This window comes from Streptomyces sp. NPDC004838 (assembly GCF_053600955.1).
The window spans coordinates 57,672-163,948 of the sequence record NZ_JBSGAW010000019.1 but is presented as its reverse complement, the minus strand read 5'-3'; the positions used below and the strand labels follow the sequence as shown (position 1 = coordinate 163,948).

Here is a 106,277-nt window from a genome sequence, read left to right as displayed (position 1 = left end):
CGGGACCGGATGGACCGCGCCGCACGGGCGGCCGCGGACGCGGGGCTCGCGGGCGTGCTGGTCGCGCCCGGCCCCGACCTCGTACACTTCACCGGACACGGCCCGCCCCATCTGCAGCGCGGAGAGCTTCAGTCCTCGTCGCCCGGCTCGGGGGTGTCGGTCAGACCCTGTTCCAGAACCCGGCCTTCCCCCGGCGCAAGCGTCCCGAGAATGCGCTCCAGATCCTCTATCGAAGCGAACTCAACGACGATCTTGCCCTTCTTCTGGCCGAGGTCGACCTTCACCCGTGTCTCGAAGCGGTCCGAGAGCCGGGAGGCCAGATCGGACAGCGCCGGCGACAGCCGGGCACCGGCTCGCGGCCTCTTCGGCTTGGCCGCGCTCTGAGGACCGGAGTCGAGCAAGGCGACGATTTCCTCGATCGCCCGCACCGAGAGCCCCTCCGCCACGATCCGGTGGGCAAGCCGGTCCTGTTCTTCGGAATCATCCACCGACAGGAGCGCCCGCGCGTGTCCGGCGGAGAGAACACCCGCCGCCACCCTGCGCTGGACGGGGAGCGACAGCCGGAGCAGTCGCAGAGTGTTGGAGACCTGTGGGCGCGAACGCCCGATCCGGTCGGCCAGCTGATCATGCGTGCAGCTGAAGTCCCTGAGCAGCTGGTCGTAGGCGGCGGCCTCTTCCAGCGGGTTCAACTGAGCACGGTGCAGATTCTCCAGCAGCGCGTCCAGAAGGAGCTTCTCGTCCTCCGTGTCGCGGACGATCGCGGGGATCCGCTCAAGGCCGGCTTCACGGCAGGCCCGCAGGCGGCGCTCACCCATGATGAGCTCATAGCGGTCCGGTCCCACTGACCGTACGACAACCGGCTGGAGGAGTCCCACCTCCTTGATCGACGTGACCAACTCGGCGAGCGCGTCTTCATCGAAGACCTGACGAGGCTGTCGCGGGTTGGGCGTGATCGTGTCCAGTGGCAACTCGGCGAAGTGCGCGCCGACCGGCTCCGTGGACTGCGCCGACAGGACTCCGGTCGCGTCGGGCTCGACCGGAGCGGACGGCAGGGTAGCCACCCTGGCAGCCGCCACACCACGTTCCGCGGTCAGTACCGGGACCGCTCCCGTGGAGCTTGTGGCACCGCTGGGGGGTGCCTGCTTCTCCTGGGGAGCGGCAGGGATCAGGGCACCGAGCCCGCGCCCCAACCCTCTACGTCGCTCGCTCACTGGATCCCCTCCGAAATGTTCTGCTGGCTTTTCTGGGCGCCCACATGGGCGTGCGACGGGTCGTAGCGGACTCCGACTCCTCGCATCGCGATCTCGCGAGCCGCCTCCAGGTACGACAGGGATCCGCTGGAGCCCGGATCGTAGGTCAACACCGTCTGCCCATAGCTCGGAGCCTCCGAGATACGCACCGAACGGGGAATACTCGTCCGCAGCACCTCTTCGCCGAAGTGGCTACGGACCTCGTCGGCCACCTGGGAGGCCAGCCGGGTCCGACCGTCGTACATGGTGAGCAGAATGGTCGACACATGCAGCGCGGGGTTCAGATGCCCGCGCACCAGGTCCACATTTCTCAACAACTGCCCCAGGCCCTCCAGCGCGTAGTACTCGCACTGGATCGGGATGAGCACCTCCGCACCGGCGACCAGCGCATTGACCGTCAGCAGACCGAGCGACGGCGGGCAGTCGATCAGAATGTAGTCCAGCGGCTGCTCGTATGCCTGGATCGCCCGCTGAAGTCTGCTCTCCCGCGCCACCAGCGACACCAACTCGATCTCCGCACCGGCGAGATCGATGGTGGCGGGGGCGCAGAAGAGTCCTTCGACGTCCGGGACCGGCTGGACCACCTCGGAGAGCGGTTTACTCTCCACCAGGACGTCATAAATCGAGGGGACTTCGGCATGGTGGTCGATCCCCAGCGCTGTGGAAGCGTTGCCCTGCGGATCGAGGTCGACCACCAGAACGCGCGCACCATGCAGTGCGAGCGAGGCAGCGAGATTGACCGTGGTGGTGGTCTTCCCTACGCCGCCCTTCTGATTGGCGACAACCATGACGCGTGTCTGATCAGGCCGGGGCAGCCCCTCACCGGCACGCCCCAGCGCCTCCACGGCCAGCTGGGCAGCTCGGCCAATGGGGGTGTCGTCCATCGGGGGCGGTGTTTCACGTGAAACACCCTCACCCACCGATTCGGTACGGGGACCGGGGACCGGATCGGTCATCGGTCCCGCGATGTTGGCGTCGGACCGCAAGGATTCACTCTCCTCGACTTCAGGCTCGCGATGAACAGAGCCTGCCATGCTTTCGGGGTCATGAACCAGCGAGGCCCGTGCATCTGTGGATGAATCCACTTCTGTGGACAACTTCGTGACCCCGGCGAGAGGCTTCCGGTTCCGAATCGGGGCGGCAGCGCGCCCGCGGCTGATGATTCCTTGCAGCAGTGAGCGACGTTTCACGTGAAACACGATGCCTGGATCCCGGAACTACATCCGGAAGACACTCCGAAATGCGTACGTATGGAATCTTGATACGGAACGTCCCGACAGAAGGTCAGCGTCGACGGCGGGTGCGGCTCGTCCGGGCCGCCTTGGCACGCTTCGCCGCGAAACGCACTCCACCGGGACTCTCCCCGACCTCCACCCGCACCACCGTGGAGAGTGGGTCCACGAGCCCTTCGCCGACATGAAGCACCGAGGTCTCCACCACCCCGAGCTTGCTCAGTGCCGCCCGTGCGCCTCGCAGCTCCGCCTCTGCGGTGTCGCCCTTGAGCGCCAGCATCTCGCCATAGGGCCGCAGCAGAGGCACCCCCCAGCCCGCCAGACGATCCAGCGGCGCCACGGCACGAGCCGTGACCACATGGACGGGCTGTAGCGTGCCGAGGACCTCCTCGGCACGACCGCGGACCACGGTCACATGGTCGAGACCCAGCAGTTCGACCACTTCCTGAAGAAAGTTCGTCCGCCGCAGCAGCGGTTCAAGAAGCGTGATCTTCAGATCGGGGCGTACGAGTGCCAGAGGGATGCCGGGCAGACCGGCGCCCGAACCCACATCGCAGACCGTGACACCCTCCGGCACCACCTCGGAGAGCACGGCACAGTTCAGCAGATGGCGCTCCCAGAGCCGAGGCACCTCACGGGGACCGATCAGTCCCCGCTTGACTCCGGCATCAGCGAGCAGTTCCGCATATCGCACGGCCTCCGGAAAGAACTCTCCGAATACCGTCCGCGCCGCGTCGGGCGCCTGGGGAAGCTCTGCTGCCTCCGTCACGGGGACCGTCCTTCCGTACCGCACTGTCGCAATGTGGACTGTGGTGGCTGACTAACAGGCTGACAAAGATCGGCCCCGTCTGCGAAACAGACGGGGCCGAGGGAACAAAGGAGGTCAGGCAGGGAGCACGACGACGAAGCGCTGCGGCTCCTCGCCCTCGGACTCACTGCGCAGCCCCGCCGCGGCGACCGCGTCATGCACGACCTTCCGCTCGAAGGGCGTCATCGGGTCCAGCTTCACCGGCTGCCCGGTGTTCTTGACCTCGCCGGCGGCCTTGGCCCCCAGTTCGGCCAGTTCGGTGCGCTTCTTGGCCCGGAAACCCGCGATGTCCAGCATCAGACGGCTGCGGTCACCGGTCTCCCGGTGCACGGCGAGCCGTGTCAGCTCCTGGAGGGCCTCCAGGACTTCTCCGTCCCGCCCAACGAGCTTCTGGAGATCCCGGCTGCCCGCTTCGCTGATGATCGAGACCGCAGCCCGGTCGGCCTCGACGTCCATGTCGATGTCGCCGTCGAGGTCGGCGATGTCGAGCAGACCCTCAAGGTAGTCGGCGGCGATCTCCCCCTCCTGCTCAAGGCGGTTCAGGGTGTCGCTTCCCTTGGCGGCAGCGGGGATGGTGCCTTCCGTCACGGATGGACTCCTTCTTACTTCTTGGACGACGGGTGCTTGGGCCGTTGCTGGCCCTTGCGCTGTCCGGACTTGGGCTGCTGGCGGGCGGAGCCCGAGGAGGCCCCTCCGGCCCGCTTGGGCTTCGCGTCCTGCGGTGCGTTCTTCTTCTGCAGGGACGGCTTGGACTCGGAGTCGCCCGAGTCATCGGTCTTGGTTCCCCCGTGCTGGGTGCCGCCGGACTGGCGCTTCGCCTTGGTCTGCCGCTTGGGCTGCTGACGCCGCTGCGTGGCGCCGCCGGCCTCGGCATCGAGGGCAGCCGAGTCGACCTTGGCCACGGTGCCGTCCGCCTGGGCCGCGAACCCGGCCTTGGACAGGCCGGTGATGAACCGCCGCTCGTTCTCGTTGCGGTCCGGCCCCTTGGCGACGATGGTCTGGACGACCTTGCGCTTACGTCGCGAGCGGACCTCGCCATGGGCGCTGGTGCTCTTCAGCAGACGCTCGAGGTAGTGGTCTTGGGCCTTGCTGCCGGGGGTCGGGTTCTGGTTGATCACATACATCTGCTGACCCATGGTCCACAGGTTGGTGGTCAGCCAGTAGACGAGAACACCGACGGGGAAGTTGACACCCATCACGGCGAAGATGACCGGGAAGATGTACATCAGCATCTTCTGCTGCTGCATGTACGGCGTCTTCACCGTCAGGTCGACGTTCTTCTGCATCAGCTGGCGCTGGGTGTAGAACTGCGACGCCGACATCAGGATGATCATGATCGCGGTGACGACGCGCACATCCAGCAGCGAGGCGTCGAGAGCGGCGACCTTGCTGGTGCTGTCCGTGAACTTCGACGCCAGCGGGGCCCCGAAGATATGGGCCTGACGTGCGCTGGCGAGCAGAGACTCGTTGATGACACCGACGGTGTTGCCCGATGCGATGTTGGAGAGCACGTAGTACAGGGCGAAGAAGAACGGCGACTGCGCGAGGATCGGAAGGCACGAGGAGAGCGGGTTGGTGCCCGTCTCCTTGTACAGCTTCATCATCTCTTCGGACTGACGCTGCTTGTCGCTCTTGTAGCGCTCCTGGATCGCCTTCATTTTCGGCTGGAGCGCCTGCATGTTCCGCATCGACTTGATCTGCTTCACAAAGAGCGGAATCAGACAGATGCGGATGAGGATCACCAGCGACACGATGGACAGTCCCCAGGCCCAGCCCGTGTCTGGGCCGAAGATCGCCCCATAGAGCTTGTGGAACTGGACGATGATCCACGAAACAGGCGTGGTGATAAAACTGAAGAGACTGGCAATCGTGTCCACTAATCAGGCTCCTTGAGCATTGGGCGAGGTCTCTGCGGCCGGACTCGGGGGCTCGGGGGCCGACCCCCGGGAAGGCACGTCAGCGCGGTGCCCGCCCTTCTTGCCACGCACTGCGTCACGCAGCATCTCGTGCCACCGCGGACGCTTACGGGGCGGCACATGATCCACTCCCCCCGGGGACCACGGATTGCACCGCAGAATCCGCCAGGCGGTGAGCGCCGTGCCTTTCACCGCACCGTGGCGGTCGATGGCCGTGTATCCATAGTGGGAACACGACGGGTAGTACCGGCAGACGGGCCCCAGCAAAGGGCTGATCGTCCACTGATACAGCTTGATCAGAGCCAGCAGCGGGTACTTCATCGCGCGCCCCCTCCCAGCAGCCGTTGGAGGGCGGCATCCAGGTCTCGGGCCAGTTGTGCATTGTCGGCGTCGCCCGCGCCGGGCAGCGCCCGTACGACAACCAGGCTACCGGGGGGCAGCTCGGCGAGCCGATCGCGTATCAGATGCCGCAGCCTGCGCTTGACCTTGTTGCGTACGACCGCGCCACCCACGGCCTTGCTCACGACGAAACCCGCACACGTCGGGGGAGCGCTCTCCCCAGGCGCGTGCGGGTCCGGTGAACCGCTTCGTAGATGTACGACGAGAGACGGGCGACCTGCCCGGCGTCCTCGTCGTACCGCGGTCGCGAAGTCCTCGCGCCGCCTCAGCCGATTCTCGGTAGGCAGCACGTCATGACCTGTACGCGATCAGGCGGACAGGCGGGCGCGACCCTTGCTGCGGCGAGTCGCGAGAATCGCGCGGCCGGCACGGGTACGCATACGCAGACGGAAACCGTGGGTCTTGGCACGACGACGGTTGTTCGGCTGGAAGGTGCGCTTGCTCACTCGGGGGCTCCAGAGAAGATTCGTAGATGGCGGGACATCGCCTGGCTGTCACCGTGCGCCCACGAGTAGCTCGCGTTTCGCCCGAGTGCACCGCTTCACGATCACAGACCGTGATCATTGCCCATCGGAGGCAGGCGGCAGCAGCCATCGACAACTCGACCTGGTCACGGTACGCGCGGCTACGCCATCCGGTCAAACCACGCCCCACGCTCCAGCCACTGTGCACAGGCTGTGGACAACAACTTGAACCGCACGGGTCGCCCTGACTACCTTGGCTGAACTCCGGAACTTTTCCTTTCTGTCCTCGACTGTCCATCCCATACCGTCCCGAGAACCACACATTCGTGGGACCTGCGAGAGAGCGTGCCCTGTGGCTGACGTACCTGCCGATCTTGCCGCAGTGTGGCCACGAGTGCTGGAACAGCTCCTCGCCGACGGGCAGCAGGGCATCGAACCCAAGGACAAGCAGTGGATCGAACGCTGTCAGCCTCTCGCGCTGGTGGCGGACACCGCGCTGCTCGCCGTCCCCAATGAATGGGGAAAGCGGGTTCTCGAAGGCCGCCTCGCCCCGCTGATCAGCGAGACCCTGAGCCGTGAATGCGGCCGTCCGATCCGGATCGCGATCACGGTCGACGATTCGGCCGCCGAGCCCCCGTCGCAGCAGTCCGCCCAGCAGCCGCAGCCTCCCCTCTATCCGGGGCACCAGGGCCATCAGGGACATGGCGGGCACGCTGATCAGCAGGGCGACAGATACCCGCAGGACGACCGTTACGGCGGCTACGGACACCGGGCCGCCGATGACGGGCTCCCGGATATCCGACCCGCGTACCCGGACTATCAGCAGCAGCGGCCCGAGCCCGGCGCCTGGCCGCGTGCGCAGGAGGACCTGTCCTGGCAGCAGCCGCGGCTCGGCGGCTTCCAGGACCGTGATCCGTACGCCACCACCAGGCCGCACCAGCCTCAGCACGACTACCGGTCGCCACAGCCGCCCGAACGCCAGGGTTACGAGCCTTCGCACCCGGAGCGCCATGAGCTGCCCGAGCCCCAGCCGCCGCATCGCGGGGGCCCCACGGGCGCTCCAGGGCCCCTGGGAGCCCAGCCCTCGCCCGCGCCTCGGCCCGGCGAGCCACAGGCGCGGCTGAATCCGAAGTATCTGTTCGACACCTTCGTCATCGGCGCTTCCAACCGGTTCGCGCACGCGGCCGCCGTCGCCGTCGCGGAGGCGCCGGCCAAGGCGTACAACCCCCTCTTCATCTATGGGGAGTCGGGGCTCGGCAAGACGCATCTGCTGCACGCCATCGGGCACTACGCGCGCAGTCTCTATCCGGGGACCCGGGTGCGGTACGTCAGCTCCGAGGAGTTCACCAACGAGTTCATCAACTCGATCCGGGACGGCAAGGGCGACACCTTCCGCAAGCGCTACCGCGATGTGGACATCCTCCTGGTCGACGACATCCAGTTCCTGGCGAGCAAGGAGTCGACGCAGGAGGAGTTCTTCCACACCTTCAATACGCTCCACAACGCCAACAAACAGATCGTGCTCTCCTCCGACCGGCCGCCCAAGCAGCTGGTGACCCTGGAGGACCGGCTGCGGAACCGGTTCGAATGGGGACTGACCACGGACGTCCAGCCGCCGGAGCTGGAGACGAGAATCGCGATCCTCCGTAAGAAGGCGGTCCAGGAGCAGCTCAACGCTCCGCCGGAGGTACTGGAGTTCATCGCGTCCCGGATCTCGCGCAACATCCGCGAGCTGGAGGGCGCGCTGATCCGGGTGACGGCGTTCGCGTCGCTCAACCGGCAGCCCGTGGACCTCGGGCTCACCGAGATCGTGCTGAAGGATCTGATCCCCGGCGGCGAGGATTCGGCCCCCGAGATCACCGCGGGCGCGATCATGGCGTCCACCGCGGACTACTTCGGGCTGACAGTGGAGGACCTCTGCGGATCCTCGCGCAGCCGGGTGCTCGTCACGGCACGGCAGATCGCCATGTATCTGTGCCGGGAGCTGACCGACCTCTCGCTGCCGAAGATCGGCGCGCAGTTCGGCGGCCGCGACCATACGACCGTGATGCACGCCGACCGTAAGATCCGCGCGCTGATGGCCGAGCGGCGCTCGATCTACAACCAGGTCACCGAACTCACCAACCGGATCAAGAACGGCTAGCCAGGGCCCGGAGAGAGCCCGGCCTCTTCCGCAGCGCCCCGGAGCGACAGGCTCCGGGGCGCTTCCCGTGTCACGTGATACGCGGCGTTCAGAAGGCCGCCTGCGGGCGGGGCCGAAGACGGTCGGCCGACGCGTCCCGCCCGCGTCGCGCGGACGCCGGGCGGGGGCTCCGTGCGCCGCCGTACGGGTCTGATCCGAGCCGCGGAGACTGCTTCGCGGTGTCTCGGGAAGCCCCGTACGGCACTCCGGAGGACTCCCGACGCGGGCAGACGGCGGGCAGATCGCGGGCCGCCGGTCGTCTCGCGTACGGAACGCTCACATCGCCGCGTTCGAATACGGAATCGTGGGACGGCGTTCTCCACAGATCGGGGGAGAATCCTCCGTCCACAGCCTGGGGACCGCGGACTTGTCCAGACTGTGTCCACAGACAGAGCCGCCGGTACATGATCACAGCAGGTCAGCCGGTTGTGGATTTGTGGCCAACCGTACTCCACAGGCTGTGGATAATCAGTCCGTCCACAGAGGGTGATCGCCGTTGTCCACCGGCGGCCCACAGGCGGGGCCCGGTTGCCCACAGCTTCTCCACACCGCTGTCCACTGTTCGGCAACAAAACACCAGGTCTCACCGGGCCGAGTGAAAGCCGTCACACCGCGGGGTCGGATTGGGCTGTGGGGAACGTGGGTAAAGCTGGGGACGGAGCTGGGGAGAAGTACCCCCGGCCTGTGCATCGACTGTGCAGAACTTTCCGATGTCCACAGAAGCCCCCGGTTGTCCACTGGTTCCACCCACAGGCACGGTGGACAAAAAAGTGGCTCTGACCTGCCTGGACGACGTTATCCACGGTTTCCACAGGCCCTACTACTACTGCCACTCAGAGTTAGCGGGGAATTGGCTTCGAAGTGGGGCCTGTGCACAACTCGGCCCCGGAGCCCGCCACGCCCGTTGTCACGACTTGACCCCGACCCGCACCTACTGTCGGTGCCGTACGTCAGACTGGTCCCCGGCGACACAGCCGACGACATGGGCCAGCAGGGCGAGTCAGCGACAGCAGGAGGCGGTTCCGGTGAAGATCCGGGTTGAGCGCGATGTACTCGCGGAGGCGGTGGCCTGGGTGGCCAGGAGCCTTCCAGCCCGTCCCCCGGCGCCCGTGCTCGCCGGTCTGCTGCTGAAGGCCGAGGAAGGGGCGCTCAGCTTCTCCAGCTTCGACTACGAGGTCTCCGCGAAGGTCTCCGTGGAAGCCGAGGTCGACGAGGACGGCACCGTGCTCGTCTCCGGCCGCCTGCTCGCCGACATCTGCCGCGCCCTGCCCAATCGGCCGGTGGAGATTTCCACAGACGGTGTACGGGCGACCGTGGTCTGCGGGTCCTCGCGGTTCACGCTCCACACCCTGCCTGTGGAGGAGTACCCCGCACTCCCGCAGATGCCGACCGCGACCGGCACCGTGCCCGGTGAGATCTTCGCCTCCGCCGCCGCCCAGGTCGCCATCGCGGCCGGCCGGGACGACACACTGCCCGTCCTCACCGGCGTGCGGATCGAGATCGAGGGCGAGAGCGTCACCCTCGCCTCCACCGACCGCTACCGCTTCGCGGTCCGCGAGTTCCTGTGGAAGCCGGAGAATCCGGACGCGTCCGCCGTCGCCCTGGTGCCCGCCAAAACGCTGCTGGACACCGCCAAGGCCCTGACCACCGGCGACACCGTGACGCTGGCGCTCTCCGGCTCGGGTGCGGGCGAGGGGCTCATCGGTTTCGAAGGCGCCGGACGGCGGACCACGACCCGGCTGCTCGAGGGCGATCTGCCGAAGTACCGGACGCTGTTCCCGACCGAGTTCAATTCGGTGGCCGTCATCGAGACCCCGCCGTTCGTCGAGGCCGTCAAGCGTGTGGCCCTCGTCGCCGAGCGGAACACTCCGGTCCGGCTGAGCTTCGAGCAGGGCGTACTGATCCTGGAGGCCGGCTCCAGCGACGACGCACAGGCTGTGGAGCGGGTGGACGCACAGCTGGAGGGCGACGACATCTCGATCGCCTTCAACCCGACCTTCCTGCTCGACGGGCTCAGCGCGATCGACTCACCGGTCGCGCAGCTCTCCTTCACCACCTCCACCAAGCCCGCGCTGCTGAGCGGCAAGCCCGCCCTGGACGCCGAGGCGGACGAGGCGTACAAGTACCTGATCATGCCGGTCCGCCTCTCCGGCTGAGGCTCCGCGAGGCGGCCGATCAAGCGATCCCGACGGGCCTGCTCACATCCCGAGCAGGTCCGTCGGGCTGCGTCGGGCCCTCGGGCGTAGGCTCGAACCAGTCACGCACCGCATACAACGCGAAGGACTCTCAGATGCAGCTCGGCCTCGTCGGCCTCGGCAAAATGGGCGGCAACATGCGCGAGCGCATCCGCCGCGCGGGCCACACCGTCATCGGTTACGACCGCAACCCCGACCTCGCCGATGTCCACAGCCTCAAGGATCTTGTGGACAAGCTCCACGGGCCTCGGGTCGTCTGGGTGATGGTCCCGGCCGGCGGTGCGACCCAGTCCACGATCGACGAGCTGGCCGAACTGCTCTCCCCCGGTGATGTCGTCGTGGACGGCGGAAACTCCCGCTGGACCGAGGACGAGAAGCACGCCGTCGAGCTGGGCATCAAGGGCATCGGCTTCGTCGACTGCGGAGTCTCCGGCGGCGTCTGGGGCCTGGAGAACGGCTACGCGCTGATGTACGGCGGCGACGCCGAGAACGTCGCCAAGGTGCAGCCGATCTTCGACGCGCTCAAGCCCGAGGGCGAGTTCGGCTCGGTCCACGCGGGCAAGGTCGGCGCGGGCCACTTCGCCAAGATGGTCCACAACGGCATCGAATACGCCATGATGCAGGCGTACGCCGAGGGCTGGGAGCTGCTGGAGAAGGTCAACTCGGTCACCGACGTGCGTGAGGTCTTCCGCTCCTGGCAGGAGGGCACGGTCATCCGCTCCTGGCTGCTCGATCTGGCGGTCAACGCGCTGGACGAGGACGAGCACCTGGACCAGCTGCGGGGCTACGCACAGGACAGCGGCGAGGGCCGGTGGACGGTGGAAGCCGCCATCGACAACGCCGTACCGCTCCCCGCGATCACCGCGTCGCTGTTCGCGCGGTTCGCCTCACGGCAGGACGACTCCCCGCAGATGAAGATGATCGCCGCACTGCGCAACCAGTTCGGCGGCCATGCGGTGGAGAGCAAGAAGTAGCGGCACCAGCCGGGGGAGGTCGGCGTACATCCATGCACGTCACGCATCTGTCGTTGGCCGACTTTCGCTCGTACGCCCGGGTCGAGGTCCCACTCGATCCGGGCATCACCTCCTTCGTGGGGGCCAACGGGCAGGGCAAGACCAATCTGGTCGAGGCGGTCGGCTATCTCGCGACACTCGCCAGCCACCGGGTCTCCTCGGACGCGCCGCTGGTACGGGTCGGGGCGGACCGGGCGGTGATCCGCGCCGCCGTCACCCAGGGCGAGCGCTCCCAGCTGGTCGAGCTGGAACTCAATCCGGGAAAGGCGAACCGGGCCCGTATCAACAGATCGTCGCAGGTCAGGCCGCGTGATCTGCTGGGGATCGTACGGACGGTGCTGTTCGCGCCCGAGGATCTGGCGCTGGTGAAGGGCGATCCCGGTGACCGCCGGCGCTTTCTCGACGAGCTGGTCACGGCGCGCGCGCCCCGGATGGCGGGGGTCCGCTCGGACTATGAGCGGGTGCTCAAACAACGCAACACGCTGCTCAAATCGGCGGCCCTGGCACGGCGGCACGGGAAGTCCTCGGCGACCTCGGGAGCGGATCTGTCCACACTCGACGTGTGGGATCAGCATCTGGCACGTGCGGGGGCGGAGCTGCTGGCACAGCGCATCGAGCTGGTCGGCGCGCTCCAGCCGCTGGCCGACAAGGCGTACGAGGCGCTGGCGCCCGGCGGCGGTCCGCTCACTCTGGAGTACCGTTCCTCCGCCCGCGGGGAGGGCGAGGCGCACGACCCTCCGCACGGTCTGCCATCCGGCCGCGATGAGCTGTACGCGCGGCTCCTCGCCGCGCTGGGCGAGGCGCGGAAACAGGAGATCGAGCGGGGAGTGACGCTGGTCGGCCCGCACCGGGACGAGCTGGTCCTCAAGCTGGGGCAGCTGCCGGCGAAGGGGTACGCCAGCCATGGCGAGTCCTGGTCGTATGCGCTGGCGCTGCGTTTGGCTTCGTACGATCTGCTGAGGACTGAGGGCAATGAACCCGTCCTGGTCCTGGACGACGTCTTCGCCGAGCTGGACGTCAAGCGGCGTGAGCGGCTGGCGGAACTGGTGGCTCCGGGTGAGCAGGTCCTGGTGACCGCGGCCGTCGACGACGATGTGCCGGGAGTGCTGGCCGGGGCGAGGTACGCGGTGGCCGAGGGCGGGGTGGAGCGGGCGTGAACGAGGAGTCTCCGTTGCCCGCCGCACCGAAAGCGGCCGAGGCGTCCGGCGTGGACCTGGCGAGGGTCGCCCTGCGCGCCGCCAAGGAGCAGGCTCGGGCACGAGGTGCCGCCGCTCAGGAGAAACGGCAGGCCAGACGGGGTGGCGGACTGCGCTCCGGGGCGCGGGCCGATGGCCGTGACCCGCTGACGCTGGGCGCGGCGATCAACCGGCTGATCACGGAGCGCGGCTGGGAGACACCGGCCGCGGTGGGCGGGGTGATGGGCCGCTGGCCGCAGATCGTGGGCGAGGGCCTGGCGAACCACTGTGTGCCGGAGAGATACGACGAGGACGAGCGCGTGCTGACCGTTCAGTGCGATTCCACCGCCTGGGCGACTCAGCTGCGGCTGCTGGCCCCCCGTCTGGTGGCCCGTCTCAACGAGGATCTGGGCCAGGGAACCGTCCGCGTCCTCAAGGTCCTGGGGCCCGGCGCGCCCCGCAGGGGCTTCGGTCCGCTGCGGGCTCCGGGGAGTGTGGGACCGGGAGACACGTACGGGTAGAAGGAGACCGCGGCGGCACCGGGCCCGGTGCCGGGCCGATGTGAATCCGGTCTCTCGTCCGTCCCCGGCGCGGTGGCCCGTCCCGCGTCGCCCGTCGTCGCCGTCGCCCGTCCCGCGTCGCCTCCCGCCGGCTTCGGCAGGGCCCTCGATCCGGTCATGACACTCGGTCCGGCATCCGGTCGAGGCTCCGTCCGATGTCGTACGGAGCGGAGGACGGGCCGGTACGCCGCTCTCCCGGCCGCTCGGCTTCCTTCCCGGACCGCCGCCCCCGGTGCCGTGCCGAACCGAGGCCGGCCGAGTGCCCGGAAGCGCCGGATTTCCGGCGGGTTCGGCCCGGTGCCCCTTGCCCTGCCGGGCCCGGTTGACCCCCTTCTCCACGACCTCCCTCACCGTAGCCGGAGGTTGACTACACGGAAGCGCTCAACGCCCGTGTGGGGCTCCTGGAGCCCCTTCCCGGATATGGGGAGTCGGACCGGCGGTGTTCAGGGCGGCACATGCGGACTCAGCTACCGGCAAACCCCCATTCATGTCGGTGGTACCGGTAGACTGATGACAATCCCGCCACCTTGCGGAACATGTCGAACGACGCAGCCGCTCCCGATTGCCCGGAGAACGGCCTGTGCTGTGCCAGAAAGGGCGCTTCGTGGCCGATTCCGGCAACCCCAACGAGAACATCCCGTCCACCCCCGCCGCTGGGAACGGCGAGGTCACCGCCTCGTACGACGCCAGCGCCATCACCGTCCTCGAGGGTCTGGACGCGGTCCGCAAGCGACCCGGCATGTACATCGGCTCGACCGGTGAGCGTGGCCTTCATCACCTCGTGGCCGAGGTCGTCGACAACTCCGTCGACGAGGCCCTCGCCGGGCACGCGGACACCATCGATGTGACGATCCTCGCCGACGGCGGCGTCCGCGTCATCGACAACGGCCGCGGCATCCCCGTGGACATCGTCCCGTCGGAGAACAAGCCCGCCGTCGAGGTCGTCCTCACGGTGCTGCACGCGGGCGGAAAGTTCGGCGGCGGCGGTTACGCCGTCTCCGGTGGTCTGCACGGCGTCGGCGTCTCCGTCGTCAACGCGCTCTCCTCCAGGGTCGCCGTCGAGGTCAAGCGGGACGGCTACCGCTGGACCCAGGACTACAAGCTCGGCGTCCCCACGGCCCCCCTCGCGCGCAACGAGGCCACCGAGGAGAGCGGCACCTCGGTCACCTTCTGGGCCGACGGCGACATCTTCGAGACCACCGAGTACTCCTTCGAGACGCTCTCGCGCCGCTTCCAGGAGATGGCCTTCCTCAACAAGGGCCTGACCCTGACGCTGACCGACGAGCGCGAGTCGGCGAAGGCCACCGCGGGCGCCGACACCGCGGAGGAGACGGACGAGGAGCAGGCCCGTACCGTCAAGTACCACTACGAGGGCGGCCTCGTCGACTTCGTGAAGTACCTCAACTCGCGCAAGGGCGAGCTGATCCACCCCACCGTGATCGACATCGAGTCCGAGGACAAGGAGCGCATGCTCTCGGTCGAGATCGCGATGCAGTGGAACTCCCAGTACACCGAGGGCGTTTACTCCTTCGCGAACACCATCCACACGCATGAGGGGGGTACGCACGAGGAGGGCTTCCGCGCCGCGCTCACGGGCCTGGTCAACCGGTACGCGCGCGACAAGAAGCTGCTGCGCGAGAAGGACGACAACCTCTCGGGCGAGGACATCCGCGAGGGCCTGACGGCGATCATCTCGGTCAAGCTGGGCGAGCCGCAGTTCGAGGGCCAGACCAAGACCAAACTGGGCAACACCGAGGCGAAGACCTTCGTCCAGAAGGTCGTGCACGAGCACCTCACCGACTGGTTCGACCGCAACCCGAACGAAGCCGCGGACATCATCCGCAAGTCGATCCAGGCGCAGACCGCGCGGGTCGCCGCCCGCAAGGCCCGCGACCTCACGCGCCGCAAGGGCCTGCTGGAGTCCGCCTCACTGCCGGGCAAGCTCAGCGACTGCCAGTCGAACGACCCCACCAAGTGCGAGATCTTCATCGTCGAGGGCGACTCCGCCGGCGGCTCGGCGAAGTCCGGCCGCAACCCGATGTACCAGGCGATCCTGCCCATCCGGGGCAAGATCCTGAACGTCGAGAAGGCGCGGATCGACAAGATCCTGCAGAACACCGAGGTCCAGGCGCTGATCTCGGCCTTCGGCACCGGGGTCCACGAGGACTTCGACATCGAGAAGCTCCGCTATCACAAGATCATCCTGATGGCGGACGCCGATGTCGACGGCCAGCACATCAACACCCTGCTGCTGACCTTCCTCTTCCGCTTCATGCGGCCGCTGGTGGAGGCCGGGCACGTGTTCCTGTCGCGCCCGCCGCTGTACAAGATCAAATGGGGCCGGGACGACTTCGAGTACGCGTACTCGGACCGTGAGCGCGACGCGCTCGTCGAACTGGGCAAGGGCCAGGGCAAGCGGATCCGGGAGGACTCGATCCAGCGCTTCAAGGGTCTGGGTGAGATGAACGCCGAGGAACTGCGTGTCACCACCATGGACCAGGAGCACCGCGTCCTCGGCCAGGTGACGCTGGACGACGCCGCGCAGGCCGACGACCTGTTCTCGGTGCTGATGGGTGAGGACGTCGAGGCCCGGCGCTCCTTCATCCAGCGCAACGCCAAGGACGTCCGCTTCCTCGACATCTGAGTCGGTCTCAGCTGACCGTACGAAAGGAACGAAGACCAGCAATGGCCGACGAGACACCCACCCCTGCCACGACCGAAGAAGAGCCGGTGCTGCGGATCGAGCCCGTCGGGCTCGAAACCGAGATGCAGCGCTCGTATCTCGACTACGCGATGTCCGTCATCGTGTCGCGCGCGCTGCCCGATGTACGGGACGGTCTCAAGCCCGTCCACCGGCGTGTGCTCTACGCGATGTACGACGGCGGGTACCGGCCCGAGAAGGGCTTCTACAAGTGCGCCCGCGTCGTCGGCGACGTCATGGGTACGTACCACCCGCACGGCGACACCTCGATCTACGACGCGCTGGTGCGACTGGCGCAGCCGTGGTCGATGCGGATGCCCCTGGTCGACTCCAACGGCAACTTCGGCTCCCCGGGCAACGACCCGGCCGCCGCCATGCGGTACACCGAGTGCAAGATGGCGCCGCTGTCCATGGAGATGCTCCGGGACATCGACGAGGAGACCGTCAACTTCCAGGACAACTACGACGGCCGCAACCAGGAACCGACGGTTCTCCCGGCGCGCTTCCCGAACCTGTTGGTCAACGGCTCGGCGGGCATCGCCGTCGGCATGGCGACCAATATCCCCCCGCACAATCTGCGGGAGGTCGCGGCCGGAGCGCAGTGGGCGCTGGAGCACCCCGACGCCACCCATGAGGAACTGCTCGAAGCGCTGATCGAGCGGATCAAGGGCCCCGACTTCCCGACCGGTGCGCTGGTCGTGGGGCGCAAGGGCATCGAGGAGGCGTACCGTACCGGCCGCGGCTCCATCACGATGCGCGCGGTCGTCGAGGTCGAGGAGATCCAGAACCGCCAGTGCCTGGTGGTCACCGAGCTTCCGTACCAGGTCAACCCGGACAACCTGGCGCAGAAGATCGCTGATCTGGTGAAGGACGGCAAGATCGGCGGCATCGCCGACGTACGCGACGAGACCTCGTCCCGTACCGGCCAGCGGCTGGTCATCGTCCTCAAGCGGGACGCCGTCGCCAAGGTCGTGCTGAACAACCTGTACAAGCACACCGATCTTCAGACGAACTTCGGCGCGAACATGCTGGCCCTGGTCGACGGAGTGCCGCGCACGCTGTCGCTGGACGCCTTCATCCGTCACTGGGTGACCCACCAGATCGAGGTCATCGTCCGGCGGACGAAGTTCCGCCTGCGCAAGGCGGAGGAGCGGGCGCACATTCTGCGCGGTCTGCTCAAGGCGCTGGACGCCATCGACGAGGTCATCGCGCTGATCCGGCGCAGCGACACGGTCGAGACCGCGCGCGGGGGCCTGATGGGCCTGCTGGAGATCGACGAGATCCAGGCGAACGCCATCCTGGAGATGCAGCTGCGCCGGCTCGCCGCTCTGGAGCGCCAGAAGATCGTCGCCGAGCACGACGAACTCCAGGCGAAGATCAACGAGTACAACGAGATCCTCGCCTCCCCCGAGAAGCAGCGTCAGATCGTCAGCGACGAGCTGGCCGTGATCGTCGACAAGTTCGGTGACGACCGGCGCACCATGCTGGTGCCCTTCGACGGTGACATGTCCATCGAGGACCTGATCGCCGAAGAGGACATCGTCGTCACCATCACGCGCGGCGGCTATGTGAAGCGCACGAAGACGGACGACTACCGCTCGCAGAAGCGCGGCGGCAAGGGCGTACGGGGCGCGAAGCTCAAGGAAGACGACATCGTCGACCACTTCTTCGTCTCCACGACCCACCACTGGCTGCTCTTCTTCACCAACAAGGGCCGCGTCTACCGTGCCAAGGCGTACGAACTGCCGGACGCGGGCCGCGACGCCCGCGGGCAGCACGTCGCCAATCTGCTCGCTTTCCAGCCCGATGAGCAGATCGCCGAGATCCTCGCCATCCGCGACTACGAGGCCGCTCCCTATCTGGTGCTCGCCACCAAGGGCGGCCTGGTCAAGAAGACGCCTCTCAAGGACTACGACTCGCCCCGGTCGGGCGGCGTCATCGCGATCAATCTCCGGGAGACGGACCACGGCACCGACGGCACCGCCGACGAGCTGATCGGCGCCGAACTGGTTTCGGCCGAAGACGACCTCCTGCTCATCAGCAAGAAGGCCCAGTCGATCCGGTTCACCGCGACGGATGAGGCACTTCGCCCGATGGGACGTGCCACTTCGGGTGTCAAGGGGATGAGTTTCCGTGAAGGAGACGAACTTCTCTCGATGAATGTGGTCCGGCCCGGTACGTTCGTCTTCACCGCTACCGACGGCGGCTACGCGAAGCGGACCGCCGTCGACGAGTACCGCGTCCAGGGTCGTGGTGGCCTCGGCATCAAGGCCGCCAAGATCGTGGAGGACCGCGGATCGCTCGTGGGCGCCCTGGTGGTCGAGGAGTCCGACGAGATTCTGGCCATCACCCTCAGCGGCGGTGTGATTCGCACGCGAGTCAATGAAGTCAGGGAGACCGGTCGTGACACCATGGGTGTCCAACTGATCAACCTGGGCAAGCGTGATGCCGTGGTCGGGATCGCGCGGAACGCCGAGGCCGGGCGTGAGGCCGAGGAAGTCGACGGGACCGAAGCCGAAGGCGACGGAACCGATGAGGTCACGGAGACCTCTGTAGAGGTCGTAGGGATGACCGGTGAGGCCGACGGTGGTGCGGCCGAGGCGGCAGTCGAGGGCACGGCGCCTTCGGCCGGGGAGCACGAGGAGTAAGAGCGTGAGTGGAGCCACGGGCGCCGGTTCGGCCGCTGCTGGAGCTGCTGGTGGAACGGACGGTGCCCGTGGCTCGGCCACGGACTCCCAGGGGGCGACGGTGACGGGGACCCGCGGGGGGCAGACCCAGCACCAGATGTTCGGCGGCGAGCAGCCCGCCCCCCGGCAGGCGGCGGGGCCGTACCACCCGCCGCAGGCGTATCCGTCGCCGCAGGGCGACGGAGGGACTCAGTCGGGCGTCCGGCTGCCGCGCACGGGGGCGCGGACGACGCCTCGTACCCGCAAGGCGCGGCTGCGGGTGGCCAAGGCCGACCCGTGGTCGGTGATGAAGGTCAGCTTCCTGCTCTCGATCGCGCTGGGCGTCTGCACCGTGGTCGCGTCGGCCGTCCTGTGGATGGTCATGGACGCCATGGGCGTCTTCTCGACCGTCGGCGGGACGATCAGCGAGGCCACCGGCTCCAACGAGAGCAATGGCTTTGACCTTCAGGCGTTTCTGTCGCTTCCGCGTGTGCTGATCTTCACCTCGGTGATCGCGGTGATCGATGTGGTCCTCGCTACGGCGCTGGCGACCCTCGGAGCCTTCATCTACAACCTGTCCGCCGGCTTCGTGGGCGGCGTGGAGCTGACCCTGGCGGAGGACGAGTAGTCCGTACGGACAGGGCCCGGCCGGCCCCGGTCACCGGGGTCGGGGAGGCCGACCGGAGGCACCCGTTTACGGATTTGGGAGCTACGCCAGACGTGCGCTAATCTTCAGAGGTCAGCGCGCAGCGCGGCGGGGCTATAGCTCAGTTGGTTAGAGCGCATCCCTGATAAGGATGAGGCCACAGGTTCAAATCCTGTTAGCCCCACAGCAGCAACACGCAGGTCGGAAGCCCTGTAGATCCCGAGGATCTACAGGGCTTCTTCAGTTAATGATCTTGAGAGTCCGGTACTAGTCGGTAACCTCGAACATCCCGTGTGCCTTTCACGGAAACTCGTCTGCCTGTGGTGATCTGTGGCCCTGGGGCGTCGCGGGACGGGTGCGGTTCTTTCAGCCATTGACGACGGGGCCATTGGTTCACGCCCTGTGAGCTGCGCAGTGGCGATTCGGCCCCTGAGGGGATCTCTTTCGTGCGGTCGGAGCGCATGGTCCGGGCTCTGTCCGGAGCAGTGGTCGTGCCGGGGGCAAGAGGCGCGCAGGTCACCGATCGGTATCGGTCGGTGTGTATAGTCGGGCGCCAGAAGTCCTCATACGTCAAGGAAAGACGAGGTCGCGCGGTGAAGAAGCTTCTCCTGGTCGCACTGGCTGCCATCGGCGGGCTCCTCGTGTACCGCCAGATCCAGGCGGATCGCGCCGAGCAGGATCTGTGGACGGAGGCGACCGACTCCGTGCCCGCAGGTTCGGGTGTGTGAGACGCAGCAGCGTTTTCGTTGAAGCCCTGGTCGCTTGAGGCGGCCGGGGCTTCATGCTGTCCGGGGCCGGTGTCGTTCACGTGCGTTAATTTTTGAATTGCGGAAGTGAATATCTCGGGGGTTGGGCGTACGAGAGTCGGCGACCGGCGACCGAACGGGGTGGGCTCGGGCGAGGAGGGGGCCTGAGAATCCGGCGGGGCTCGCGCCCGCGTCCGTGTCCGCGTCCGTGTTCGCGTCAGGGGACACCGGGGATCCTCCTGGGGATCGTCTCGCGGCCCCGTCTCGTGGGTCGTCTCGCGGGCTGTCTGGAGCACCGCCTGCCGGGACACCCGTCGAGCCGTGCGAGCCGTGCGTGGGTCTGATCGTGGGCCCGCGCTCGGGTCGCCAGGACCGGCGCGGGGGACCCGGAACCGACCAGAGACCGGCCTCGGGGCCGTCTCAGGACTGGGCCAGGGCCCAGATGCCCACGGCGAAGCAGATCAGCGCCAGGAGCAGTACCGGGACCACGACCTTCGGGGACGGGGTTCTGCGCCTCCGTCTGCGGGCGGCTCGTCGGATTTCCGCCCGTGAGAGCGGAACCCCGGGGCTTTGGGCGGTGTATGTACGAGTGACGGGGGCTTCGTACTGCACCGGGGCGGTCTGATCGGTCTGTGACCGCGGATGCGGGTGCTGTGGCTCGGGAGGCTGGGCGAAAAGGGGGTAAGCGCTGTGCGCTGGTGCGGAATCGGGGGTGGAGGCGGGAGCCGGTGTCGGCGTCGCCTCCGGGGCCGCGGGCATGGGGGGAGGCGTGGCCGGCTGGGCCGGATGCGGCGGTGGTGTGGGCGGCTGCTGTGGGGGCGGGGGCACCAGGACCCCACCTGTCCTTGGTGGCAGCGGCGGTTGTACGGGGGCCTGAGCGGGCGTCTGTCCCGTTCCCGCGCTCCGGGCGGCTCCGGCGGTCGGAGTGGTCAGGATGCCGGGCGCAGGGGGCCCCTCGGGTCCGTCCGGGCCGAAGCCCGAAGGCAGCGGCTCCAGTTGGTCGAAGACCTCGACCGGCTCGTCGTCCGGGCCGGCCTCGGGAAGCGTCTCCACGGCCGTCATAAGCGCCTTGCGCGCCCCGGTGGCGGTGCGGAAGCGGTCCTCGGGATCGGGCTGGAGCAGACCGGCCAGCACCTGCCACAGCGGCTCGGGTATGCCCAGCGGGGCGCTGGGAGTGCCGTGGCTGGTGAAGTGATCGACCAGGGCCCCGGCGTCGGGCTTCTGGCCCTGGAGCAGATAGAGCCCCACCAGGCCGACCGCGAAGAGATCGGCAGGGAAGTCCGGCTCCGCGCCCGTCATCTGCTCGGGTGCGAAGTAACCGGGCGTGCCCACCACATAGTTCGTCTCGGTCAGCCGGGGCTCGCCCTTGCGCATGGCGATCCCGAAATCGGACAGCCGCAGATGCGGCCGTCCGATACCGGTGGCCTCCAGCAGGATGTTCGCCGGTTTGATGTCCCGGTGCACAACGCCTTCCGCGTGCACCGCGGCGAGTCCGGACAGCAACTGATCGAGCAGGGTGCACACATAGCGGGGCGGCAGCGGGCCGTAGTCGCCGATCACATGCGCCAGCGACCCGCCGCCCACCAGGTCCATGGTGAACAACACCTTGTCGTCGTCCGCGGCCCAGCTGGCCGGGGCGAGGACATGTGGATGATCGATCCGCAGAGCCTGTTCGCGGACGAAGCGCAGCAGCGTGTGCGCGTCGCTCTGTTGCAGCACCTTGGCCGCGACATAGCGGCGACGGCGATGGTCCCAGGCGCGCCAGACGGCGCCGACACCACCACGCCCGATCGGGTCGATCAGCTCGTACCGAGCGGCGAAGACCTCACCCATGGCGCTGTGCCCGTTCCCCGTTCCCTCATGAGGCGGTGGTTCCGCCTCGCTGCCCGGCGGTCGGTCGTGTCCGGTCCTGTCGTCGCGGGATCAGCTCTGGTGCGACTCGTAGTGCGCGACGGCGTCCGCGGTGCGCCCCGCTCCGTACACCCGGAGGAACTCTGCCAGTTCCGGCTGAGTCTGGGCGAGGGAGTCCGCCGCGTCGATGATGTCTCCGGCAGCGGCCACGGAGCGCAGCAGCGACTGGATCTCCCGCACCACCCGGCGTACCGTCGGCGCGCCCGAGCTGGTCGTGGTCTGGCTGGTGCCGGTCAGTACGGATCCCCCCTGAGACTTCTTGATCTCCTCCATCCGGTCGGTGGCCTCGGCCGCGCTGACACTGCCGTCCGCGACCTGGCTGGCCAACTCCTGGAGGGCCTGCACCCGCTGGACCACCGCGGGGTTGCCGATTTTCGCCCGCTGGCCGCTCATCAGCTGAGAGAGCATCGGAGCCGACAGCCCGAGCACGGCCGCGAGCCGGGCCTGGTTGAGCCCGAGGTCATCTATGAGCCTGCGGAAGAGCGCCCCCAGCGGCTCCCCGTACCAGCTGCGCTGCAGCTCCCTGGCTCTTGCGGTCGTCTCCTGCTGAGCGGCGTCCATCTGCGTCTCCCCATCGCTTCCCCAAGGCGGGCTTCGCTGCTGCGAACCACGTCGTGCATCTTACGGAGAGTGGTCGTCCATAGGGAGTCCCAATCCTTTTGCAGGATCACCGGGATCACCCGGTATTCTGGTCCCAGCGGTGGCCGACAAGCAGTTCCGATCGGCCGCATCCGCTGTCCGGGGCCTTAGCTCAGTTGGTAGAGCGCTGTCTTTGCATGGCAGATGTCAGGGGTTCGACTCCCCTAGGCTCCACCCCTATAGCCCCTCTGACCTGCGGAAACGCGCTTTGGAGGGGCTTTTTTGTGCTGCGATGTCAGCCGGCCTGGGCATGGTCGCGTGGGGCGAGGGGGAGGCGAAGACGGCCTCCACGCCGACTCTTCACCTGTCGGTGTGCGGGGACAGCGCGGGTAGCTCTACGGTGACGCGGATCCCGCCCGCGGAGCGCGGGGTGAGAGTGAGGGTGCCGTCGTGTGCCCGGGTGATGGTCTTGACGATGGCCAGGCCGAGGCCGACGGCTGCGTGGTCGGTGTGGATGCGTTCGGTGCCGCGCTGGAACGGTTCGGTGAGTGTCGAGGCCAGCTCCGGGGTGACCTGCTCGCCGGTGTTCTCGACGGTGAGCACCACCGTCTTGGGGCGGACGCTGGTTTGGACCCACATGGTGCCCTGTCCGGGCAGGTTGTGGACGATCGCGTTGTGCACGAGGTTCGTGGTCAGTTGCAGCAGGAGCGCCGGCGATCCGAGCGTGGGGGCGATGTCGCCGCTTGTCTCGATGGTGACGCCGTGCTTTTCCGCGAGGGGGAAGAGCGTTTCGGTGGCGTCTTCCGCGATGAGGGACAGGTCGACGTGTTCTCGGGTGAAGGAGCGCTGGTCGGCGCGGCTGAGCAGGAGCAGTGCCTCGGTGAGGTCGATCGCTCGGGTGTTGACGGCGTGGAGCCGGTCGATGATCTCGCCGGTGTCCTGGTTCGGGTCGGTGCGGGCAACGTCGAGAAGTGTCTTCGAGACGGCCAGCGGGGTGCGCAGCTCGTGAGAGGCGTTGGCCGCGAATCTCCGCTGCTCGGCGACGTGCGCTTCGAGTCGTTCCAGCATGCCGTCGAAGGCGTCGGCGAGTTCGCGGAACTCGTCTTTGCGGCCCGGTAGCCGGATTCGGTGGGAGAGCGATCCGGCCGAGGCCAGGCGGGTGGCGCCCGTGATGCGAGTCAGCGGGGCGAGCATCCGGCCGGCGGTGATCCACCCGCCCACGAGTCCGCACACCAGCAGGAATGCCGACACCGCGGCTGCCCTCGGGGCGAAAACGCGCAGAAGGTTGGATCGGATGGGGAAAACACCACTGGTAGGGGCGCCGGTGGAGCCGGGGATGATGAGCGCACGCTCGGGGACGTAGCGCAGGAGGAACACCCACACCGCCGCGAGCAGCAGTCCGCAGGCAAGCATGAGGAATCCGGTGTAGCTGAGGGTGAGTTTGAGGCGAACGCTCAGCCCAGGTGCTCTATCCACGCTCGCCTCCCTCGTGACCGGCCTCTGGTCGCGTGTCGATGCGGTAGCCGACACCCGGCACGGTGGCGATGATCCAGGGTTCTCCGAGACGCTTGCGCAGTGCCGAGACGGTGATGCGTACGGCGTTGGTGAACGGGTCGGCGTTCTCGTCCCACGCGCGTTCCAGAAGTTCTTCCGCGCTGACGACACCGCCGTCGGCGGCGACGAGGACGTCGAGCACGGCGAACTGCTTCCTGGTCAGCGCGACGTAGCGGCCGCCCCGGTAGACCTCTCTGCGGAACGGGTCAAGGCGCAGATCCGCGATCTCTCGCACGGGGGGCCTGCTGTGGGCGCGTCTGCGGTCGAGTGCTCTGAGCCTGAGCGCGAGTTCTCGCAGTTCGAACGGCTTGGTGAGGTAGTCGTCGGCCCCGAGCCCAAAACCGGAGACCTTGTCGTCGAGACGGTCGGCCGCCGTGAGCATGAGGATCGGCATGCCGCTGCCGGAGGCGACGATGCGTGTGGCGATCTCGTCACCGGACGGTCCGGGGATGTCGCGGTCGAGGACGGCGATGTCGTAGAAGTTGGTGCTCAGCAGTTCCAGAGCGGTGTCGCCGTCACCTGCGATATCGGCCGCGATCGCTTCCAAGCGTAGGCCGTCGCGGATGGCCTCTGCCAGATAGGGCTCGTCCTCGACGATCAGCACACGCATGCCGTTGAGGCTATGAGCCGACGCATATCGTCGGCATATCGAAAACCGCATACGTGCCGGCAACACCGCGCTGTCTTCACTTGAAGCATGCGTCACACCCCACCATCAGCACGGACGCGGTGCCGTTCCCGACGGCGTGACGGTCTTCGACGACGCCATTCCGACTGTGGCCGACTGCGGTCTCCGAGTACGGGGCCGAAGACAACCCGAGGACGCGGCAGTGACCAGCACTTCTCGTACGGGCGGCACCGACGGTGGGCGAGGCCGGACGATGACGCAGGTGGACACGGCGGAGCCCGCACAGGCCGACGGCGGCCACCGGGACACCGGCTCCACCACCCGGCGCGCGGGCATCCGCCGGGCGATCCGCATCGCCTCCCGGCCGGGCCCGTGGAAGCGCGGCCCGGTGTTCGCGGTGCTGGCGCTGCTGCTCGGCCTGGTCATGCTGCTGCACGCGCAGATCACGGACCGCGGGGGCCTCGGCAGCCTGGTGGAGACCTTCCTGCCGTGGTTCGGCCTGGGCATCCCCGTGCTGGCCGCCGGGGCGCTGTGGCGCCGCTCCGCCTCCGCGGTGGCCGCGCTGCTGCTGCCGGTCACGGTGTGGCTGAGCCTCTTCGGCGGGCTGCTCAGCGACAAGTCCCACCCGGGCAGCGACCTCACCGTGGTCAGCCACAACGTCGGTGCCGAGAACCCCGATCCGGCCGGCACCGCCCGCGATCTGGCCGCCTCCGGCGCGGACGTGCTGGCCCTGGAGGAGATCACCCAGCAGGTGAAGACGCTGTACGAGAAGGAGCTGGAGAAGGCGTACCCGTACCACACGGTGCAGGGCACGGTCGGGCTGTGGAGCAAGCTGCCGCTGGCGGACACCGAGCCGCTCGACATCGAGATGGACTACGGGCCGCTGGCGGACACCAAGCCGGTCGACATCGAGATGGACTCCACCCGGGCGCTGCGCACCACGGTGGTCACGGACCAGGGGCCACTGACGGTGTATGTGGCCCACCTGGGGTCCGTACGCGTGTTTCCCAGGAATGGCTTCTGGACGGACAGCAGGGACGCCGGTGCGCGGGCGCTCGGCAAGGCCGTCGCCGCCGATCCAAGTGAGCGGGTGGTGCTGTTCGGTGACCTGAACGGCACCATGGACGACCGCGCGTTCGCCGGCATCACCTCGCGGCTGCGCTCGGTCCAGGACGCGGCCGGGGACGGCTTCGGCTTCAGCTGGCCGGCGAAGTTCCCGGTGGCGCGGATCGACCAGATCCTGGTCCGCGGCGTGGAGCCGGCCAGTTCGTGGGTGCTGTCGGCCACCGGCAGTGACCACCTGCCGGTGGCGGCCGGAATCAACTGGTGAACAGCGCGTCAAGCCGCCGGATCCGTCCCTGCGGGATCTTCTGTCGCGGATCAAGGCGCGTCCCGGCGACGTCAGCCCGAACTCGCCGCTGGACGAGATCGCCGAAGTCGAAGCCGTACGCGCCCTGGGTCCGCCCGGTCTCGCGGAACCGATGCCGGGACGCGTACTCCGGGCAGCCGCGCACCGGGTGCAGTTTCCGTGGAGAGGCGGCAGGGTGGCCTGAGCAGGACCCTCCCACCCGGACACCTTCCCGCGCGAAGATCCTCCGCGCAGACGAGGACTGGACATGGCCGTGATCCACCACCGGAAGTACATCGGCGCGGCCGGGGCGGTGCTTCTGACCGTCGCCCTCGCGGGCTGTTCCGGGCTCGGGCGTACGGCGGTGGGACCCCTTTCGTACGACACGGCCGGGGCGAAGCATGTGACGGTCACCAGTCCCCCGGTCAAGGGCTGTCACCGGCTCGCGCCCTCCGGTGCCGTCGCGGTCACCAACGAAACGCTGGTCGACATCATCATGTACCCCACGACCGACTGCTCCGGCCAGGCGTCGATCTATGTGGCGACCGGTACGGGCGATGTGATCGCACCGCGCTCGGGCCCTTGGCAGAGTTACAGCGTCGTCCACTGAGCGGGCAACATGCGATCGTGGATGCCGGGCCCTGCCGGGGCCGGTCTCACGGTGGTGGACAGGGGAACCGCGTTCGTGTGATCTGAATCACCGGAACTCCAGTCGGTGCGCGGACAACTTCTCATGTGGACTACGTGATGCACGGCCGAATACGGGATGGGGACCCGGCGGCGTTCAGGGAACTGTTCGACGCCTACGCTCCCTTGGTCTACCGGCATGCGGTACGCACGACCGGTGACTGGGCGCTGGCCGAGGACGCAGTGTCGCTGACGTTTCTTGAGGCGTGGCGGTTGCGTCACAAGCTGCGGGACGAGGGTGAGAGCCCACGGCCGTGGTTGATGGGGATCGCCGTCAACGTACTGCGGAACACCACGCGCGCCACCCGTCGGCACCGGGCGGCACTGGCGCGGATGAAACCCGGTGACACCGTGCCCGACTTCGCCGACGAGCTGGTCGGCCGACTCACCGATGCGGCTCAGCTGGTCGCCGCGCAGCGCGCGCTGAAGAAGCTGCGCCGGGGCGACCGGGAGGTCTTCACACTCTGCGTCTGGTCCGGCCTCGGATACGCCGAGGCGGCCGAGGCCCTTGGCGTGCCCGTGGGCACGGTCCGTTCCCGGCTCTCCCGCGCTCGGACCCGTTTGCGCGCGCTGGTCGAGCAGGAGCTTCGGGATCCCGCTCGGCAACCGCCGCAGAAAGTGCTCTCTCCGATGGAACCCGCTTCCAGTCACGGACAAGTACGGGGTGGCCGCACGGATGCGGCCCGGTCGAACGAGGAGAAGAACCGATGAACCGTACCCCTTGGCGGCGGCCCCAAGAGCCGCTCGACCACGTGGAGCTGGCTCGGCTGTTGCCCGCGCCCGGTGACCCGGATCTGTCGCCCGACCGCCGACGACTCCTTCAGGAGCATCTGATGAGCGAGATTCAGCGGACGCCCAACCCTAAATCCGTACGGCCCGTGCGGCGCGCGCTGTTCATCGGCGTCCCCGCCACCGCGCTGGCATTGACCGGCGTACTGGTGGTCGGCGCGCTGAACGATGACCCCGGGGGCTCCGACAAGGCCAAGGCCCCCGTCGTGCAGTTCGACGCCGGCAGCACGGAGAAGGTGGCGAACACCTTGAACCGGATTTCACTCGCCGCAGGCAAGCAGAAGCTCCCTGAGCCGGGCCCCGGGCAGTTCGTCTACATCAAGAGCCGGGTGTCGAACCTTGCCCAGACGCTCCATCTCGGCTCGGACGAGGTGACGTCCCGCATCACCAAGCCGCACCTGCGCGAGACCTGGAAGTCTCCCGACAACACGAAGGGCTGGCTCATCGAGGAGGGCAAGTTCGACAAGGGCACCTCCCTCGATGAGCCCAAGGGCGCGGACCCCGCGTACCGTTCCGGCTACAACTACCTCAAGACGCTCCCGACCGATCCCGACGTCCTGCTGAAGAAGATCTACAAGGACAACGAGGGGCAGGGTAAGAGCAGGGGACCCCATGCCCAGGCGTTCACCGCCATCGGGGATCTCCTTCGTGAAGAGCTGGCCCCGGCCGATCTGTCCGCGGCGCTCTACCGAGCCGCCGCGAAGATTCCGGGCGTCGTCGTCCTCGACAAGGCCGAGGACGGATTCGGCCGCGATGGCATCGCCGTCGCCCGTACCGACGAATCGGACGGCTCCCGCACGGAATGGGTCTTCGACCGGTCCACATACGCCTATCTCGGTGAGCGCACCGTTCAGGTGAAGGCCCGTGACGACATCAAGCCGGGCACCGTCACCGCGCGCACCGCTGTTCTGGAACGCGCCGTGGTCGACGCCATCGGCGGGCGCGCGGGGAGTAAGCGCGCCTGAGTCACCCGTACCGGAGTGTGCATGAGGAGGGGTGTTTCACGTGAAACGCCCCTCCTCGTCCGTGGTGACGTTTCACGTGAAACGGCGATCCGTTCGCCACCCGGTCACTGCGCCGTACCGACCCGGCCGTGCCACCATGCCGGGAGAGCGTCAACTTCGCTGGTGACTGATTCACCCTCAACCAAGATGGATGCAAGGGGTGCGACGGCAGCTTTCGGTCATGGCGGGGTGGGCGGGAGAGGGCTGGGAGGCACGTGAGGTGGGAGCGGTGTGCCTTCGGCGTCACGCATGACAGCGCGGCGGGAGTGGTTCCGGGGTGGGTTCCTCAAACCTGCCGTGCGGGATTGACCAAACCCTCATGCCCGTCACTTTCCGTGTTCATGTGAATGTGATGCGCTACCGGGCGTTTCGGCTCCGCCACGGCGCGCAGAGGTACGGCCGGTCGGCGGTGCATTCAGCAGCGTCGACGCAAGGGGAAGAACCATGGCCACACCTCCTGTTGCTCCGCTCCGGGTCGCCCTGGCCAACGGCAGCTTCGAAGAGCCCGCCGTGACCGATGTGGAGATCCTGCCGGACGCCTCGCAGACGCAGGCGTCCAAGTGGGTTCCGGGCTGGCTCACCACCGCCTCCGACCACAGGATCGAGCTGTGGCGTTCGGGCTTCCTGGGGGTGCCGTCAGCCGATGGGGCCCAGTTCGCCGAGCTCAACGCCAATGAGGTCTCCACGCTCTACCAGGACCTGCCGACGACCCCCGGCACCAAGTTGTACTGGCGGCTGTATCACCGGGGCCGCCAGGGGGACGACACCATGGCGCTGGACATCGGCGCGCCGGGCTCCACGGCGGAGCAGAAGCGCTTCACCGACGGCAACACCGCGTGGGGCTACTACACAGGCACCTATACCGTCCCGGCGGGCCAGACGCTGACACGCTTCGCTTTCCGCTCCATCTCCGCCGCCGGCGGAAACCGCGGCATCGGCAATTTCCTGGACGGCATCTTCTTCGGTACCGCTCCCTACCTGGTGCTCGACAAGACCGCGATTCCCGCGGGGCTGCTGGAGGTGGGCGATGTCGTCACCTACCGCATCACCGCCAAGAACGAGGGCGGCGGCGGGGCCGAGAACCTCATCCTGACCGATGTCATCCCGCAGGGCACGACGTATCTGCCCGATTCCCTGCGTATCGTCGACGGCCCGAACGCCGGAGCGAAGAGCGACGGGCAAGGTGACGACCAGGCGTACTACGACCCCGGGGCGAACAAGGTCGTCTTCCATCTCGGCAACGGCGCTTCCGGCGTGGAGGGGGGCAGCCTGCCCAACACCGAAACCCTGCCGACGGGAACCACGGTGGAGTACCGGGTCACCATCGACCGGGCCAGCGCCGGCAAGCAGATCAGCAACACCGCGACCGCCTCCTACGAGAACCGGCTCGGCGACACCCCGGAGCCCTTGACGTCCACCTCCAACGAGCAGGTCACACAGGTCAAGCCGGCCGCCGACCTGACCGTGGCGAAGGCCGCCGACGCCACCACCGTCACCGTGGGCCAGACGGTGACCTACCGCATCGCCGTCCACAACGCCGGCCCGAACGACGCCACCGGCGTCACCGTCACCGACCGGCTCCCCGACGGCCTCACCTTCCTGTCCGCCGAGGGCCCCGGAAGCTATGACCCGACCACCGGGCAGTGGACCGTCGGAGACCTGGCCGACGGCGCCACCGCCGCCCTCGTGCTGCGAGCCAAGGCCGCCAATGCCGGTCTGATCAGCAACACCGCCACCGCCACCGGCAACGAAAAGGACCCCGACACCACCAACGACACCGACACCGTCACCGTCTGCGTCGAACCGGCCCCCTCCTGCTGCGACCCCTGCGCCGGCCAGAAGTAGCCCCCCGGCCCATTACCGCGAGGCAACCGTCAGCGACTACCCCCGGCCCGCCCCCTGCGGAGGGACACGGCCGGGGGTACGGCCCCCTGTGCCTTGCTCCTCCGGCGGTATGACCGTCGTCCGCACGACGACCGTTGTCCGCACGACGACCGCCGTCCGTACGCGTAGGGCCACGACCGGCCGATCCTGCCGCAGCGCGTCGGCACAGGATCCGGGGCCAGGGGCCGGACGGCAAGCCGGGCAGCCGGAAGGTGGGCCGGACAAGTGGCCGCGCAAGCCGGACGGCCGGGTTGTTCCGAAGATCCGCTCTGGGCCGTCCGAGTGGTGTTCATCAGAAGAACCGCTTAGCAGCTGCGTCGGTCCTTCGCATCCTGAGATGCGTACACATCATGAGAAAGGTATGTAGATCGCCCAATCCGAAAGCGAGGGATCATGACCTCCGTCAAGGTCAGAAATCTGTGGACCGCGTTCCTCACCGCGCTTGTCGCACTGCTCACGTCGCTGGGGCTGACCAGCGCCACCGCCGCCGACCGGCAGGCTCCCGTGCAGACGCCGGACGAGCCGGTCCGGCCCGACGCGCCGGTGCGGTCGCACGACTCGGGGCTCTCCGGCCGTCCCGAGCTGCCGCAACAGGAGCGTGACCGGGAAGCGGAGCGCCACTGGGAGCGTGAGCGCGTCACCAGGGCGCTGCCGCAGCCTCTGGTGCCCGCGCAGATCACGCGCTGGAACCAGGGGGCACGCGACAGATCGCTGCCTCCCACGATCAAGCAGCGCATCGGCGCCGAGGCCCATGGCTCTTCGCCCTCCGTACGCAAGCTGCCCGCGTTCGACTTCGGTGGCCCGCTGACCGACATCGGTGCGGAAACGGTCGCCGCACGGGCCCTCACCTCGGATTCACAGGCGCGCACCGGCTCCACGGCCATGGACGACTCGCCCAGGGGCACCGACCCCCTGGCGGCCGCTGACGCCGTGGACGGCGACTCACCGACGGCCTCCGTTCGGCAGACGACCACCGCGGGCCCGCCGGCAGCCGCTGACCGCTCGGCGACGCTGCACCAACTGTTCGCGAACCGGCCTCACGCGAACCGGCCTCACGCGGACGAGACCACGGCGGCGGACGAGACCACGGCGGACGAGCCGTCCTCGAATGAGCCGTCCTCGAACGAGCCGTCCTCGAACGAGCCGTCCTCGAATGAGCCGTCCTCGAACGAGCCGTCCTCGAACGAGCCGTACGTGGGATCCCCGTCCGGCGACCTCCGGACCCACGCTCGCCCGGCCTCGGCGAAGGCGGCCCTCAGGTCTGTCCAGGGCTCCGGCCAGGGCACCAGGCAGGTCTCTGTCCAGGGCTCCGTTTCGGGTCACGCCCAGACCCGCTCCGGCCAGGGCTCCGGAGCCCGGGAACTCCACGCCGCCCATCGGGCGCGCACCGTCGACCTGACCGCGGCGTGATGCGCCGGGAGCCGCACTCGCAACCCCCGGCGCCACGCGCCGAAGCGCCCGCCTCGAAGGCGGTACCCGGTCAGCGACGGTCGTCGCGATCCGGCCCCTCCGCCTCCGCCTGCTTGGCCTGTACCTCGGGATCCAGCGCCTCCGGACTGCCGTCGACGGACGACAGCGGATCACGGCCGGAGACCTCGGTGGCCGCCGGCGGTTCCACCAGCCAGTCCGGGTTCGCCTGCTTGTCCCACCACTTCCAGGCCGCGTAAGCCCCGGCGGCCACGACACCGACGATCGCGAGACCCTTGGAAAGACGCGCGGCCTTCGCCCGCCGCTTGTGCTTCCTCACAATCTTCTGAATCTCCTTCGGCGTCACCTGACCGCGCAGTGCGGCCAGTGCGGCGGTGGAGCGAGCAGCGGCCTCCTCCCGTACGGGCTGGGCCGCGGCAACCGCGTTCTCGATACGCGGTTTGGTGTAATCCGTCGCCTGACGAGCGGCCCTCCGGGCACGGACCGCCGCCCGATGCGCGGCGTCGTCCACTTTCGGCGGCACATGCGGCGCCACACGGGCGCCGTACTGGACGCGGGCCTGCTGAGCGGCCTTCGAGACTCTTGGCGCGAGCCGTACGCGGGCTTCGTGTGCGTAGTGCACGGCCTGGTCCCTGGCCGTACCGGCGTATGGCGCCACCACTTCCGCGGCGTGCAGCACGCTGTCCTTCGCCGTATCGCTCGCGGCGCGCACGCTGTCCATGCGGGTCACGGGGATCCTCCTCCTCGGTGGCGTTCGGGTCACGGGGGTTCGACCCCACTGCGGGCTCAATCCCGGTTCGGCACATTTCGTCTATCCGTCTGCTGCGAAATCATGCCTGTTGACCGCCGCCCCGGCATGCGATGCGGGCATCCGGGTCATGCGGGGACCTCGCGATCGACGATGCCACCGTTCGTCTCACAGCGCCTCTTCTGCCGACAGTCCGGCCTGCTCTCTCACCGCGCCGTCCTTCCGTGGGAGGATCAGGGCGTTCAGAGAAGTCTTACGGAAGGCAAGGACCGTGGCCGAGCAGCTTTTCGCCACCCTCAAGACCAACAACGGCGACATTGAGATCCGGCTCCTGCCGAACCACGCGCCCAAGACGGTCAAGAACTTCGTCGAGCTCGCCCAGGGCGAGCGTGAGTGGACCCACCCGGCCACCGGCAAGAAGTCCAAGGACAGGCTGTACGACGGCACGGTGTTCCACCGCGTGATCAGCGGCTTCATGATCCAGGGCGGCGACCCCCTGGGCAACGGCACCGGCGGCCCCGGCTATGAGTTCGGGGACGAATTCCACCCGGAGCTGTCCTTCGACCGGCCGTATCTGCTGGCCATGGCCAACGCCGGACCGGGCACCAACGGCTCGCAGTTCTTCATCACCGTGGCCCCCACCACCTGGCTGACCCGCAAGCACACCATCTTCGGCGAGGTCACCACCGACGCGGGCAAGAAGGTCGTGGACGCCATCGTGGGCACCCAGACCAACCCGCGCACCGACCGCCCGGTCCAGGATGTCGTGATCGAGTCCGTCGTGATCGAGACCCGCGAGGTCTGAGGCCACCCGCTCTCAACGGCGTACGGCGTACTGCGTCCCATGCCTATGGGACGCAGTACGCCGTACCCCGACCCGTGCGACAGCGCTCTCGCCGCGCATGTCCGCGATGGCGCCGCGCCCACCCGGCGACGGTGCCGAACCCGCCGTGATGGCGTCCTCACGCCGGAACCGCGGCGGCAGGGAACAAATCCGCCCCGTTCATCCGTCTGGATGGACGGGGCGGTGTGTTGAGTCGGGAATACTGATTGAGGTACTTCATGGACCAGGCGCCAGGCAGTTCGCCGGAGTCGCAGGGGGCGCACGGCCTGCCCAGCTGCTATCGGCACCCGGGCCGCGAGACGGGTATCACCTGTACCCGCTGCGAGCGCCCGATCTGTACGGAGTGCATGATCAGCGCGTCGGTCGGCTTCCAGTGCCCGGAATGCGTCCGTTCCGGTTCCGGTACGGGCCATGGCCCGTCCGCCAATCAGCCGCGCACGATAGCCGGGGGCACGATCGCCGCCGACTCGTTCCTGGTCACCAAGATCCTCATCGGGATCAATCTCGCCGTGTTCGTCATGGTGCTGGCCCTCGGCCCGCGGTTCGTCGATCGGACCGAGCTGATCGGGTACGCGATCAGCCCTCGGCTGGTCGAGATCATCGGACTCGCGGACGGTGAGTGGTACCGGCTGTTCACCTCGATGTTCGTCCACCAGGAGGTGGCGCACATCGCGTTCAACATGCTCGCCCTGTGGTTCCTGGGCCGGATGGTCGAGCCCGCGCTCGGCCGCAGCCGGTTCCTCGCCCTCTATCTGGTCTCGGGTCTCGGCGGTGACGCCCTCGTCTATCTGCTGGAGAACCCGGCCCGGGGGACGATCGGCGCCTCGGGCGCGATCTTCGGCCTGGTCGGGGCCTTCGCCGTACTGGCCCGCCGGTCGAACCTCGATATGCGGCCGGTCATCCTGATCATCGGGCTGAATCTGCTCATCACCTTCAGCCAGCCCGACCAGATCTCCTGGGAGGCCCATATCGGAGGGCTGGTGACCGGGGTTCTCCTCGCCATCGGCCTGGTGTACGGGCCGCGTGAGCACCGCAAGATCCTTCAGGCGGGGACCTTCGCCGCTGTCCTGCTCGTGATCGCCGTGGCGCTGCTGCTCAGAACCGTCGCCCTCACCGGCTGAGCAGGGCGATCTGCAGGGCCGGTGGTTGTCCACAGCGAGTGCCGGATCTTGTGCATGCCGTGGGGAACATGTGTGCCCCTTGTCGCCGATACGGGTTTACCCAGCAGGGACAAGGGGCGGAGCGTGCTACCGGGATGATTGGAGTAGTCATACCGGCGTCAATGTTCTGAAGGTTATCCACAGATCGTCTGACCTTTTCCCCACTGTGGACAACCGCTGTGGATAACCTTGGGGCGGAGCTTGACTCCCTGGCTGTGGAGCCGCTGATTCCCCGCTACTTCCACTGGGTGGAGACGCCGAAGCCGGCGGCGATGAAGCCGAAGCCCGCGACGATGTTCCAGTTCTTGATGCTCTTGATCGGGAGTGCGCCCTCGGTCACATAGAAGAGGACGATCCAGGCGAGCCCAATGAGGAACAGCCCGAGCATCACCGGCGCGACCCAACTGCGATTGGTCAGCCTGATGCTCGTCGCCTGCTTCGAAGCAGGCGGCGTGAAGTCGGCCTTCTTGCGGATACGTGACTTCGGCACGAGGGACTCTCCTGTCGATGCGCTGCGTGACCGCGCAGGTAACTGTGGCTGGCGCCGGGGTGCGGAGGTGTGGGGACCACTGCCTCCCCCGGGCGTCCGTTAGCGTAGTGCTTCCGCGGCGACTGATGAGATAAGGGTACGCTGAGGAATTCTGCCGACTTCGGGCCAGGGCACCCATGACCCTGGTGCGAGCGCCGGGCAAAAAGATACAAGCGGCGCAAGCGGCACCGGACGGCAAGACGCGAGCGATACCACACGTAGGCGACACACGACACAAGAGGTACGGGTTCGATGAGGGGTGGACGCCGGATCACGGGCAGGGTGCTCACCGCTGCCGTTTTCGCCCTCGCCGGAGTGATCTTCGTGACCTCCTTCAATACGGCGAAGGGCACCAACCTCCGTACGGACGACTCGCTGCTGAAGCTCTCCGACCTCGTCCAGCAGCGCAGCGAGAAGAACGGCGAACTCGACGAGTCCACCGGGGCGCTCCGCGACGACGTCGACGCCCTCGCCCAGCGCGACGACGGCTCCACCGAGGCGGAGGACGCGAGGTTCGGCGCCCTTGAGAACGCGGCGGGCACCGAGAAGGTCAGCGGAAACGCGCTCACGGTCACCCTCAACGACGCTCCGCCCAACGCCCGTGCCGCCCCCGGCTACCCCGAGCCGCAGGCCAATGACCTGGTCATCCACCAGCAGGATCTGCAGGCCGTCGTGAACGCCCTGTGGCAGGGCGGCGCCAAGGGCATCCAGGTCATGGACCAGCGTCTGATCTCCACCAGCGCCGTCCGGTGCGTGGGGAACACCTTGATCCTCCAGGGGAGGGTCTACTCACCCCCGTACAAGATCACCGCCGTCGGTGACCGCGGGCGGCTCCAGAAGGCGCTCGACGGGTCCGAGGCGATCCAGAACTACCGGCTGTATGTGAAGGCGTACGGACTGGGCTGGAAGGTCGACGAGCGCGAGGCGGTGACCCTTCCGGGCTACTCGGGCACGGTGGATCTCCACTACGCGAAGCCCGTGGAGTAGCGCCGGGGGTCCGGCGTCGGTCGGCGTCGGTTCGGCTGGTCGTCACTTCCCCGGCTGCGGCCCGGCGACGCCGTGGCGCTGACGAGCGGCGTGACCTGGTTCGCCCACCGGATCGACAGATCGACAGAAAGCCCTACCGAATGGTCTCGACCGACATCGGAATGATCGATTCCGTTCTGAAGAAGTCACCTTTCGGAGAATCGGGCCGATTTCCCACCCTGACGACGTGTGATCCGGAGTGGGCAGCAGCCGCCGGCTGAACGTCCGGGCACGCCTCGACGCCACCCGGCCTGTGACACAGGGCAAACCGGAAGCTTCGCGCAGCTGACCCACCGGACCCGGCTGCCCCTTAGTCTGGAGCGGTAACGAAACGGAAAGGGACGGCATGTACGGCTGGATCTGGCGGCATCTGCCGGGCAACGCGTGGGTGCGGGCGTTCATCTCGCTCGTCCTGGTCCTCGCCGTTGTCTATGTGCTGTTCCAGTACGTCTTCCCGTGGGCGGAGCCTCTGCTTCCGTTCAACGACGTGACAGTTGACGGAGAGAGCGCCGGCACGAGCGGAGAGGGGGCGTCCCGATGAGCGGCACCCCGATGAGCGGCAGCGGCATGAGCGGTACGGGCGCCACACCGCGCGCACGCATCCTGGTCGTCGACAACTACGACAGCTTCGTCTTCAACCTCGTCCAGTATCTGTACCAGCTGGGCGCCGAGTGCGAGGTCGTACGGAACGACGAGGTCGCCCTCTCGCACGCGCAGGACGGCTTCGACGGCGTACTGCTCTCACCCGGCCCCGGCGCCCCGGAACAGGCCGGTGTCTGCATCGAGATGGTGCGCCACTGCGCCGCCACGGGCGTCCCGGTCTTCGGCGTCTGTCTGGGGATGCAGTCGATGGCCGTGGCGTACGGCGGTGTCGTGGACCGCGCCCCCGAGCTGCTGCACGGCAAGACCTCGCTGGTCACCCATGAGGGGCAGGGCGTCTTCGCCGGGCTGCCTTCGCCCTTCACCGCCACGCGCTACCACTCGCTGGCCGCGGAACCGGCCGGGTTCCCCGAGGTGCTGGAGGTCACGGCGCGGACGGCCGACGGCATCATCATGGGGCTGCGCCACCGTGAACTGCCCGTCGAGGGAGTGCAGTTCCACCCCGAGTCCGTGCTCACCGAGCATGGACACCTGATGCTCGCCAACTGGCTTGTCCAGTGCGGCGACACCGGGGCGATCGAGCGTTCGGTGGGGCTCGCGCCGGTGGTGGGCAAGGCTGTGGCGTGACAGCCCGGCGTTCCGGGGAGGACGGAGTCCCGCCTGCGGACACGCGGGTGGAGGGGGGCCCCGAGCGCGTACCGGCGCACGAGTCCGTGTCATGGGCGGACGGCTGGCCGGAACCGGACCCTGTGACCCGGCACCGGGCCGAGCCTTCGCCGCAGGGGCACTCGTCGGGCCGGTCCTGGAGCCCGTCCCCCGCCGGAGCCGATGACCAGTCGCCCTCGCCGTCTTTGCCCCAGGCCCCTTCCGAGGGGGCGCGGCGACCCCGGCACGCCAAGCAGCCGACCGAGCCGGAACTCCAGCCTCCGGGCCAGGGACAGCCCTTCTCGGCCCTCTCGCCGTCGTACGGCGGGACCTATCAGCAGGACTGGTCCGCGCGGCCCGAGGGGGACCCCGGGCGCGACCCGGGCGCGATATCCGTCGACGGGAACGCCGGTGGCGACGGCAGCGGCGGTGGCGGCTGGGTGGGCCGGAGTTCCGGTGCCCATGCCGGTGCGGCTGTCGGCGCCCATGCCGGTGCGGCCGCCGATGCGGGAGTCGGTGACGGTCCGTGGACGGCGGAGGGCCGGGCCGAGCCGTACGACGAGACCATGGGACTCCGTACGGCCGACACGCGCCGCGCACGGGAAACCCCGGCGGCCCGGTCGTTCCCGCCCACGTCATCGCCCGATCCCGACCCGCTGACCGAACCCACCGCCCTGATCCCACGGATCCCGCAGACCTCGGAGCCCCCACAGACCACGTCGCCCACCGCGGCGTCCGCCCCGCCCGGCCCCGGCCGGGCCGAGCGCCGCAGGGCTGCCAAGGGCCGGGGCCGTAAGCAGTCCGACCCCGCCGCCGCGACCGCGTCCGCTGACGCGACCGCCATGGGGACGGCATCAGACGCACCCGCCAGGCCCCTCTCTCGCGTGGAGGCCCGCCGTGCCGCCCGAGCGGCCAAGGACAGTCCGGCCGTCATCGCCAGCCGTGCCATCGGGGAGCTGTTCATCAGCTTCGGCGTGTTGATGCTGCTGTTCGTCACCTATCAGCTTTGGTGGACCAATGTCCGCGCCGGGCAGGAAGTCAGCAAGGAGACGAACAAGATCCAGGACAGCTTCGAGAGCGACGAGCGCAATCCGGGCGTCTTCGAGCCGGGCCAGGGTTTCGCGATCATGTACATCCCCAAGCTGGACGTGGTCGTCCCGGTGGCCGAGGGCATCGACAAGAACAAGGTCCTCGACCGGGGCATGGTGGGCCACTACGGCGAGGGCAAGCTCAAGACGGCGATGCCCGCCGACAAGAAGGGCAACTTCGCGGTGGCCGGCCATCGCAACACCCATGGAGAACCGTTCCGGTACATCAACCGGCTCAAGCCCGGGGACCCGATCGTCGTCGAGACCAAAGAGGCGTACTACACGTACGAGATGGCGAGCATCCTGCCCCAGACATCGCCGTCCAACATCGGCGTCATCGGGCCCGTTCCGCCCGGATCCGGCTTCACGGAGCCGGGTCGTTACATCACTCTGACGACGTGTACGCCGGAATTCACCAGTACCTATCGCATGATCGTGTGGGGCAAGATGGTCGAGGAACGGCCGCGCAGCAAGGGCAAACCGGACGCCCTCGTAGGCTAGGTCGTTTCTGATGGATCAGGCTGGATCAGTGAGCGGGGTCTGGTGCCGTGGATCGCAAGGCGGAGGAGGGAGTCCATGCGGAGCATCGGCGACCGACGACAACGCAGCGAGGCGCGGTGCCAGGGCACGCGAGCCCAGCAAGATCCATCAGAAGCGGCCTAGGGCCGGTCTGACGCCTCAGACCGGGCCCAGGGACTTCAGACGGGAACAGTGCAGTGTCACGTGCGCGTAGCCGGATCGCCGGCGTCATCAGCGTTCTCGGCGAGTTGTTGATCACGGCGGGCATCGTGCTGGGGCTCTTCGTCGCGTACTCGCTGTGGTGGACGAACGTCCTCGCCGACCGTGAGGCGTCCCGGCAGAGCGACGATGTGCGCGACGGCTGGAAGAAGGAAAATACGCCGCTCGGCCTCGACACCAAGGACGGCATCGGCTTCCTCCATGTGCCCGCCATGAAGAACGGCGAGGTGCTGGTGAAGAAGGGCACCGATCCCAAGGAACTGAACGACGGCGTCGCGGGCTACTACAACGAGCCCGTCAAATCGGCGCTCCCCTGGGATCCCAAGGGGAACTTCACGCTCGCCGCGCACCGTGACGGTCACGGGGCGAAGTTCCACAACATCCACAAGGTGAAGGTGGGAGACCCGATCGTCTTCGAGACGAAGGACACCTGGTACGTCTACAAGGTCTACAGCAAGCTCCCGAAGACCTCGAAGTACAACGTGCAGGTGCTGGACCCCGTGCCGAAGGAGTCGGGGAAGACGAAGGCCGGCCGTTACATCACGCTGACGACCTGCACACCCGTCTTCACCTCCGACTACCGCTACATCGTGTGGGGCGAGCTGGTGCGGGAGGTCAAGGTCGACAACGACCGGACGCCGCCCGAGGAACTGCGCTGAAACGATCTTCTCCACGGCACCGCCCCCGCTACGCGCACCGCCCTCGCACGCGCACCGCCCTCGCACGCGCACCGCCCTCGCACGCGCGCCGCCCCCGCACCGCCCCCGCACCGTGTCCGTACGCGCACCGTGTCCGCACGCAAAGGCCCCGGCCGCCCTTCACAGGGTGCCGGGGCCTTCGTATCAAGGCTGTCGGGGATTCGGGGATCAGTCCCCGGATCCGCCGATCAGGCCGCCGTTGTTCCCGCCGCCGTTGTTTCCGTTGCCCCCGCCGAAGTCCTGGGTCCGGACGCTGATCTGGTCGTTGGCATTGGCCGGCGAACCGGCCGGAGGGTTCTGGGCCACGATCCGGGCGCTGTCGTTGTCCGGGCCGTCGATGTTCCCCATCTGCAGGCCGGCCTGTTGCAGGATCGCCGTGGCCTGCTCGATCGTCTGGCCGAACAGGTTCGGCACCTGTGTCTGCTGCTGCTGAGGACCCTTGGAGACCGTGAGGGTCACCGTCGTGCCCTCACCCGCCCTGCTGTTGCCCCCCGGATCCTGGGAGATGACCTCGTCCTTCGGCCTGTCGGAATCCACGAACTTCGGGTTGACCTGGAATCCCAGGGTTTCCAACTGCTGCTGCGCGGCCGCGAGCTGGTTCCCGACCACCTGCGGCACGTTCTTCTGGGCCTGCCTGGCGACCGTGATCGTGACCGTCGATTTCTTCTCGGCCTGGCTGTTGCCCGGCGGATTCTGCGAGACGACCGTGCCGGGGTCCTCGTCCGACGACTCGGTCGTCTTGACCTCGACCTGGAAGCCCTTGCGCGTCAGCGCTTCCTTGGCGCTCTCCTCGGACTTCTCCGTGACATCGGGAACCTCGATCTTCGGAGCGCCCTCGGAGACGACGACCTCGATCGTCTGGCCCTCCGGCACCTTGCCGGAATCCGGCGTCTGGCTGCAGATCGTGCCCTTGGGCTGGTCGCAGCGGGCCGTGCCCGACTGGGTGACCTTGAGACTCACATTGCCCGCGAGACGTTCCGCGTCCTCCAGCGTCTTGCCGACGAGCAGGGGCACCGGCACATCCAGCTGGTCCTTGCCCGCGCCGTCGAAGATGGATCTGCCGATCAGGATGGCGCCGACCAGCACCAGGACGGCGGCGACCGCCAGCAGGATCGTCGAGGTGTTCGACTTCTTCTGCCGGCGGCGGTCCGGGCGGTCGTCATAGCCTCCGGCCGCCCCGTCATCGGGGTTCATCGGCGGGAGCATGGAGGTCTGGGCGGCCGGATCGGCCTGCCGCAGCGCCGTCGTGGCCTGGTCGCCCCCGCCGTAACCGCCGTAACCGACCGCGCCCATCGCCGCCGTCGCCGCGACCGGCTGCCCGTCGAGGCACGCCTCGATGTCGGCGCGCATCTCGTCGGCGGACTGGTAGCGGTAGTCGGGATCCTTGACCAGCGCCCGCAGGACGATGGCGTCCATCTCGGGCGTGATCTCGGGGTCGAAGGTGGAGGGCGGCTGCGGCTCCTCCCGTACATGCTGATACGCCACCGCGACCGGCGAGTCGCCCACGAAGGGCGGTCGCACGGTCAGCAGCTCGTAGAGCAGACAGCCGGTGGAGTACAGGTCGGAGCGGGCGTCGACCTGCTCGCCCTTGGCCTGCTCGGGGGAGAGGTACTGGGCGGTTCCGATGACGGCCGAGGTCTGGGTCATCGTCATACCGGCGTCGCCCATGGCGCGCGCGATGCCGAAGTCCATCACCTTGACCTGGCCGGTGCGCGTGAGCATCACGTTCGCCGGCTTGATGTCGCGGTGGACGATGCCGTTGCGGTGGGAGTACTCCAGCGCCTGGAGGATGCCCGTCGTCATCTCCAGCGTGCGCTCGGGGAGCAGTCTCCGTCCGGAGTGCAGCAGCTCTCTGAGCGTGGAACCGTCGACGTACTCCATCACGATGTACGGGATCGAGACCCCGTCGACGTAGTCCTCACCGGTGTCGTACACAGCGACGATCGCCGGGTGGTTGAGCGAGGCGGCCGACTGGGCCTCCCGGCGGAACCGGGCCTGGAAGGACGGGTCACGGGCGAGGTCGGCCCGCAGCGTCTTCACGGCGACGGTGCGGCCGAGCCGGGTGTCGTGGGCGAGGTAGACCTCCGCCATGCCACCACGGCCGAGCACCGAGCCCAGTTCATACCGGCCGCCGAGGCGACGCGGCTCTTCCATAACTAGTTCCAGCCCTCTCCGTCAGTCCCACCGGGCTGTCCGCGGTCCGGTGATGTGCTGCTCGCGCATACGCTACCGGGCGCTAACCACACGGTCGGCCCGTCACCGTCACCTGATACCTGACCGGTATCGCACTGTGCTGGTATGAGAGACGGACGTGATCTGCGTCACCGATCGTCGTCACGGAGCCGCCGCTCACCGTCCCAGCACCGCCTTCATCACATTCTTCGCGATCGGAGCGGCGAGCCCGCCGCCGGAGATGTCGTCCCGGCTCGCGTCGCTGTCCTCCACGACGACCGCCACGGCGACCGGGGATCCTTCAGCGGTTTTGGCGTACGAGATGAACCAGGCGTACGGCCGCTGGCTGTTCTTCTCGCCGTGCTGCGCGGTACCCGTCTTGCCGCCGACCTTGACGTCACCGCCGATGGCGGCATTGCGGCCGCCGCCGTTCTCGACGACGTTCTCCATCATGTCCTGGAGGAGCTGAGCGTTCTCCGCGGAGAGCGGACGGCTCATCTCCTGGGGCCTCGTCTCGGAGATGACGTCGGTGTTGGCGACCAGCTTGTCGACCATGTACGGCTTCATCAGCTTGCCGTCATTGGCGATCGCCGAGGCGACCATCGCCATCTGGAGCGGGGTGGCCGCGGTGTTGAACTGGCCGATCGACGAGAGCGCGTTGCCGGGGCGGTCCATGGCCTTGTCGTAACGGGACTCGGCGCCACGGACCGGGGTGTCCAGCTCGGCGTCGTTGAAACCGAACTTCTGCGCGGTCTCCACCATCTTGTCCCGGCCGACGTCGTCACCGAGCTTGGCGAAGACGGAGTTGCAGGAGACCTCCAGCGCCTTCTTCAGAGTCGCGTTCTCGCACCCGCTGACCTGGTTCTTCATCCGAGTCGTGGTCGTGGGCAGAATGTACGGCTCCGGGGTGTCGGTCGGCGCGTTGATGTCGTCGACCTTGCCGTGCTCCAGCCCCGCAGCGGCGGTCACCACCTTGAACGTCGAGCCGGGCGGGTAGACCTCGCGGAGCGCCCGGTTGAGCATGGGCTTGTCCTTGTTCGCCTTCGACGTCAGCTCGGTCCACGCCTTGGAGTCCTTGTCGGAGTTGCCGGCGAAGGAGGAGGGGTCGTACGAGGGGGTGGAGGCCAGGGCGAGGATCTTCCCGGTCTTCGGGTCCATCGCGGCGACGGCCCCCTTCTTGGAGCCGAGCCCCTCGAACGCGGCCTTCTGCGCGGCCCCGTTCAGGGTGGTGACGACGTCTCCGCCCTTCTTCTTGTCGCCGCTGAACATCGCCATCGTGCGGTCGAAGAAGAGCTGGTCGGAGTTGCCGGTGAGGATGCCGTCCTCGAGCTTCTCCAACTGGTTGGCGTCGAACGCCTGCGAGGCGTACCCGGTGACAGGCGCCCACATGGGTCCGTTGACATAGGTCCGCTTGAACGCGAAGTCGGTGCCCTCGGTCTTGACGGAGCCGGTGATGGGCTTGCCGTCGACGATGATGTTGCCGCGCTCGCTCGCGTACCGCTCGATGAGGACGCGGCGGTTCTCGGACCGGGTGTTGAGGCTGTCGGCCTGGACGTACTGGAGCCAGTTGGAGCGCACCAGCAGGGCGAGGACGAGGATTCCGCAGAAGATCGCGATCCGGCGCAGGGGCTTGTTCACGTTCGGACCACCTGGGTCATCTCGGCGTCGGGTGAGGGAGCGGGCGTCGGCGCGGGTCGGCGGGCGGTGTCGCTGATACGGAGCAGGATGGCGATCAGCGCCCAGTTGGCGATCACCGACGAACCGCCGGCCGCGACGAACGGCATCGTCATACCGGTCAGCGGGATGAGCCCCATCACACCGCCGGCGACCACGAAGACCTGGAGTGCGAACGCGCCCGAGAGGCCGATCGCGAGGAGCTTGCCGAACGGGTCGCGGGCGGCCAGCGCCGTACGGACACCGCGCTCCACGATCAGGCCGTAGATCATCAGGAACGCCATCATCCCCGCCAGGCCCAGCTCCTCGCCGAAGCTGGCGACGATGAAGTCGGAGTTGGCGGCGAACATGATCAGGTCGGAGTCGCCCTGGCCGAGGCCGGTGCCCAGGGTGCCGCCGGCGCCGAAGGACATCAGCGCCTGCCCGATCTGCTCACAGGCGTTGATCTCCTTGTAGCAGCTGAAAGGGTCGAGCCAGGCGTCCACACGGGACTGCACATGGCTGGCGAAGGAGGCCACGCCGACCGCGCCCGCCGCCGACATCCCCAGACCGAGGACGATCCAGCTGGTCCGCTCCGTGGCGACGTACAGCATGATCACGAAGAGGCCGAAGAAGAGCAGCGAGGTGCCGAGGTCGGTTTCGAAGACCAGGATCAGGATCGACATCACCCAGACGACCAGGATCGGACCGAGGTCCCGGCCGCGCGGCAGGTACAGCCCCAGCACCCGGCGGCTGGCGAGCGCGAGCGCGTCCCGCTTCACCATGAGATAGCCGGAGAAGAAGATCGCGATGATGATCTTCGCGAATTCGCCGGGCTGGATGTTGATCGGACCGAGGCTGATCCAGATCCGCGCGCCGTTGCGGGCGGGGAAGAACATCGGCAGCGCCAGCAGGACCAGTGCCACGGCCATGGAGATGTAGGTGTAGCGCTGGAGGATGCGGTGGTCCTTCAGCAGCAGCAGGACAGCGGCGAAGAGCGCGATGCCGATGGCCGAGTACATCATCTGCTTGGGGGCGTCCGCGGCGAAGCCGCCGAAGAGCCGCTCGGCGCGCGCGATCAGCCGGGGTGACTGGTCGAGGCGCCAGATCATCACCAGTCCGAGGCCGTTGAGCAGCACCGCCAGCGGCAGCAGCAGCGGATCGGCGTACTTGGCGAACTTGCGCACCACGAGATGGGCCACGCCCGCGAGCAGCGTCAGCCCGAGTCCGTAACCGAGCATCCCGGACGGGACCTTGCCGTCGATTGCGAGGCCCACGTTCAGATACGCGAACACCGGGATGGCGACCGCGAAGGCGAGCAGCATCAGCTCGGTGTTGCGGCGGCTCGGTGCGTCGATGGCGCCGATCGTGGTGGTGTTGGTGACAACGCTCATGGTGGAGAGGGCCCCCTACGGCCGATTACTGCTTTCCGCAGTTCGAGGCCAGCTTCTGCTCCTTTTCCGAGAGGGTGGGGCCCGGAGTGGGAGCGGCTGCGGACGGCTTACCGGAATTCTGGGTCGTGGGCTTACCGGTGGTCCCCGCCTCGCCATCACCGGGCGGCGGGGTCGCGGCGGCCTTGTCGGCGGCCTCGCGGCGCTGTTCTTCCTTCTTGCAGGCGTCGGCCTGGCCGGCGAGTTCGGTGATCTTCGCACGGGCCTTGCCGAGGCTGTCCCGCTGGATCGTGCCCTCGACCTGCTTGCGCTGGTAGGGCGGGAGGTACTTGAGTTCGATCTCGGGGTGATCCTTCTCCAGATCCGAGAGCGAGACCCACGCCAGATCCTGGCTGATGCCCCGGTACAGCGCGACGTGCCCGTCGCGGGAGCCGACGTAGTACTGCGTCTGCGTCCAGCGCCAGCCACCGTAGAGACCGCCGCCCACGACGGCGAGGGCGAGCACGACGAAGAAGGTCCCCTTGAGCCATTTACGGCCGCCGCGCGGCTTCGTGAAGTCGTCGTCGTCCGCGTAGGCGCCGAAGCCGCCCTCCGGCGGCGTTCCCCCGTACCCCATCCCGTCGCCGCTGCCGGGCGGGCCGAAGCCGCCCGGCTGAGGCGGCACCTGGCGGCCGAGACCGGCGGCGCGGCCGGCCGGGGTCTGCATCGCACCGCCGTCGTTCAGCGGGTACTGGTTCTCGGCGACGGCGCCGACGACGACCGGGGTGTCGCTGAGCTGTCCGGCCAGCGTGTCGTTGGACTCGGTGTCGAGGACATCGGCGACGATGCAGGTGATGTTGTCCGGGCCGCCGCCGCGCAGGGCGAGCTGGATCAGGTTCTGAATGGTCTCCTGCGGGCCCTGGTAGCTGGCGAGGGTCTCCTCCATCGTCTGATGGGAGACGACGCCCGAGAGCCCGTCGGAACAGATCAGATAGCGGTCCCCGGCACGGACCTCGCGGATCGACAGATCGGGCTCGACATGGTCGCCACTGCCCAGCGCGCGCATCAGCAGGGAGCGCTGCGGATGGGTGGTGGCCTCTTCCTCGGTGATACGGCCCTCGTCGACCAGCCGCTGGACCCAGGTGTGGTCCTGGGTGATCTGGGTCAGCACGCCGTCGCGGAGCAGATAGGCGCGGGAGTCGCCGACATGGACGAGACCGAGTCGCTGGCCGGTCCAGAGCAGCGCGGTGAGCGTGGTGCCCATGCCTTCGAGCTGGGGGTCCTCCTCGACCATCAGCCGGAGCTGGTCGTTGGCGCGCTGCACGGCGGTGCCGAGCGAGGTGAGGATGTCGGAGCCGGGCACATCGTCGTCGAGCGTGACGAGGGTGGAGATGACCTCCGACGAGGCGACCTCGCCGGCGGCCTGTCCCCCCATGCCGTCGGCGATCGCCAGGAGACGTGGACCGGCGTAGCCGGAGTCCTCGTTGCCCTCCCGGATCATGCCTTTGTGCGATCCGGCGGCGAAGCGCAGAGACAGACTCATGCGCACCTGCCCTGTCGAATCTGCCTCGGGGTACAGCCGGTCTCTAGCCACACTGCCCACCCTCCGGTCGGGAGCCCGTCCCGGTCGCCTGTCGGGACCGCCGCGGCTCGCTCGCTCCGCTCGCGCGCTGTCATTAGTCCTACTACTTCCGCAGCTCGATGACTGTCTTGCCGATGCGGATCGGCGCGCCCAGCGGAATCGGTGTCGGGGTGGTGAGACGGGTCCGGTCGAGATAGGTGCCGTTGGTGGACCCGAGATCCTCGACGATCCATTGGCCGTCACGGTCCGGGTAGATCCTGGCATGCCTGCTGGACGCGTAGTCGTCGTCCAGCACGATCGTCGAATCGTGCGCCCGGCCCAGCGTGATGGTCTGGCCCTGGAGCGCCACCGTGGTGCCGGTGAGGGTCCCCTCCGAGACGATCAGCTTGGTCGGTGCTCCCCGCCGCTGCCGGCTGTTCGGCTGCTGCCGCTGCTGCGGTGGCGTCGCGGCCTGACGCGCCTGCTGCGGGCGGGTATCGGAGTTGCGGCGTGAACCGCGCTGGGTGACGCGTGTGCCGAACAGGTCACTGCGGATGACCTGGACGGCCACGATCACGAACAGCCACAGAACGGCCAGGAAACCTAGCCGCATGACCGTCAGGGTCAGCTCTGACATTGCCCCCGCTTCACCCTTCGGCTTGCCGGTAAACGATGGTGGTGCTGCCCACGACGATCCGCGAGCCGTCGCGGAGCGTAGCGCGGGTGGTGTGCTGCCCGTCTACCACGATGCCGTTGGTAGACCCGAGATCCTGGATCGTCGAGGGCGTTCCGGTCCGGATCTCACAGTGCCTGCGGGATACACCGGGATCGTCGATCCGCACGTCGGCGTCGGTGCTGCGGCCCAGCACCAGCGTCGGGCGGGAGATCTGATGGCGGGTGCCGTTGATCTCGATCCAGCGGCGTACCTGCGCGCCCGGCATCGGGCCGGGGCCGCCGGCCGGACGCCGGTCCCCCACGGGTGCGAGTCCGGGCCGTCCCGCGCCCGGAGGCGGGGCGGACGGCATGGGAGGCGCTCCGGCGGGGGGGCTGCCGACCGCGCGGGGCGGATAGCCGTAGCCGCCCCCCTGCCCGGCCGCCGGGCCCTGGTCGGGAGAGTGTGACGTACTCGACGCGAGAGTACGGCTGCGTACCCGGTACAGGCCGGTGTCGAGGTCGTCCGCCTTCTCCAGATGGACCTTGATCGGCCCCATGAAGGTGTAGCGCTGCTGCTTGGCGTAGTCCCGCACCAGACCGGCCAGCTCGTCGCCGAGCTGCCCGGAGTAGGGGCTCAGACGCTCGAAGTCGGGTGCGCTCAACTCGACGATGAAGTCATTGGGGACGACCGTCCGGTCGCGGTTCCAGATCGTCGCGTTGTTGTCGCACTCACGCTGGAGCGCGCCGGCGATCTCGACGGGCTGGACCTCGGACTTGAACACCTTGGCGAAGGTGCCGTTGACCAGACCTTCGAGTCGCTGCTCGAAACGCTTCAGGACTCCCATCGGGCACCTCCTCCATCGCTGCAGTCCTGATACTGCTTACTGATCGTATCCACGCGTCGGGAAATCGGCTGGTTCCCCTTGTCTGCCCCGTCGATGAGTGTCACCTCTCACACGGATCGTAGAGGCGGCCTCATGCCAGTGTCCCGCACCCGGGGTGGACCGGGGAGGAGTGGGGGGCGGGCCGTGCGGCGGAGCGCGGGGCGATCTCCTCGTGGATCTCCCCGACGCGGTCCCCGGGGGGAGCGAGACCGGCCGCCGTCCGTGCGCTGTCCGTCCGTGTCCGCTCCTCGTCCGATGCCTCGGGGCCTGTCCCGCTGCCTGTTCCGCTGCCTGTTCCGTCGCGTGTCCATGGTGCGTCCCTGGTGTGCGCTCGACCTGTGCCCCGACGTCCTCGGCCTGTGTCCCGACCGTGTTCCCCGGGCACGGCTGCCCCAACAAAGGGATGTGAATCCCCCCTGTGCACCGTGCTAATCTTCTGGATGTCGCCAGGGGGACGCACCGATGAGTGCCGAAGCCGGGCGGCGGCACCCAATGCGCGGGTGGCGGAATAGGCAGACGCGCTGGATTCAGGTTCCAGTGCCCGAAAGGGCGTGGGGGTTCAACTCCCCCCTCGCGCACAGATCGGAAGCCCCGCAGGTCATGGACCTGCGGGGCTTCCGCGTACTTCGACGTGTTCGCCCCCTCGTGAGCCATGGCGGCCTCCGAGCCAGTGTGACGCGGGGCACGGGTAGGGGAGTTCCCTCGGCGTGAGGACATGCTCCGGCACGTGGCACGCCCCCGCTGGGCGCGTGGTGGGGGATCGCCGACGGTGCGACGTTCGTCGTTTCCGTCGGGGACGAAAGTGGGCCGTGGACGCCGGGCCCCGCTGCCTAGGGTGCGCATGTGAATGCGCCGAAGAGGATCTGGGCCGGACTCCGGGCGGGCTGCGCATGGCTCATGGAGCCCGAGCCGTGGTCGCCGAACCGTGGCTCCGCGGTGGCCTCGAACCCGGGTTTTCCGGCGGTGCCGAGACGGGGACCGGCGGCGGAGCTGCTGGTCGCGCTGGTGCTGGCCCTGACGGCGGTTGGGTTCGAGGAACTGCTGGGCGAGGGCTGGCCGCGGATGACCGCCGTGGCCCTGGGAGCCGCGGCGGTCTCCTTGCTGCGCCGCCGGCTGCCGGTGCCCATGCTGCTGGTCAGCGCGCCGCTCGCCGGGGCCGTGGGCGGGTTCGCCCTGGTGTCGACGGTCGTGGCCTGGTCGGCCGGGCGAAGGATCGAGGGGGCCGGGCGGGCGCTCGCCGCGTTCACCATCGCGTACGTCCTCTACGCCGGCGGCGCGCTCGTGACCGGCTGGTCCGAGTCGATGTCGCTGGTACTGGCGCTGATGACCACCCTGACCTTCCTGGCGACGGACGTCGTGCCCGGACTCGCCGGCCGGTACTGGAGCCAGCGGCGGACCCTGCTGCACGCCCTGCGGGAGCGGAACGCCCAGTTGCTGTGGGAACGCCAGATGGTCGCCGGTCAGGCACGGCTGCTGGAGCGGCAGCGGATCGCCCAGGACATGCACGACAGCCTCGGCCACCAGCTGGCCCTGATCTCGGTGCACACCGGAGCGCTGGAGGTCGATCCTCAACTCACCGCGCGGCAGCGGGAGGCGGTCGGAGTGCTGCGGGACGCGTCCGTGGCCGCCATGCACGAGCTGCGCGAGGTCGTCGGCATTCTGCGGGACGGCGTGGAGAGCTCACAGGCCCCGGGCGACGAAACGGGTCGCGCGGCCCGCGGAACGGCCGGTATCGACGCGCTCGTGGAGGCGTCCATGGCTGCGGGCAACACCCTCCGGCTGCGGCGCACAGGCGACGCGCGGCCTCTCGCCCCGGCCGCGGACAACGCCGCGTACCGCATCGTGCAGGAGGCGCTGACGAACGCGTACAAGCACGCCCCCGGTGCCCCGATCGATGTGGAGCTGAGGTACGAACCCGACTCCCTCGTCGTGGAGATCGTCAATGGCGTGGCGGACCCGGATGCGTACGCCGCGGCGGTCAGCGGAGGACAGGGGCTGACCGGGCTGTCCGAGCGGGCACGGCTCGTCGGCGGGATCGTCCACGCCGGGCCGGCGGACGGTGGGGGTTTCCGGGTGGCGGGGATGCTCCCGTACGCGGTGGTGGAAGCAGCGCCTTTCGTCGCACCCGGCGACGACTTTCATCGGCAGTCGGCGACGGCTCCCCACGGGCACGGTGTTCCGGTCACGAACTGGGACCTCGCGAAGAAGGAGCCGACGATGAGCGAACTGGACGGAAGCCGGAGGAGTGGCATCGGCGCTTTCGAGTTGGGCTGCGGAATATCCCTGGTCGCGGTGTTTCTGGTGGCGGCGGCCGGCGCCGTGGGCGGCTTCGCCCTGGCCCCCTCGAAGGATGAGGCGGTGATCGACCAGGCGAAGTACGACTCGTTGAAGCTCGGGTCCGACGAGGACGAGGTACGCGACAAGCTGCCGCGCGGCGAGAGCTTCGTCAATCAGGGGCTGGACGACGATGAGAAGACGCCCCGGAAGCCCGAGGGTTCCACGTGCCTGGTGGTCATGTCGGAGGAGGCCGGCAGCGAAAAGGACACCGAGCCGGTGTTCCGGTTCTGCTTCAAGGACGGCAAGCTGATCGAGAAGAAGGCGTACGAGGTCAGGCTTTAGCCAGAGCTCTGGAGAGCCGAGGGTCGCGCGCACCGGGTCCTGGACGGGCGGCCGGTGCGGGCGGCCGGTTTGGGCAGGCTGGGAGCGGCCGGTGGACTGGCTGACATGCGTGACGGGGTGAGGATGGGATATGACGGTGGCGCGGATCCGGGTCCTGATCGCGGATGACGAGCCGCTCATCAGGGCCGGGATCCGGATGATCCTCACCTCGGACCAGGAGATCGAGGTCGTGGCGGAGGCGGCGAACGGACGCGAGGCGATCGAGCTGGCGCGGTCCTACAGCGCCGACGTGGTGCTGCTGGACATCCAGATGCCGGTGATGGACGGACTGACGGCGATGGGGGAACTGCGTCGGGCCGCGCCCGCCGCGCGGGTGATCATTCTGACGACCTTCGGTGAACGTGAGAACGTCCTGCGCGCGCTGGAGTCCGGCGGGGTCGGCTTCCTGCTGAAGGACACCGCGCCCGCGGAGCTGATCGGAGCCGTACGGGCCGCCGCTTCGGGAGATGCCTATCTCTCCCCCGGAGCGACCCGGCATGTCGTCGATCAACTGGCCGCTGGCCGGGCGGCGACCCGCAGTGAGCAGGCGCGGGTCCGGGTGGCCCGGCTGAGCGCGCGCGAACAGGATGTGCTGGCCCTTCTCGGTGAAGGGCTCTCCAACGCCGACGCGGGGAAGCGGCTCCATATGAGCGAGGCCACGGTGAAGACCTATGTCAGCCGGATCCTGGCCAAGCTGGAGTGCGACAACCGGGTGCAGGCGGCTCTGCTGGCACGGGACGCGGAACTCGGCGCCTGACGGGTGGCCCTGTGGTTACGGCGGTGGCTGTCGCGGTGGCTGTGCGGTGGTTCGCGGTTACGGCCGGGACGGTGGGGTGTCGCCGGCTGGAGCTGTGCGCGGTGGCTGCGAACCGATCGCGCGGATCCGACGTTTCACGTGGAACATCCGCGTTGTCTGTTTCACGTGAAACGTTGCGGATGGCGGTGTGTGGCGGCGCGGTGGCGGTAAGGCGGTGGCGGCTCGGTCGGCGGGCGCGGTGTGGGTGCGGCGGATGAAGGTTTCCGGTCGCGTGGTGGGTTGATCGGTGGATTCTTCTCGTATATCCGGCATGCCACTCTCTGGGAGTCCTGGATGCGCGGACGAGGTCCGGCGGTCTGAACGGCCCTGATCCACAGGGACGTTGGCGGGCGGGCGGGGACCGTGTGGGCCGCGGGGCGTGTGATGGGGTTATCCACAGGGGGAGACGGCCGTCGGGGAGCGGCGGTACGGTCAGGGGCAATTGATGTTGAAGCGGTACGGAGCGGGGGGCAGCGCGTCATGAGCGAGGCTGAGACGGTGGCGCCGGTGGGGCTGACCGAGGCCGGGGCGGCTGGTTCGGGTTCGGCCGCGCGGGCGGTCGGCGGCGGGCGTATCCCGGTGGTGCCCGGCTTCGCACGGCGCGGGGGAGCCCTGAGCGGTCAGCGGGAGCCCGGTGGCGCGGAAGCCGTCCGTACGCCGAAGCAGGAGGGCAAGGAACTGCGGGACCGGGTTCCGCGGTCCTCGCACGACACACTGGTGCTGGCGACGGACCGGCCCGACGCGGTCGAGGCGGTCGAGGAGTCCAGCCGGGGGCGGGTGGCCGAGTTGACCCCGCTCCGGGTGGGCAGGATGGCCGCCTCGCCCTTCGCCTTTCTGCGCGGCTCGGCCGGACTGATGGCCCATGATCTGGTGGGCACCCCGGCGACCGGGGTGACCGCCCAGCTCTGCGGAGACGCACACGCGGCGAACTTCGGCCTCTACGGCGACGCCCGCGGCCGGCTGGTGATCGATCTGAACGACTTCGACGAGACCGTCGTCGGCCCCTGGGAGTGGGACCTCAAGCGGCTCGCGGTCTCGCTGGTGCTGGCGGGCCGGGTGGGCGGCGCGGACGAGACGATATGCCGTGCGGCCGCCTTCGACACCGTGGGCGCCTACCGGCGCACTATGCGGCTGCTGGCGAAGCTGCCCGCGCTGGAGGCGTGGAACGCGATCGCCGACGAGGAGCTGGTGTCCCACACGGACGCGCGCGACCTCGTCGGCACCCTGGAGCGCGTTTCGGAGAAGGCCCGTAACAACACCAGTGCGCGCTTCGCCGCCAAGGCGACCGAGGTGGTCTCGGAACCCGAGGGCGAAGGCCGGCGCTTCGTGGACGCGCCGCCGGTGCTGCGGCGCGTGCCCGACGGCGAGGCGGCGGCCGTCGCCTCCGCGCTGGAGCAGTACCTGGGCACGGTGTCGGAGGACCGGCTGCCGCTGCTCGCACGGTACGAGATCCACGATGTGGCGTTCCGCGTGGTGGGCACCGGAAGCGTCGGCACCCGCTCCTATGTCGTGCTGCTGCTCGACCACCGGGGCGATCCACTGGTGTTGCAGGTGAAGGAGGCGAGGGCCTCCGCACTGCTGCCGCATCTGGCCGCCGCCGGGTTCCCGGTGCCGGAGCCTGAGCACGAGGGTCGCCGGGTGGTCCTCGGCCAGAAGCGGATGCAGGTCGTCAGCGACATTCTGCTGGGCTGGACCACGGTCGACGGACGGCCTTTCCAGGTGCGGCAGTTCAGGAACCGCAAGGGCAGTGTGGATCCGGCCGCGCTCACACCCGACCAGCTCGACGACTACGGGCGGATGACGGGCGCCCTGCTGGCCCGCGCCCACGCACACAGCGCGGACCCCCGGCTGCTCTCCGGGTACTGCGGCAAGAGCGAGGAGCTGGACGAGGCCGTGGCCGCCTTCGCCGTGCTGTACGCGGACCGCACGGAAGCGGATCACACGACCCTCCTGACGGCGATCAAGAACGGCCGGACGGCTGCTGAGCTGGGGGTGTGACCACAGGCCCGGCCACGCCCGTAGGCTGGGTGGGTGACCCAGGATGCGCCCGGCGGGCCGACGACCCGGAACGACGAAGAGCAGGACGCGCAGATCCGGCCGGAGGCTCGGCTGGAGAAGGCCGTGCGCGCGGCCGAGCAGGCGCTGATCGAGTTCGAGATCGCTCTGGAGACGTTCCGGGTGGAGGTGGAGAACTTCTCCCGGCTGCACCACCAGAAACTCGGCCCGATGTACGCACGACTGGACGAACTGGACGCCCAGATCGCCGAGGCCAAGGCCGCCCGCACCGGCGACCCCGAGGATCTGCGCAGAGCGCGTGAGGCGCGGGCGATCGTGATGCCGATGCCCGGTGTGGAGGAGCTGTTCCACGACTGGATGGATTCCGACGGCCTCTCCCCCGAGGCCGCCGCGATGCTGGACGGCCGGCCCGTGCGGGCTCCCAAGCGCGTACGGCCGAGCGATGAGGCCCGCAGGCTCTACCGCGAGCTGGCCCGCAAAGCGCACCCGGATCTCGCACAGGACGAGTCGGAGCGGAGCAGGCGCGAGGAGTTCATCACACGGGTCAATGCCGCCTACGGCCTCGGCGACACCGATCTGCTGCGCGAGCTGGCCAGTGAGTGGGAGGCGGGGCCCGTACCCGCCGAGCACCGGCTGAGCGAGGCCGAGGAGCTTTACGCCCGGCTGGAGTGGCTCGCACAGCGCAGGGAGAAGCTGGGCACCGTCGCGCAGGAGCTGGAGGAGAGCGCGATCGGCGCGATGCTGCGGCTGGCACCCGAAGATCCGGACCGGCTGCTGGAGGAGATCGCCGAGCAGCTGCTCGCGCAGGTCGCCGAGCGGGAGAGGGAACTCGCCCGGCTCGTGGAGTAGGTTTCCCAGGGGTGCGCGGAAGCGGCGCGCCCGGCGCGTACACCGTGCACGGACCGTGTGTCCGGACGCCCCATGTGCCCGAACGGGAGCACATGCCCATACGAGAGAAGGCATGACCCATGAACTTCGCCCCGCTGCCCTCGGTGGACGCCGCCGCGGTGCCGTCCGACGGGCTGGTGCTGGACGTCCGGGAGACCGACGAGTGGCGGGCCGGGCATGTCGAAGGCGCGCTGCACGTTCCGATGAGCGACTTCGTGTCCCGGTTCGGCGAGGTGACCGAGGCGGTGGCGGAGGGGCGCCGGGCCTTTGTGATGTGCCGGGTGGGCGGCCGGTCGGCTCAGGTCACCCAGTATCTGGTGCAGCAGGGCATCGACGCGGTGAACGTCGACGGCGGAATGCTCGCCTGGGAGGGCGCGGGCCGGCCGATGATCACCGATGACGGCAGCCCGGCGTTCGTCCTCTGAGCCGCCGGAAGACCCTGCCACACCGCCCGGAAGGCCCCGCCGCCGGTGTCACGTAGGCCGTGCCGGGCCCACATGCCCTGCCGCGCCGCCTCCCCCTCTGCTTCCCCTCGGTTCTCCGGTCCGGGAGCCGCGCCTCCACGCACGCGGCGCGGGGGCGATGGCGGCACCGGGACGGGAGGCTCAGCGGTCGAAGTCCAGCTCCACCTCCGATGTGACGGGATGGGACTGACAGGCCAGCACATAGCCGACGTCCGTCTCCTCGGGCTCCAGCGCGTAGTTCCGGTCCATGTGAACCTCTCCCGAGACCAGGAACGCCCGGCAGGTACCGCAGACCCCGTCCTTGCACGCATAGGGCGCGTCCGAGCGGGCGCGCAGCACCGTTTCCAGCAGGGACTCCCCTTCCCGTACGGCCCATGTGCCGGACCGGCCGTCCAGCGTCGCCGTCAGCGAGGCATGGGCCGGGGCCGCGACAGGCGCGGGCGCGGGAACGTCGTCGACATGGAAGATCTCCTGGTGGATACGGCTTTGGTTCACCCCGAGTCCGCGCAGCGCCCGCTCCGCACCGGTCACCAGTCCCAGCGGCCCGCACAGGAACCAGCCGTCGATGTCCCCCACCGGAAGCAGGGACGGCAGCAGGCCCGCCAGCCGCTCATGGTCCAGCCGCCCGGACGGCAGCCCTGACTGCTGCTCCTCCCGCGAGAGCGCGGTGACCAGCTGAAAACGGTCCGGGAAGCGGTCCTTGAGGTCGGCGACCTCGTCCAGGAACATCGTCGACGCCACGGTCCGGTCGCTCCGTATCAGACAGAACCGGGCCTCGGGCTCTCGCGCGAGCACGGTCGCCGCCATCGACAGGACCGGGGTGATTCCGCTGCCGCCGACGATCGCCGCGAAGTAACCGGGCCGTGGATCGAGGAGGAAGCGGCCCATCGGGGGCATCACCTCGACGAAGTCGCCGACGGCCAGTTCCTTGAGGGCGTACGTCGAGAACTCGCCGCCGTCGACGAGCCGGATGCCCACCCGCAGCTCGGGATCGGCGTCCGAGGGCGCGGCCGGGGCGCAGATCGAGTACGTACGGCGGATCTCCTCGCCCCCGACCACCCGGCGCAGGGCCAGATGCTGTCCCGGGGTGTGCCGGAAGGTCTCGCACAGCTCGGGCGGCACCTCGAAGGTGACGGCGACCGCGTCGTCCGTCAGCTGCTCGACCGCGCCGACCCGGAGTGGATGGAACATCTACAACTCCTTGAAGTGGTCGAACGGTTCACGGCAGTCGACGCAGCGGCGCAGCGCCTTGCAGGCGGTGGAGGAGAACCTGCTCAGCAGTTCGGTGTCGGTCGAGCCGCAGTGCGGGCAGCGCACGGAGAGGGTGAGCGGAACGGGACCCGCCGGGCTACGCGTCGAGGAACCCGTCGCGTGCGGCCGGGGCGGGGCTATTCCGAACTCGGCGAGCTTGCGCCGGCCCTCCGCGCTGATGTCGTCCGTGGACCAGGCGGGGGAGAGGACCTTCACGACCGAGACCTCCGGCACCCCGTGGTCGTGCAGCACGCGCTCGATGTCGGCGGTCATCGTCTCGACCGCCGGGCAGCCGGTGTAGGTCGGAGTCAGCTCCACCTCCACGCTGCCGGGGCCGAGGATCCGCAGCCCGCGCAGGATCCCCAGCTCCTCCAGTGTCAGCACCGGCAGCTCCGGGTCGGGCACAGCGCCCGCGAGCCGCCGCAGTTCGGCCTCCAGCCGGGTGTCGTCCGCGAGGCCGGGGCCGGGCGTCTCGGTACCGGTCGCCGGGGTGGTCCGGCGGGTGTCGGTCACATGCCGCGTATCGGTCACCATGACGCCCCCGGATGGCTGCGGTGCAGATGCTGCATTTCGGCGAGCATCCGGCCGAAGGACTCGGTGTGCAGGCCCTGGCGTCCCGCGCCGGCCGCCCAGCCGCCGGATCGGGGGCCTTCGGGCACGGCCAGGGTCGCCCGCTCCAGGATGGCCGTCACGGACTCCAGCCAGTCCGCCTCAAGCGCCGGCCAGTCGACGCTCAGCCCGTCGACCGGCTGGAACATCTCACCGGTGAACTTCCACAGCGCCTCACATGCCCGCTGCATCCGCTCATGGCTCTCTTCCGTGCCGTCGCCGAGCCGCAGGGTCCAGTGCTCCGCGTGGTCCTGGTGGTAGGCGACCTCCTTGACCGCCTTCGCCGCCAGGGCGGCGAACTCGCCTTCCGCGGCGGCCAGTCGCCCGTACAGCAGCCGCTGGTAGACGGAGAAGTAGAGCTGGCGGGCGATGGTGTGGGCGAAGTCGCCGTTCGGCTGTTCCACCAGCTGGAGATTGCGGAAGGCCCGCTCCTCGCGCAGATACGCCAGCTCGTCCTCGTCCCCGACGAGGGAGAGCAGCAGCCTCGCCTGCCCCAGCAGATCCAGTGCGATGTTGGCGAGGGCGACGTCCTCCTCCAGAACGGGCGCGTGGCCCGCCCACTCCCCCAGCCGGTGCGAGAGCACCAGCGCGTCGTCGCCGAGGGCGAGTGCCGCTGCGTTCGCCGTGGTGGTGGTCACAGGTGCTCCACCCCTTCCGGGATCGTGTAGAAGGTCGGGTGGCGGTAGGGCTTGTCGGCGGCCGGTTCGAAGAAGGGGTCCTTCTCGTCCGGCGACGAGGCGGTGACGGCGGTGGAGGGCACGACCCATATCGACACCCCTTCATTCCGCCGGGTGTAGAGGTCGCGGGCATTGCGCAGGGCCATCTCCGCGTCCGGCGCGTGCAGGCTGCCCGCGTGGCTGTGGGACAGTCCGCGCCGCGAACGCACGAAGACCTCCCAGAGGGGCCAGTCCGTCGAACCGCTCATGCCGTCGCCTCTCCGTGCTCCGTGTGCTGTGCGTGCTCTGAGTGCCGTGCATGTTCCGTGGGCTGAGGCCGCTGTCCGCGGCCCCGGTGCTTCTCCGCGTAGGCCGCGGCGGCCTCGCGGACCCAGGTGCCCTCCTCGTGCGCACGGCGGCGCTGGGACAGGCGCTGCTCATTGCACGGGCCGTTCCCCTTGAGGACTTCCTGGAACTCCGACCAGTCGATCTCGCCGAAGTCGTGGTGGCCCCGCTCCTCGTTCCACCGCAGGTCGGGGTCGGGGAGGGTCAGGCCGAGCGCCTCGGCCTGCGGGACGCAGATGTCCACGAAGCGCTGGCGCAGCTCGTCGTTGGAGTGGCGCTTGATCTTCCACGCCATGGACTGTGCCGAGTGGGACGACTCGTCGTCGGGCGGGCCGAACATCATCAGCGACGGCCACCACCAGCGGTTCACCGCGTCCTGTGCCATCTCGTGCTGGGCGGGGGTGCCACGGGAGAGGGTGAGCAGCAGCTCGTACCCCTGGCGCTGGTGGAAGGACTCCTCCTTGCAGATACGGACCATCGCGCGGGCGTACGGACCGTAGGAGCAGCGGCAGAGGGGGACCTGGTTGGTGATCGCGGCACCGTCCACCAGCCAGCCGATCGCGCCGACATCGGCCCAGGTCAACGTCGGGTAGTTGAAGATCGACGAGTATCGCTGGCGGCCGGCGTGGAGCTTGTCGAGCAGCTCTTCACGGCTCGTGCCCAGGGTCTCCGCCGCGCTGTACAGATACAGACCGTGGCCCGCCTCGTCCTGGACCTTGGCCATGAGGATCGCCTTGCGCCGCAGCGAGGGCGCGCGCGTGATCCAGTTCGCCTCCGGCTGCATGCCGATGATTTCCGAGTGGGCGTGCTGTGCCATCTGCCGGACCAGGGTCGCCCGATAGGCGTCCGGCATCCAGTCGCGCGGCTCTATGCGCTCGTCGGCCGCCAGGGCGGCGTCGAAAACCGCCCCGTACATCTCTGCCGTATCCGCAGTCACTGCCGTCATCCGAAGCCCCTACCGACCGATCGTTCGGTTCATTGACTTCAATGGTGAGTCGACGGCCCTTAGGGTGTCAACCCTGTGGATAACCGAGGTGGACCGGGCGGGGATCGGGGCGGGATGAATTCCTACGAGGATCAGGACGTCGAGGACGCGAGGGGCGGGCGTTCCGGGACGTTCCCAGACGGTGCGACCCACCCCCGTGACCAGGGGGAATCCGGACTCCGTCAGGGGGCCGACCGGGTGGTCGCACCCGAGCGCGAACCCGGGCGCGAGCGTGAACCCGAGCCCGCATCCGTAGCCGCGCCCACGGCAGGGGCCGGGCCGGAGCCGGATCTCACGTCCGAGGCCGGGCCGACCGCCGGGCCCGCACCCGCACCCGCGGCCGCCGGAATTCCCGATGGCGCTCCCGCCGCCCCCACCAGCGGCATCGCGGCGCTCTCGGCCCCCTACCAGGCCGTCGTCGCCGCCTCCCTGGGACTCGTCGCCTTAATCGTCTGCGTCCACTTGGCCATGGTGTTCCTGCACGTCGCCCCCTCCAACACCGTGACCAAGCACTACGGCAAGGGGGTCGACGCCTGGATCTATCCCGAATTCGAGCAGAACTGGAAGCTCTTCGCCCCCAACCCACTTCAGCAGAACATCGCCGTACAGGTGAGAGCCGAGGTCCAGACCTCGGACGGCGGCACCAGGACCACCGACTGGATCGATCTCTCGGCCGACGACCACGAGGCGATACGCGGCAATCTTCTCCCCAGCCATGTCCACCAGAACGAGTTGCGCCGGTCCTGGGACCTCTACACCAACTCGCACGACGACAAGGACCGGGCGACGGGCTGGCGCGGCAGCCTCTCCGAGAGCCATCTGCGCCGGATCGTGATGCTGCGCCTCGAAGTCCACGACCTCGGCGGCTCCGTACAGCGGATCCAGGTCAGGTCCTCGACCGTTTCCGTGAAGTCGCCGGCCTGGGCCAACGAGAACACCGACACCCGTCCCGTCTACCGCGTACTGCCGTGGTGGCCCATCGTGGACGCCGATCTGCCCGGTGGGGTCGACAACGACGCCGCGGAGCGCACAGAGGGTACGGAGGCGGCCCGGTGAGCGGTACATCCACAGGATCCACGACCAAGGTCGGCACCGCCCTTCAGCGGATCACCTCCACGGCCCTCGGCCCGTACCAGAGCGCGGTCATCCGGATCGGCTTCTCCGCGACCTGGATGCTCTTCCTCCTCCGTGAGGTGCCCTACCGCCAGGAGATGTACGGACCGGACGGGCCGTGGAGCTGGCGGATGGCTCGCGAGTTCGTCGCCGGCAATGACGCCTTCACGGTCCTGATGTGGTCGGAGAGCGCCCTCTGGTTCGAGATCGTGTACGCCGTCGCCGTGCTGTCCAGCGCGCTGCTGCTGCTCGGCTGGCGGACCCGCACCATGTCGGTCCTGTTCATGGTGGGTGTCCTCTCGCTCCAGAACCGTTCCGTCTTCATCGGCGACGGCGGCGACAACGTCATTCATCTGATGGCCATCTATCTGGTGCTGACCCGCTGTGGCCAGGTCTGGTCCCTGGACGCGCGGCGAGCGGCCCGCGCCTCTGCCGAGGCCGCGAAGGCCGACGCGAGCGCCGACGGCGGCTTTGGTGTGCAGGCCGTGGGCTCGACCGCGGACGCCGACGTGAACGCCGGCGCGAGTGCCGCGAGCGGCACCGCCGCTGACGGTTCCCCGAAGCCTTCGCACGACCGGGTTGGCCCGGCCCTGTGGACGGTGCTGGGCATCGGGCTGCTGGTCGCCACCTTCCTCAACCAGACCGGCTGGCTCATTCTGCTGGCGCTCTGGGGCCTGTGGGGAGTGCAGGCCCTGTGGTGGGCGGTCAACCGGTACGCCCCGCGCGGCCAGTCGCGCATCCTGCTGGACTCGCTCGCCAACCTGGGCCATAACGCCGCCCTCCTCGTGATCATGGCCGAGGTCTGTCTGATCTACGCCACCGCGGGCTGGTACAAGATCCAGGGCTCCCGCTGGGCGGACGGCACGGCGCTCTACTACCCGCTGAATCTCGACTACTTCACGCCCTGGCCGGCTCTCTCCGACCTGCTCGCGTCCGGCGGTCTGATCGTGATGGTGCTGACGTACGGCACGGTCATCGTGCAGGTCGCGTTCCCCTTCACCCTCTTCAACCGCAGGGTGAAGAACGTCCTGCTGGTGGCCATGATCCTGGAGCACGCGGCCATCGCCGTCATCCTCGGACTGCCGTTCTTCTCGCTCGCGATGATCGCCGCCGACTCGGTCTTCCTGCCCACCGCCTTCCTCGTCTGGCTCGGTGCCCGGGTCACTCGCGGACGGGACCGGCTGTTCTCCCGGAAATCACGAGCGTCCGGGAAGGACCAGGTACCGAAGCAGCGGCGGGAGAGCCCGGAACAGCCCCGTACGCTCGTCGGCTGAGCCCGCTGAGCACGCTGAGCCCCGCTGCCCGCTGCCCGTTGAGTACCGCCCGAGAACGGCTCGCGTACGGTGCGGGACCGGGTACGGGCTGCGGGCTGCGGGCGGGCCGGGGCGGGCGGGCACCGTAGCCTGTGGCGATGAGCGAGGACGACACCGCCGAGGCGGTACGGCAGTGGCGCGAGGCGGTGCCCGGCGCGGTACTGCTCGACGGCTTCCATGCCCTGAAGCACGCGATCCGCTTCGAGGCGGAGGTGCGGTCCGCGGTCACCAGTGACAAGGAGGCCGTGCTCGCGCTCGCGGCCGACCTGGCTCCCGATGTGAGGGATCGGCTCGCGGACCGTGTCCTCGAGGTGCCGGCGCAGACGCTGCGGGAACTGGTGCCCAGGGTCCATCCCACCAAAGTGGCCGCGCTCGCGACCAGGCCCAGCCCCCGGACCAGTACGGACATCATGGCGAGCCTGCCCCGGCGGGCTCCCGTGATCGTGCTCGACAATCCGCGCAATCTAGGGAACGTGGGGGCCGTGGTGCGCCTCGCCGCCGGTTTCGGGGCCACGGGAGTGATCACCACCGGTGATATCGACCCATGGCACCCGAACGCCGTGAGATCAGGTGCGGGGCTTCACTTCGCCACCGCCGTCGAGCGGCTGCCGCTCGACGGCTTCCCGCCGGGGCCGCTGTACGTCCTGGACCCGGAGGGGGACGACATCAGGTCCATGACCGTTCCCGACGACGCGCTGCTCGTCTTCGGCTCCGAGCGCCACGGGGTCTCGGCGGAGCTGCGGAGCCGGGCGACCAGGCTGCTGGCGCTTCCCATGCGCCCCCAGGTGTCCAGCTACAACCTGGCCACGAGTGTGGCCATGGCGCTATTCCACTGGGGAGGCTCGGCCCGGACGCCACCCCGGTAGCGGTAAGCCGGATCCGGCCCTCGACGGAGCACCAGTGGCCGGGCCCTGCCCCGGTGAGGTCCGCCATGCTCCGGCGGGGCCGCGCGGACCATGGCGGTCTCAGCGGCCGGGCGTTCGACCGCCCGGCCCTTCGGATCCTCGCCGTCAGCCCTGGCGTCGCACCTCCACCACCCGGAAGCGGTTCGAGACGAACGCTCCGTCGCACAGGGCCGCGTTCGCCGCGGGGTTGCCGCCCGAACCATGGAAGTCGGAGAACGCCGCCGTCTGGTTGACGTACACCCCGCCCGTCAGATTCAGGGAGAGTTGCGCCGACTCGTCCAGGCACACCTCCTCGATCGCGCGCTCGGTCTCCTCGGAGACGGTGTACGCGCCGACGGTCATCGCGCCCTTGTCGCGGACCGTGCGCCGCAGCAGGTCCAGCGCGTCGGGCGTCGAGTCCACGGCGACGGCGAACGACACCGGGCCGAAGCACTCGGACAGATACGCCGCCTCGGCGTCGGGCTTAGCGCCGTCGAGCTTGACGATCACCGGAGTGTGGACGACCGCGTCCGGGAAGTCGGGATTGACGATCTTCCGGGAGGGCAGAGCCACTTCGCCCAACTCCGCGGCGCCTTCCAGACGGCTCCTCACATCGGGGTTGACCAGCGCGCCCAGCAGGGCGTTCGCCCGCGCGTCGTCGCCGAGCAGACCGCCCACGGAAGCCGCGAGGTCGCTCACCACATCGTCGTACGACTTGTGCCCCTCGTTCGTGGGGACGCCGTCGCGCGGGATGAGAAGGTTCTGGGGGGTGGTGCACATCTGGCCGCTGTACAGGGAGAGTGAGAAGGCCAGATTGGAGAGCATTCCCTTGTAGTCGTCGGTGGAGTCGACGACGACGGTGTTGACGCCCGCCTTCTCGGTGTAGACCTGCGCCTGGCGCGCGTTGGCCTCCAGCCAGTCGCCGAAGGCGCTGGAACCGGTGTAGTCGATGATCTTGATCTCGGGGCGGACCGCGAGGGTCTTGGCGATGCCCTCGCCGGGGCGCTCGACCGCCAGACACACCAGATTGGGGTCGAAGCCCGCCTCGGCCAGCACTTCGCGGGCCACGCGCACGGTGAGCGCGAGCGGGAGCACCGCGCGGGGGTGCGGCTTGACCAGTACGGGATTGCCGGTGGCGAGGGAGGCGAACAGGCCCGGATAGCCGTTCCACGTGGGGAAGGTGTTGCAGCCGATCACCAGGGCGATGCCGCGGCCGGCCGTGGTGAACGTCTTCCGCAGCTCCAGCGGGTCGCGCTTGCCCTGGGGCTTGGACCAGTCGGCCGCGGCCGGGGTGCGGGTCTGCTCCAGATAGGCGTACGCCACGGCCTCGAGACCGCGGTCCTGGGCATGCGGACCGCCCGCCTGGAACGCCATCATGAACGCCTGTCCGCTGGTGTGCATCACCGCGTGCGCGAACTCGTGGGTGCGGGCGCTGATGCGGGAGAGGATCTCCACGCAGACCAGGGCGCGCGTCTCGGGACCGGCCTCGCGCCAGGCGGGCATCCCCGCGCGCATGGCGGGGAGGAGGACGTCGATATCGGGGTGCGGGTACTCGATGCGCAGCTCCGGGCCGTACGGAGACACTTCGGCGCCCGTCCAGCCGTCGGTGCCCGGCTGGTCGAGGTCGAAACGGGTGCCGCGGAGTGCGTCGAAGGCCGCGAGGCCGTCGGCCGGCGCGCTCTCTCCGTACGCCTTGGGATGTTCGGGGTGCGGGGACCAGTAGGCACGGGTGCGAATCGCTTCGAGGGCCTGGTCGAGCGTCGCCCGGTGGCCGGTCAGCCGGGTCTCGGTCAGTTGCATGACGGACCAACTCCTCGTCGGGCTGGGCAGAGGTGGATTGACAGAGTTAGAGTAACCGAACGATCGGTCGGTACAAGGGGGCCCGTCGAACCTGTGGACAACTCATCGGGGAGGATCACCTCCATGACCGCCACCGAACAGGACCCGGTCGGCCCGGCCGACCCGGACCGGACTGCCGAGAGCCCGGTCGACCGGAGCCGCGCCGTCGCCGTGGTCGGCACCGGCACCATGGGCCGGGGCATAGCCCAGGTCGCCCTCATGGCGGGCCATCCCGTACGGCTCTACGACGCCGTACCCGGCCTGGCCGCCGCGGCTGCGGACGCCATCGGCGCCCGGTTGGACCGGCTCGTCGACAAGGGCGCGCTGGACGCCGCCGGACGGGACGCGGCCCGCGCCAGGCTGCACCCGGCGGACGATCTCGCCCAGCTCTCGGACGCGGCTCTCGTCATCGAGGCGGTCGTCGAGCAACTGAAGGTCAAGCAGGAGCTGTTCGCCGCCCTGGAGGCGGTCGTCGCGGACGGCTGTCTGCTCGCCACCAACACCTCCTCCCTCTCCGTCACCGCCGTCGCGGGCGCGCTGAAGCGCCCCGGCCGGGTCGTCGGACTCCACTTCTTCAACCCCGCGCCCCTGCTCCCTCTCGTCGAGGTGGTCAGCGGCTTCGCCACGGACGAGGCGGCGGCCACGCGCGCGTGGGCGACGGTGGCCGCCTGGGGCAAGACCCCGGTGCGCTGCGCCGACCTGCCGGGTTTCATCGTCAACCGCATGGCCAGGCCCTTCTACGCGGAAGCCTTCGCCCTCTATGAGGACCGGGTCGCCGACCCGGCGACGATCGACGCGGTCCTGCGCGAGTCCGGCGGCTTCCGTATGGGCCCCTTCGAGCTGACCGACCTGATCGGCCAGGACGTCAACGAGGCCGTCACCCGGTCCGTATGGGAGTCCTTCTTCCACAGCCCGAAGTTCATACCCTCCCTGGCGCAGCGGCGGCTCGTGGAGGCGGGGCTGCTGGGCGTCAAGTCGGGGCGCGGCTGGTACGACTACGCGGAGGGCGCGGGGCGTCCGGAGCCGCACACCGCCGCCCCCGAGGACCCGCCCGCGTATGTGGTCGCCGTCGGGGACCTGGAGGCCGCGTCCGGACTGCTTGAGCTGATCGGGGAGGCCGGCATCACCCTCCGTAAAGAGGATGGCGACTCCGACGGCGTCCCCCGGCTGACGCTGCCCGGCGGCGGACATGTGATGCTTACCGACGGTCACGCGTGCGGTGGGTTCGACGATGCCGTCCACCTCGATCTGGTACTCGACCACCGGTCCGCCACCCGCGTCGCGCTCAGCGCCTCTCCCCGCACCCCGGAACGCACCCTGCGGGAAGCGACCGGGCTGTTCCAGGCGCTCGGCAAGAAGGTCAGCGTCATCGGGGACGCCCCCGGCATGATCGTGGCCCGTACGGTCGCCATGCTGATCGACATCGCCGCCGACGCCGCCGCCAAGGGCGTCGCGACCGAGGACGACATCGACACGGCGATGCGGCTCGGCGTCAACTACCCTCTGGGGCCTTTCGAATGGGAACGCCGGCTCCCCGACGGATGGGCCCGGGACATGCTGCGGAATCTCGACGGAGTCGTGCCCGGCGGGCGCTACGCCCCCGGCCTCGGGCTGCGCCGGCGCTCGTACGCCCGGGTGGCCGAGCCGGGAGCGCTCACCGGCCGGGAAGAGGGAGCGGACTCATGACCACCGCCAAGCGCGACACCTACACGCCGGAGACGCTGCTGACCGTCGCCGTGCGGATCTTCAACGAGCGCGGCTACGACGGCACCTCCATGGAGCATCTCTCCCAGGCGGCGGGCATCTCCAAGTCGTCCATCTACCACCATGTCGCCGGCAAGGAGGAACTGCTGCGCCGGGCCGTGAGCCGGGCGCTCGACGCGCTCTTCGCCGTGCTCGACGAGCCTGGGGCGGTACGGGGCCGGACCGTCGGGCGGGTCGAGTACGTGACCCGGCGCACCGTGGAGGTGCTGGTGGCGGAGCTGCCCTATGTGACGCTTCTGCTGCGGGTACGGGGCAACACCAAGACCGAGCGGTGGGCGATGGAACGCCGCCGGGAGTTCGACCAGAGGGTCGCCGATCTGCTGAAGGCGGCGGCGGCGGACGGCGATCTCCGCGCGGATGTGGACACCCGGCTCGCGACCAGGCTCCTCTTCGGGATGGTGAACTCCCTGGTGGAGTGGTACCGGCCGCACCCGGGAGGGGGATACGAGAGCGCCCAGGTCGCCGAGACCGTGGTCCGCATCGCCTTCGACGGGCTGCGGACGGGTGCCAAGGGGGCCTGAGAGCCGCGCGGAGCCCTGGCCGGCCCGGGGTCCGCCGTTCACTCTGTTCGCTCAGGTTCCGTCCCGCCTGCCGCCGCCATACGCGTCCGCCGCCTGGGGGCGGTCCGCTCCGGTTGCGCTGTTCCGAGACCCCTGTCCCCTCGCGAACGGGCTGGCTGTCTGATTCCGGTCGGAACGGCTTCCCACGGCGGGGCCGTCAGAACTGCTCGGCGTCGGGCGCGGCCGTCGCAGTGCCCGGACCGGGCGTCGGACCGGGCACCGCACCCGGCGCCGGGTCGAGGTCCGTCTCCTCGAAGACCAGCAGGGTATGGGTGGACAGCACTTCCGGGATGGCCTGGATCCTGGTCAGGACCAGCTCGCGCAAGGTGCGGTTGTCGGGGGTGTGGACCAGCAGCAGTACGTCGAAACCCCCGCTCACCAGGGCGATGTGCGCGGCTCCCGGAAGCGCCTGCAACTGCTCGCGGACCGTGCGCCAGGAGTTCTGCACGATCTTCAGGGTGATGTAGGCGGACGCGCCCTGACCCGCGCGTTCGTGGTTGACGCGGGCGCTGAAGCCTCGGATCACGCCATCGTCGATGAGCCGGCTGATCCGCGCGTACGCGTTGGCACGTGACACATGGACCCGCTCGGCGACCGAACGTATCGACGCACGCCCGTCCGCTTGGAGTATGCGCAGGATGTCGCGGTCGATGGCATCGAGGGGGCGGGGCGGAGGCTGTTGCTCCGTGCGGCTCCCGCCTTCGGCCATTTGTTCAGCTGCCATATCCCCCCGCCTCTCTGGCATGGACGACCTGTGCCCATCTCAGGCTGTGCAGAACCGTTTGTCCACAGGCTGAAGCCGCCTGTAGCCAAAATGCGTCATCGACCGAACAATCGGTAGGTGAGGCGAGCCACAGCCGGCCGCTTCCTTCGTCGCTCCCACGAGGAGGTGCTCGCGTTGCGAAAGAGCAGCATGACAGTGCAGGAGCTGCCCGATGCCGTCGCTTACCGGCCGACCCCGCCCCCGGCGTGGAAGCCCCGCACCGACCCGGCCCCCCTGCTCCCCGACCCGGAGCCGTTCCGCGTTCTCGGCACGGACGCCGCCGCCGACGCCGACCCCGAGCTGCTGCTGACGCTCTACGCACACCTGGTCCGAGGCCGCAGATTCAACGCGCAGGCGACCGCCCTGACCAAGCAGGGGCGGCTCGCCGTCTATCCGTCGAGCACGGGGCAGGAAGCGTGCGAGGTGGCGGCGGCGCTGGCGCTGGAAGAGAGGGACTGGCTCTTCCCCAGCTACCGCGACACGCTCGCGGCCGTGGCGCGCGGCCTGGACCCCGTGCAGGCGCTGACGCTGCTGCGCGGTGACTGGCACACCGGATACGACCCGTACGAGCACCGCATCGCACCCCTGTGCACGCCGCTCGCCACCCAGTTGCCGCATGCCGTGGGGCTGGCGCACGCGGCCAGGATCAAGGGCGACGACGTGGTCGCGCTCGCCATGGTCGGCGACGGCGGCACCAGCGAGGGCGATTTCCACGAGGCGCTGAACTTCGCGGCGGTGTGGCGGGCCCCCGTGGTCTTCCTGGTGCAGAACAACGGCTTCGCCATCTCGGTGCCGCTGGAGAAGCAGACCGCCGCGCCCTCACTCGCCCACAAGGCGGTGGGGTACGGAATGCCGGGCCGCCTCGTCGACGGGAACGACGCTCCGGCGGTGCACCAGGTGCTCTCCGAGGCCGTCGCCCGAGCCAGGCGCGGTGACGGTCCGACGCTGATCGAGGCCATCACCTACCGCATGGACGCCCATACGAACGCGGATGACGCCACGCGCTACCGGGGCGACGCCGAGGTCGAGGCATGGCGGGACCACGACCCGATCCGTCTCATCGAGCGGGAGCTGACCGAGCGGGGTCTGCTGGACGACAGTCACAAGAAGGCGGTCGCGGAAGGCGCCGAGACGATGGCGGCCCGCCTGCGCGAGCAGATGAACGCCGACGCGGCGCTGGAGCCGATGGACATATTCGCGCACGTCTACGCCGAGCAGACCAGCCAGCTCCGGGAGCAGGCGGCGCAGCTGCGCGCCGAGCTGGAGGCCGAGGACCACGGCGCCGCAGGGAATAGCGCAGGACAGGGCGCGGGGCCGTCCGGCGCGGAGGGAGAAGCACGATGACCACGGCGACGACCACGCCCAGGGCCAAATCCGCGGTGAAGCCCGCGACGATGGCCCAGGCGTTGCAGCGCGCCATGCGCGACGCCATGGCGGAAGACCCGTCCGTCCATGTGATGGGGGAGGACGTCGGCACACTCGGCGGAGTCTTCCGGGTGACGGACGGGCTCGCCAAGGAGTTCGGCGACGACCGCTGTACGGACACGCCGCTGGCGGAGGCGGGCATTCTCGGCACCGCCGTCGGCATGGCGATGTACGGGCTGCGGCCCGTCGTCGAGATGCAGTTCGACGCCTTCGCCTACCCGGCCTTCGAGCAGCTGATCAGCCATGTGGCACGGATGCGCAACCGCACGCGGGGCACGATGGCGCTGCCGATCACCGTGCGCGTGCCGTACGGCGGCGGCATCGGCGGCGTCGAGCACCACAGTGATTCCTCCGAGGCGTACTACATGGCGACTCCGGGGCTCCATGTCGTCACGCCCGCGACGGTCGAGGATGCGTACGGACTGCTCAGGGCCTCGATCGCCTCCGACGACCCGGTGATCTTCCTGGAGCCGAAGCGGCTGTACTGGTCGAAGGCGGACTGGTCGCCGGAGGCCCCGGCGGCGGTCGAGCCGATAGGCCGGGCGGTGGTCCGCCGCCGGGGGCGCAGCGCGACGCTCATCACCTACGGGCCGTCCGTGCCGGTCTGCATGGAGGCGGCGGAGGCGGCCTCGGCCGAGGGCTGGGACCTGGAGGTCGTCGATCTGCGCACGCTGGTGCCCTTCGACGACGAGACGGTCTGCGCGTCCGTACGGCGCACGGGACGCGCGGTCGTCGTCCATGAGGCCAACGGTTTCGGCGGGCCCGGAGGCGAGATCGCCGCACGGGTGACGGAGCGCTGTTTCCACCATCTGGAGGCTCCGGTGCTGCGGGTGGCCGGATTCGACATCCCTTATCCGCCGCCGATGCTGGAGCGGCACCATCTGCCCGCGGTGGACCGGGTACTGGACGCGGTGGCGCGGTTGCAGTGGGAGGCGGAGAGCTGATGCCCCAGGTGCTCGAATTCAGGCTGCCCGACCTCGGTGAGGGACTCACGGAGGCGGAGATCGTGCGCTGGCTGGTCTCCGTGGGCGATGTCGTCGCCATCGACCAGCCCGTCGTCGAGGTCGAGACGGCCAAGGCCATGGTGGAGGTGCCCTGCCCGTACGGCGGAGTGGTGACCGCGCGCTTCGGTGAGGAGGGTACGGAGCTTCCGGTCGGGGCTCCGCTGATCACGGTCGCGGTGGGAGAGTCGGAGGGGAGCCCTGGAGCCTCCGGTTCCGGTTCGGCCGGATCGGGCTCCTCCGGCCGAGGTTCCACCGGTTCCGGTGCCTCGCCCTCCGGTGCCTCTGATGCCTCCGGGGCCTCATCGGCGAAGGGCTCCGGCTCTGGATCCGGCTCCCGCGCCGCTGCCGGGGAATCGTCGGGCAATGTGCTCGTCGGGTACGGGACGGGGGCGCCCACGGCCCGGCGACGCCGGGTGAAGCCGGTTCCGGTCGCCGCCGTGGCCGCTCCCTCCCCGGTCGCCGCGCCCGCGCCCGCACCCGTGCATGCGCCGCAACCGGCCGCCGCCGCGACGGGCGTCCGGCCCGACGGCGGGACGGCGGTCGCCGATGTTCCGGGGGATGCCGGGCCCGTGCCCGTCATCTCGCCTCTCGTGCGGCGGCTCGCCCGTGAGAACGGGCTGGATCTGCGGCGGCTGACGGGCTCGGGCCCGGACGGGCTGATCCTGCGAGCGGACGTGGAACAGGCCGTGCGGGTCACCGGGACTCCGCTCGCCCCCGAGGCGCCTTCCGCACCCGAGTCCGTGGCGGCTCCGGCCGCCTCCGGGGCGCGGGAGGAGCGGATTCCGCTGCGCGGAGTGCGCGGTGCGGTGGCCGACAAGCTGTCCCGCAGCCGGAGCGAGATCCCGGACGCCACCTGCTGGGTCGACGCGGACGCCACCGAGCTGATGGCCGCGCGGGCCTCGATGAACGCGGCGGGCGGCCCGAAGATCTCGGTCCTCGCGCTTCTCGCCCGGATCTGCACGGCGGCCCTCGCCCGCTATCCCGAGCTGAACTCCACGGTCGACCAAGAGGCCAGGGAGATCGTGCGCCTGCCCGCGGTGCACCTCGGGTTCGCGGCCCAGACAGAGCGCGGTCTGGTCGTCCCCGTCGTACGGGACGCGCACAGCCGCTCGGCCGAGTCGCTGGCAGAGGAGTTCGGGCGGCTGACCGAATCGGCCCGGCAGGGGAAGCTGACGCCCGCAGAGCTGACGGGAGGGACGTTCACGCTGAACAACTACGGAGTGTTCGGCGTGGACGGCTCCACACCGATCATCAACCACCCGGAGGCGGCGATGCTCGGGGTCGGCCGGATCGTGCCCAAGCCATGGGTGCACGAGGGCGAACTCGCGATACGCCAGGTCGTTCAGCTCTCGCTCACGTTCGACCACCGGGTCTGCGACGGCGGTACGGCGGGCGGGTTCCTGCGGTATGTCGCCGACTGTGTGGAGCGGCCGACGGTGTTGCTGCGCACCCTCTAGATCCGCGCCCGGACCCGGACCCAGCCCCTACCGGACCCGGTAGGGGCTGGGCCTGGTCGGGACGGGGCTGGGCTGGGGCCTGGGACCCGTACCCGGTCCGGACCGGGTACGCCCGCGCAGCGGACTCGGTCCGCCACCGCGCCTCCGCCGCCGCCGAGTCCCGGCCCGGAGCCGGTACCGGCCTTGTGTGCCGCTGCCGTCGGGAGCCCAGGAATGATCTACGCGGTGTTCCCGGCTCAGGGGCTCGGACCATACTTCAGGCATGACGGCGACCTGGGACGACACTGTGTACGACGCCATTGTGCTGGCCGGCGGTGCCGCGAGGCGGCTCGGGGGAGCGGACAAGCCCGCGCTGAGCGTGGGCGGGCGAACGCTCCTCGACCGGGTGCTCGCGGCCTGCCGAGGCGCGGGCCGGACCGTCGTCGTAGGGGATCGCAGGCCCACCACGCGCCCCGTCGTCTGGGCACTTGAGGACCCGCCGGGCGGCGGCCCGGTCGCCGCGCTGGACGCCGGGACCCGGCAGATCGGGCCGGAGGCCGGAGCCGTACTCGTCCTCTCGGCCGATCTGCCCTTCCTCGACGGGCGGACCGTGCGCCGACTGCTCGAAACCCTCCACGCGAGCGGGCGCGAGGCGGCGCTGCTCATCGACGCCGACGGGCGTGAGCAGCCGCTGGTGGCCGCGTACCGGACCGAGCCGCTCCGACGTGAAATCGCCCTTCTCGCCACCGAGTACGGGAGCCTCGGCGGGCTGCCGCTGCGGCTGCTGACCCAGGAACTGGACCTGGTCCCGGTCGGTGCGGAAACGTTTGCCTCCTTCGACTGCGACACCTGGGACGACATCGCCGCTGCGCGGGCCCGCATCAGGGAGCATGGGAACGTGCTGGATGAATGGATCACCTCGGTGAAGGACGAACTAGGCATCGACCTGGACGTCGACACCAAGCTGCTGCTCGACCTGGCCCGCGACGCCGCTCATGGTGTGGCCCGCCCCGCCGCGCCGCTCACCACGTTCCTGGTGGGATACGCGGCCGCCTCGGCGCGCGAAGGCGGCCCCGAAGCGGTCGCGGAAGCCGCCCGCAAGGCCACCGCGCTCGCCCTTCGCTGGGCCGAGGAATCCACGGACGCCGAGGAATCCGAGGAGGCGGCGGTGACCGAACAGGCCCCGCCCGAGGAGGGCGGGCCCGAGGGGACCGGTACGAGATGAGCGGTCAGCAGCGTGAACCGGGCACCACGCCCGGCACCGCACCCCGTACCGGAACCGGCGCCGACCGGGAGCAGGCGGCCGCCTCCGACGACGGCTTCGAGGACGCACTCGCGCTGGTGGGCCGCCGGCCCTGGCAGGAGACCCCTTCCGGTCACCGGTCCCCCACCGCCATGGACCCCCGGCCCTCCGCCCGTCACGCCCCCGATACGACCACCTCCGCCACCGGTTCCGGCACCGTCTCCGCCCCTGCCCCCGAGCGTCACCGCGCGACCCCGTGGCCCGAGGCACGGGCCCTGGCAGCGCGCCTCGGACGTGGCGCACCGCCGCGTGCCCACACGGTGACGCTGGACCGGTCCCTCGGCCATGTGCTGGCCGAGCCGCTCACCGCGCTCTGCGATCTGCCGCCCTTCGACACCTCCGCCATGGACGGCTGGGCCGTCGCCGGCCCCGGCCCCTGGACCGTCGAAGGCGACGGCTCGATCCTCGCCGGGCGCGGCGACGCCCCGCCACTGCGGGACGGCACGGCGGTACGGATCGCCACGGGCGCCCGTACCCCGCCCGAGGCCACCGCGGTGATCCGCAGCGAACACGCCCGGACCGACGGGGCCCAGCGGCTGCTGTACGCCGAGCGCGCGGTGACTCCCGGACAGGACATCCGGCCACGCGGCCAGGAGTGCCGCTCCGGCGACCGGCTTCTGCCCGCCGCCGCGCTGGTGACCCCGGCCGTTCTGGGGCTCGCGGCGGCGGCGGGGTACGACGCACTGGCCGTCGTACCCCAGCCGCGTGTGGAGGTCCTGGTCCTCGGCGATGAACTGCTCACCGGGGGACTACCCCACGACGGCCTCATCCGTGACGCCCTCGGGCCGATGATCGGTCCCTGGCTTCACGCGCTCGGCGTCGAGGTCATCGAAGTCCGGCGGCTCGGCGACGATGTCGGAGCCCTGCACCGGGCCGTCATCGGGTCGGACGCCGACCTCGTCCTCACCACCGGGGGCACGGCGGCGGGACCCGTCGACCATGTTCACACCGTGCTCCGGAAGGCGGGCGCCGAACTGCTGGTCGACGGAGTCGCCGTACGGCCCGGTCATCCGATGCTGCTGGCGAGGCTGCCCGCCCGCGGTGACGCCGACGACGGCTCGCGGGCCGGATACCTGGTGGGGCTGCCCGGCAATCCGCTCGCGGCCGTATCGGGGCTGCTCACCCTTGCCGAGCCGCTGCTGCGGGGGCTCGCGGGCCGGTCGGCTCCGGCCCCCTACCGCGCGCCCGTGTCCGAGGAGGTGCTGGGACATCCGTACGACACCCGCCTGGTGCCGTTCGCTCACCGCGCCGACAGCCTGCTGCCGCTGCGCTACAACGGTCCCGCGATGCTGCGGGGCATCGCCGCCGCCGACGGGCTGGCGGTCGTGCCGCCGGGCGGTGCGCGGCCCGGCGACGAACTGGAGTTTCTCGATCTGCCGTGGACGCCCGGGGCGGCGGACTTCGACCGCTGAAGGCCGACCGGCTGCCCACCCGCTGCCCACCCGCTGCCCACCGCTGTCGGTCTGCTGCCCGCCGACCGCTGGCGACCTGCCGACCTGCCGACCTGCCGACGTGCCGACGTGCCGACGTGCCGACGTGCCGACGTGCTGGCTGGCCGACTTCCGATCTCGTGGCAGAGAGCCAAGGAGGGTGACGGAGGGTGTTTCACGTGAAACACCCTCCGTGCGGCCGGGTCGGCTCACCCGTCCGGCCGCACCGCCATGGCTCAGTGAGCCGGCTCTTCCCGCCTGATGGTGATCAGCCGATCCTCGAACTGAAGAGTCGCGCACTCCGGGTCGGTGTAGTCCATCATCTTCTTCCGCCGCACCACCGCCACCACCAGGTCCGGGCACTCACGCGGTGACTTTCCGACCTCTTCCTTGGTCACGGCACGCTCCGTGAGACTCAGACCCCTGCCATGGGTCATCAGGTCTTCGAGTGCGTCGGCGAGATGGGGGCTGGCCGTCGAGACGCCCAGCAGCCGGCCCGCCGAACTGGAGCTGGTGACGACCGTGTCGGCGCCGCTCTGCTTCAGCAGCGGTACGTTTTCGTCCTCCCGGACCGCGACGACGATGGCGGCGCGCTTGTTGAGCTGCCGCGCGGTGAGGGTGACCAGAGTCGCCGTGTCGTCGCGCTGCGGGGCGATGATCACCCGTGCCGCGGTCTGGATCTCGGCCTTGAGGAGCGTACGGGAGCGGGTGGCGTCCCCGAGGACGGCGACCAGTCCATCGGCGCTGGCGGCGTCCACCTCCTTCTGCTGGGGGTCCACCACGACGATCTTGTCCTTGGTGATGCCCTGGCCCCGCAGAGTCTCGATGGCGTGCCGCCCCTTGGTTCCGTAACCGACGATCACGATGTGGTCCCGCATACGGGAGCGCCAGCGGTGGACACGGACCTGCTGGCGGGTGCGCTCGGTGAGAACTTCGAGGGTGGTGCCGACCAGGATGATCAGGAACACCACCCGCAGGGGCGTGATGACGAAGATGTTCGTCAGCCTCGCGGCGTCGCTGACCGGGGCGATATCGCCGTAGCCGGTGGTGGAGAGGGTGACGGTCGTGTAGTAGGCCGCGTCCAGGAGGTCGACCTCTCCGCCCGCGTTGTCGCGGTACCCGGTCCGGTCCAGCCAGACGAGCAGCGTGGTGACCGACAGCACCAGCAAGGCCATGGCCAGCCTCCGCAGCACCTGCTGAAGGGGCGGTACGGCGGCCTGCGCCGGCATGGTGATGGACCGTCCGGCCTCCGCGTCGTCCTTGGCCTCACTGTGGGAGCGGTACCAGAGAGACCGCAGGATCGAGAACTTCCCCGCCTTGAACGGCGGTCGTCCCTCGTCCTTCATCGCAAGTCCCCTCCGGCGTTGGCCCAATCGGTCGACATCAGTGACCATGGTCGCGGATCTTGTCCCCGAGTGGGGGAGAAGCGCCGACACGTGTCCGTCACGGCGCGCGGTCGGTACGGTCGGGAGCGTGGACGTGGGCACAGGATGCGCGCGCAGAGGCGTTGGAGGCTGGCTTGCGTGATCACACCATCATCGTCGGTTTCGGAACGAAAGGCCGTTCCGCGATCCAGACGTTGACCGCCACGGGGCTGAGGAAGGACCAGATCATCGTCATCGACCCCAGTGCCAAGGTCGTCGAGAGCGCGATCGCCGACGGGCTCGCGGGGGTGGCCGGCGATGCCACCCGAAGCGATGTGCTGATACGTGCGGAGGTGCAGCGGGCCCGTCAGATCGTCATCGCGACACAGCGGGACGACACGGCCGTGCTGGTCACGCTCACGGCGCGTCAGCTCAACCGGGACGTGAAGATCGTGGCGGCGGTGCGTGAGGAGGAGAACGCGCCGCTGCTGCGGCAGTCGGGCGCGGACGCGGTCATCACCAGCGCCAGCGCGGCGGGGCGCCTGATGGGGCTGTCCGTGCTCAGCCCCAGCGCGGGAGCGGTGATGGAAGACCTGATCCAGCAGGGCAGCGGGCTCGATCTCATCGAACGACCGGTCATAAAGGCCGAGGTGGGACGCGATGTCCGGGACACGGACGATCTGGTGGTGAGTGTGCTGAGGGGCCATCGGCTGATCGGCTACGACGACCCCGCCGCCAGCCCGCTGCAGTTGATGGACCGTCTGATCACCATCGTGAGGGTGGACGAGAGCGTCCCGTCCGACGGTGAGGAAGAACGGTGAGAAAGAGGCGAGAGGGGGAGGCCGTGGCGTCCGGCAGTACGGCGTCGGGCGACGGAGTGGAGTAGGGCGGGGCGTCATGCCCCAAGGGTCCGTTCGGCACGGCCGGGGGTAGCCTCGCGCCCATGCATGCGATCACGATTCCCGAGCCCGGTGGCCCCGAGGCGCTTGTGTGGGCCGAAGTGCCCGATCCCGTACCCGGCGAGGGCGAGGTCCTCGTCGACGTCACGGCGAGCGCGGTCAACCGGGCGGATCTGCTTCAGCGACAGGGTTTCTACGATCCGCCGCCGGGCGCCTCTCCGTATCCGGGTCTTGAATGCTCCGGCCGTATCGCCGCTCTCGGGACGGGGGTTCCGGGATGGGCCGTCGGGGACGAGGTGTGCGCGCTGCTCGCCGGCGGCGGTTACGCGGAGAAGGTGGTGGTTCCCGTAGGGCAGCTGCTGCCGGTTCCTCAGGGGCTGGACACGGTCACGGCGGCGGCGCTGCCCGAGGTCGCGGCCACGGTCTGGTCGAACGTGTTCATGATCGCGCACCTCCGGCCGGGCGAGACGGTGCTGATCCACGGAGGTGCGAGCGGCATCGGCACGATGGCGATCCAGCTGGCCAAGGCGGTGGGCGCACGGGTGGCCGTCACCGCGGGCGGGCCCGAGAAACTCGCCCGCTGCGCCGAGCTGGGCGCGGACATTCTGATCGACTACCGGCAGCAGGACTTCGTGGAGGAGCTGCGGAAGGCGACGGACGGTGATGGGGCGGACGTCATTCTCGACATCGTCGGCGCGAAGTACCTGGACCGGAATGTGCGGGCTCTCGCGGTGAACGGCCGGCTCGCGGTGATCGGCCTGCAGGGCGGGGTCAAGGGCGAGCTGAATCTTGCGACCCTGCTGGGCAAGCGGGCGGCGGTGACCGCTACGTCTCTCCGGGGACGCCCCCTGGGCGAGAAGGCGTCGATCGTGGCGGCGGTCCGGGAGCATGTGTGGCCGCTGATCGAGAGCGGCCGGGTGCGGGCGGTGGTGGACCGCGAGATTCCCTTGCGGGAGGCGGCGGAGGGGCACAGAGTGCTGGAATCGGGCGGCAACGTCGGCAAGGTCCTGTTGCGAGCGAGCTGACGGCCCGCGCGCCCCGGCCGCGCCCGCCCGGCCTCTTCCGCCCCGGGCCCTTCTGTCCTGGCCCCGGGCCCTTCGCTCCTGGCCCTCCTGCACGCCGGAGCCTCACGGGGGCTTGCCCGCCCGGCCCTGCCGGTCTCGCGGCTCGGACCCTCGCTGCGGGGCCCAAACCCTGCGGGCCGGCTCCGGGCCGCAGCCGGCTCTTGGACACGGTCCGGGTGGGCACCGGCCGGCCCGTGGCCGTCTCTCCCGACCCTCGGTATGGCAGCGGCACCGGGACCCCCGCCCCGGTCCTGCCTCCCCGCGGGTCCGCCGACAGTCCTGATTCCGTGCCGGGAGCCGACAGCGGGTCCGGCTAGGGGTACGGCTACAGGTACGGGCCCGAGCGGACCGGGCCGTGCTGAGGGTCGGCGTCATCGTGGGAGACGCCCGGAGGAAGCGCCCGGCGCATCTGCTCCAGCTGGGCACGGGCGGCCATCTGCTGGGCGAAAAGTGCCGTCTGGATCCCGTGGAAGAGGCCCTCGAGCCAGCCGACCAGCTGAGCCTGGGCGATACGGAGCTCGGCCTCGGAGGGGACCGCTTCATCCGTGAAGGGAAGGGAGAGGCGCTCCAGCTCCTCGACCAGCTCCGGAGCGAGGCCGTCCTCCAGCTCCTTGACCGAGCTGGCGTGGATCTCCTTGAGCCGGACACGGCTCGCCTCGTCCAGCGGAGCCGCCCTGACCTCCTCCAGCAGTTGCTTGATCATGCTGCCGATGCGCATGACCTTCGCGGGCTGCTCGACCATCTCCGTCACCGGGATCTCGCGCGACTCGTCATGGTCGTCGACGTCGCCGCCGCCGAGTGCCATCCCGTCCTGTCCCACGACCAGAACATGGGGGCTCTCCTGCGATCGTTCATTCCTCGGCATCTCCATGCCGCCATTCTCTCGCACACTTGCGTCATCACGCGGTGTGCCCCCGTACCAGAGTGATCACTCTCGTACGGGGGCGGAGAAACCGCAGGTGTCCGTGTGTCCGTGTGTCCGTGTGTCCGGTTATGAAGCCACGCGATTTACGAGGCCGCGCGACGGGCCAGCGCTCCCCGTGACCGGGTCAGCAGGGCCGCGAGCAGCGTCGCGCCCAGCGGGACCGCGATCAGCAGACCCACCAGGGTCGGCCACGGCATGATGATCGGGATGAACGGTTTCACGCCCTGGTAACCGGCGTCGAGGGATTCCTGGTACATCGCCTCCCGGTCGCGCCGCTCGGCGAGCAGCAGCCCGATCGACGGCAGCACTCCCGCCGCCGAGCCGAGGACCACACCCATCAGGGCCACCACACCGCACTGGAACCCGCTGAGTGTCCTGCGTACCCTCGGCGGGGCGCCTACGGCGGCCAGGGTCTTCAGGTCGGCCTCGGCATCGGCCTGGGCGAGTCCGGTGGCGATTCCGGCCGCACCGATGGTGATCAGCCCGGCGAAGACGGCCAGCGCCAGCAGGACGATATCGGTCTGGGCGACATAGCCCTCTTCGATGTGCGCGCTGATGTCTTCGCTGATCTTCGCCAGCTCACCCTCCAGCTGCTGACGTTCCTTGCTGGTCGGCATCTGGTCCGTCGAGAAGTACGCTCCGAACGGGACCGTGGTCAGACCCGCCGCCTTCGCCGCCGCGGGCGGCAGGATCGTCGTGGTGCCGTACGACTTCACTCCTTCGGGCATCTGGTGCACGGCGAAGGACTTGGTGATCCCCTGCGGCTCCTTGCCCTCGTCCCACGCCTTGTCGGCCGCTTCGGTGTCGGTGATCACCAGGATGTCGAGCTTGCCCTGGGCGTTGACGTTGCGCTTGTCGAACGAGACCACCTTCCCGTCCGAGAGCGCCTTCGCCGCCGCCGGGTCGTTGATGCCGAGAACCTTCAGCAGCTTCGCGTCACCGACCAGCACAGTGGTGCCGTAGTAGCTGTCGTCGCTCTTGCAGCGCCAGTCCTTGGCGAGCTTGCGCCGCTCGGCGACGGTGTAGTCGGCCGCCGGGTCGTCGTCGCCGCCCCTGGCGTGGAGCGGACAGCGGTTGGCGGGAGGGACGACCACTTCGTAGCGTCCGCAGCCCTTGCTGCCGTCCCAGAGCGAGCAGTTGGCCTTGCCGACCGTGATCCGGTCCACATCGGCCCGTACATCGACGGGCAGCATCCTCTGCACGGTGGTGCGGACGGCGGGGATGTCCCGGCCGCTCTGCTCGTCCATGACCAGGACCGAGCCATGCGGCAGCCGGGCCGAGTACTGGGCCTCGGACTGTGCGTCCATGCTCGCGGCGTAGGTCGCCACCGCCACCGTGCCGGCCACGGCGGCCAGCACCGCGGCCACCGCGGGGGCCGTACGGCCCCGATTGCGTACCGCGTCACGCAGCGCGAGCCGCGGGGAGAGCGGCAGGAAGCGTCCCAGCCGGCCGAACAGGCCGACCAGGGCGGGGGTGAGGGCGACCACACCCAGTTCGGCGATCGCGGCGCCCGCCCCGACCAGGAAGATCTGCTCCAGCACCAGCGAACCGGCGAGCGCGATGGTCGCACCGAGCGCGACGGCGATCAGTCCGATCACCGGCAGCACCCGGTTGCTCTTACGGACGCCCCGGCGGCCGGTGAGCGAGGCCAGCACGGGCTGGCGGGATGAGGTGATGGCGGGAACCAGCGCCGCCATCGCGCCGGTGAAGACGGCGAGCGCCGCGATTCCGAGCAGTTCCAGCGGCCGGATGTCGATGCCGCCGAACCGCTGGCCGACCCAGTCCTCCAGTAGAGGCTGGAGCGCGAAGGTCAGCAGCAGCCCGAGAACCGTCCCGATGACCGCCGCGGCCACACCGATCACCAGGCCGCCGGCGAGGACGATATTGCGGATATGGCGACGGTCTCCGCCGTTCGCGCCGACCAGACCGAGCTGTCGGCGTGAGCGCCGGGCGCCGACCGCGAAGGCGGGCCCTGCCAGGAGACAGATCTCCAGAATGGCGAGGCCGACGACGGTGGCGACCGCGGCGAGAGCGGCGATGTCGGCCGCGTCCGAGCCGCCCATCCGCCAGTCGCCCCAGTCGGGCCGCTGGAAGAGCGGGACCTCGGAGTCGGCGGGCGGGTTGAGCATGACGGCGCGTGACTCGACCGTCGCTCCCTTGGCGTTGACCTCCTTGACCATGTTCCACGTGAAACCACCCGAGACCTTCACCAGATAGGTGGTGCCGGCCTCCGTGGTGGGCAGATCCTGCTTCGCCAGCGCCTTGTCGAGCGGCGCGAGGAACGCGCCCGGGAGCGCGTTGACCTGGCTGCTCTCGAGCTCGTCGGGAAGCTCGTAGGAACCGACGATCGTGTACGCACGGTCGAGATGGCGGGCGGTGAGACGGGATCCGACGCTCAGGCCGCTCTTCTCCAGGAAGTGCGTGGTAGCGGCGACCTCGTCGTTCTTCTGCGGGAAGCGGCCCTTCTTGAGGGTCATGATGCCCTTGGCCATCGGATCCGCGGCCTTCAGCTCCCGGATATCGGCTCTCAGCAGACCGTGTTCCGTATTGAGCCTTCCCGAGCCGACCGAATCGCTCAGGGACTTGGCGCCCGCGGGGACCAGCTTGGCCAGATCGACCTTGCCCTCGGGTATCGGCTTGTTCTCGAAGTCGTCCACGGTCATGTTGGTGCTGAAGTCGGGCGCCTGATGTACCGCCGCGCCACCTGTGCCAGGGTTGTGCAGCCGGGCGTCCGCGGCCCCCAGTTTGCGCTCCAGCTTCTGCTCGGTGGAGAGTTCGGCGCTGCGCAGGGTCACATCCGCGGCGCTGACACCGAGGATGGGGAGGGCGATCATCGAAAGAACGAGGAAGCTCCGGCCCTTCGCACGCCATGCGTCACGGCGGGCGATCCGCAGCGCGGCCACCCAGGAGTGGTACCAGGTCTTCACAGCTCTGCCGCCTGGCCGGACAGGAGCGAGGCGGCCTCACTGCGGACGGTCTGGTCGACGACGGCGCCGTCGCGGAGGAAGACCACCCGGTCCGCCCAGGCCGCGAAGCGGGGTTCATGGGTGACGAGTACACCGGCGGCACCCGCGTCACAGCGCGAACGCAGCAGGGCGAGCACGGATTCGCCGGTCTCGGAGTCCAGCGCTCCGGTCGGCTCGTCGGCGAGGACGAGACGCCGGTCGCCCACCAGGGCGCGGGCGATGGCGACCCGCTGCTGCTGGCCGCCGGACATCTCGTCGGGGAAGCGGTCCGCGAGATGACCAAGCTCCATCTCCTCCAGCGCGGCCACGGCCTCCACACGGGCCTTGCGCGAGGAGGTGCCGTCCAGTTCACGCGGGAGCGAGATGTTCTCGGCGGCGGTCAGCGCCGGGATGAGGTTGTAGTCCTGGAAGACATAGCCGATGCTGCGGCGGCGCAGGGCGGCGAGCGTCTTGGCGCCGGCGGTGGTGATGTCGGTGTTCTCGACGATCACCCGGCCCGAGGTGGGCATGTCAAGGCCCCCCGCGATGGTGAGCAGCGTGGACTTTCCGGAGCCGGACGGGCCCATGACGGCGACGAGTTCGCCGGGGAAGACATCGAGGTTGATGCCGCGCAGGGCGTGCACCTCGGTGGCGCCGCTGCCGTGGACACGGGACAGCTGCTGGAGCTGAAGCACCGGTCGCTGTGAGCCTTGTCCTCCCTGCGTCCGCTGTGCCTGCTGATTTTTCTGATTCTGCTGTGACTTCTGAGGTTCGTAATTGGACATGGGTCGGTTCCCCCTCGGGTGGACAGGATGAGCGGAAGGCTCGTTGGGAGCGGCGGAGCCTTGGGGCGGTGGGCTCGAAGCGTGGGGTCCCGGTCCCGGTCCCGGTACTCGGGTTCTCGGCGGTCGCGCTCTGTGTGCGAGCGCTTGGTCTTCGGGACTGCGGGTCTTCGGGACTGCGGGACTGCGGAATTTCGGGCCCGTGGGGTGCTGTGCGGCGGACGTGTCAGCCCGTGGACTGCTCGGGAGTGCCGTTCCGTCCCTGGGAAGAGGTCGGCTGAACGGGACGCCTGAGCAGTGGGGTGGCCGTCGAAGTCTCTGCCGCTCTCCGATCGGCCGTGGCGGAGAGCCTGATCAGCCGGGATTCGCAGTGGTCGAGCCAGCGAGCCTCCGCCTCGGTCTGGAAGATCAGCTGTTCCAGCACGAGCAGCCAGGCGATGTCGTCGCCCTCTCGGGAGTTCTTGCTCTCCAGGGCGGCGAGCGCCTGTGCCTTGAGCCGGGTGTAGTCCTGCATCGCTTTCACCGTGTGATGACGCTGGGACTGGATCACGGCACGGATGTCCACACCGGGTGCGCCGATCGCCATGGCCAGTTTGATGGCCAACTCGTCGCGGGGCGGACTGCTGCGATCCACGGGGGCCTCGAACCAGGTCTTCAGCTCGGTCCGCCCGGATTCGGTGATGACGTACAGGGCATGGCCCGCTCCGTCCTCACCGTCCTGGGCGACCATGCCGTCGCGCTCAAGGCGGCTGAGGGTCGTGTAGACCTGGCCGACGTTGAGCGGCCAGGTCGATCCCGTGCGCGACTCGAACTCCGTACGGAGTTGAGAGCCGTAGCGAGGGCCGTGCTCGAGGAGGGCGAGAAGCCCGTGACGGATGGACATACTCGGTATGTATACCGGGTATGTTGAGCCGGGCCAACCGTCGTTCGGCGTACTTGCGGGGTCCGTCCTGAGGATGACGGGGCGGGGACGTGAGGGGGACGTGAGGGGGCGCGGAGCGGGATTCCGCCCTCAGCGACGCCTCATGCGGACGGCGAGAAAGCCGATTCCTAGGCCCATGAGAGCCATTCCGGCGCCGAGGGGGATGGGGGAGACCTGATGTCCGACGGGCTCCGGGGCGGCCTGCGCGGGCCGCTGACGTGCGACGGCGGGAGCGTCAGGGGTCGGCGAGGTCTCCGGGAACTCCATGGCCTCCGCGTCGTCGTCGGCCTCCGCCTCGGGGTGATCGTCCTCCACGAGGTCGTCCTCCATGAGAGGGGCTTCCGGGTCATGGGGCCAGTCGCGGGAGAGGGGTATGGAGGAGGATTCGGACGCCGAAGCGGACGGGGAAGCGGGACTGGACTGTGACACAGGGGCGCTCGCGGAGAGTGGATCCCCCGGCTCCTCCGGTCCATCGGGGCTCTCGTCCGCCGGGGGACGTCCGGGGCGCGGCCGTCCTTCGCCCTCGGGGCGGCCCGCGAGCGACGGCGAAGCGGTGGGGCGGACGGTCTGTCCCGCGGTCGGTGCGGGGGCGGGTGCGGGGGCGGTGGCGGAGGCGGTGGCTCCGGGGGGTACGGGTGCCGGGGTGGGCGCCGGGGCGGTGGACTCCTCCGCGTGGGCGAGGGGTGCGGCCAGGACGACGAGCGACGCGACTGCGACCGCGCACTGGGTGCGGAGCCTGGAGATCACCGGGAACCCCCTCCCGTGCCGAGCGGCTGGATGATGGACTCAGCGTCACATGATGTGATGAATCCGGCATCTCGGACGGATAAGTCGCGGGGGGCGGGGGCGCGGGGCGCGCGGTGGTGCGGGTGGTACGGGTGGTGCGGGCACTTGTCCGGTGCGGGTTGCCTGCTGCCGCCAGTGGTACGGGCGCTCGTGCGGTGCGGGTTACCCGCTGCCGCAAGGGGCGCGGGCACTTGTTGCGTGCGGGTTGCCTGCGGGCGCAAGTGGTGCGGGTGCTTGTTCGGTGCGGGTTGCTTGCTGCCGCAGGGGGTGTGGGGGCTTGTTCGGTGCGGGTTCGGGGGTCCTCCGGGCTCGACTCCTCGGGGTCGGCGGCGTACAGGTGTCTTGTATGGGAGCCCGGGTTTTGCCGCCGATCCCCTGCGGGGACGACCCTGCACACCCCCTACCGGAGGCGGCAAGAACGGCCCGCCCTCGGGGTTCGCCGGGGTCGCGAAGCTCGAGTCCCTCGGGGTGCGTGGTATCGCAGGGGGCGCGGGGGCTCGTGGGATGCGGGGTGCCCGCCTCGCAAGTGGGGCGGGCGCTGGCCCGGTGCGGGTTGCTTGCTGCCGTAGGGGGCGTGGGGCGCTCTCGGGGGCGTCAGCCGGACTTGCCCGTGGAGATTTCCAGCTCGAACTCCTGGTTCTTCGGCACGACGGACGACCCCTGGCTCGGGAACTGCTTCACCACCGCGTCCTTCGGGTACTGCGGGTTGTCGACCTCGACGACCTTCCACTTCCAGCCGGCGGCGCGGAGGCACTCCTTCACGGACAGGATGTCCTTGTAGAGGAGGTCCGGTGCGTAGACCTTCGACGGATCGGTGCCGTCCTCCATCGCGTCGCTGCACTTGGTCGATTCGATCCGGCGGGTGCGGTCCGGCGGGATGACCTCGCCGGAGCCCGTCGACACGGTGGGGCTGGGGTCGCCGCCCGCGCTGTCGTCGGAGGTCCTGTCCGAGAACACCTTGATGAGACCCGCGACCACCAACAGGCCCAGCACCGAGCAGACGACGATCAGCCAGGTCTTGCCCCGGCCGCCGCCCCCGTTCGGGCCCGGCTGCTGCGGCGAGACGGTGTACGGGGTCGGGCCCGTGGGCACCGTCTGGGCCTGGTAACCCTGCGGTACGGCGGCGACGGGCGGATAGCCGTAGTGAGGCGTCCCGGCCTGCCCCCCGACCGGAGGCGGGGTCGGCGCTCCGTACGGACCCGGCTGCTGGTAGGGCGTCTGCACGCCCTGTACCGGGGCCGGCGGCGACTGGTCCAGCGGCGGGAAGACCGACGCCGCCACACCCGAGCCGCTCGCCGCCTGCTGGCCGCCGATGATCAGCGGCGCGGCCGTCTGACCCGCGCTCGCGACCCGCATGCACTCGTCTCGCATCGCGGACGCGTTCGGAAACCGCTCGTTCGGGTTCTTCCTCAGAGCCCGAGCGACCAGCGCGTCCATGGCGGGGGTGACGGACCGGTTGATCGACGACGGAGCGACCGGTTCCTCCTGCACATGCGCGTACGCGATCGCCAGCGGGGAATCCGCGTCGAACGGCAGCCGTCCCGTCAGCAGCTGGAAGAGCATGATGCCGACCGAGTACAGATCGGACCGGGCGTCCACGCCCCGGCCGAGCGCCTGCTCCGGCGACAGATACTGGGGAGTGCCGACCACCATGCCGGTCTGGGTCATCGAGGTGACGCCCGACTGCATGGCCCGCGCGATGCCGAAGTCCATCACCTTCACGACGCCGCGCCTGGTCATCATCACATTGCCGGGTTTGATGTCCCGGTGGACCAGTCCGACCTCATGGCTGGTGTCCAGCGCGGCCAGCACATCGGCCGTCACCTTCAGCGCCTTGTCGGCGGGCATCGCGCCGAACTGCTCCACATCCGCCTGGAGCACGGCGCCGAGCGGCCGGCCCTCCACGTACTCCATGACGATGTACGGCATCATCGAGCCGTCCAGCTCGTCCTCGCCGGTGTCGAAGACCGACACGATGTTGGTGTGCGACAGCTTGGCGACGGCCTGCGCCTCGCGTCGGAACCGCTCGCGGAACGACTGCTCGCGCCCCAGTTCCGTATGGAGCGTCTTGATGGCGACCTGCCGGTCGAGCGAGGAGTCGTACGCCAGGTAGACGGAGGCCATCCCGCCCTCGCCGAGCAGGCCGCGAAGCTGATACCGGCCACCTGCCACCGAACCGCCCGCATGGCGACCCCGCGCGCCGTCCTGGCTCATGACTCTGCCATCCCCCTCGGCGCGGTGACCGGCGCCAACTTGCGAGAACACCGGCGGCGCGCGATGATCCGCGTTCCGTTTTACCCGGCAAGTCTGCCCGAGGCGTCTGACACGTCAAGCCGAGTGCCCGTTCCGTGACCGTACGCACCGGAGGAGTCCGGAACCGTTACGGGAACGGCATGGAAGGGATGTGGCCGTGCGCACAAGGTGTCGGCAGACCCGTCCATCCCGGACGGCCCTGTCGTATGAAGGCTGTAGCGTGAGGGAACGGAACGAATCTCGGCGCGGTACACCGATCCATGGATCCGTGGCTCGGTGTGGTGCGGACGTTCCACGGATGCACCGTAGATTCACGGTCCAACTGGCAGACCGTTCGGCGGATTCTGCGATCTACCGGTACAACATCTCAGAGATACGACGGATTCACCGGATACGACGGCTCCACGGAATATGACGGCGAGGACTGATGGCACCCGAACCCGAAGCAGGCGGCGGGCCGGATGGGGTGGACTCCTGGGGCGTCGGCGGACTGGTCGGCGACGGCCGCTACCGGCTGACGCACCGCCTCGGCCGCGGCGGCATGGCAGAGGTCTTCGCGGCTGAGGACGTACGGCTCGGCCGTACGGTCGCGGTGAAGCTGCTGCGCGCGGACCTCGCCGAGGACCCGGTCGCCAAGGCCCGCTTCACCCGTGAGGCCCAGTCGGTGGCGGGGCTCAACCACCATGCGATCGTGGCGGTGTACGACTCCGGCGAGGACGAGGCCGGCGGGCAGGCCATGCCGTACATCGTCATGGAACTGGTCCAGGGCCGGACGATCCGCGATCTGCTGCTCAACGCGGAGGCACCGCCGCCGGAGCAGGCGCTGATCATCGTGTCCGGGGTCCTGGAGGCGCTGGCGTACTCGCACCAGCACGGCATCGTGCACCGTGACATCAAGCCCGCGAATGTCATCATCACCACATCCGGCGCCGTGAAGGTGATGGACTTCGGCATCGCGCGCGCCCTGCACGGCGCGTCGACGACGATGACGCAGACCGGCATGGTCATGGGCACCCCGCAGTACCTCTCCCCCGAGCAGGCGCTGGGCAAGGCCGTCGACCACCGTTCCGATCTGTACGCGACGGGCTGTCTGCTCTACGAACTGCTGGCGCTGCGGCCCCCGTTCACCGGTGAGACCCCGCTGTCGGTGGTCTACCAGCATGTCCAGGACATGCCGCTGCCGCCGTCCCAGGCCGCGGACGTGGTCCCGCCGGAGCTGGACGGACTGGTGATGCGCTCCCTCGCGAAGGACCCGGACGACCGGTTCCAGAGCTCCGAGGAGATGCGCGGGCTGGTGCAGTACGCGCTCCAGATGCTCCAGCAGCAGGGCAGCCACACCGGGACCTGGAACACGGGCCCGGTCGGGATGTACGAAGGCGCCACACCCGCGATGGGGATGACCGGGCCGACGACCGCCCACCCGTCGGCGCACAGCGAGACCTCGCAGGGACCGATCCTGCCGCCGATGAACCCGGACGACGGCGGTTACGTCGGCTACAACGGCGGCTCGCAGGGTGGTGGTCGTGGTGGCCGTGGAGGCCGCGGCCGGATGTGGCTGATGGCCGCGCTGGCGGTGGTGGCCGTCGCGGTGGGCGTGGCGTTCGCGATCAACGCGGCGGACTCGGGCGACAAGGGCAAGGAGGACACCAAGGTCTCCCAGTCCCCGACCCCGTCCGACACCACCTCGGAGACCGTGGACACCCAGCCCACGCAGGAGGAGGAGACCGACGACACCCCGGAGAACCACCAGCCGTCGCAGCGGCCGTCGTACTCCAAGCCGTACCGGCCGTCGTACTCGCAGAAGCCGTCGTACGACCCCTCGCCGTCGGACGACACCACCGGCTCGGAATCCCCGCCGCCCACGACCTCGGAGGAGCCTCCGCCGTCCAACACCGAGACCCCGGTCACGGGTGGCACCACCGGCGGTCCGACGGGTGTCCAGCAGCTCCCGAGGTAGTGACCGGCCGTCGTGAGGGGCCCGTACACGGGCCCTCTCGCGGGGCGGGTGCCCGGTGCGGGGCCCGCTCCCCGTAAGGGCCGGCCGGGGTTGCTCCCCGTAAGGGCCGGCCGGGGCCCGCTCGCCGTGGGGGCTGCTCGGGACACGCTCGGCGTGAGGGCCGCCCGAGGCCCGGCGCCGGTCAGGTCGCGAACGCCTCCCGTACCGCCTCGTACTCCCTTGTCCACCACACCGCCAGGGCCGACACCGCTGCGAACTGCGGGTCGGCCCTGCGGTCGTGGAGCTGGTAGCGCCAGCGGAGTATCCAGAAGTCGTTGAGCCGTTCCCACCAGACGCGGTGGACGGCGGCGGCGAGTTCGGCGGTGTCGGCGCCGGTCGCGTGGCGGTAGGCGCGGGCGTAGGCGCGGACCTTGGCGAGTTGGAGTTCGCCGGTGGGCTGGACGAAGAAGATGGCCGCCGCGCGGACCGCCTCCTCGGCGCGGGGCTGGACGCCGAGACGGTCCCAGTCGACGATCGCGGCGGGTTCGGCGCCTCGGTAGAGCAGGTTCAAGGGGTGGAAGTCACCGTGGACCCAGCCGCCCGCCGAGGCGGGGGGAGGGCGGCGGCCGGCGTGGAGTTCAAGGAGCGTCCGGCGCTCCAGCAGCCGGTGCTCGGCGAGTCTGTCGAGGGTGTCGCGGGGGGACGCCGCACGGGCCAGGGCCAGTAACTCGTCGATGAGGGCGAAGGTCTCCTCGGGGTCCGCGCTCCCGTACTCGTCCGCCGCCCCGCCCGTGCGGCGCTCCGTGCGGTGGTGGTGGTCCATGACCCGTTCCAGACAGGTGTGGACGAGCCCGAGGAGCGAGCCGAGCCGCCGGGACTGGAACGTCGTCAGATGCGCGCCGTCGCGGTGGCGGCCGTCGACCCAGGGGTGCAGGGCGTAGCAGTGGCCGGCGATCACGGCGACCGTGTCGCCCTGGGCGTCCTCGACCGGCGGTGCGACCGGCACCCCGAGCGTCTGGAGGCGCTGGGTGGCGCGGTGCTGGCGGATGATGGCCTCGTGGTCGCCGTCTAAATGGTGTTTGAGGAAGTACGCGCCCCGAGTGGTGGCGAGCCGGTAGCCGCGGTTGAGGAGTCCCAGGGTCACCGGCTCGCAGGAGAGCGGCTTGCCCGGGTCTTCGTAGCGGCGTAACAGCGCGCCGATGGGTGGAGCGGTGTCAGATGAGCGCGGCACCCGCCAGATGTTAGATCACGCAGCGTGTCGGTTGGGCTGCTCTTCGAGATAGTCCAGTGTATGCACGGTGACGAACTGGGGTTCGATGCGCATGAAGACGGGTTCAAACGTCTCGCCGTCCGCCTGATGGGGCGCGTCGCCGAAGAGCCCCATCTCCTCGTCCGTGGGCCGGATGACCTCCGCCATGCCCGTGAACTGCACGGACCACATCGTCGTACCGCCCGCGTTGAAGTTGTCCGCTCCGTACGCCACGACGCTGCCGTTGCACGACCGGTGGTAGCCGAAGCCGCGGTGGATCCGCAGGACGACGCGGCTGTCCCGCACGATGTGCCGGGCGGGGGCCACGAAAGGCATCGCTCGCATGCTCGTCGCCAGCCGGCCGTACGAGACGCGGCCGAGCAGCTCGATGGCGCGGAGTTCCTCGGTGGACATACGTTCCACTTTCGGTGACCGGCGGCCCGTAGTGAAGGGGCCGGGGCCCCTGCTCTGCGGGGACGTAAGTCCCACGGAGCCCGGTCCGGACGGGTCAGCCCATATGAGTGACCCGCTCGCGAAGAGTGAAACAGCCTGGGAGGCGTGCGCGCCCTCTTTGCCGCGAGTGCCTCACCGGCGGAGCCCCCGCGGCCTCCCCCACGGACCCGCGGCGCTCTGTCACCCGTGGTGCTGCCGCTCGGCCTGCCTCCGTGCCACATACGCCGCCGCCTGGGACCGGCGCTCCATCCCCAGCTTGGACAGCAGGCTGGAGACATAGTTCTTGATCGTCTTCTCGGCGAGGTGCAGCCGTTCACCGATCGCCCGGTTCGTCATGCCCTCGCCGATCAGATCCAGGATCCTGCGCTCCTGGTCCGTCAGCGCGGCCATCTTGTCGTCGCGCTTCGGGTTGTCGCCGTTCCGCAGCCGCTCCAGTACGCGTGCCGTCGCCACCGGGTCCAGCAGGGAGCGGCCCGCCGCCACGTCCCGTACCGCCGAGAGCAGCTCATTGCCGCGGATCGCCTTGAGGACATACCCCGACGCACCTGCCATGATCGCGTCGAAGAGGGCCTCGTCGTCCGCGAAGGAGGTGAGCATCAGACACTTGATGTTCTCGTCCCGCGAACGGATCTCACGGCAGACCTCCACTCCGCTCCCGTCCGGCAGTCTGACGTCCAGTACCGCCACATCGGGCCGGGTCGCCGGAATCCTCGCCAGGGCGTCAGCGGCCGTGCCGGCCTCGCCGACGACCTCGATATCGGCCTCCACGGAGAGCAGCTCATGAACGCCACGCCGGACGACTTCATGATCATCGAGTAGGAATACGGTGATTTTTCCTTCTTCTGACACGATTGCAGTCTCACACATCGACCCTTCCCGTGCCCCAGGTGGCCGGGATAACGTTCCGTTGTTCCCGGCGGTCCGCGAGGCCGTCACCCACGGCTTGACCAAGGCTCTGACCAGTGGTTGTTGCCCCATTTGCCGATTTACTTGGAAATCCAAGCAAAGACGCAGGTCAAATGGGGTTTCGCAGGAATGCGGCCCACTGGGTAACGTGCTTTGGACAGGGCGCTCGCCGGGGCACCTGTCACGCCTGTTCCCGGCGCCGCACCCACCCCGTGCGGGGACGAGAGCAGGCGAGCCTCCCCTTGCCAACGGCAGGGGCGACCCCAGGCTCCCGGCGAACCCGGGGGACCGGACAGACGGAGGAGCACGCACGTGACCGTGGAGAGCACTGCCGCTCGCAAACCGCGACGCAGCAGCAAGCGCGTGAGCGCCGCGAAGAAACCACAGAGTTCCGAGCCCCAACTCGTACAGCTGCTGACACCCGAGGGCGAGCGGGTCGAACACCCCGACTACGCCATCGACCCGACCCCCGACGAGCTGCGCGGACTGTACCGGGACATGGTCCTGACCCGTCGCTTCGACGCCGAGGCCACCGCCCTCCAGCGCCAGGGCGAACTGGGCCTGTGGGCCTCCCTCCTCGGTCAGGAGGCCGCCCAGATCGGCTCGGGCCGGGCGCTGCGCGACGACGACTATGTCTTCCCGACCTACCGTGAGCACGGCGTCGCCTGGTGCCGCGGGGTCGACCCGACCAATCTGCTCGGCATGTTCCGCGGGGTGAACCACGGCGGCTGGGACCCCACCGTCAACAACTTCCACCTCTACACCATCGTCATCGGCTCGCAGACGCTGCACGCCACCGGCTACGCGATGGGCGTGGCCAAGGACGGCGCGGACTCCGCCGTCATCGCCTACTTCGGCGACGGCGCGTCCAGCCAGGGCGACGTCGCCGAGTCGTTCACCTTCTCCGCGGTCTACAACGCCCCGGTCGTCTTCTTCTGCCAGAACAACCAGTGGGCGATCTCCGAACCCACCGAGCGCCAGACGCGGGTGCCGCTCTACCAGCGCGCCCAGGGCTTCGGCTTCCCCGGCGTCCGCGTGGACGGCAACGACGTACTGGCCTGTCTCGCGGTCACCAAGTCGGCGCTGGAGCGGGCCCGCCGGGGCGAGGGCCCCACGCTGGTGGAGGCGTTCACCTACCGGATGGGCGCGCACACCACCTCCGACGACCCCACCAAGTACCGGCACGACGACGAGCGGGCGGCCTGGGAGGCCAAGGACCCGATCCAGCGGCTGCGTGCCTGCCTGGAGAGGGAGGGGCACGCCGACGCGGCGTACTTCTCCGCGTTGGAGGAGGAGAGCGACGCGCTCGCCAAGCGGGTGCGCGAGGTGGTCCGGGCGATGCCCGACCCGGACGACATGGCGATCTTCGAGAACGTCTACGCCGACGGGCACGCGCTCGTCGACGAGGAGCGCGCGCAGTTCGCCGCGTACCAGGCGTCGTTCGCCGACCCGGCCCCGGCCCCGGACGCTGTAGCGGGCGCGGGCACCGGCACGAGCGCGGGCACGAGCGCGGGCACCGGCACCGGCATCGGCGCGCACGGAGAGGGAAAGTGACCATGGCCGTACAGAAGCTCCCCCTCGCCAAGGCGCTCAACGAGTCGCTGCGCAAGGCCCTGGAGACCGACCCCAAGGTCCTGATCATGGGTGAGGACGTCGGAAAGCTCGGCGGTGTCTTCCGGGTCACCGACGGACTCCAGAAGGACTTCGGCGAGGACCGGGTCATCGACACCCCGCTCGCGGAGTCCGGCATCGTCGGCACGGCCATCGGGCTCGCGCTCCGCGGCTACCGGCCGGTCGTGGAGATCCAGTTCGACGGTTTCGTCTTCCCCGCGTACGACCAGATCGTCACGCAGCTCGCGAAGATGCACGCCCGCTCGCTGGGCAAGATCAAGCTGCCGGTCGTCATCCGCATCCCCTACGGCGGCGGCATCGGCGCGGTCGAGCACCACAGCGAGTCGCCCGAGGCCCTCTTCGCGCACGTCGCGGGCCTCAAGGTCATCTCGCCGTCGAACTCGGCGGACGCGTACTGGATGCTCCAGCAGGCCATCCAGAGCGACGACCCGGTCGTCTTCTTCGAGCCGAAGCGGCGCTACTGGGACAAGAGCGAGGTGGACACCGAGGCCATCCCCGGTCCGCTGCACACCGCACGCGTCGTCCGGGCCGGCACGCAGCTCACGCTCGCCGCGTACGGGCCGATGGTGAAGGTCTGCACCGAGGCCGCCGCCGCGGCGGCCGAGGAGGGCAAGTCCGTCGAGGTGCTGGATCTGCGCTCGATGTCCCCGATCGACTTCGACGCCGTCCAGGCGTCGGTGGAGAAGACGGGCCGCCTGGTGGTGGTGCACGAGGCTCCCGTGTTCTACGGTTCCGGCGCGGAGATCGCCGCCCGCATCACGGAGCGGTGCTTCTACCATCTGGAGGCTCCGGTACTCAGGGTCGGCGGCTTCCACGCCCCCTATCCGCCGGCCCGTCTGGAGGAGGAGTACCTGCCGGGGCTCGACCGGGTGCTCGACGCCGTCGACCGCTCGTTGGCGTACTGAGGAGTGCCGAGACCATGACGCAAGAGACTTCAGCGCGCTTCCGCGAGTTCAAGTTGCCCGACGTGGGCGAGGGACTCACCGAGGCGGAGATCCTCAAGTGGTACGTACAGCCCGGTGACCGGGTCACGGACGGGCAGGTCGTCTGCGAGGTCGAGACGGCGAAGGCGGCGGTGGAGCTGCCGATTCCGTACGACGGGGTGGTGCACGAGCTGCGCTTCCCGGAGGGTACGACCGTCGATGTCGGCCAGGTGATCATCTCGGTCGACGTGGCGCCCGGAGGCGGCTCCGGTGGCTCCGGCGGCTCTGTCCCGGTCTCCGGACCCGTGGCGGCGGCACCGGCTCCGGCACCGGTGAGCGCGGTGCCGGACACAGCGTCGGACACGGCCGGGAAGCCCACCGAGGAGCCGGCCGAGCCGAAGGGCCGTCAGCCCGTCCTCGTCGGGTACGGCGTGGCCGAGACGTCCAGCAGGCGCCGTCCCCGTAAGACCGTGCCCGGACAGGCGGCCGCGACCGCCGCAACCGCTGCGACGGCCGCGACTGCCGCCGTGCAGGGCGAGTTGAACGGCCACGGCCACAGCGTCGTCGCGGCACCACGCCCGATGGCGAAGCCGCCCGTGCGCAAGCTCGCCAAGGATCTCGGGGTCGATCTGACGACGGTCCTCCCGACGGGACCCGACGGGATCATCACCCGTGAGGACGTCCACGCGGCTCTCGCACCGCCGCCGGTCGTTCAGCCCGTCGTTCAGCCGGTCCCTCAGCCGGTCCCTCAGCCCGTGTCCGACGTCCCGGCCCCCGGCACGGCTCCGGCGGCCGCCACGGCCGTGGAGGAGGCCCTGGCGGCATCGGCCGCGTCGGCGTCGGTGGCGGAGGCGCGGGAGACGCGTATCCCCATCAAGGGAGTACGGAAGGCCACGGCGGCGGCGATGGTCGGCAGCGCGTTCACCGCGCCGCACGTCACCGAGTTCATCACGCTCGACGTGACACGGACGATGAAGCTCGTCGCCGAACTCAAGTCCGACGAGGACATGGCGGGCCTGCGGGTCAATCCGCTGCTGCTGGTCGCCAAGGCGCTGCTGGTCGCGATCAAGCGGAACCCGGGGGTCAACGCGACCTGGGACGAGGCCAACCAGGAGATCGTCCAGAAGTCCTACGTCAACCTGGGCATCGCCGCGGCCACCCCGCGCGGTCTGATCGTGCCGAACATCAAGGACGCGCACGCCATGACCCTGCCCGAACTCGCGCGGGCGCTCGGCGAGTTGGTCTCCGTGGCCCGTGAGGGCAGGACGACGCCGGCGGCCATGCAGGGCGGCACGGTGACCATCACCAACGTCGGCGTCTTCGGCGTCGACACGGGTACGCCGATCCTCAACCCCGGAGAGTCGGCGATCCTCGCGGTCGGCGCGATCAAGCTCCAGCCGTGGGTCCACAAGGGCAAGGTCAAGCCGCGCCAGGTCACCACGCTCGCGCTCTCCTTCGACCATCGGCTGGTGGACGGAGAACTGGGGTCCAAGGTGCTGGCGGACGTGGCGGCGATCCTGGAGGACCCGAAGCGGCTGATCACCTGGGCCTGACGCCTGGCCGCGGCGAACCGGGCCCGGTCCCGCCGCGTCTGCCCGGCATCACGCATCACGCATCAGGATCCCGGATCCTGCATCAGGCACCGGGATCCCGGATCCTGCATCGAGCATCGGGCATGAGGCGTCCGGGATCAGGTGTCCGGGATCCTGCATCGGGCATCGGGCATGAGCGTCCCGGATCACGTGCGGGACCCTGCATCGGGCATCCCGGATCCCGCATCCCGGATCCTGCATCGGGCATCCGGTCCGCGGCCGCGCCCGTGATCCGGGCCGCTGGTCGCAGCCGCGGGTCCGGGCCCCGGCCCCGTCGGGTCCCGGTCCCGGTCCCGGTCCCGGATACGGGACCCGCGGCCGTTGCCCCCACGCGAAGGCTCCGTGACACGGCACAGTGTCACGGAGCCTTCACGCTTCACGCTCACCCGGTCGAGGTCCCCGCGTCCGCCGGCCTCCCTCGCGTCCGCCAGGTCTCCCCCCGGACGCGGATCGAACGCGTCCCGCGTCAGTCCTGCTGCGTACCCGCCGGCAGTGACCGCAGCGTCATCTTCTGCGCGGTGGTGGAGCCGAAGCCGAAGTCGAGCAGCTTGGCCGCGTCACGGAAGCGGTCGGTCCCGTTCAGGACGACACCGACGTACGTCTTGCCGTTGCGGGTGGCGGCGAAGACCAGGCAGGGGCCCGCCGCGGTCCCGGTGCCGGTCTTCATACCGACCGCGCCCTTGTAGGAGCCCAGCAGCTTGTTGGTGTTCGTCCAGGTGTAGGTGCGCTTGGCGCCCTTGCTGGTGGTGGCGGTCGTCACGTACTTCGGCGCCTTGACCACGTCCTGGAGCACCCGGTTGGCGAAGGCGTGGCGGGCCATCTTCGTGAGGTCGGCGGGGGTGGTGTAGTTCTGACCGGCCCGCGATATCCCGTCGAAGGAGTCGAACTTGGTGTTCTTCATGCCCAGTGCGGCGGCCTTCTTGTTCATCATCCCGATGAACGACTTGGTGCGCGCGGCCGTGGTCGTGCCGGTGCCGAAGGTGTCGGCGAGGGCGTACGCGGCGTCACAGCCGGACGGCAGCATCAGCCCGGACAGGAGCTGGCGCACGGTGAGTACGTCGCCGGTCTGGAGGTTCGCGCTGCTCGCGCCCTCCTTCACGACGTAGTCGCGGTACGCCTTCTTGACGGTCACCTTGCGATTGAGGTTCACCCTCGGCGTGGTGAGGACGGTGATCGCGGTCACGACCTTCGTCGTGCTGGCCATCTGGCGGCGCGTGTTGCTGCCCTTGCCGTAGATCGTCTTACCGGTCGCCTGGTCCACCATGAAGCCGCCCTTGGCGCTGATGGTCGGGGGCGCGGGCGCGGCCTGGGCCGGCGCGACAAGGGGAGAAGCACCGAGCAGGAGGCCGCTGGAGAGGACAACGGTGGCGGCTCTGCGCACGCGCACGCTGCTGAATATCAAAGGGAACGCTCCGAGTTGGCGAATGCGTCACGAAAAGTGTGTGGGGACCCGGCGCTGTGTGACGAGCGACAGAAGGGTCCGATGAGAAGACGCATGAGTCACCCGAATGGATGCACACTTCGCCCCTTCTCTTTTCTCTTCTCACGTTTTCGCGCCGGTGCGGACATCCTGCATCGTGGACGCGGACTACAGATGCACCCCTCTTGTATCTATGCTGTGCCTATGCCCGCTCCAGCTCCTGCCCCCGCCGCCGCCGAACGCGTCTACACCCATGTCAAACAGGCCGTCCTGGACCGCCGTTACGAGGGCGGCACCCTGCTGACCGAAGGCGAGCTGGCCGAGGCGGTGGGGGTGTCCCGGACCCCCGTACGCGAGGCGCTGCTCAAGCTGGAGGTCGAGGGGCTGATCAAGCTCTATCCCAAGAAGGGCGCACTCGTCCTCGCGGTCTCCGCGCAAGAGATCCAGGATGTGGTCGAGACCCGGCTGCTCGTCGAGGAGCACGCGGCCCGCAAGGCCGTACCCGCCTCGCCGCGGCTGATCGCCCGGCTCGAAGAGCTTCTCGAACAGCAGAAGCGGCAGGGGGAGGCGGGCGATCTGGCGGCGGTCGCCGTCACCGACCGCGCCTTCCACGCCGAGATCGTGCGCAGCGGCGGCAATGAGATCCTCTCCCGCCTCTACGACCAACTCCGCGACCGCCAGCTGAGAATGGGCGTCGCCGTGATGTACGCGCACCCCGACCGGGTCGCGAAGAACGTCGTGGAGCACAGCGAGATCCTCGAAGCCCTGCGCGCGGGCGACCCGGACGCGGCGGCGGCCCTCGTCCACCGCCATGTCGGCTGGTTCAGCCATCTGGCGAGGGGCCAGATCCGATGACGTACCCCGTCTCCCTGCCGGGCGATCCTCCCGGTGGCCGCCGTGCGGCGGCGATCTGGGGCATCGGCGTCTCGGTCTACTTCGTCGCCGTCATCTTCCGTACGTCCCTGGGGGTCGCCGGCCTCGACGCCGCCGACCGCTTCGACGTCAACGCCTCCGCGCTCTCCGCCTTCTCCATACTCCAGCTCCTGGTCTACGCGGGCATGCAGATACCCGTCGGCCTGCTCGTCGACCGGCTCGGTACGAAGAAGGTCCTGGTCATCGGCGCGGCGCTGTTCACCGTCGGCCAGCTGGGCTTCGCGCTCTCGCCCTCGTACGGCATGGCGCTCGCCGCGCGTGTCCTGCTCGGCTGCGGTGACGCGATGACCTTCATCAGCGTGCTGCGGCTCGGCAGCCGCTGGTTCCCGGCCCGCAGGGGGCCGATCATCGGGCAGGTCGCCTCGCTCTTCGGCATGGTGGGCAACCTCGTCTCCACCATGGTGATCGCGCGTCTGCTGGACGGGGCCGGCTGGGTCGCCGCCTTCGGCGGCAGCGCGGTGGCCGGAGTGGTGGTCCTGCTGCTGGTGCTGTTCTTCCTCAAGGACCATCCCGAGGGCTGTGAACCGCCTCCGGCGCAGCGGCACGGGGGCGCCGCGTTCGTCCGCCGCCAGATCGTCCACTCCTGGCGCGAACCCGGCACCCGGCTCGGCATGTGGGTCCACTTCACCACCCAGTTCCCCGCGATGGTGTTCATGCTCCTGTGGGGGCTGCCGTTCCTCGTCGAGGCCCAGGGGCTCTCGCGCGACACCGCGGGCCTGCTGCTGACGCTGGTGGTGCTCGCCAGCATGATGGTCGGCCTGGTCTACGGCCAGATCATCGTCCGTCACCACGCGGCCCGTGTCCCCCTCGTCCTCGGCACGGTCGCGGCGACCGCGCTCGTCTGGGCCGCGACCATCGCCTATCCCGGCGGACGGGCTCCCATGTGGCTGCTGATCGTCCTCTGCTCGGTCCTCGGCGCGTGCGGCCCGGCGTCCATGATCGGCTTCGACTTCGCGCGACCGGCGAATCCGCCGCAGCGGCAGGGGACGGCCTCCGGCATCGTCAACGTCGGTGGGTTCGCGGCCTCGATGACGACCCTGCTGGCGATCGGCCTGCTGCTTGACGCGACCGGGGGCGATTACCGGATCGCGTTCAGTTCCGTCTTCGTGCTGGAGGCCCTGGGGGTCGCGCAGATCCTGCGGTTGAGGGGCCGGACGGTACGGCTGGAACGGGAGCGGCTGGTGGCGAGCAGGGTCGAGGTCGTGCACGTACCGGCGTGAGGAGCGGTCGCGCCGTGCGGCGGGCGGCGTCGGGCGCGGGTGTCGGCCCAGCGCGGGCGCGGGCGCGGGCGTGCGCTTGCGCGAGGGCGCGGGGGTGACGGGGCGGGCGACCACCCGTGGGCCCCGCCCTCGGGACCGAAGGTCCCGGCGATCCCGTGGACGCGCTCCACTTCCGCACGGCCGTCACGGTTCGACGACGGAGGGTCACGCGGTACGGCCATCACCGCCGTCACGGCCTCCGCGGCGACCACATGAGCCACGGTGAACACGCGGGCCACCATGAACACGCGGGCTGCCGTGAACACGAGCGCGGGCGTCCCGCCATCTCGCGTCCCACTGTCCTGCGTCCTGCGTCCCGCCGTCACGGCGTGACGGCGAACTCCCGCAGAATCAGCGCGGCCAGCTCCTGGTCCCCGTCCACCTTGATCCGGTCCGGGACCGCGCTCGCCCGGACCCGCCCGCAGGCCAGCCGGTAGTACGTCTCCCAGTCCGTCGCGAGCGTCACCACGGGCCCGAGGGACGGCGATCCGTCGATCGTGCCGCGACCGTCGGCGTCCACCCGTACCGTACGCAGGAACTCCAGCGGCCCGTGCACATCGATCACGACCGCCGAGAGCGGAGGCGCGCCCGCGTCCTTGGCGACGACCTTCGGCAGCCGCTCCAGCAGGACGTCACGGGTGATCAGGGCACCGGGGGAATCGAGGTTCCCGGGCTTGTTGAGCGCGGTCCGCAGATCCTGCTCGTGCACCCAGGTGTCGAACGCGCGCATTCGCATGGCGACTTCGAGCGTCTGCTCGGCCCCGAGCGGCGCGCGCACCTTGGTCTCCGGCGAACGGTTCTCGTTCCTGAGCTGTCGGGCCCGCCGGATCATCGTGTACTCCAGCTCCGAGGTCATCTCCGGAGCGGTGTGATGACGCCGTACATCGACCTGCATCTCCATGTACCGGGCGAAGTCGTTCTTCACATGGTAGAGATCGCGCGGCAGCGTGTGTATGGGCCGTGGATCGCCCAGCATCTCGGTCTCCATGCCGATGACATGCGAGACCACATCCCGCACCGACCAGGAGGGGCACGGTGTGGCCCGGTTCCACTCACCCTCGACGAGCGGCCCGACCAGCTCGGCTATCGATTCGATGGAATGGGTCCAGGCATCGGCGTAGGTCTGGAGGCTGGGATGGACGGTCACGGGACCCCTCGACGATTCTGCGGTACGCGGGCTGGGCGGCTGACGGCTTGTTCTGCTGACGGCTCTACTGCTGACGGGTGGTCGGCTGACGGCTTCGCTGCGTGGGAGGTTCGGCATTAAGTTACGCTGCCGGGCGGTGCCCCGGCAGTGCTTTCGTGTGACGATCGTAGGCCCGTCGGCGGGCCTCCTGTACAGCGGCGTTCGGGCTACGCCCGAGGCGCGCCCCCAGACCGGCCCGCAGTGGTACGAACCAGCCCATTTCCCTGGCGGCGAGTCGATGTGACCGGCGGAGCCGGGCCTTTTGGTGACCTGGTGCCCTGGTGCCTTCTTGTCCGCGCGTCCCGTGAGAACGGGTACGGCAAAGGGGCGCGCAGACGGCGAGAGCCCCGCCGACCCGTCGGGTACGGGGAGGACGAGGCTCTCGTCCGTGCTGCCGGACTGCTATACGGCCGAGTTCCTGGCGAGGAGGACCAGCCCCGAGAAGGCCGCCGGGGTGAGTATCAGCGCCGGGCGGACGGATTCTCGCTATCGAGTGGACAACGATCTGCGCCCGACCATCTCCGCAGGAATGCACACCGCTTTGGTTCGCCGCGGGCCGTGGGGAACCATCCAGTGGAACACCGACGAGGCACGCGATCTGCCCACGTTCCGCATCGTTTCGCTGCTCGAACTCCCCGAGCAGATCATCAAGTTCAACGGACCGGCGCACTGACCGTCGTCAACCGCCTGGAGCGGGGGCACCTGACCGCTCGGCTCAGGGGCGGGGTGCGCCGGGGACGAGCCAGAACAGCACCCTTCCGTCGCTGTCGCCGGTCGCGAGGAGTTGTCCGTCCGGGGAGAAGGCCACCGAGTAGATCCACTCGGTGTGTCCGGTGAGCGGTTCGCCGACGGGCAGACCCGTGGCGGGGTTCCACAGGCGTACGGTTCTGTCGCCGCTGGCCGTTGCCAGGAGATCCCCTTTCGGGGAGAACGCGACGGCGAAGACGCTGCCGGTGTGGCCGGTGAGCGGTTCGCCGACGGCCTTGCGCGTGAAGGCGTCCCACAGGCGTACGGTTCTGTCGCCGCTGGCCGTTGCCAGAAGGTCGCCTCTCGGGGAGAACGCGACGGCGAAGACGGCGCTGGCGTGTCCGGTGAGCGGTTCGCCGACGGCCTTGCGCGTGAAGGCGTCCCAAAGACGTAGGGAGTTGTCGTTGCTGCTGGTGGCCAGGAGCCGTCCGTCCGGGGAGAACGCCACCCCGTTCACCCAGCCCGTGTGTCCGAACAAGGGGCGGCCCACGGGATTGCCCGTGGTCGTGTCCCAGAGCCGCGCGGTGTTGTCGGCGCTGGTCGTGGCCAGAAGGCGGCCATCGGGCGAGAACGCCACCCGGTAGATCCACTCGGTGTGTCCGGTGAGTGGTTCGCCGATGGTCTTGCGGGTGAGGGTGTCCCATAGGCGTACGGTTCTGTCGCCGCTGGCCGTCGCGAGGAGGTTCCCTTTCGGGGAGAACGCGACGGCGAAGACGGCGCTGGTGTGCCCGGTGAGCGGTTCGCCGACCGGCTCGCGGGTGACGGGGTTCCACAGACGTACGGTCTCGTCGGCGCCGGCGGTGGCCAATAGGTCCCCGCCGGGTGAGAACGCCACCCGGTGAACGGGGCCGGGATGGGCGTCGAGCGCGGGAAGCGGGATCACATGGCCCTGGTCCAGCGCCGAGAGAACGGCCCTCACCGTCACTGAATGTGTGCGGTGACGGCCCTCCGGGCAGTCCTGTCGCTGGTACAGGCGCACGGTTCCGTCGTTGCCCGCGGTGGCGAGGAGTTCTCCGTCGGGTGAGAACGCCACCGCGACCGCTGCGCCGGTGTGCCCGGCGAGGGGCTCGCCGACGCCCTCGCGGGTGGTGGTGTCCCAGAGGCGCACGACGTTGTCGTTGCCGGCGGTGGCGAGGAGTTCTCCGTCGGGTGAGAACGCCACCGCGACCACCGGGCCGGTATGTCCTGCCGGTTGTCCGCCGACCGGCAGTCGGGTGGCCGGGTTCCAGAGCCGTACGGTTCCGTCGGAACCGGCGGCGGCGAGGAGTTCTCCGTCGGGTGAGAACGCCACCGCGTTCACCGGGCCGGTGTGTCCGGTGAGGGGGCGACCGACTCCCCAGCGGCCGGCCGGGTCCCAGAGCCGTACGGTTCCGTCGGAACCCGCGGTGGCGAGGAACTGCCCGCCGGGTGAGAACGCCACTGCCCGTACGGGACCGGTGTGTCCGGTGAGGGGGCTACCGACTCCCCGGCGGCCGGCCGGGTCCCAGAGCCGTACGGTTCCGTCGTTGCCGGCGGTGGCGAGGTGCAGTCCGTCGGGTGAGAACGCCACCGACCGTACGGGGCCGGTGTGTCCGGTGAGGAGTGGACCGCGCTGCTCGCCGGTGGCCGGGTTCCAGAGCCGTACGGTTCCGTCGTTGCCGGCGGTGGCGAGATGCTGTCCGTCGGGTGAGAACGCCACCGACCGTACGGGGCCGGTGTGTCCGTCGAGAGGCAGGCCGGATGGCAACCGAGTGGTCGGGTTCCACAGCCGTACGGTTCCGTCGGCACCGGAAGCGGCCAAGAGTTCTCCGTCGGGTGAGAACGCCAGCCCGGACACCTTTCTCGCGTGCCCGGTGAGCGAGCCGAAGAAAGTGAACGGGTCGGTCCCCGACGGCTCGGCCGTGGTGACGTCCTCGGGCTGTGGCTCCGGCAGGCCGCGCGGTTCCGGCTCCGCTTCGACGGCGGGTTCCTCGCTCTCGTCGGGCTTCCTGACGCTGGCCGTGGCGGCCACACGGGTAGCCGCTGTGGCCACCCGCAGCGCCTCCAGCGCCAGCCACCGCCCGTGCCAGACGTCCACCGCCGGGTCCTGCCGAGGGGGCGTCTCGCACGGCTCGCCGTACTTGTCGTGTGCCAGCAGGACGCGGACGAGGGCCATCAGGACGTCGAGGCGCGGGAGCCGCTTCCCCTGGAAGACGGGGCTGACCGTGCCCTGGGGAAGGACGCGCATGCCCGGAATGCCCTGCGCACGCCGGGCGATGTCCCGCAGGGGAGGGTTGCCGTGGTCGAGGCGCAGTCGGCGCAGGTCCGCCGCGAAGGCGGCCAGCTGCTGCTCGAACGTCTCGTCCGCCCGGCCGTTCCGTGCGCTGTTCCGTTCCATGTGCTCTGTGGCCCCCCGGCGTTGTGCGTGAACGACAGGTTAGAGCGGGGCGAACGGAACGGTCCCGAACTTTCGGGTACGCGGTGGAACGTTCTCGAACCGAGCGGTGTGTTCCACGGGGACCGCTGCCCGTTCGGGAGCGTTCGCCGGTGATCCGCCTCCGGCGGGATCGTTCCGTTATTGCAGGTCAGGGCCTTGAGGGTGCTCCAGTTGAAGCATGACGACGAACTCGCAGACTCCGCAGACCCCGCAGAACTCGACGAACCCCACGAACTCGACGAACCCAATGAGCCCGACGAACTCGACGGACCCGCGGAACGACCTGCCCGATCCGGCCGGACCCGAGCCGTTCCTGACCGTCCACACCGCCCTCGTACTCCTGATCGCCGTGGTCATCGGCATCGTCGTCGGCGGACTCACACTCCTCAGCGGCACCCCCGCCGCCGGAGCCGTCCTCGCCGGCCTGGTCGGCAGCGGGGGCAGCGTTCCCGTACTCCGGTCCCTGATCCGGTGACGTCCCGGCGCCGACCGCGCGCCGACCGGGAACGCGGCCATGCGCGCAAAGTGCGTTCCGTGATCCGATCCTTCACCGAGACACCGACGGCGGCGCTGCGATACTGGCGGTATGGCTGTCGGTGATCGGGTTTCGCAGTTGGTCCGGCTTCGCCGGGTGCGTGACCGGATCGACCGTGAGTACGCCAAGCCTCTGAACGTCGAAGAACTCGCACGCGGTGTGCACATGTCCGCGGGGCGGTTGAGCCGGGAATTCCGGGCCGCGTACGGCGAGCCGGTGTACAGCTACCTGATGACCCGGCGCATCGAACGCGCGATGACGCTGCTGCGCCGGGGGGACATGTCCGTGACGGACGTGTGCTTCGCGGTCGGGTGCGGATCGCTCGGCACCTTCAGCAACCGTTTCAAGGAACTCGTGGGAATGAGCCCCTCGGAATACAAGACGGCTGCCGCGGGGAGCCTGGCAGGTATCCCGCCATGTGTCGCGAAGCGATTTTCGCGACCCGTCAGGAATCGATAAGCGCCCGGCGGGGTGCGCTCTCTAGGCTCATGACCATGAGCCTGATCATTCACACCGCCTTTCTGCCCCATCTCGATCCCGAAGCCTCGCTGACGTTCTACCGGGACCTGCTGGGATTCGAGGTCCGTAACGACGTCGGCTACGAGGACATGCGATGGATCACGGTCGGACCGCCCGACCAGCCAGACGTCTCGATCGTTCTCTCCCCGCCCGCCGTGGACCCCACGATCAGCGATCGGGAACGCGAAACGATCCTCGAATTGATGGCCAAGGGAAACTACGCCGCGCTCACCCTGGCCAGCGACGACCTGGACGCGATGTTCGGAAGGCTGGAAGCGGCCGACGTCGAGATCATGCAGGAGCCCATCGACCAGGACTACGGCGTACGCGACTGCGCCGTCCGGGACCCCGCCGGAAACACGATCCGCATCAATCAGCGGTCCTGAATCGATCAGCGGTCCTGACGGATTCCGGGAAGGGGCCCGTCGAACTCGGGCCTTCCGCCTTGGACTCACACCCCGTAAAGCGCCGGCGAAGGACGTCGACGCAGAGGCGGACGCAGAGACGGACGCAGAGACGGACGCAGAGCCCGCCGGCAGCGGAATCACCCTCGTATCCCAGCAGAACTCCCCCGACACGACGTAGACAGAATTGAAAGGCCGAACGATGGCTGGCAAAGAAGGCTTCACCGACCGTGAACGCACGGCGATGCGCGAACGAGCAGCCGAGGTCAAGAAGGAAACCAAGCGCTCGGCCTCGAAGAACAAAGCGGCCGCGGACGCGAAGGACGTCCTGGACGCGATCGCGGCGCTCTCGGACAACGACCGCCGCATCGCCGACTGGTTGCACGGAGTCATTACCTCCGCGTCGCCGGACCTCGCGCCACGGCTCTGGTACGGCGCTCCCGCCTACTCCCACAAGGGCAAGATCCTCTGCTTCTTCCGCACCGCCGAGAAGGACGGGGTGCGATACACGAACTTCGGGTTCAACGACACCGCCAACCTCGACGACGGCAACTTCTGGCCCACGTCCTACGCGGTCGCCGACATCGACGAGGCCGCCGCCGACACGATCCGGGAACTGATCGTCCGCGCGCAGTCCTGACGTCACGCGGCCACAGCGGCGGCCCAGCGCGTGAGCAGGCAGCCGCGCGCAGGCAACGCAGGCAACGCAGGCGGCGCGCGCAAGCAGCGGGCGACCTCCCGCATCCAGGAAGGTCGCCCGCTGCCGAGCCGAAGGAGCAATTCGGTCGCCGCGCGGCGGCCCCGCGCTCCGCGGGCGGGGGCGTCGAAGCAGCCGAGGCGCTGGTGGCAAGCTTGAAGCATGAACGATGCCGCCCCGGCGCCCACCCCCGCGCCCCGCCGTGCCCGTGTCCGTGCCCCCGAGCTGATCGGCAAGGGTGGCTGGCTCAACACCGGTGGCAAAGAGCTCACCCTCGCCGACCTGCGAGGTAAGTGCGTTGTTGTTGATTTCTGGACCTTCTGCTGCATCAACTGCCTGCACGTCCTGGACGAGCTGCGCGAGCTGGAGCAGAAGCACCGAGACACGGTCGTGATCGTCGGGGTCCACTCGCCGAAGTTCGTGCACGAGGCCGAGCATCAGGCCGTCGTCGACGCCGTCGAGCGGTACCAGGTGCACCACCCCGTCCTCGACGATCCGGAGCTGGCGACCTGGAAGCAGTACGCCGTACGCGCCTGGCCCACCCTCGTCGTGATCGATCCCGAGGGGTACATCGTCGCGCAGCACGCGGGTGAGGGCCACGCCCACGCCATCGCGAAGCTGGTGGCCGAGCTGGAGACCGAGCACGCCGCGAAGGGCACGCTGCGGCGCGGCGACGGGCCGTACGTCGCGCCCGAACCCGTCGCCACCGATCTGCGGTTTCCTGGGAAGGCCCTGGTGCTGGCGTCGGGGAACCTGCTCGTCTCCGACACCACCCGTGATCAGCTCGTGGAGCTGGAGCCGGACGGCGAGACCGTCGTACGGCGCATCGGCGGGGACGGGGAGTTCGACGAGCCGCAGGGTCTCGCGCTGCTGCCGGACGGGCGGGTGGCCGTCGCCGACACGGTGAACCACGCCGTCAAGGCGTACGACCCCGGCACCGGGACGATCGAGACGCTCGCCGGGACCGGGAAGCAGTGGTGGCAGGGGTCCCCGACCAGCGGACCCGCGCGCGAGGTGGCTCTGTCGTCGCCGTGGGACGTGGCCTGGTGGGGCGGGCGGCTGTGGATCGCCATGGCCGGGGTGCATCAGCTGTGGACGTACGACCCCGAGGACGGGACCGTGCGGGCCGCAGCCGGAACGACGAACGAAGGGCTCGTCGACGGCCCCGCGGCCGAGGCGTGGTTCGCTCAGCCGTCCGGACTCGCGGCGGCCGGGGACCGGCTGTGGATCGCCGACTCCGAGACCTCCGCGCTGCGGTGGATCGACCCCGAGGGCGTGGTGCACACCGCCGTCGGCACCGGGCTCTTCGACTTCGGGCACCGGGACGGGGACGCCGGACAGGCCCTGTTCCAGCACCCGCTGGGCGTCACCGCGCTGCCGGACGGATCGGTCGCCGTCAGCGACACGTACAACCACGCGCTGCGCCGCTACGACCCGGCGACCGGCCGGGTGACGACCCTCGCCACCGATCTGCGGGAGCCTTCGGGCGCGGTGCTCGTGGGCGAGGACATCGTGGTCGTGGAGTCGGCCGCACACCGGCTGACCCGGCTGCGGCTGCCGGAGGAGGCCGTACGGGTCGAGGCCGTCGCCCACCGCACCCGGCGGGAGGCCACCGAGGTCGCGGGCGGGACGCTCCGCCTCGACGTGGTCTTCGAAGCGCCCGCCGGGCAGAAGCTCGACATCCGGTACGGGCCGTCCACCCGTCTCCTCGTCTCCGCGACCCCGCCTGAACTGCTGCTCGGCGGCGATGGCGCGGGGACGGACCTCTCCCGCGAGCTGGAGATCGACCCGGCGGTGGGGGAGGGCGTGCTGCATGTCTCGGCGATGGCGGCTTCCTGCGACGACGACCCGTCGAACGAGTACCCGGCCTGCCATGTGCATCAGCAGGACTGGGGTGTTCCGGTTCGGGTGACC

Annotated in this window: 89 protein-coding genes, 3 tRNA genes and 2 pseudogenes (1 of these 94 only partly in view); 54 read left to right on the top strand and 40 right to left on the bottom strand. The window is 69.4% G+C overall.

All coding sequences use genetic code 11. The annotated features are described in order from the left end of the window. Positions 1–128: 128 nt before the first annotated feature. The 8 genes from ACWEFL_RS22180 to rpmH all read right to left on the bottom strand — a co-directional run bounded on the left by ACWEFL_RS22180 (position 129) and on the right by rpmH (position 6,051). Positions 129–1,211 (bottom strand): ParB/RepB/Spo0J family partition protein, encoded by a 1,083-nt coding sequence (locus ACWEFL_RS22180; protein WP_451715249.1) that lies wholly within the window; start codon positions 1,209–1,211, stop codon positions 129–131. Then, positions 1,208–2,284, bottom strand: coding sequence for a ParA family protein (locus ACWEFL_RS22175; protein WP_451715246.1), 1,077 nt, complete (start codon positions 2,282–2,284; stop codon positions 1,208–1,210). The genes ACWEFL_RS22180 and ACWEFL_RS22175 overlap by 4 nt, the downstream gene beginning before the upstream one ends. Positions 2,285–2,534: 250 nt before the next feature. Beyond that, positions 2,535–3,251 carry a 16S rRNA (guanine(527)-N(7))-methyltransferase RsmG gene (gene rsmG, locus ACWEFL_RS22170; RefSeq protein ID WP_451715244.1) on the bottom strand — a complete coding sequence of 239 codons (717 nt, stop codon included), beginning with the start codon at positions 3,249–3,251 and terminating at the stop codon, positions 2,535–2,537. Positions 3,252–3,365: 114 nt separating this feature from the next. Then, complete coding sequence (locus ACWEFL_RS22165) at positions 3,366–3,878, bottom strand: Jag family protein (RefSeq protein ID WP_451715241.1); 513 nt, start codon at positions 3,876–3,878, stop codon at positions 3,366–3,368. A 14-nt stretch (positions 3,879–3,892) separates the two neighbouring features. After that, complete coding sequence (gene yidC / locus ACWEFL_RS22160; protein WP_451715238.1) at positions 3,893–5,167, bottom strand: membrane protein insertase YidC; 1,275 nt, start codon at positions 5,165–5,167, stop codon at positions 3,893–3,895. 3 nt (positions 5,168–5,170) lie between these two features. Then, a complete protein-coding gene (gene yidD, locus ACWEFL_RS22155; RefSeq protein ID WP_451715236.1) occupies positions 5,171–5,527 on the bottom strand; it encodes a membrane protein insertion efficiency factor YidD in 357 nt (118 codons plus the stop codon). Next, entirely contained in the window at positions 5,524–5,895 is a 372-nt protein-coding gene (rnpA, locus tag ACWEFL_RS22150) for a ribonuclease P protein component (protein WP_451715233.1), read from the bottom strand. The genes yidD and rnpA overlap by 4 nt, the downstream gene beginning before the upstream one ends. An 18-nt stretch (positions 5,896–5,913) precedes the next feature. Continuing rightward, positions 5,914–6,051 carry a 50S ribosomal protein L34 gene (gene rpmH / locus ACWEFL_RS22145; protein WP_003975051.1) on the bottom strand — a complete coding sequence of 46 codons (138 nt, stop codon included), beginning with the start codon at positions 6,049–6,051 and terminating at the stop codon, positions 5,914–5,916. A gap of 370 nt (positions 6,052–6,421) precedes the next feature. Between rpmH and dnaA the strand changes: the two genes are divergently transcribed. The 10 genes from dnaA to ACWEFL_RS22095 all read left to right on the top strand — a co-directional run bounded on the left by dnaA (position 6,422) and on the right by ACWEFL_RS22095 (position 19,935). After that, positions 6,422–8,212, top strand: coding sequence for a chromosomal replication initiator protein DnaA (gene dnaA / locus ACWEFL_RS22140; RefSeq protein WP_451715229.1), 1,791 nt, complete (start codon positions 6,422–6,424; stop codon positions 8,210–8,212). A gap of 1,064 nt (positions 8,213–9,276) precedes the next feature. Then, complete coding sequence (gene dnaN, locus ACWEFL_RS22135) at positions 9,277–10,407, top strand: DNA polymerase III subunit beta (protein WP_451715227.1); 1,131 nt, start codon at positions 9,277–9,279, stop codon at positions 10,405–10,407. A gap of 134 nt (positions 10,408–10,541) precedes the next feature. Next, a complete protein-coding gene (gene gnd / locus ACWEFL_RS22130) occupies positions 10,542–11,420 on the top strand; it encodes a phosphogluconate dehydrogenase (NAD(+)-dependent, decarboxylating) (protein ID WP_451715224.1) in 879 nt (292 codons plus the stop codon). Positions 11,421–11,452: 32 nt separating this feature from the next. Further along, positions 11,453–12,616 (top strand): DNA replication/repair protein RecF, encoded by a 1,164-nt coding sequence (recF, locus tag ACWEFL_RS22125; RefSeq protein ID WP_451715221.1) that lies wholly within the window; start codon positions 11,453–11,455, stop codon positions 12,614–12,616. Beyond that, positions 12,613–13,155 carry a DUF721 domain-containing protein gene (locus tag ACWEFL_RS22120; RefSeq protein WP_451715218.1) on the top strand — a complete coding sequence of 181 codons (543 nt, stop codon included), beginning with the start codon at positions 12,613–12,615 and terminating at the stop codon, positions 13,153–13,155. The genes recF and ACWEFL_RS22120 overlap by 4 nt, the downstream gene beginning before the upstream one ends. A 619-nt stretch (positions 13,156–13,774) precedes the next feature. Then, entirely contained in the window at positions 13,775–15,838 is a 2,064-nt protein-coding gene (gene gyrB / locus ACWEFL_RS22115; protein WP_451715216.1) for a DNA topoisomerase (ATP-hydrolyzing) subunit B, read from the top strand. A gap of 41 nt (positions 15,839–15,879) precedes the next feature. Further along, a complete protein-coding gene (gene gyrA / locus ACWEFL_RS22110; protein ID WP_451715213.1) occupies positions 15,880–18,543 on the top strand; it encodes a DNA gyrase subunit A in 2,664 nt (887 codons plus the stop codon). Between the two features lie 4 nt (positions 18,544–18,547). After that, positions 18,548–19,189: a DUF3566 domain-containing protein gene (locus tag ACWEFL_RS22105; RefSeq protein ID WP_451715211.1), complete on the top strand. Its 642-nt coding sequence runs from the start codon at positions 18,548–18,550 to the stop codon at positions 19,187–19,189. A gap of 128 nt (positions 19,190–19,317) precedes the next feature. Then, positions 19,318–19,391 (top strand) — tRNA-Ile (locus ACWEFL_RS22100). A 409-nt stretch (positions 19,392–19,800) separates the two neighbouring features. Next, positions 19,801–19,935, top strand: coding sequence for a DLW-39 family protein (locus ACWEFL_RS22095; RefSeq protein WP_003958712.1), 135 nt, complete (start codon positions 19,801–19,803; stop codon positions 19,933–19,935). 438 nt (positions 19,936–20,373) lie between these two features. Here ACWEFL_RS22095 and ACWEFL_RS22090 read toward each other — a convergent pair whose 3' ends face one another. Both ACWEFL_RS22090 and ACWEFL_RS22085 read right to left on the bottom strand, forming a co-directional pair. Next, a complete protein-coding gene (locus tag ACWEFL_RS22090; protein ID WP_451715209.1) occupies positions 20,374–21,786 on the bottom strand; it encodes a serine/threonine-protein kinase in 1,413 nt (470 codons plus the stop codon). Positions 21,787–21,876: 90 nt separating this feature from the next. Then, positions 21,877–22,425, bottom strand: coding sequence for a helix-turn-helix domain-containing protein (locus tag ACWEFL_RS22085; RefSeq protein ID WP_451715208.1), 549 nt, complete (start codon positions 22,423–22,425; stop codon positions 21,877–21,879). A gap of 179 nt (positions 22,426–22,604) precedes the next feature. Between ACWEFL_RS22085 and ACWEFL_RS22080 the strand changes: the two genes are divergently transcribed. Next, positions 22,605–22,677: transfer RNA gene (locus tag ACWEFL_RS22080), tRNA-Ala, on the top strand. 126 nt (positions 22,678–22,803) lie between these two features. Here the strand turns inward: ACWEFL_RS22080 and ACWEFL_RS22075 are convergent. After that, positions 22,804–23,919 carry a sensor histidine kinase gene (locus ACWEFL_RS22075; protein ID WP_451715205.1) on the bottom strand — a complete coding sequence of 372 codons (1,116 nt, stop codon included), beginning with the start codon at positions 23,917–23,919 and terminating at the stop codon, positions 22,804–22,806. Beyond that, positions 23,912–24,607, bottom strand: coding sequence for a response regulator transcription factor (locus ACWEFL_RS22070; protein ID WP_451715203.1), 696 nt, complete (start codon positions 24,605–24,607; stop codon positions 23,912–23,914). Before ACWEFL_RS22070 ends, ACWEFL_RS22075 begins: the two co-directional genes overlap by 8 nt. A gap of 271 nt (positions 24,608–24,878) precedes the next feature. Here ACWEFL_RS22070 and ACWEFL_RS22065 point away from each other — a divergent pair, with 271 nt between their 5' ends. The 6 genes from ACWEFL_RS22065 (at position 24,879) to ACWEFL_RS22040 (ending at position 31,747) form a co-directional block, all read left to right on the top strand. Continuing rightward, on the top strand, positions 24,879–25,955 hold the full coding sequence (locus tag ACWEFL_RS22065) for an endonuclease/exonuclease/phosphatase family protein (protein ID WP_451715268.1): 1,077 nt from the start codon (positions 24,879–24,881) through the stop codon (positions 25,953–25,955). A gap of 286 nt (positions 25,956–26,241) precedes the next feature. Next, a complete protein-coding gene (locus tag ACWEFL_RS22060) occupies positions 26,242–26,583 on the top strand; it encodes a hypothetical protein (RefSeq protein WP_451715201.1) in 342 nt (113 codons plus the stop codon). A gap of 137 nt (positions 26,584–26,720) precedes the next feature. Continuing rightward, entirely contained in the window at positions 26,721–27,371 is a 651-nt protein-coding gene (locus ACWEFL_RS22055) for an RNA polymerase sigma factor (protein ID WP_451715266.1), read from the top strand. After that, complete coding sequence (locus ACWEFL_RS22050; RefSeq protein ID WP_451715198.1) at positions 27,368–28,414, top strand: CU044_5270 family protein; 1,047 nt, start codon at positions 27,368–27,370, stop codon at positions 28,412–28,414. The genes ACWEFL_RS22055 and ACWEFL_RS22050 overlap by 4 nt, the downstream gene beginning before the upstream one ends. Positions 28,415–28,897: 483 nt before the next feature. Beyond that, complete coding sequence (locus ACWEFL_RS22045) at positions 28,898–30,298, top strand: isopeptide-forming domain-containing fimbrial protein (RefSeq protein ID WP_451715196.1); 1,401 nt, start codon at positions 28,898–28,900, stop codon at positions 30,296–30,298. Between the two features lie 432 nt (positions 30,299–30,730). Next, a complete protein-coding gene (locus tag ACWEFL_RS22040; RefSeq protein ID WP_451715193.1) occupies positions 30,731–31,747 on the top strand; it encodes a DUF6344 domain-containing protein in 1,017 nt (338 codons plus the stop codon). Positions 31,748–31,817: 70 nt separating this feature from the next. On the opposite strand, the gene ACWEFL_RS22035 is transcribed toward ACWEFL_RS22040, so the two are convergent. Then, a complete protein-coding gene (locus ACWEFL_RS22035; RefSeq protein WP_451715191.1) occupies positions 31,818–32,495 on the bottom strand; it encodes a DUF5324 family protein in 678 nt (225 codons plus the stop codon). 289 nt (positions 32,496–32,784) lie between these two features. On the opposite strand from ACWEFL_RS22035, the gene ACWEFL_RS22030 reads away from it, so the two are divergent. Together ACWEFL_RS22030 and ACWEFL_RS22025 are read left to right on the top strand one after the other, a co-directional pair. Continuing rightward, positions 32,785–33,318 (top strand): peptidylprolyl isomerase, encoded by a 534-nt coding sequence (locus tag ACWEFL_RS22030; protein ID WP_451715188.1) that lies wholly within the window; start codon positions 32,785–32,787, stop codon positions 33,316–33,318. A 257-nt stretch (positions 33,319–33,575) separates the two neighbouring features. Next, a complete protein-coding gene (locus ACWEFL_RS22025; protein WP_451715185.1) occupies positions 33,576–34,478 on the top strand; it encodes a rhomboid family intramembrane serine protease in 903 nt (300 codons plus the stop codon). Between the two features lie 274 nt (positions 34,479–34,752). Here the strand turns inward: ACWEFL_RS22025 and crgA are convergent, their stop codons facing one another. Further along, positions 34,753–35,007, bottom strand: coding sequence for a cell division protein CrgA (gene crgA / locus ACWEFL_RS22020; RefSeq protein ID WP_451715183.1), 255 nt, complete (start codon positions 35,005–35,007; stop codon positions 34,753–34,755). Between the two features lie 291 nt (positions 35,008–35,298). On the opposite strand from crgA, the gene ACWEFL_RS22015 reads away from it, so the two are divergent. The 5 genes from ACWEFL_RS22015 (at position 35,299) to ACWEFL_RS21995 (ending at position 39,802) form a co-directional block, all read left to right on the top strand. Continuing rightward, positions 35,299–36,033 carry a DUF881 domain-containing protein gene (locus ACWEFL_RS22015; RefSeq protein WP_451715181.1) on the top strand — a complete coding sequence of 245 codons (735 nt, stop codon included), beginning with the start codon at positions 35,299–35,301 and terminating at the stop codon, positions 36,031–36,033. 385 nt (positions 36,034–36,418) lie between these two features. Continuing rightward, the gene (locus tag ACWEFL_RS22010; protein ID WP_451715179.1) at positions 36,419–36,613 is read left to right on the top strand and encodes a hypothetical protein; all 195 of its coding nucleotides are present in this window, start codon (positions 36,419–36,421) and stop codon (positions 36,611–36,613) included. Positions 36,614–36,639: 26 nt separating this feature from the next. Next, positions 36,640–37,299 (top strand): aminodeoxychorismate/anthranilate synthase component II, encoded by a 660-nt coding sequence (locus tag ACWEFL_RS22005; RefSeq protein ID WP_451715263.1) that lies wholly within the window; start codon positions 36,640–36,642, stop codon positions 37,297–37,299. A gap of 224 nt (positions 37,300–37,523) precedes the next feature. Beyond that, positions 37,524–38,906, top strand: a complete 1,383-nt coding sequence (locus ACWEFL_RS22000) for a class E sortase (RefSeq protein ID WP_451715177.1) — start codon at positions 37,524–37,526, stop codon at positions 38,904–38,906. A 215-nt stretch (positions 38,907–39,121) separates the two neighbouring features. Continuing rightward, entirely contained in the window at positions 39,122–39,802 is a 681-nt protein-coding gene (locus ACWEFL_RS21995) for a class E sortase (RefSeq protein WP_451715174.1), read from the top strand. Between the two features lie 207 nt (positions 39,803–40,009). Here ACWEFL_RS21995 and pknB read toward each other — a convergent pair whose 3' ends face one another. The 6 genes from pknB to ACWEFL_RS21965 form a co-directional block, all read right to left on the bottom strand. After that, positions 40,010–41,995 carry a Stk1 family PASTA domain-containing Ser/Thr kinase gene (pknB, locus tag ACWEFL_RS21990; RefSeq protein WP_451715171.1) on the bottom strand — a complete coding sequence of 662 codons (1,986 nt, stop codon included), beginning with the start codon at positions 41,993–41,995 and terminating at the stop codon, positions 40,010–40,012. A 195-nt stretch (positions 41,996–42,190) separates the two neighbouring features. After that, complete coding sequence (locus ACWEFL_RS21985) at positions 42,191–43,651, bottom strand: peptidoglycan D,D-transpeptidase FtsI family protein (RefSeq protein ID WP_451715168.1); 1,461 nt, start codon at positions 43,649–43,651, stop codon at positions 42,191–42,193. Continuing rightward, positions 43,648–45,060, bottom strand: coding sequence for an FtsW/RodA/SpoVE family cell cycle protein (locus tag ACWEFL_RS21980; RefSeq protein WP_451715166.1), 1,413 nt, complete (start codon positions 45,058–45,060; stop codon positions 43,648–43,650). Before ACWEFL_RS21980 ends, ACWEFL_RS21985 begins: the two co-directional genes overlap by 4 nt. Before the next feature lie 25 nt (positions 45,061–45,085). Continuing rightward, a complete protein-coding gene (locus ACWEFL_RS21975; RefSeq protein ID WP_451715163.1) occupies positions 45,086–46,579 on the bottom strand; it encodes a PP2C family protein-serine/threonine phosphatase in 1,494 nt (497 codons plus the stop codon). Between the two features lie 142 nt (positions 46,580–46,721). Then, positions 46,722–47,234, bottom strand: a complete 513-nt coding sequence (locus ACWEFL_RS21970) for an FHA domain-containing protein FhaB/FipA (RefSeq protein WP_451715161.1) — start codon at positions 47,232–47,234, stop codon at positions 46,722–46,724. A 10-nt stretch (positions 47,235–47,244) separates the two neighbouring features. After that, complete coding sequence (locus ACWEFL_RS21965) at positions 47,245–48,096, bottom strand: FhaA domain-containing protein (protein WP_451715159.1); 852 nt, start codon at positions 48,094–48,096, stop codon at positions 47,245–47,247. Positions 48,097–48,629: 533 nt separating this feature from the next. On the opposite strand from ACWEFL_RS21965, the gene ACWEFL_RS21960 reads away from it, so the two are divergent. The 6 genes from ACWEFL_RS21960 (at position 48,630) to ACWEFL_RS21935 (ending at position 54,918) form a co-directional block, all read left to right on the top strand. Beyond that, positions 48,630–48,713: transfer RNA gene (locus tag ACWEFL_RS21960), tRNA-Leu, on the top strand. Positions 48,714–48,978: 265 nt separating this feature from the next. Then, positions 48,979–50,754 (top strand): sensor histidine kinase, encoded by a 1,776-nt coding sequence (locus tag ACWEFL_RS21955; protein ID WP_451715157.1) that lies wholly within the window; start codon positions 48,979–48,981, stop codon positions 50,752–50,754. Between the two features lie 130 nt (positions 50,755–50,884). Further along, positions 50,885–51,550, top strand: coding sequence for a response regulator (locus ACWEFL_RS21950; protein WP_451715154.1), 666 nt, complete (start codon positions 50,885–50,887; stop codon positions 51,548–51,550). A gap of 519 nt (positions 51,551–52,069) precedes the next feature. Continuing rightward, positions 52,070–53,587, top strand: coding sequence for a DUF2252 domain-containing protein (locus ACWEFL_RS21945; protein WP_451715152.1), 1,518 nt, complete (start codon positions 52,070–52,072; stop codon positions 53,585–53,587). A gap of 33 nt (positions 53,588–53,620) precedes the next feature. Next, positions 53,621–54,454, top strand: coding sequence for a hypothetical protein (locus tag ACWEFL_RS21940; protein ID WP_451715149.1), 834 nt, complete (start codon positions 53,621–53,623; stop codon positions 54,452–54,454). 119 nt (positions 54,455–54,573) lie between these two features. After that, positions 54,574–54,918: a rhodanese-like domain-containing protein gene (locus ACWEFL_RS21935; RefSeq protein WP_451715147.1), complete on the top strand. Its 345-nt coding sequence runs from the start codon at positions 54,574–54,576 to the stop codon at positions 54,916–54,918. A gap of 180 nt (positions 54,919–55,098) precedes the next feature. On the opposite strand, the gene ACWEFL_RS21930 is transcribed toward ACWEFL_RS21935, so the two are convergent. From ACWEFL_RS21930 to paaA, 5 genes are read right to left on the bottom strand one after another with little or no spacing between them, the layout of a single operon-like run. Beyond that, entirely contained in the window at positions 55,099–56,148 is a 1,050-nt protein-coding gene (locus tag ACWEFL_RS21930) for a 2Fe-2S iron-sulfur cluster-binding protein (RefSeq protein WP_451715145.1), read from the bottom strand. Next, entirely contained in the window at positions 56,149–56,742 is a 594-nt protein-coding gene (gene paaD / locus ACWEFL_RS21925) for a 1,2-phenylacetyl-CoA epoxidase subunit PaaD (RefSeq protein ID WP_451715142.1), read from the bottom strand. Then, complete coding sequence (gene paaC, locus ACWEFL_RS21920) at positions 56,736–57,455, bottom strand: 1,2-phenylacetyl-CoA epoxidase subunit PaaC (RefSeq protein WP_451715141.1); 720 nt, start codon at positions 57,453–57,455, stop codon at positions 56,736–56,738. Before paaC ends, paaD begins: the two co-directional genes overlap by 7 nt. Further along, a complete protein-coding gene (gene paaB, locus ACWEFL_RS21915; RefSeq protein ID WP_451715138.1) occupies positions 57,452–57,742 on the bottom strand; it encodes a 1,2-phenylacetyl-CoA epoxidase subunit PaaB in 291 nt (96 codons plus the stop codon). Before paaB ends, paaC begins: the two co-directional genes overlap by 4 nt. Further along, on the bottom strand, positions 57,739–58,764 hold the full coding sequence (gene paaA, locus ACWEFL_RS21910) for a 1,2-phenylacetyl-CoA epoxidase subunit PaaA (RefSeq protein ID WP_451715136.1): 1,026 nt from the start codon (positions 58,762–58,764) through the stop codon (positions 57,739–57,741). The genes paaB and paaA overlap by 4 nt, the downstream gene beginning before the upstream one ends. A gap of 114 nt (positions 58,765–58,878) precedes the next feature. Here paaA and ACWEFL_RS21905 point away from each other — a divergent pair, with 114 nt between their 5' ends. From ACWEFL_RS21905 to ACWEFL_RS21895, 3 genes are all read left to right on the top strand, one after another. Continuing rightward, positions 58,879–59,859, top strand: a complete 981-nt coding sequence (locus ACWEFL_RS21905; RefSeq protein ID WP_451715135.1) for a DUF5819 family protein — start codon at positions 58,879–58,881, stop codon at positions 59,857–59,859. After that, complete coding sequence (locus ACWEFL_RS21900; protein WP_451715133.1) at positions 59,856–61,190, top strand: HTTM domain-containing protein; 1,335 nt, start codon at positions 59,856–59,858, stop codon at positions 61,188–61,190. Before ACWEFL_RS21905 ends, ACWEFL_RS21900 begins: the two co-directional genes overlap by 4 nt. Before the next feature lie 137 nt (positions 61,191–61,327). Beyond that, positions 61,328–62,095 (top strand): TrmH family RNA methyltransferase, encoded by a 768-nt coding sequence (locus ACWEFL_RS21895; RefSeq protein WP_451715130.1) that lies wholly within the window; start codon positions 61,328–61,330, stop codon positions 62,093–62,095. Between the two features lie 144 nt (positions 62,096–62,239). Here ACWEFL_RS21895 and paaN read toward each other — a convergent pair whose 3' ends face one another. After that, the gene (paaN, locus tag ACWEFL_RS21890; protein WP_451715128.1) at positions 62,240–63,913 is read right to left on the bottom strand and encodes a phenylacetic acid degradation protein PaaN; all 1,674 of its coding nucleotides are present in this window, start codon (positions 63,911–63,913) and stop codon (positions 62,240–62,242) included. 123 nt (positions 63,914–64,036) lie between these two features. Here paaN and ACWEFL_RS21885 point away from each other — a divergent pair, with 123 nt between their 5' ends. Continuing rightward, positions 64,037–65,638 carry a 3-hydroxyacyl-CoA dehydrogenase gene (locus ACWEFL_RS21885; protein ID WP_451715127.1) on the top strand — a complete coding sequence of 534 codons (1,602 nt, stop codon included), beginning with the start codon at positions 64,037–64,039 and terminating at the stop codon, positions 65,636–65,638. Beyond that, positions 65,635–66,237: a TetR/AcrR family transcriptional regulator gene (locus ACWEFL_RS21880; protein ID WP_451715125.1), complete on the top strand. Its 603-nt coding sequence runs from the start codon at positions 65,635–65,637 to the stop codon at positions 66,235–66,237. The genes ACWEFL_RS21885 and ACWEFL_RS21880 overlap by 4 nt, the downstream gene beginning before the upstream one ends. Positions 66,238–66,433: 196 nt before the next feature. Here the strand turns inward: ACWEFL_RS21880 and ACWEFL_RS21875 are convergent, their stop codons facing one another. Then, the gene (locus ACWEFL_RS21875) at positions 66,434–66,985 is read right to left on the bottom strand and encodes an Lrp/AsnC family transcriptional regulator (protein ID WP_451715261.1); all 552 of its coding nucleotides are present in this window, start codon (positions 66,983–66,985) and stop codon (positions 66,434–66,436) included. A gap of 204 nt (positions 66,986–67,189) precedes the next feature. Between ACWEFL_RS21875 and pdhA (ACWEFL_RS21870) the strand changes: the two genes are divergently transcribed. The 5 genes from pdhA (ACWEFL_RS21870) (at position 67,190) to ACWEFL_RS21850 (ending at position 73,619) form a co-directional block, all read left to right on the top strand. Beyond that, positions 67,190–68,383: a pyruvate dehydrogenase (acetyl-transferring) E1 component subunit alpha gene (pdhA, locus tag ACWEFL_RS21870; protein WP_451715123.1), complete on the top strand. Its 1,194-nt coding sequence runs from the start codon at positions 67,190–67,192 to the stop codon at positions 68,381–68,383. Further along, positions 68,380–69,408: an alpha-ketoacid dehydrogenase subunit beta gene (locus ACWEFL_RS21865; RefSeq protein ID WP_451715121.1), complete on the top strand. Its 1,029-nt coding sequence runs from the start codon at positions 68,380–68,382 to the stop codon at positions 69,406–69,408. The genes pdhA (ACWEFL_RS21870) and ACWEFL_RS21865 overlap by 4 nt, the downstream gene beginning before the upstream one ends. Next, positions 69,408–70,925, top strand: coding sequence for a dihydrolipoamide acetyltransferase family protein (locus tag ACWEFL_RS21860; RefSeq protein ID WP_451715118.1), 1,518 nt, complete (start codon positions 69,408–69,410; stop codon positions 70,923–70,925). The genes ACWEFL_RS21865 and ACWEFL_RS21860 overlap by 1 nt, the downstream gene beginning before the upstream one ends. 262 nt (positions 70,926–71,187) lie before the next feature. Further along, entirely contained in the window at positions 71,188–72,129 is a 942-nt protein-coding gene (locus ACWEFL_RS21855) for an NTP transferase domain-containing protein (RefSeq protein ID WP_451715116.1), read from the top strand. After that, on the top strand, positions 72,126–73,619 hold the full coding sequence (locus ACWEFL_RS21850) for a molybdopterin molybdotransferase MoeA (RefSeq protein ID WP_451715114.1): 1,494 nt from the start codon (positions 72,126–72,128) through the stop codon (positions 73,617–73,619). Before ACWEFL_RS21855 ends, ACWEFL_RS21850 begins: the two co-directional genes overlap by 4 nt. 254 nt (positions 73,620–73,873) lie before the next feature. On the opposite strand, the gene ACWEFL_RS21845 is transcribed toward ACWEFL_RS21850, so the two are convergent. After that, a complete protein-coding gene (locus tag ACWEFL_RS21845; RefSeq protein ID WP_451715112.1) occupies positions 73,874–74,983 on the bottom strand; it encodes a potassium channel family protein in 1,110 nt (369 codons plus the stop codon). Positions 74,984–75,153: 170 nt separating this feature from the next. Here ACWEFL_RS21845 and ACWEFL_RS21840 point away from each other — a divergent pair. Continuing rightward, positions 75,154–75,822 (top strand): annotated as a pseudogene (locus ACWEFL_RS21840) (potassium channel family protein); the annotation flags it as partial. Between the two features lie 122 nt (positions 75,823–75,944). Continuing rightward, on the top strand, positions 75,945–76,925 hold the full coding sequence (locus tag ACWEFL_RS21835; protein ID WP_451715109.1) for an NAD(P)H-quinone oxidoreductase: 981 nt from the start codon (positions 75,945–75,947) through the stop codon (positions 76,923–76,925). Positions 76,926–77,289: 364 nt separating this feature from the next. Here the strand turns inward: ACWEFL_RS21835 and ACWEFL_RS21830 are convergent, their stop codons facing one another. The 6 genes from ACWEFL_RS21830 to ACWEFL_RS21805 all read right to left on the bottom strand — a co-directional run bounded on the left by ACWEFL_RS21830 (position 77,290) and on the right by ACWEFL_RS21805 (position 85,538). Further along, positions 77,290–77,835, bottom strand: a complete 546-nt coding sequence (locus ACWEFL_RS21830) for a bacterial proteasome activator family protein (protein WP_451715106.1) — start codon at positions 77,833–77,835, stop codon at positions 77,290–77,292. Positions 77,836–77,972: 137 nt separating this feature from the next. After that, positions 77,973–80,816, bottom strand: coding sequence for an FtsX-like permease family protein (locus ACWEFL_RS21825; protein ID WP_451715104.1), 2,844 nt, complete (start codon positions 80,814–80,816; stop codon positions 77,973–77,975). Further along, complete coding sequence (locus tag ACWEFL_RS21820; protein ID WP_451715258.1) at positions 80,813–81,529, bottom strand: ABC transporter ATP-binding protein; 717 nt, start codon at positions 81,527–81,529, stop codon at positions 80,813–80,815. The genes ACWEFL_RS21825 and ACWEFL_RS21820 overlap by 4 nt, the downstream gene beginning before the upstream one ends. A gap of 313 nt (positions 81,530–81,842) precedes the next feature. Next, entirely contained in the window at positions 81,843–82,499 is a 657-nt protein-coding gene (locus tag ACWEFL_RS21815) for a PadR family transcriptional regulator (protein ID WP_451715101.1), read from the bottom strand. A 129-nt stretch (positions 82,500–82,628) separates the two neighbouring features. Beyond that, a complete protein-coding gene (locus tag ACWEFL_RS21810; protein WP_451715098.1) occupies positions 82,629–83,285 on the bottom strand; it encodes a hypothetical protein in 657 nt (218 codons plus the stop codon). Positions 83,286–83,918: 633 nt separating this feature from the next. Continuing rightward, positions 83,919–85,538 (bottom strand): protein kinase domain-containing protein, encoded by a 1,620-nt coding sequence (locus ACWEFL_RS21805; protein WP_451715095.1) that lies wholly within the window; start codon positions 85,536–85,538, stop codon positions 83,919–83,921. 466 nt (positions 85,539–86,004) lie between these two features. Here ACWEFL_RS21805 and ACWEFL_RS21800 point away from each other — a divergent pair, with 466 nt between their 5' ends. Continuing rightward, positions 86,005–87,534 (top strand): protein kinase domain-containing protein, encoded by a 1,530-nt coding sequence (locus ACWEFL_RS21800; RefSeq protein WP_451715092.1) that lies wholly within the window; start codon positions 86,005–86,007, stop codon positions 87,532–87,534. 181 nt (positions 87,535–87,715) lie between these two features. On the opposite strand, the gene ACWEFL_RS21795 is transcribed toward ACWEFL_RS21800, so the two are convergent. The 3 genes from ACWEFL_RS21795 to ACWEFL_RS21785 form a co-directional block, all read right to left on the bottom strand. Then, positions 87,716–88,744 (bottom strand): phosphotransferase, encoded by a 1,029-nt coding sequence (locus tag ACWEFL_RS21795; protein ID WP_451715089.1) that lies wholly within the window; start codon positions 88,742–88,744, stop codon positions 87,716–87,718. A gap of 15 nt (positions 88,745–88,759) precedes the next feature. Beyond that, positions 88,760–89,176, bottom strand: coding sequence for a pyridoxamine 5'-phosphate oxidase family protein (locus ACWEFL_RS21790; RefSeq protein ID WP_451715086.1), 417 nt, complete (start codon positions 89,174–89,176; stop codon positions 88,760–88,762). Between the two features lie 219 nt (positions 89,177–89,395). Continuing rightward, positions 89,396–90,064, bottom strand: a complete 669-nt coding sequence (locus ACWEFL_RS21785) for a response regulator (protein ID WP_451715083.1) — start codon at positions 90,062–90,064, stop codon at positions 89,396–89,398. 369 nt (positions 90,065–90,433) lie between these two features. Here ACWEFL_RS21785 and pdhA (ACWEFL_RS21780) point away from each other — a divergent pair, with 369 nt between their 5' ends. Genes pdhA (ACWEFL_RS21780) through ACWEFL_RS21770 form a run of 3 tightly spaced genes read left to right on the top strand, consistent with a single transcriptional unit; the run spans position 90,434 to position 94,229 of the window. Further along, positions 90,434–91,675 (top strand): pyruvate dehydrogenase (acetyl-transferring) E1 component subunit alpha, encoded by a 1,242-nt coding sequence (gene pdhA / locus ACWEFL_RS21780; protein WP_451715080.1) that lies wholly within the window; start codon positions 90,434–90,436, stop codon positions 91,673–91,675. 2 nt (positions 91,676–91,677) lie between these two features. Continuing rightward, positions 91,678–92,658 carry an alpha-ketoacid dehydrogenase subunit beta gene (locus ACWEFL_RS21775; RefSeq protein ID WP_451715077.1) on the top strand — a complete coding sequence of 327 codons (981 nt, stop codon included), beginning with the start codon at positions 91,678–91,680 and terminating at the stop codon, positions 92,656–92,658. Positions 92,659–92,672: 14 nt separating this feature from the next. Beyond that, positions 92,673–94,229, top strand: coding sequence for a dihydrolipoamide acetyltransferase family protein (locus ACWEFL_RS21770; protein WP_451715074.1), 1,557 nt, complete (start codon positions 92,673–92,675; stop codon positions 94,227–94,229). A 505-nt stretch (positions 94,230–94,734) separates the two neighbouring features. Here the strand turns inward: ACWEFL_RS21770 and ACWEFL_RS21765 are convergent. Next, a complete protein-coding gene (locus ACWEFL_RS21765) occupies positions 94,735–95,649 on the bottom strand; it encodes a D-alanyl-D-alanine carboxypeptidase family protein (RefSeq protein WP_451715255.1) in 915 nt (304 codons plus the stop codon). 243 nt (positions 95,650–95,892) lie between these two features. Between ACWEFL_RS21765 and ACWEFL_RS21760 the strand changes: the two genes are divergently transcribed. Together ACWEFL_RS21760 and ACWEFL_RS21755 are read left to right on the top strand one after the other, a co-directional pair. Continuing rightward, on the top strand, positions 95,893–96,543 hold the full coding sequence (locus tag ACWEFL_RS21760) for a GntR family transcriptional regulator (protein WP_451715072.1): 651 nt from the start codon (positions 95,893–95,895) through the stop codon (positions 96,541–96,543). Next, entirely contained in the window at positions 96,540–97,841 is a 1,302-nt protein-coding gene (locus ACWEFL_RS21755) for an MFS transporter (RefSeq protein WP_451715069.1), read from the top strand. Before ACWEFL_RS21760 ends, ACWEFL_RS21755 begins: the two co-directional genes overlap by 4 nt. Positions 97,842–98,202: 361 nt before the next feature. Here ACWEFL_RS21755 and ACWEFL_RS21750 read toward each other — a convergent pair whose 3' ends face one another. Next, positions 98,203–99,027, bottom strand: a complete 825-nt coding sequence (locus ACWEFL_RS21750; RefSeq protein WP_451715066.1) for a maleylpyruvate isomerase family mycothiol-dependent enzyme — start codon at positions 99,025–99,027, stop codon at positions 98,203–98,205. Positions 99,028–99,556: 529 nt separating this feature from the next. On the opposite strand from ACWEFL_RS21750, the pseudogene ACWEFL_RS21745 reads away from it, so the two are divergent. Further along, positions 99,557–99,739, top strand: a pseudogene (locus ACWEFL_RS21745) (haloacid dehalogenase); the annotation flags it as partial. A gap of 42 nt (positions 99,740–99,781) precedes the next feature. Here ACWEFL_RS21745 and ACWEFL_RS21740 read toward each other — a convergent pair. Continuing rightward, complete coding sequence (locus ACWEFL_RS21740) at positions 99,782–102,169, bottom strand: WD40 repeat domain-containing protein (RefSeq protein ID WP_451715063.1); 2,388 nt, start codon at positions 102,167–102,169, stop codon at positions 99,782–99,784. Between the two features lie 217 nt (positions 102,170–102,386). On the opposite strand from ACWEFL_RS21740, the gene ACWEFL_RS21735 reads away from it, so the two are divergent. The 5 genes from ACWEFL_RS21735 to ACWEFL_RS21715 form a co-directional block, all read left to right on the top strand. Next, positions 102,387–102,683, top strand: a complete 297-nt coding sequence (locus ACWEFL_RS21735) for a hypothetical protein (protein WP_451715060.1) — start codon at positions 102,387–102,389, stop codon at positions 102,681–102,683. Between the two features lie 111 nt (positions 102,684–102,794). Beyond that, positions 102,795–103,202: a helix-turn-helix transcriptional regulator gene (locus ACWEFL_RS21730; protein WP_451715057.1), complete on the top strand. Its 408-nt coding sequence runs from the start codon at positions 102,795–102,797 to the stop codon at positions 103,200–103,202. Positions 103,203–103,237: 35 nt separating this feature from the next. Then, on the top strand, positions 103,238–103,648 hold the full coding sequence (locus tag ACWEFL_RS21725; RefSeq protein WP_451715054.1) for a VOC family protein: 411 nt from the start codon (positions 103,238–103,240) through the stop codon (positions 103,646–103,648). Between the two features lie 220 nt (positions 103,649–103,868). After that, a complete protein-coding gene (locus tag ACWEFL_RS21720) occupies positions 103,869–104,306 on the top strand; it encodes a hypothetical protein (RefSeq protein ID WP_451715051.1) in 438 nt (145 codons plus the stop codon). A 219-nt stretch (positions 104,307–104,525) separates the two neighbouring features. Continuing rightward, positions 104,526–106,277 carry the 5' portion of an NHL domain-containing thioredoxin family protein gene (locus ACWEFL_RS21715; RefSeq protein WP_451715048.1) on the top strand. The gene runs 48 nt beyond the window's last position, so only the first 1,752 of its 1,800 coding nucleotides appear in the window; it begins with the start codon at positions 104,526–104,528; its stop codon lies beyond the right edge, outside the window.

Coding starts and splice junctions, on each gene's coding strand:
- ACWEFL_RS22010 (WP_451715179.1), top strand. CDS start 36,419: ATGTACGGCTGGATCTGGCGGCATCTGCCGGGCAACGCGTGGGTGCGG.
- ACWEFL_RS22070 (WP_451715203.1), bottom strand. CDS start 24,607: ATGCGTGTGCTGATCGTCGAGGACGAGCCCTATCTGGCAGAGGCCATC.
- yidD (WP_451715236.1), bottom strand. CDS start 5,527: ATGAAGTACCCGCTGCTGGCTCTGATCAAGCTGTATCAGTGGACGATC.
- paaB (WP_451715138.1), bottom strand. CDS start 57,742: ATGAGCGGTTCGACGGACTGGCCCCTCTGGGAGGTCTTCGTGCGTTCG.
- ACWEFL_RS22015 (WP_451715181.1), top strand. CDS start 35,299: ATGAGGGGTGGACGCCGGATCACGGGCAGGGTGCTCACCGCTGCCGTT.
- ACWEFL_RS21945 (WP_451715152.1), top strand. CDS start 52,070: ATGAGCGAGGCTGAGACGGTGGCGCCGGTGGGGCTGACCGAGGCCGGG.
- ACWEFL_RS21730 (WP_451715057.1), top strand. CDS start 102,795: ATGGCTGTCGGTGATCGGGTTTCGCAGTTGGTCCGGCTTCGCCGGGTG.
- ACWEFL_RS21850 (WP_451715114.1), top strand. CDS start 72,126: ATGAGCGGTCAGCAGCGTGAACCGGGCACCACGCCCGGCACCGCACCC.
- ACWEFL_RS22065 (WP_451715268.1), top strand. CDS start 24,879: ATGACGCAGGTGGACACGGCGGAGCCCGCACAGGCCGACGGCGGCCAC.
- ACWEFL_RS21720 (WP_451715051.1), top strand. CDS start 103,869: ATGGCTGGCAAAGAAGGCTTCACCGACCGTGAACGCACGGCGATGCGC.
- ACWEFL_RS21725 (WP_451715054.1), top strand. CDS start 103,238: ATGAGCCTGATCATTCACACCGCCTTTCTGCCCCATCTCGATCCCGAA.
- ACWEFL_RS21980 (WP_451715166.1), bottom strand. CDS start 45,060: ATGAGCGTTGTCACCAACACCACCACGATCGGCGCCATCGACGCACCG.
- ACWEFL_RS21965 (WP_451715159.1), bottom strand. CDS start 48,096: ATGGGAGTCCTGAAGCGTTTCGAGCAGCGACTCGAAGGTCTGGTCAAC.
- ACWEFL_RS22025 (WP_451715185.1), top strand. CDS start 33,576: ATGGACCAGGCGCCAGGCAGTTCGCCGGAGTCGCAGGGGGCGCACGGC.
- recF (WP_451715221.1), top strand. CDS start 11,453: ATGCACGTCACGCATCTGTCGTTGGCCGACTTTCGCTCGTACGCCCGG.
- ACWEFL_RS21845 (WP_451715112.1), bottom strand. CDS start 74,983: ATGAAGGACGAGGGACGACCGCCGTTCAAGGCGGGGAAGTTCTCGATC.
- ACWEFL_RS21860 (WP_451715118.1), top strand. CDS start 69,408: ATGCCCCAGGTGCTCGAATTCAGGCTGCCCGACCTCGGTGAGGGACTC.
- paaA (WP_451715136.1), bottom strand. CDS start 58,764: ATGACGGCAGTGACTGCGGATACGGCAGAGATGTACGGGGCGGTTTTC.
- ACWEFL_RS22005 (WP_451715263.1), top strand. CDS start 36,640: ATGAGCGGTACGGGCGCCACACCGCGCGCACGCATCCTGGTCGTCGAC.
- ACWEFL_RS22085 (WP_451715208.1), bottom strand. CDS start 22,425: ATGGACGCCGCTCAGCAGGAGACGACCGCAAGAGCCAGGGAGCTGCAG.
- ACWEFL_RS21805 (WP_451715095.1), bottom strand. CDS start 85,538: ATGAGCCAGGACGGCGCGCGGGGTCGCCATGCGGGCGGTTCGGTGGCA.
- pdhA (WP_451715123.1), top strand. CDS start 67,190: ATGACAGTGCAGGAGCTGCCCGATGCCGTCGCTTACCGGCCGACCCCG.
- ACWEFL_RS21775 (WP_451715077.1), top strand. CDS start 91,678: ATGGCCGTACAGAAGCTCCCCCTCGCCAAGGCGCTCAACGAGTCGCTG.
- ACWEFL_RS22055 (WP_451715266.1), top strand. CDS start 26,721: ATGCACGGCCGAATACGGGATGGGGACCCGGCGGCGTTCAGGGAACTG.
- ACWEFL_RS21855 (WP_451715116.1), top strand. CDS start 71,188: ATGACGGCGACCTGGGACGACACTGTGTACGACGCCATTGTGCTGGCC.
- ACWEFL_RS21935 (WP_451715147.1), top strand. CDS start 54,574: ATGAACTTCGCCCCGCTGCCCTCGGTGGACGCCGCCGCGGTGCCGTCC.
- ACWEFL_RS22060 (WP_451715201.1), top strand. CDS start 26,242: ATGGCCGTGATCCACCACCGGAAGTACATCGGCGCGGCCGGGGCGGTG.
- ACWEFL_RS21770 (WP_451715074.1), top strand. CDS start 92,673: ATGACGCAAGAGACTTCAGCGCGCTTCCGCGAGTTCAAGTTGCCCGAC.
- ACWEFL_RS22090 (WP_451715209.1), bottom strand. CDS start 21,786: ATGGGTGAGGTCTTCGCCGCTCGGTACGAGCTGATCGACCCGATCGGG.
- ACWEFL_RS22045 (WP_451715196.1), top strand. CDS start 28,898: ATGGCCACACCTCCTGTTGCTCCGCTCCGGGTCGCCCTGGCCAACGGC.
- ACWEFL_RS21905 (WP_451715135.1), top strand. CDS start 58,879: ATGAATTCCTACGAGGATCAGGACGTCGAGGACGCGAGGGGCGGGCGT.
- ACWEFL_RS21950 (WP_451715154.1), top strand. CDS start 50,885: ATGACGGTGGCGCGGATCCGGGTCCTGATCGCGGATGACGAGCCGCTC.
- ACWEFL_RS22050 (WP_451715198.1), top strand. CDS start 27,368: ATGAACCGTACCCCTTGGCGGCGGCCCCAAGAGCCGCTCGACCACGTG.
- ACWEFL_RS21865 (WP_451715121.1), top strand. CDS start 68,380: ATGACCACGGCGACGACCACGCCCAGGGCCAAATCCGCGGTGAAGCCC.
- paaN (WP_451715128.1), bottom strand. CDS start 63,913: ATGCAACTGACCGAGACCCGGCTGACCGGCCACCGGGCGACGCTCGAC.
- ACWEFL_RS21735 (WP_451715060.1), top strand. CDS start 102,387: ATGACGACGAACTCGCAGACTCCGCAGACCCCGCAGAACTCGACGAAC.
- ACWEFL_RS21930 (WP_451715145.1), bottom strand. CDS start 56,148: ATGTTCCATCCACTCCGGGTCGGCGCGGTCGAGCAGCTGACGGACGAC.
- ACWEFL_RS21800 (WP_451715092.1), top strand. CDS start 86,005: ATGGCACCCGAACCCGAAGCAGGCGGCGGGCCGGATGGGGTGGACTCC.
- paaD (WP_451715142.1), bottom strand. CDS start 56,742: ATGGTGACCGATACGCGGCATGTGACCGACACCCGCCGGACCACCCCG.
- ACWEFL_RS21790 (WP_451715086.1), bottom strand. CDS start 89,176: ATGTCCACCGAGGAACTCCGCGCCATCGAGCTGCTCGGCCGCGTCTCG.
- ACWEFL_RS21835 (WP_451715109.1), top strand. CDS start 75,945: ATGCATGCGATCACGATTCCCGAGCCCGGTGGCCCCGAGGCGCTTGTG.
- ACWEFL_RS22175 (WP_451715246.1), bottom strand. CDS start 2,284: ATGGCAGGCTCTGTTCATCGCGAGCCTGAAGTCGAGGAGAGTGAATCC.
- ACWEFL_RS21885 (WP_451715127.1), top strand. CDS start 64,037: ATGACCGCCACCGAACAGGACCCGGTCGGCCCGGCCGACCCGGACCGG.
- ACWEFL_RS21740 (WP_451715063.1), bottom strand. CDS start 102,169: ATGGAACGGAACAGCGCACGGAACGGCCGGGCGGACGAGACGTTCGAG.
- gyrA (WP_451715213.1), top strand. CDS start 15,880: ATGGCCGACGAGACACCCACCCCTGCCACGACCGAAGAAGAGCCGGTG.
- ACWEFL_RS21975 (WP_451715163.1), bottom strand. CDS start 46,579: ATGAGTCTGTCTCTGCGCTTCGCCGCCGGATCGCACAAAGGCATGATC.
- ACWEFL_RS21970 (WP_451715161.1), bottom strand. CDS start 47,234: ATGTCAGAGCTGACCCTGACGGTCATGCGGCTAGGTTTCCTGGCCGTT.
- ACWEFL_RS22040 (WP_451715193.1), top strand. CDS start 30,731: ATGACCTCCGTCAAGGTCAGAAATCTGTGGACCGCGTTCCTCACCGCG.
- ACWEFL_RS21760 (WP_451715072.1), top strand. CDS start 95,893: ATGCCCGCTCCAGCTCCTGCCCCCGCCGCCGCCGAACGCGTCTACACC.
- gnd (WP_451715224.1), top strand. CDS start 10,542: ATGCAGCTCGGCCTCGTCGGCCTCGGCAAAATGGGCGGCAACATGCGC.
- pknB (WP_451715171.1), bottom strand. CDS start 41,995: ATGGAAGAGCCGCGTCGCCTCGGCGGCCGGTATGAACTGGGCTCGGTG.
- ACWEFL_RS21880 (WP_451715125.1), top strand. CDS start 65,635: ATGACCACCGCCAAGCGCGACACCTACACGCCGGAGACGCTGCTGACC.
- ACWEFL_RS21755 (WP_451715069.1), top strand. CDS start 96,540: ATGACGTACCCCGTCTCCCTGCCGGGCGATCCTCCCGGTGGCCGCCGT.
- ACWEFL_RS21830 (WP_451715106.1), bottom strand. CDS start 77,835: ATGGAGATGCCGAGGAATGAACGATCGCAGGAGAGCCCCCATGTTCTG.
- ACWEFL_RS21815 (WP_451715101.1), bottom strand. CDS start 82,499: ATGTCCATCCGTCACGGGCTTCTCGCCCTCCTCGAGCACGGCCCTCGC.
- ACWEFL_RS21875 (WP_451715261.1), bottom strand. CDS start 66,985: ATGGCCGAAGGCGGGAGCCGCACGGAGCAACAGCCTCCGCCCCGCCCC.
- ACWEFL_RS21895 (WP_451715130.1), top strand. CDS start 61,328: ATGAGCGAGGACGACACCGCCGAGGCGGTACGGCAGTGGCGCGAGGCG.